This window comes from Clostridiales bacterium (assembly GCA_017569285.1).
In the GTDB taxonomy this organism is placed as follows: Bacteria; Bacillota; Clostridia; order Christensenellales; family Aristaeellaceae; genus Aristaeella.
The window spans coordinates 2420972-2535354 of sequence record CP069419.1; the positions used below are offsets into that span (position 1 = coordinate 2420972).

Below are 114383 nucleotides of genomic sequence, written 5' to 3' on the forward strand. Positions count from 1 at the left end.
CCCGGTCCGCCCTGAAGGCTTTCCAGAAGGCCAGCGGCCTGCAGGCGGACGGCATCTGCGGCCCGAAGACCTGGGCCGCCCTGGAACCATAAAAGGAGGTGATAATCCTGACCCTTTACAACTGGCTGACCCTGCTGGGCATTCCCGGAATGATCGCGTCCCTGTTCACCTTCATCCGCCTGCAGCACCGGCAGAACAACGCGGTCCGCGCGGGCCTTCGGGCGATCCTCCGGGACCGCCTGCTGCAGACCTACCGCCGCTGCGCGCACCGGGGATATGCCGCCCCGGACGAGCGGCAGAACTTTGAGAACATGTACGTCCAGTACCACTCCCTCGGCGGCAACGGTGTGATGGATGACGTCCGCCGCAAATTCTTCACCCTGCCCATGGAAAAAGAAAGGAATGAAGCCCATGATTAACTGGAAAATCCGCCTGATGAACAAACAGTTCTGGCTCTCCCTGATCCCCGCCCTGGCCCTGACCGCCCAGGCGGTCGCCGCGGTCTTCGGCTGGGAGATTGACCTCACCACGGCCGTGGGCAGACTGCTCACCGTCGTCAACACCGTTTTCGCCCTCCTGGTGGTCCTCGGCATCGTGGTGGACCCCACCACCGAGGGCGTGGGGGATTCCGAACGGGCGCTGGGGTATGAAAAGCCCTATTCGGAAGAAAGAGACTAACCTAAAAACTGAATAGCAGACAGACCACAGCCGCCTCCGGAAAAGCTCCGGAGGCGGCTGTGGTGCGTTTTGGGGGGACCGGGAAAAGACCAATAACATAAAATATTGCATAATAACATAAAATATGTTATTATGAAGAAAATCAATGTTACGGAGATGAGGTCATGAAGGAAAACGCAGTAAAACTGTTTGGCCTGGAATTCCGGGTGCGGGAAGTGGCAGCGAAAGAGCTTCCCCTGTATCTCTCTGCCGAAAGAACCTTCATGAAGCTGTCCGGGATCGGCATGGAATTCCTCCTGGTGCGGATTCCGGCCGACGAGAAAACCGGAATTGTCGCCCTGGAGAAGCAGGCCGCGCTGCTTGCTGAAAAGTACGGAATGCCAGCGGCATTTGGATTTGAGACCATCAGCAGGGCTCGGCGGGACAGCCTGATCGAACGAAACATTCCGTTCATTGTGGATTCGGAGCAGCTGTATCTCCCGTTCCTGGGCGTTGCGCTGAGCGAGCGCTTTGCCCGGCCGAAAACGGTGAACGCGGAGAAGATGATGCCGGTAACCCAGGCACTTTTCCTGTATATGCTCTATCACTGCAGCGGGAAGCCGATCATGAAAAAGGATGCGGCGGAGGCAATCGGTGTGACCCGGACCTCCCTCACGCGGGCCAGTGACCAGCTGCTGGCGATGAAACTCATTACGCAGGAGAACAGGGGAAAGGAATCCTACATGATCCTGCAGGGAACAGGCCCGGAACTAATTGAAAAAGCCCGGCCGTTCCTGATCAATCCCGTACAGAAAACCGTGACCGTCCGGAACAGCGGGGAATACGGAAAGCTGCCGCTGTCCGGGGAATCCGCCCTGGCGAAGAAAACCATGCTGAATGAAATATCCGTTCCGGTGCGGGCGGCCTGGAAAGCGGACATCCAAAGCGAAGGCCTTCCTGAGGTGGATATCCGCTGGGAGCCAAATGCCAATGCGGTGGAACTGCAGTTGTGGAAGTATGATCCCGCCCGGTTCATGAAGGACGGCCTTGTGGACCCGGTTTCGCTGGCCATGTCCTTTGAAGGCAATGCGGATGAACGGATTGAAGGCGCGATTGAAGAATACCTGGAGGATTATTCATGGTAAGCGGAATAGAAAACTTTGCCCGGAAGTTCCGGAATTATTCCGACTGCTATACGGTGATCGGCGGAACAGCCTGCGCAGTCCTGATGAGCGAGACGGACCTGGAATTCCGGGCAACGAAGGATATCGATATGGTCCTGATCATGGAGGCCAGGTATCGGGAATTTACGAAAGCCCTTTGGGAATATATCCGCGAGGGCGGATATCGGTGCGGCTGGAAAAACAGCGGATATGTGCATTTTTACCGGTTTACCGAACCGAAAGCCGGATACCCCTTCATGATCGAGCTGTTTTCCCGGGAACCGGATTACATCCTGGAAGCACCGACAGGCATTGTCCCGCTGCATATCGACGATGAAACATCCAGCCTTTCCGCAATCCTGCTGAATGATGACTATTATCAGTTCATGCTGGCAGGGCGCCGGATGGCTGCCGGCATCAGCGTCCTGGACGCGGAGCACCTGATTCCCTTCAAGATGTATGCGTACCTGGACCTGAAAGACCGGAAAGCCAGGGGCGAACATGTGAATGACAGGGACCTGAGGAAGCACAAGTATGATGTATTTCGCCTCCTCCGGATTGCGGACAGGAGCAAAACCATCCCCGTCACCGGACTGGTGAAGGAATACACGGAAAGGTTCCTGAGGGAGATCGGGGAAGAAGATATCCCATTTGCACAGCTGGGCCTTCCGCTTACCATGGAAGAAGCCATGGATTCCCTGGAAGCACTGTACAAAATGGAATGAGAGGAAACAACCGGACGGGGAGCGACTCCGAACGGGCGCTGGGGTACAATGAGCCCTGGACGGATGAACCGGACGAATAAACCAAACAACGGGACAGAAAAGGGCAGCACCGCGGATTCCCTCCGCGGTGCTGCCCTCGTTTTAATATACCCACTCTGCTTTGAATTACATCCCGGTACCTTCCGCCAGCGAATCAGATATCTCCTTCCGGCCCTGTTCACCGAAGCCCAGGGGCGTCTGTTCAAAGTCACAGAACACCAGTTTTTCCTTTCCGACGCCGGCTTCCGCCAGCACCTTCCCGGACCGGTCATAATACCCGGTGGGCGCGGTCTGGAAACCGGAACAGGTATTGCAGGTCAGGACCGGGCAGACGTTCTCCACCGCCCGGGTCCGGATATGTCCCCGGATCAGGTCCAGCCGGTCCGGGTATTCCCGGCTGGATACATCGTAGAACAGGATGATGTTCAGGTCCGTCTTCTGCCGGTAAAGTTCCCGGAAGTATTCCGGGAACCGCACCTCATAGCAGATCCGGATGCCGATCCGCAGGGAATCCGCCTCAAAGACGCCCGGATCATGCCCTTCGGAAAAGTTGTCCCGGTCCCAGCCCCACAAGGCCCGCTTGGTATATGATTCCCGCTTCCCGTCCGGCCGGAAAACCACCGCGCTGTTGAGGAATCGGTCTTCCTCCCGGAGGATGGTTCCAACCACCAGGTACATCCGGTGCTTTTCCGCCAGCACCCCGAGCTCCCCGTGGATCCGCTCCACCGCGGAAAAATCCACGGCGGACGGGGAGGGAATGCTGCGCGGCGGATAACCCGTGACCGCGCATTCCGGAAAAACCAGGAGCCGGACACCGGCCCCCGCGGCCTTCTCAATGCCTTCCCGGATGCGGGCAAAGTTGGTTTCCGCGTCTCCTGCCACCCTGAACTGATAAGCTCCGACTCTCATACTGCCTCCGCAGGGCAAAACCCCCGCCACTTTCCTTCTTCCAAAGCAGGTTTCTCCTCGTTTTTAGTCTTGATTCCCGATCCGGTAATACCCCCAGTAGAACTTCGCTCCCCGGGGCTTGAACAGGATCAGCACCGTGTTGATGATGTCCGATCCCGCGATGATCCCGTTGATCCACGCGATCCACTTCAGCCAGGCTGCCGCCGGCCCGGAAACAAAGAACGAAAGCAGCGCGGGAAGCACCGAGAGCATCAGCAGCGGGAGGGACATGAACAGGAAGAAATGCCCTTTGGACATCTCCATATCCGGCTGCAGCCAGAAGTACAGCCCGCGGCGCGTCATATAAATATCCCGGCAGGAACGCACTGCCAGGATGTGCAGCGACTCATGCACCAGGAACACCGCGGCAAAGGAAACCAGCCGCAGGTATACGGGGATCCCGCGCTCGCCGCGGAACACAAAGCACAGCACGGCGAGTACGGCCATCAACCCGTACGCAAACACCATATAATTCTTCCGGAACCATTCATTCCGGATAAACGGCCGGTATACCGAATGATCAATCTCCGGCGCCGGCATCGCCTTCACCCAGTGGATCATATCCATTCCTCCATACTCCGTGGTTATCTTATCACACCCCGGGGCACAGGAACATGGCAAAACCGGAAAAATAAATGCAGGAAAACAGAAACAGGAAAGACAGGAACAGCAAAAAACAGAGACAGCAAACAGAAACAGGAAAACAGAAGCAGGAGAAACAAGAAAGGAGCGGAGCGCATTCACGCGGAATGCGCTTCGCTCCCGGTATATTCCCCGTTCCGTACGATGATGGCATCCATGGTCGTGCCGAAGACGGCGGCCAGGGCCACGAGGTTGTCGAGGGAGGGCAGGGTGGCCCCGCGCTGCCATTTGTAGATGGCCTGCGGGGTGGTAAAGCCGAAGATATCCTGGAGGTCCTGGACGGACAGGCCGGTCCGCTCCCGGAGCTGCATAATCCGGATTCCCGTGGCGGTTAAATCAATGGACGGTAAACAACACATATGATCTCATTCCTTTCGTAAAGAAAATAACAAAAAACGAGGCCGCCTGCCCGGTTCGGCAAGCGGCCTCGTGAATAATCCATTCGCTTAATAAAGCAGCAGGAGTTTCATGTCCGTCTCACTCATCTTTCCGGGGCACGGCAAAGCGATGTGCAGCTTCTTTTTCGCGCACAGCAGGAATCCCAGCGGCTTATAGCATTTATTGACGGCAGTGAAGCAGCCCATACTGAAATTCCTCCTTTCGCCGGGTCCGTACCCGGATATTGCGTATATCATACTGCATAGAAAAACAAATGTAAAGAAACCAACAGTATAATTTATTACTTTTCCGCGGCCTTGAAGTTGTAAACCGGACGGATGATTTCCACGATGTCTACGGATTCCCGGACAGCGTCCAGGATATCTTCCATCCGCTTGTAAGCCATCGGGGATTCATCCAGGGTTTCCCGGGTAGCGGTGGTGGTGTAGATTCCTTCCATGGCGGCTTTGTAGTCATCCAGGGAAAGTGTCTCAAACGCCTTTTTCCGGGACATGATCCGGCCGGCCCCGTGGGGAGCGGAATAGTTCCAATCCTCATTCCCGCGGCCGATGGCGATGATACTGCCGTCCCGCATGTTGATGGGGATCAGCACCCGTTCTCCGGCGTGAGCCGCGATTGCTCCCTTCCGCAGGATCATTTCATCGGTATCGATGTAGTTATGGACGGTGTGGAAACTTTCCAGCCCGGTCATGCCAGTCTTCTTCAGGATCAGCCCGGCCATGATTTCCCGGTTCCGGACGGCAAACTCCTGGCAGATCTTTACATCGTGGAGGTAATCCTCCAGGTGCTGTCCTTCCAGGTGGCACAGGCTGTCCGGGGCGGTCTTGTGATTCAGCCGGAGCCGCAGGGCATCCAGTTCTGTCTGGATTTCCTTCTCGCGGCCTTCCGCCTTCAGCCGTTCGATCAGTTCGGGGGCTGATTCCTTGTAATCTTCTTTGCCTTCGGCGATATCCACAGCCAGTTGCTGGTAGTATTCACATACCTGCTTGCCGAGGTTCCGGCTGCCGGAATGGATGATCAGCCAGAAGGTTCCGTCTTCAGACCGGTCAATCTCAATGAAGTGGTTGCCGCCTCCCAGGGTGCCCAGGGAATTCTTCAGCCAGTTCCGCTTTTGAAGCTTCCGGTAACACCGGAGCTGTTCCAGGTCAAAAACCTCCCGGGGAGAATCCCAGACGTTCATGCCGCTGGGAATCCAGTGGCAGACTTCATCCACCCGGGCAAAGTCCACCCGCTTATCCGCAAGCTTAGTCGTATACATTCCGCAGCCGATATCCACGCCGACCACATTGGGAACCGCTTTGCCCCGGATGGTCATGGTGGTCCCGATGGTACAGCCCTTCCCGGCATGCACATCGGGCATGATCCGGACCCGGCAGCCCTCGGTGAAAGCCTGGTCGCACATGGTCCGGATCTGCTCTTCTGCCACATCTTCTATTTCCTTTGCGTAGCTGATTGCTGTCGCAAACTTACCCTTGATTTCCATTTTTCTATCCTTTCGTCAAATGGCCGGCCGACGGGGCAGGCAGACGGATTAGCTGTCCGTACCTTACTCCCCGCCGCCGGCTGCGCCTGCTTTCATCCTGCCGCGTCCGCAGGACTGATCAGGAAATTGGCTGGACCGGAGCGAACCGATACCCCAGGGCGATATGCCCTGCGTATCCGGATTCCTGGCAGCCAAATAGTGAACAAATGAGAAACTGCTTATGCGCAGACCGGCGCATACCGTTCGCTGAGCAGGACTTCCTTCATCAGCAGCACGGGATCAAACTTTCCGTTAGCCACCATGGAGAAAATCCGGGGTGTGCAGCCGCTGACCAGGATGACTCCCTGTTCATTCATGCTGACCGGCTGCTGCTGGTTCCGGCTCTGGACATTCCAGAAGACGACCTTGGGCAGATGATAACCGTGCTTTTCAAACAGCCTTTTTGCGTATTCGAAGTTGGTCAGCTCCGCACTATCAGCACAGCAGTCGAACTCCATATCGGAGATGAAGTACAGCGTTTCCGGCAGTTCCTCCTGCGGCAGCCGGTGATTGACTGCCGTGGACAGGATCAGCTCGAAGACCTTCTGGATATCGGTGTTGGCCACTTCGTTGAAGGTTTCGCAGTACTGCACCTTTTCCACCAGATCCTTTCCCTTGATTTCCACCAGCCGGGGATTCCGGGAGAAGGTGATGAAGTGGTTATGGAATTCACCCTTGCAATGCTCCGCAAAATACATGCCCAGGGACAGTGCAACCGTGATCGGATTCGGAGTTCCCCAGCCGTACATGGAGCCGGAACCGTCGATGACGCACAGGGCGTTTCCCTGCGGCGCATAGTCCTCCAGCGCGTTCCAGGTCACGTCCAACGCCTTCCGCTCTGTCTCATCCCCGCGGAAACAGATGGCCTTTTCCACGATGTCATACGGATACAGTGTGGCGGTATGAATGGTTTCCTCACCCTTGGAAACCCGCTCCAGGAAAGCACTGTAACGCTCCTCATCATTCCGGTGGAAGGCCTTGCGGTATTTCAGCATCGCTTTGGACGGCTGCGCGGAATACTCGAAGGTATAGTCCTTCTGCCGCAGGTTGTTCTCGATGATCCGGATTTTTGCCCGCAGGCGTACCAGGGTTTTCCGGTACTGCGCTTCCGTCATGCCCAGGGCTCTCGCGATGCGCTTTGCATCCTTCACAGCGTCGGCACTGGAAGTGTTTACGGACGGCAGCCACTTGGCCATCAGGGAAACATTCTCCCCGGCTTCCAGGGCAGCCAGGTCTTTCGCCAGCTGCTCCTGGATCACTGCCATGGCTTCCTTTTCGCATTTGGTCCCAAAGAGGACCGTCAGGTCATCCCAGCGTCCGTATTCACTGACCAGGTGCAGGTTCTTCCGGACAGACTCCGGCTGTGCATCCGCCAGATGCTTCAGGATCGTCCGGAATACCCGGCGCTCACCCAGGCCGCCCCGGATATCCCGGGAATAGAACAGCATTTTCATGGCCAGATCGCGGTCCTCGGCATATGCACGGGCAAAGCGGACGATGATTTCCTGCTCTTCGGCATTCCGAAGCGCCCCGATGGTTGCAAACAGGTCCAGGCATTCCGAACCGGTGGTCCGCAGGGTCGCGGCGCTGTTTTCGGTCAGGGTCCGGTTCGCTTCTTTTTTCAGTTCATTCAGCATGTTCATCGCCCTCCTTTGCGTGAATCATTCAGGTACAAGATGCCGTTTTTTCCGCGAGGGGGATTCGAACCCCGGCTGCAAGCAGCCCTGCCTTGGAATGATTGCGGTCGACATCTTTGGGAAACCAGATACCTTATCATGTTCAGGGGGAGAATCACCTTGCATGCAGTGTGTGCCCCTGTCTCCGGGCCCAAAACCCGACGTCCGCGAACATGAAACAACGGACCAACAATGTTGCTGGAGGTATCTGCAGGAAACAAGGTGCAGTTTTAAGCTCCAATTGCTTTTTACAGGATTGCTGGCTGCACCTTTCGACAAGATACTGTTTCAGGCTGCTGAATCCAGCTGCTGCCGATTACCAATCGGTTGCTGGCAGTATCTTATGCCGGCAAGATACCATTACGTTTCCGATGGCAGGAATTTCACCTGCTGATCACACGGCCCGAAACCGTGCGCTCCTTGGGCTCAGGTGTCCGTTCCCGGCGTTCCTTTCACCGTCACCTTGGAGCTAATCGAATCATCGATTTTGCTGGTGGTATCTTATCTCGCTCCGGGAAGGAATCGAACCTTCGTCAGACGGTTAACAGCCGCACGTTCTGCCATTGAACCACCGGAACACACAATGCAGAGAGGAAAAACAAGACACCCTTTTGTCGAAGGGAGGAATCACACCTCCCGCCACTCTGTCCCGAAAACAGATGCTCTGTACTGAGCTATTCGTTCAAAGAACGGATTGCTGTAGGTGTCTCTCAGAGGAAAGCGCTTCTCTCCCTTTGTGAAGCCATTTGGAGATCGCGGGTGCCAAGGTCACAGGGAAAATGTTTCCCAGGACGGAGAATCTTTCGATCCTTGCTTCACTGATCAACCGCACTGCTTACGCAGCCGCGCTTCCGGATGATCACGCGGACAGAGTTTGGTCTGGCAAATCACCAACCGCGCCCCTTCCTGCCCAAGGCGCATCTGATAGTGAGTCAGAATAATCCACTTTAAATGCTGTCTGCGCCTCAGATCATCCGGTGATCCTCTCTGCAGCATGAAGATTATCAGGTTTTTAGAATAAGATCATGGAAAAAAAGTTGCGAACTCTTCTTTTTCAGGTGAGATTGTACCGATACTGCTTCTTAATGCGTTCCCGAATGAGGGCGGCAAAACGGTCCGGCTCTACGACCCTGACCAGTGGACCGAAGGAGATGATTTTGATCACCAGTTCCGTTTCATCCTCCTGCCGGTAGTGCAGGGTCATCCGGTATGTATTTTCACCGGTCCGCTCCGTACGCTTGGCCAGGTAGGAGAACTGCAGCATGGCGCGTTCCAGCGCGTTCCGCTCGTTGGTGATTTCCAGCGTCAGGGATTCATTGGTCAGCTTCGGAACGGGATATTCATCCGGATCGAAGGTTCCCCACAGGCGGACATAGGTTATCCGTGAAAGGTTCAGCGTCCGGTTGCTCCATTTCTTGCTGTGGCAGAGCAGACGGAATTTGTCGTCCGTGGAAGAGTATTCCAGGCGGTACGGAATCACAGTCCAGTTGTTGTGAGCGCCCCGGTGGCTGTCAAAGATCACCTGGGTTTTCCGGTGCGTCTTCACCGCCTCCAGCAGAAGACGAAAACGCTCGATATATCCTTCATCCTCATAGGGATCCCCGTTGCTGTACCGGTCATACCATACGATCTTCCCGGGATCAAAGAGCGGCTGGACATCCTCCAGGCCTTCATCCGTCAGGCCGAAAAGGCGGATGCGCGGATCCAGCAGCAGGGTTTTCAGCCAGCGCTTCTGCAGCAGGGTAACCGGATGCGGCGGAATATGGCGGATCATGGTTTTGCAGTCCGGGGTGACCAGCGGCCAGTTTCCGTTCCGCAGGTTGGCCGGAATGACCAGCATGCTTTCCCCGAAGCCCTGCTTCGCTGCGATTTCGCCGATCTTCTCCCGGGTCAGGGTGCCTTCCACAGCTTCGGAAAGGATCTCAGAGACACAGGCATAATATTCGCCGTAATATTCACTGAACAACATTATGCCTCACCTCCGTACAGCCGGCGCATCTTTTCCAGGTCCTCCCGGAAAAGCCGGGTAATATAGGGATTGGAGCACTCCAGCTTTACAATCCTGCCGATAAATGTGCGGATCCAGGGGATCATCTCGGACGCATCGTAAACATCCGCGGTGAACTTCCAGGTTTCCGCATCCGCCTGTTCCACGGCCCCATGGCGCTTTTCACGGTTCAGCCGGTCCACGATAAATCCTTCATCTGGATCGGCATGGACCAGCATTTCAATATGGTCCAGCGAATGCTCCCCGGCGGAAACGCCCCACAGGTGCTGATCAAATTCTTTCCAGAATCTCTCATATTTCTCCAGATTCGGGTCCACACCCAGCGGCTTGATTTTCCGGATGCTGTCCAGACGGAAGAACATCGGCTTCCTGAACGCATAATGATAACCCAGGAGATACTGACGCCCGCTCTGGGTGGAGAAATACAGGCGCATCGGATATACCTGGTGCCGCAGTTCCTTCTTTTTCCTCCGGGAGAAGATGTTCAGCTCAGCCCCGCGGTTTTCTTCCATGCATCGGAACAGGCCGTACAGAACTTCGCTGTCCAGGGCGCCCAGCAGGTACTGGTGCTTGAATTCGAAAGGGGAGTCTCCGCCCTGCGGGAAATAGCTTCCGATGACGCCCAGCGGCGCGGTTTCAGAGAAAAAGGCAATCGCGTCCCGCCAGGCAGGCAGCTGCCGGAAGGGCTTTGCCAGGGAATACACCAGGGTCCTGCCTTTCTTTTCGGAAAGGACGATTCCCATCTGCTCGTATTCCTTCAGCTTGTTCCGTACTGTGCCCTCATCCGGGAACTCTGCCTCAAACGGTTTCAGGTATTCATCCGTGATCCGGTCCAGGCATTCCTGCACGGTAGCCGGGCCCTCCGCCAGGATGTCCAGCAGGCAGAAATGCAGCAGGATATCCCAGTCGGTAAAGCTCCGGGTTTTGAAGGCAACATACAGCGGATTGCGGGAAAGCGTCCGGCTGTCGATGGAGATAAAGACCTTCTTGCCGTTTTCGTCATAGTAGGAATCAATATATCCTTCCAGCCAGGACTTTACCCTGCGGTACTCATCATCGTAGATCCGGGCGCTCTTGGAATCAAACTCATCACGGCTCTTGAACCCATAGACATAGAAGTCCCGCATATAGGACCGGACTTTCTCGAAGTTTTTGATCAGTTCACTGTAGGCCATGACGGTTCACTTCCTTTTTTTCTCTCCCGATTCTATTCTAAATATTTCATGATGAAAAAATACAGCACCTTCCATATACCTTGAATAATAGGTGTTTTTGGCTGTTTCTGCAAGTACCGGCAGTGCTCCTCAATATTGCGAACCCAAAACCGAAATGCTAAAATATATCCAGCCAGACAACCGCATCACCGACCGGAAGGAGAACCGATATGCAGTACAAGCGTTTCAATGATACCTATATGCTCCGTATCGACAAGGGAGAAGAAGTCATCCAGTCCCTTACCGCCCTGTGCGAAAAGGAAGACATCCGCCTGGCGGAGGTCAGCGCCATCGGGGCGGCGGACTACGCCGCCGTCGGTGTATATGACCTGGGAACCGGCACCTACCACAGGGAAGAGCTGCCCTTCTTCATGGAAATTGCCTCCCTCTCCGGCAGTGTTACCCGGATGAACGGCAAACCCTACATCCACCTGCACACCACCCTGGCGGACCAGCAGAACAAAACCCATGCCGGCCATGTGATCGAACTCCGCATAGGCGCCACCTGCGAGATGTTCGTCCGCGTCCTCCCCGGCGAAGTCATCCGGAAGAAAGACGAGGCAGTCGGCCTGAACCTCTGGGACTTCTGACATACAAAACAAAGAAAAGAAGACAGACAAAGAGACAAACGAAACAAAGAAAGCAAACGAAACAACCAAATCAACAATACCGGCGGCAGCTTCGAAAGGAGCTGCCGCCGGTATGTGTTTTTATATTCACTTTATGTCTCATTCCCTGCAGGTGTTCATTGCTTTCCCCTTGCGGCTTCGTTATATCTTTTCTCCTGCAGCTGTTCTTCTTCGATTTCCTTCAACCTTCTCAGGTAATACTTTTCCCCCAGCGCTTTCAGGATTTCCAGCACCCGGGAGTGCATGACGGCCAGCCAGTCACAGTCCGGATGCTCCAGTGAGTACCGCCCGGCCTCATATGATGCAATGCTGAAGGCTTTGATGCGGTAAATATAATAAAGCAGGTCATCCACATGATCGAAGGTTTCATCCACATGCTCGGATTCCCGCCAACCATAATATATATAATGGTATCCTCTTTCATCTGCGAATATGAATTCGCCGTACGGACTTTTCCGGCGCATATCCTCCGGATTGAAGGATGTGTACTGATAACGATTATCTTTGTCGAGATCAATACCGATCCTCTTCAGATCGTTTTTCATGATTTCCCGAATATCTTCCATCTGCCGCATCCTCATCCCAGGAACTTCAGGCTCAGCGCGATCAGCAGCTGGCCGACGTAATACAGGGAGATGTTGGTGATCCGCAGGCTCTGCTTCGTTTCCTTCCCGAAGGTATTCAGGATGAGGACAATATCACTGAGCAGGAACAGCAGCGCCCCGCCGGCGAACACCGCGGTAAAGGCGGAAGGGGAGGCAATCAGGTTCGCAAAAGCCACCACATTCAGCAGCACCACCGCGCCGATATAAACCACCCCGAAGATCTTGAAGGCCGTCTTCGCGGTAATCTGCCGGAAGATCCATACCATGAGCAGCGCGGTGAGCACTACCCCGATGCCCACGCACAGCCACGGGGAAGCAGCCATGCCCATCACGGCCACCAGGTACAGCACATGCCCGGCCAGGAACACCAGGATCCCCACCAGGAAGACGGGCTGCCCCTTCGAAGGAAACACAAACCGCAGGTTCAGCAGCACATCCGCAATGCACCCGAGCAGCAGGCCCACACAGATGAGCCCGGCCTCCCGGGAAGAACCCATGAGCCGGTAACCCAGCACCACAAAGCAGAAGGAAGCAACCCCCTTCAGGATCACCGCAGGGACATAGTTCTTCCGGCTCTCCTCATACAGGAAGAGCCCGGCAAGCACCAGGCAGAGGGGAATGAAGATGTAGGACATGGGGAGGACCTCCTGTTTAACTATAATACAACTCTAAATTAGCCAAGTGCCGTCAGTTGAGAAACTGGCGGCACTTACTTGAGCGTTTATGAAATCATATACTGATGACTGCTTTTAACTGGTTTAGTGCGTCCATGCTGTGCGTCGAAAAAACAATGCCAAAATCTTTACATGTGTTCTCGATTTCAGCTAATTCTGAATGAACATCAAGATACTTAATGTCCTTTGCCGAACTGCCAATTAAGAATTCTTTATTATTTCCAGGGAGATAATTTAACTCTTTCCCGCTTAATCCCAAACGTTCAAGAATCGTATCATTAACTGCCAGACCACTTGCAACAACAGCATCGATGGAATCATGATAATCAGATATCATTCCAGTTATTTCACTTGTCGGAATAATGGAATTGGGGAAGATCGGCCTGGCTAATAGAATGGTTTTAATTCCACTCTGATGAAGCCTGAACAATAATTCACATCTGTCAGAAGGGGTTGCGATCTTATCGGTTTTCTCTGTGATTCCATAAGAAGCATTAGCAGGAATAGATACTGCAATAAATAGCGTTTGATTATTATCCGCCATCTTTTCACTTAATTCTGCTAATTGCCGGACAGTATCCTGGGCCAGGTTTTTTCTTGTGATAATGAGCATTGATTTTTGATATGTTTCATATAAAGACTCAACTAATCGAATGCCGGCCTGCTCATCGATAAAATTCTCACGATCATGTGAAACATAAATAATATCAAATGATGAATTACGTATAGAGGCAACAATTTGATCTATCTCATCCATATCTTGTTTAGTTTTAGGGCAATCGAAATCCAAAGTATAACAATGTTTGCATTCCAAAGGACATTTTCCTGAGAAAGAAACCAGAACACGATTAGTATATGAAACCATATTATCCTCCCGAAATACTTTAACGTTTGGCAAAGTATGCATTAACAATATTTGATCCCAAATCGTTCAGCGTTTGGCATATATCAATAACTTTTTCTTTTTCGCTTAGCAAAAATATGTTTTCATCATCAGGATCGGAACTAATTTTACAATCCACATCAAATGTGACACCACCCAATATTTTGGTTTTTTTCTTCTTGTTGTCTTTATTTTTATCTTGCATTAAAGGAATTGCAATCATCATGTTCCGGCCAGATTGCTTATCTGAGAGATAGTGCTTATTATCGCTATCCTGATAATAGTATTTAACAGACCCATTTACATTCAATGCTGTTACTGGATATTCGGTAAGATCTACACCATAGATCAATAGCTTGGGTTGCCGAAAATCAAAAACCACAATGCTCTGTTTTTTATATGCTAGTCCTAACACGCCCCAATAAAGAGCACGAGCGTCGCTGGTAGAATTGACATTTCCTCCTACTGTACATATTGTTTTCCTCAACCTGGAGAAACATTTTTCCCCTTTATACTTTTTCCCTCGAAAAAGGGTAAATCCTTTATTTTCTACGAGAATTGATTTCGTATTCGCAGGGATGATATCTGTCCCTAATATCTTTTTCAATCCTTGAGCCATTATTGGCCTGACATTGCTCACACTAACCGAATTATAGTATTTTATTGTTGCAAGCCTGACAGAGATAAACGTTATAACAGAAGTTATTATCCAATCAATTCCATGATTTACAAGTGAGTCTTTAATCTTTTCAAATGCTTGATTAATCCACTCGAGCATGTATTACTCCTATTCTGCCAAAGCAACTATAGATCATTATTTTGCTTTCATAATTTTCCTCAAATTAATTTGGCATAAATCCCAAGTCAAGAGAAATTACAGAAAATCTCTAAACTTATCGATCAACTCAATGATAAACCGGGCTTTTTTTCCTTGATAGGCGATCTGTGCTTTCTTTACCCAAGCCCTGACAGGAATGATCTCTAACCACGCAAGCCCCCCTACAACGCAAAGCACAATGATGACCATATGATTGCCTCCAGATTATTTAAGGCCATTATTCAACACATACAGGATATTCATTGCTTGAGTAAGGACTATCTTATCAGGCAGTTTCTCGAGATGATATTTTGCTCGCCATTCACCAATTGCTTTCATCACCCGCTCACCCAAATCTCTTGCCATATCATCTTCCGGAAGACCGGCTGTTGAGGAAACTGGCTGTAAGGAATCTGGAACTGAGTTAACAACAGGGAAATTATCTACAATATTGGAAACAGAACTGGATTCCGGAGTGGAGGGAGAGGTGGTTTTTGGTTCTTGATTTGACTCAGGTACAGGTTTGTCTTGTATCTCGGCACTTTGGCTAATTTCCGCCGTTGAATTATCATCGGATTTTATAGTGCTCTGCTCTTCAGCAGCGATGGAATCTGGAGCACCAGATTCTACAATTTTCGAGATAATTGTTGAAGTAACTTTTTTAAATAAAGATGTACTCACTTTTCGCGCCCTCTCTCATTATTGATTATAAGATAGGAAGAACCATCACACATGGTAACTGCGAATGGCATCGGAAAGTTTTTCATTGAGGAGTTCAAACTGACCCATGGCATACTTGAGGGCGGTGCCAGTAAGATTCTTTGATTCGATGTGACGGTAGGTTCTTTCAATTTCATCAACACTGGCACGAATCAATTCGCCGGAATGACGCATATACTCAGAGGTCTTAAATGCTTCGATTCGGGCTTTGAGTTCTATCGTCTCTTTCCTGCGCAACTGCCGATAAGAAGAGAACACATTGATGAGGGACGAGGCCGCGTTACAAACTCCAGTTGCAAGGCTGAGGGCGGTGGTGACTTCAGTACTCATAGACATTTCCTCCTCTTTTAACTCAATATAAGGTTACCGAAATAAGCCGAAAAGCATAATATGGACATTCATTCTGCCTGATATAGCAAAATGGATGGATGAAGGAACCACATAAATGAAACGGGAAACATCATTTTGTTAATGTTGGGAACCATAATTGGATGTTTCACATTTGATTTATGGGTATAATAAGGGAGTAATATGGAACGAACAAACACATCTGAGAGAAAGGAATCTCTCAATGATGATAGATGTATTTATTCGAGAAGGAATACAATATACCTGCGAATATGTACGTGCAATATAATGTTTTTATACTGTTTATAGTTTGATATTATCGATTTGCTATTTGGTTAAGGTTTTTGTGGTCTCTTGGCTCTTCTTTGGTTATCAAACACACGTTTTTGATGAATACAAATAGATCACAGACATGCGTACACACATACTGTACACACACCCTGCAACTTTCTTCCCCCATTTTTGTTTATATCTATGAAGGCACATTCCAACCCGCCTTCCTGCCATGAACCAATTCCCCCGAAGCCGCTTCCGGAGAAAAGCGGCGCCAGTGACTACACCACAACCTGGAGGACTCGCCATGAAGAAATTCCTGTTACTCATCACCGCCCTGTCATTCCTGTTCCTGGCTTCCGGCTGCGGCCAGAAAGCCTTCGAACCGGACCGCACCAAACCCGTCGGCATGATCCTCGTCAACGGGACCGTGAAAACGGATACCGAACCGGAACTTGGACAGGTGGTCTACGCGGAATTCACGGACAACCAGTACCGCTTCCCGCTGGATGCCGTCATGGTCTACTATTTTGACTACGACGAAGAAACCGCCTACGCCGGGGACCAGAACTGCACCTCCCTGACATTTGCGGCCAATGCCGATACCAAACAGGTCGAGGCGGAGGCCTCATGCCGGTACATCTTCCGGGAAGGTTCTGAAAATACGATCTATGCGTATTATCTCTATTATGACGGAAAAGGCCTTGGCTTTTACCCGATGGAGACCCTGATGGCCCACCGGATTACCGGGGAAGAATTCAGTATCCGGATTAACGAGCAGTACAGGTTCACGCTGGAAAACGAAAAACCGACATCGTTCTTCACGATCTGCTGCCGGAAGGGAGAAGAAGAACTGGCCTTCGGAACTGTCCGTCCGGAGGAAATGGACGACTATATGAAATATCCGCTCCCGGAGGGAACGGACAATGTGGAGATCAACGCCTTTGACGTAAACGGTGAATTCATCAGCCGGAAGGAACTGAAACCCGGGGACTACAGCTACACCGCGGGATACGACATCGGCGGCCAGTTCCAGGGCGCGAAATCCCTGCGCCTTGTCTGGCCGGAACCGGCAGAACCGTAAAACAGAAATGAATGAATATTGCCAGGGGAATGCTTCCTCTGGTAATATTTCTTTTTGGGAGAAACCAAAACGAAACCAGGAGCCGATATGGGAGAACTGCAGTTCATCTTCGTCCACGGGTTATCCGGCTGGGGCAGCTATGATACCCAGTATTCCCGCATGCCCTACTGGGGCATGCGGGGAGGGGACCTTATGCTCTTCCTGCGGGAAAAGGGATATGCGTGTTATGCAGCCTCCGTTTCCCCGACCGGCAGCGCCTGGGACCGGGTCTGCGAGCTGTATGCCCAGCTGGCCGGCACCTGGAACGTGTACCCGGTGCAGGACGGAGACCACATGTTCCTCCAGGGCGGACTGTTCCATAAACATGATATCCGTCCCTTCTACCTGGAGCTGCTGGGAACCATCCGGAAGGCGGAGGAAAGCAAATGAGTGAAATAAAGGAAAACCTGCGGAAGCACCTGGAGGCGCATCCGCAGGCCACGGAAGAAGACGTTGTAAAATTTGTTTTCCAGGCATTCCTGGGCGTTGGCCACCTGGTGAGCAGCGCCGACGCCATCCAAAGAAGATTGGAAAACGAAATGGCACAAAACCCGGCGGACGATACCGAACCACAGGCCGAAGAGCTCAGCCCCCGCTGGGTCCGGCTGAATCTCCGCCCGGCCAAAGCCAGGGGAATTGCCCCGGAAGAACTCGCAAAGCGGGTCTACCGCTCCGCGCAGCAGCCGATCCCGTACACCCGGCAGGATGTTATAGACTTCTGCAAGGCCCTGGACCTCCCGGACATGGACAAAGACAAAATAGAAGAAGAAGTCAACGAACTGCTGAAAGGATCCTTCCTTCCCAGCCACTCACAGCAGTACCGGGAAGCATACAAACCGGCATATGTAGTCCTTTTGAGGGAAGAAATTCCCTGATTCGCTGTTTATGGGGAAGACATTTCCGCATTCCCGGGATACAATAAACCCATCCCAAGGAACAGGAGAACGAATGGATGGACATGGTAAAGATGGGGAGCTTCCTGGCGGAGCTCCGGAAAGAACATGAAATGACCCAGGCGGAACTGGGCGAGAAACTCGGCGTGACGAACAAGACCGTTTCCCGGTGGGAAACGGGGAACTATATGCCGCCGGTGGAGATGCTGGAAGAACTCAGCACCCTGTACGGGCTGACCATCAACGAACTGCTGGAAGGCCGAAAGCTGACCACGGAAGAGTATAAGGAAGCCGCCGAAACCAACATTAAGGAAACCCTGAAGGCCAGCACCTTTGACCTGAAGGAAAAGCAGGAATTCTTCAAAAAGAAATGGCGGAAAGAACACCTTTCCACCTTCATCGCCTGCACTGCTGCCTGGATCGTCCTGCTGGTTGCCCTGAAGCTCCAGAACGTGGACGTCTCCCTGCTGGGCACCATCGGCGGCCTGCTGGCAGCCCTCTACTACGTCGTCCTCAATAACCGGATGATGGTCTATGTAGAAGACCACCTGTATCCGAAAAACTGAAGAGCAGAAGAAACAGGGCGCTGCGGAATGTTCCGCAGCGCCCCACTTTTATATCCTTACTTCTTCAGTTCCTTCCCGCAGTGGCTGCAGAAGGCAAAGTCCGCCTGGATGGGCTTGCCGCAGTACGGGCAGTACATGCCCTTGGCCGAAGGGGACTTTGTGCTTTCCACGTCATATCTTCCGTGGAAATGCTCGTTCAGGGGATCCGGCTCCTCATCCCCGTCGGTGATGTCCAGATGGGACGGCCGGTTCTTTGCCACCGCGCAGTAGATGCTGTAGATCCCGACAAGGATGCATGCTCCCGAAAACAGGTAGCAGAAGGTGACGCCGCCGCCGGCTCCGGGATTGCTTCCGAAAGCGCTGAAATGGGATTCCGTGGCCCGGACTTCACCGGCCATAACCAGTCCGAACACGGACATACCGAGGGCAATGATTCCGCCGATGAGGGACGGCCCGCGTCCCTGTTTGATGCTCTTCATATCCTTTTACCTCCCGTAACGGTTTTTCAGGTCCCATACGGTGCGCTCGATCCGGTCAATCATCCGGTCGATCTCCGCGCGCGCCTCGTTGATCCGGTTCTGCACGATGAAGTCGCTGAAGACATTGTCGAAGAAGATATCCAGCGTGGAAGCCAGGCTCCCGGCCTGCACATACAGCCCGTCCTCGTCCACATCCCGCAGCTCCTTCGCAAAGCGCTTCAGGTCGCGGTTGGCCTGCGCCACCCATTCGTTGGCGGAGCTCATCTTGCTGTGCTTGACCACGCTGGAGATCACCCCGCCGCCGAGGATATCATAGATGCCCCAGTTCCGGGCGGAATTCAGCTTTGCCTTCGCTTCCCGCAGGCTGTCCAGGGCCCTCTCCCCGGCCCGGATCGCCTCGTCCACTTCCCGGGTATCCGCACTGCCGGACATGGACCGAGTAAAGTCGGCCGCGGCACTCCGGCTCTCCCGGTCCTCCTCGTCCTCATATTCATCATCATCATCCCCGCTCTCCAGGCGGTTCTTTCCCAGCCGGTTCTTGACGATCCCGTATCCGATCATCGCACCAATCGCCACCAGGAACCACTCCATACCGATCCCTCCTCCAAAGGATTCATTCGATACTATAAATATAGACGCATTTCCGCAGAAAAACAGGACAGATAACGCAAAATATACGGGACTATTTTTTTCAAAGACAACCAATCAATACTCCCTGCTGTTTTACAACCCGTCCTTTTTCCCGTATAATAAGGCAAAAGAAAACCGAAATACGGAGGGAACCGATATGGCCAAGGTCCTGCTGCTGAACGGCAGCCCCCACGCGAACGGATGCACCGCCACCGCCCTGAAGGAAATGATATCTGTCTTTGAACAGGAAGGAATCGAAACCGAACTGATCCAGGTGGGCAACAAGGATATCCGGGGATGCATCTCCTGCGGCACCTGCGGAAAGAAAGGCAAATGCGTTTTCGATGACCTCGTGAACGAAACCGCCCCGAAGCTGGAAGCGGCGGACGGCCTGGTGGTCGGAAGCCCCGTCTACTACGGCTCCCCGAACGGAACCATCCTGTCCTTCCTGGACCGGTTGTTCTATTCCACTTCCTTTCCCAAGCACATGAAGGTCGGCGCAGCGGTTGTCAGCTGCCGCCGCGGCGGCAACACCGCCTCCTTTGACGTCCTGAACAAATACTTCACTATCTCCGGAATGCCGGTGGCCTCCAGCACCTACTGGAACCAGGTGCACGGCTTCACCGCCGAAGATGTCCTAAAGGACAAGGAAGGCCTCCAGACCATGCGCAACCTGGCCCGCAACATGGCCTTCATGATCCGAGCCATCCATGACGCAAAGGAAAAGTACGGCCTGCCCGAAGTGGAGCACGGCAGCTTCACCAGCTTCCCGGACGGGAAATAAGAAAGATCAATTCTGAGAAAAAACGATCTGTCCGGAAGTGTTCAGGCAGCAGCTTTCAATTCGCCGTGGATAATGAAGGCATAATATGGTACAATCTTTCACAGACGTAGTGCTGAACAGCATGAAGAATCTGTGTCCACATAAAACTGAAAATGGAGGCCGCTTATGAGGAACAACGAATTCCAGTTTGACGATTTCCCCAAACTGAAAATGTACCGGGAAAGAAGATATTTCATTGCGATCATAGCCGTAGTCGTCTGTTTTATTGTGGTTTCCTTTATGAACTGGGCGCCGCTGGATGATATTACCAAACGGATTACGACTTCCACGACATTGATCGGCGCTGTCGTCCTGTGGCTGCAGCTGAAACGCGGGGAACGGCTGAATGAATCCAACTTCATCATGAACCTGAACAACCAGTTTGTCGGCAATGCCAATATGACCCTGGTGGAGCATGAACTGGAACAGTGCTATAACCAGTATGAAGCCATGCTGAAGGAAAAAGACAACATATCCGGTGAGGAACTGAAGAAGCTCCGGCTGGACCTGAGCCAGTCCCGCACCAGTGAAGACTGCCAGAAACTGATTAACTACCTGGTATATATGGAGGCGCTGGCATCCCTGGTATGCCGCCGGGTGCTGCATCTGGATGTGATTGACAACCTTTTTGCCTACCGCTTCTTCATTGCTGTCAATAACCCGATTGTCCAGCAGAATGAAATCTTTCCCTACGCGGAATACTATCGCGGGCTGTTTGACCTCAGCAAGCGCTGGACAGACGAGAAACTGGAAAGGTACCGGAAAAAGGAAAAACTCAGCAAAGATGAAGCCGTCAATCCCAGCATCAAAAACCATATAATTCCGATGGGCCAGTTTGACCTGAATGAACGGTATCGGGAATACTGTGAATCCAAAGCCTCTGTCACGGTACAGCTTGATGTTTCCCTTGCGGAAAGCCGGGACAAGAAAACAGATATTGCGAAATGCATTTATGAAACGGATCCGATTATCTATCCGGAAGCATTCGGGGAAGACCCCGGCCAGGCAGTCAAGGCCATGAGCCGGATTATCGGAATGGACAACTGCCTTTTCGATTACCAGCACTTGCTGGTCGCGCGGTCTTTCGGACAGATCTGCGGTGTCTGTGTGTTCAACTGCGGGGATGCGCAGTGGGATCGGGAAGCCATCAAAAAACGGGTCGGGGACAAGTACCTGCCTACCAACCAGCTGGAAGGGTTCGACTATGCGTCTGAAAAGTATTTTGAAGATATCTGTAAGCGGAAAGATGGCGAGGAATGGATAGAACTGGTTGCCTGCTGTGTGGAGGAAGGCTTCCGCGGAAAAGGCATCGGGGAGGAAATGCTGCAAAAACTGATTCAGCTCAACCCGGGCAAAACGATCCGGCTGACTGCCCTGGCAGACAATGAAGCGGCAATTGCCCTCTACAAAAACAACAATTTCAAAACGATCGAAGACAACAAGGACGGTTTTGCCCCGCGCGGGCTGCATGCCCCGAAGTGCATCGTAATGGAGAGAAAGGGTAACTGAAGAAAGAAAACCACACAACGAAAGAAACCCGCGGCAGTGCCGCGGGCCTTTTCTTCTTTTTCACCGATGCTGAAAAAAATCAGCATCTTTTTTGCTCTAATAAGACAGGGGGACCGGAAATTGCAAAAGTAAATGCGACCCCCGACAGCCAACACTCAACAACCACAGGAGGTGCAGGAGAATGGAAAGCGCAGGAATGACCTGGAAGGAGACCGCCCTGGAACTGACAAAGGATTTCATGGCCTGGGGATGCCGGTTCAGCCGGAAGAAGCTTCCGGAGATCGCCATGGGATATGAATGCACCCCGCTGTTCTTCTGGAACTGGATGGACGACCCGGAAGCGGAAAAAACCGAGAACGGCTTCCTGCGCGTCCTGGGCTACGCCTGGCGGAAATACCTGGAGGAGGAAGCGGAACCCGTCCCACAGCCGAAGGCTGCCGGACGGATCCGCCCGGGAACCGCCGGAAGGCGCGCCGCGTAATCACACGAAAGGCATGGTGATGACTTTGACCACGAAAGAACTGGAAAAGATTGCCTGGGCCCCGTATGACCTCATCCGGAACCCCACCCAGGAGGACTGGAAGAAATCATATGACGCCCTGCGGCAGCTGGAAAAGGAAAACCCCAAGGACGGCCGCTACCCGAATACCCTCGGATACCTCTGCTATTACGGCCGCCATACCGGGCAGCGGAACTACGAGGAAGCCCGCATGTGGTTCGAGAAGGGCGAAAAGCTCGATGTGATTGAATCCATGTACAAGCTGGCGGATATGCTGACAGAGGGAATGGGCGGTCCGGCGGACCCGGACCGCGCCCTGAAGCTCCGCCTCCTGGTTTACTACATCTGCCGGGACCAGTTTGAAGACGGCATGCAGGACAGCAAATTCGCGGATGCCGCCCTGCGGATGGGAAGAATGTACCACGAGGGAAAGCTGTGCCATCGGAACGACCTGGAAGCCATGAGCTACCTGCTGGAAGCCAAGTACGCCATCGAATGCCGGAAGCAGTACCACGAGTACGGCGATGAAACCGTGGAGAAGAACATCCTGCGGGTGATGGACGAGTGCGACAAGCCGGACGACGAGGTCCGGAGATGGAAACAGTTCGGCCTGGGCCTCAGCCGCGTACCCAACCACCTGCTCGCCAATGACGATCTCCTCATGACCATTAAGATGGACGTGGATGACCGGGGCACTATCCGCCTGGAATTCCGCCGGAAGCGGAAGGACGGCAAAAAGCCCAACAAAATCCTCTGGTCCGTCGCCCCGGCCATGAAGGTATTCATGCTGGACAGCGTGGTCCTCTACGGCGCGGAAGTGAAGCAGATCTGGAGCAAAACCCCGGAGGAAACCGTCACCTGTAACCGCTATGAATACGACGAGGACTCCGACACCTACACCTTCTTCCTGGAGGACGAACCCCAGTTCCGCCTCCAGGGCGGCTGGTTCGTCCTCCCGATGGATGAGCTCCGGAAGACGGAAATCGCCAGCCACCCGGCCGGGGCACCGGGCGTGTGGCAGTAACCCCGGGGAAAGGAAGGGAAGGAAGATATGGCCAAAGTCAGACCCACCGCCCCGCCCGGAACCAGAACCAGATCCACCTTCAATATCACCCTCAAAACCACGCCCAAAACCCTGGCCGAGCTCAACACCTTACCGCCGCTCCCGTTCCGGAACCCCTACCTGATTCCCTGGGAAGACCCGCCGGATGCCCCCGGCCGGCCGTACCGGACCAATGCCGCAGATATCCACAGCCATGTCCTGCCCAACCTGGATGACGGCGCCATCTGCATGGAGGAATCCCTGGAGCTGCTCCGCCTGGACCGGGAGGAAGGCGTCCGCACCGTATTCGCCACCCCGCATTACGGAAAGGAAAACGGCTTTGCCCCGACCACCGCGGATACCTTCAATGTTTTCAACCGCCTGCAGGCAGCGGCCAGGAAAACCTACCCGGAAATAGAACTCTTTTTCGGCACGGAATGGTACTGCTCGGAAAACATTGTGGAACGGATCCGCAGCAAAGAAGCCTGGCCGATGATGCCCTCCGACTGGTATATGGTGGAATTTATGGAATGGAGAGGAAACACCGAGCCGGCGGAGGCCATTCTCCGCCGGCTGAAGAAGATGAAGGACAACCATATCAAGACCATCCTGGCCCACGCGGAACGCTACACCGCCCTCCAGGAGGACTGGAACCTGGCCAAACGCATCTGTGACATGGGCATCCTCCTCCAGGTGAACGCCTTTGACCTCCAGATGAACACGAACGAGGACACCCGGAGCCTGGCCCAGTGGATGGCGAAAGAGCACCTGATCTCCTTCCTCGGAAGCGACATGCACGGCATCCGCCCGGGCAGGCGCTTCCCCAAGATGCGCAAGGGCATCCGCTGGCTGTATGAGAACGTCGAGGAAGACTACGCCAACGACGTCGTCCGCCGCAATGCCGAGAAGTACCTGGGCATACCGAAGCTGAAGGAGGAAATCGGGGCGAGCGATGAAGCTAAAGAGAAATAGGATATTACGATCAATCAAAAAGCCGGTGGCAGGAGATCCTGCCACCGGCTTGCCTGTCAACGACTCAATGAGTTGCGTTGTAAAGGGCTTTTTTCGTCTGGTTGCCGACAACACCATCGATATCCAGGCCTTTTCTTTCCTGGAAATACCGAACGGAAAGCCTCAAAGCATCATCAAAGTAATAGGAGCTATCAAGATTCTTGAAGCAGCCTTTAGCTTCGTATACAGTCTTTTGCGGATAGGTATTATTGTATTTCGTATTTATTGCCCACCATCTTAAGTCCTGTTTAATTGTCTGGATGTAAGAAGAGGAATTGCCAATCCGAAACACATCCGTTCCATACTCTTTCTGGTAATCCGGGAGCTCGGTGGGTTCCTGAGGCTGTGAAGCCTTTTTCAGGTAATCCTCTCTGATGTATCCGGTATAGTTGGTTCCGCCGATGGTAAATGTTACTTTATACCACCCATGATAAGTATTGGTTGATTCCAGGATCTTAACATTTGTATTCTTAGACAGGGTTTTGACAAGCGTGCTGTTTTTGTTGGGCTGCTGTCTGCATCTGGCTTCTTTCTGAGAAACATATGCCCATGTATTCTTGGGGATATTGGTCTGTGCGAAAGCCGGAATAGCCAGACCCAGGACAGTAACCAGAACAAGAACAACAGCAATAATACGTGAGAATCTTGCCTTCATAATAATTCCTCCATGAGTGTTTTTTTTCAGAAAGCATGGACTATTTTAGTGGTTGAATTACTGCGATCGGCAGTCTCCTCTGCCGAAACAGTACACAAAAAAACAATCGTATTGCCTTCTATTTTTTTGTTTTAAGTATTGCAGTTGCAACTTGCAGACGAATTCTATCACACATATTTATTTCTGTCAAATATAGACGCAAGAACTGCAAGAAGTGCCATTTGCGTTGGACTACCAGCATTGTATTGTTCCTGCTGGCTGTGGAAGTACTCGCATATTTCAAATTATCACAACGAAAAAGCAATAATTGCTCTATAAAAAAAGCAATTATTGCGGTATGATAGAAGCATAAGTAATGCTTGCCATTAGTCAGGAAAAGTAATGAATGGAGGTGTAATTGATGGCAAGAACAGGGGACAGTTATACGGTGGTACTCAAGGACTCTCATATTAAGTGGGGAACGTATCGCAATACGGAAACCAGGGAACCCGTTCCGTTGGAAGGATACATTCCAATTCCAAAGGAATGTGCTGTAGAATTCAATATTCTCAATTCGAACGGTACAGATAAACGAGATATTTTTGGTCAAAACTTATTTTACTGCAGATCTGAAGACGGCTTCTTTGAAGGAGTCCTAAAAGCGCAAGGAAGCAGTGATGCTGGCGATATTTATGCAAAACAATTTGCCGAAAACGACAACTTGAAAGGATTGGGATATTGGTTTAGGGATATTGGTGCAGAAGTCGGATCAAGGGTTAGGGTTTCATGGACATCTTCTGATAGTGTTGTAATTTCAATGGTCGAATAAAATTATACTGGATATCAAGCAACCAGAATTGTAAAGAGGCTGGTTGCTTTTTTTACTTCTGGATAAACGATTGTCATTGAATCAAAGCATAAATATTTGATATAATAAATCAATCTTTTTGAAAAAGATTAAAAATGCGGCGGCATTCTCCGCTGTGAACGTTGGGAACACGTATAAGCCAAGGAGGAAACACTTAATGTCCAAGGAAGTATTTAGGCTGGGGGAACTATTCTGCGGTCCAGGAGGAATCGCTTGCGGCGCACACAAAGCAGTAAGCGATGATGGCAAACTATCAATTACTCATGCATGGGCAAATGATTTTGATCAAGACACATGTGACACATACGCAAAAAACATCTGTAATGGTGATTCTTCTACAGTCTATTGTATGGACGTTCGCAAACTTGATATTAATAAACTCGGTTCGATTGATGCTTTCGCATATGGATTTCCCTGCAATAGTTTTTCGAATGTGGGCGAACATGAAGGCCTGGGCAACGAAAAATTCGGGCAGCTTTATACATATGGGATTGAAGTGCTTAAGAAATTTCAACCCAAATGGTTCCTTGCGGAAAATGTTTCGGGGATTCGCTCAGCTGGTGATGGTGATCACTTTAAGGTGATTCTTCAGGATATGGAGAATGCTGGATATAAACTTGTGACACATATGTATAAATTCGAGCAGTACGGAATTCCCCAAACCCGTCACAGGATTATTATCGTTGGAATAAGAAACGATTTAGATGCGCAAGGCATTAAATTTAAAGTGCCTTCACCTGAACCATACAAGAATATTGATGTTACTGCGAGAACTGCACTGGCAAATATTCCGAAAGACGCTTCCAATAATGAAGTTCGACCTCTTCAAGAAAAGGTCAAACGGCGGCTTTCATATATCAAACCTGGGCAAAATATCTGGCAGGCTGAAAATCTTCCGCCTGAACTTGAAATAAAGACAAGGACGAGAATCAGTCAAATATACCGGAAACTTGATCCAGATAAACCCTCTTATACTGTAACAGCTGCTGGCGGTGGTGGTACTTTCATGTACCATTGGTCTGACGAACAGAGAGAATTGACAAATAGAGAAAGGGCTAGGATTCAAACATTCCCAGATGATTTTGAATTTGTCGGGAAATACTCTTCAGTAAGAAAACAGATTGGAATGGCTGTCCCACCCAAGGGCGCAGAGATTATTTTCAAGGCCGTATTGAATACTTTTGCCAATATTGATTATCCATACATTGAGCCGAGCTTGACATAATAAATCAAGGAGGCGGTCAAGGATGGCCTATAATCATTGGTTCGTTTCCAGACAGAAAAGAAAACTGACAACAGTATACCCTGCATTGATTGCATACAGCGATGTATGTGAAGGGCATATCTGGGAGAGGAATATTCAACTGCAGCTGGAGGATGAACTGGCCAATCGCGCCATAACAGATCATGGTTCATTACGTGCACGACGCAATGATCAGGGTGGCGGAGGCACAAGAACCCTGTTTAAGCAAATGAAAGATCTTGGCCTTGTTTTCCTTGAAGAGAATAATAAAAAGTGCAGATTGACGTTAATTGGTGAAGATATTGTCTCCGGGAATATCACCTTTGTTGAAGCAATGCGCCTTCAACTCCAGCGATATCAGTATCCGTCAGCAACGGTATGGAATGGCAGATATGGTGTAAGCCATGAATTTAAGGTACACCCTTTTCAATTCTTATTCAGACTTCTAAAAGATCCTAGGCTTGATGGATACATATCTATGGAGGAAACAGCTGGTATCATAATTTTCGAAGCAAAATCAGATGATGATGCTGTATTCCAGAATGTTGTAGAACATATCATCAGATTTAGAAATGGTGACAGAACGAGCTTTCATCCTGACACAAAGACAAAGACATATAAAGATATTGCAAATACACTGTTTAATTATATTGGAATCACTCAATACATTGATCGGGACAACTCGACTATGCACATCAGAAAGGGTAAAGAACAAGATGTTGAAGCATTTATAACTAACTGGGCTTCATTTATCCCAAATCCTGAACTGTCTGAGAATTATCAGAGAAGATATGGAAGAGGGAATCAATCAAGAGACTTAAGAAACTTTGAACGTGAGACAACAAAAACTCAAAGAGCGAGAAATGAAGCAAGAATAAGAAGAGAATATATAATTCTTTCTCTTCATACCCCGATAACGAAAATTACATCTGATGTAGTTAGGAATGTTACAGAGCGTACGGGTGTTGATGAGAGAATTGTGAGAGATTATTTGACTCAGAATTACCCGCATGGTAATTTGGATGATTTCTTTATGGCTTATCGAGAAATGGCACACATGGGACGAAGTGGTGCCGCAGAGTTCGAGATGGCGACGAAGGAAATGTTCACGAAAGTATTCAATATGAATGCTAAATGGGTTGGCCCGATTGGAAACACACCAGATGTATTCGTTGAATCAGCCACATTTGGTTTTTGCGGGATAATTGATAACAAGGCTTATAAAGATCATTACAGCATCAACGGGAATCATAAGCGGATTATGGAGGATGTATATATTCCCAGATATCAGACATACGGTGAAACAGTTCATCCGCTGGCATTCTTCTCCTATATTGCGGGCTCGTTTGGAACCAATATAGACAGTCAAATAGACGGAATACGAATTGACACCGGCATAAATGGCTCAGCGATGCCTGTAGACATACTGATTGATTTTGCACAGGACTATATCGAAAAAGGTTATAACCATAATGCAATTCAGTATATTTTCAGCGTAAACAAGGAAGCAAGTATTGCTGACTTGGAAGCATTAAATGGTTTTGTGGAGTATTCAGAATACCATACAATGGATACTATTGCCGAAGCAGCGGAAAATACTGTTCTACACGAGGAAGAAAACAATGGATGATCTGACGAAAGAGCAACGGCGAAAAAACATGCAGCATATTCGCTCAAAAGATACATCCATTGAGGTTAAACTGCGCCAAGCATTGTGGGCAGAAGGGATCAGATATCGAAAAAACTACAAAGAACTGCCTGGGAAGCCAGATATCGTCATCTCAAAACATAAAGTAGTTGTTTTTTGCGATTCATCTTTTTGGCATGGAAGAGATTTTGAAAAGAAAAAGCCTGTTGATACCAATCATGAATATTGGGACAAGAAAATCAGAAGAAATATGGAACGAGATAAAGAAGTAAACAAACAACTAGAATCTATAGGGTGGACAGTGCTGCGATTTTGGGATGTTGAAATAAACAAACAAATAGAGGAATGTGTGTATAAAGTTAAAAAAGCAATATGTGAAGGAGAATGCCTATGAGCAGTCATACCTTCAGTACCCAGCAGGGGAAAGCATACTATTATAATTCCATTCCAAGTTTCATCCAAGAAGATTCAAATTCAATAATAGGCGAATTAGTTAAGCATTCATTCGATGTCAATAAAGAGCAAACAGATGCTTGGGAAAAACAGGTCCATGAATTGCAGACACGCCTAGATAAATGTGGTGTTAAGGGCGATATAATTTTTGAATATGACATCATTCGTCTTGGAAAACGAATTGATGTTGTTTTGCTTATTCGCCATATGGTGTTTTCTCTTGAGTTTAAGAATGGGAAGAAAGGATTTGTGGCACAAGATGCGCAGCAAGCTGAAGACTATGCGCTGGATATAAAGAATTTTCATAAGGAATCAGAAGATCTTTATGTGTGCCCGATTTTGATTGCTACAGACGCTGAACCATATAATAAAATGCAGACGTTAGATGCATATTCCGACAAACAAATTCATCTGCAGCGTGAGAATTTAGAAACCCTAATTCCCAAAGTCCTTCAACTCACAGATATTTATGGTGATGACGAAAAGATCGATTTCGATAGATGGTTTAATTCTCCGTATCATCCCACTCCCACTATTATCGCTGCGGCAGTTGAAGCATATTCTACACATAATCTGAGTGCTATCGCAAAATCTGAAGCAGGTCAAGCAGAAATTGAATTTTGCGAGCAGAAGATTAACGAAGTTATTTCATACGCCCAGAAAGAAAAAAAGAAATGTGTTTGTTTTGTTACCGGCGTTCCAGGCGCAGGAAAAACGCTTGTGGGTCTAGACGTCGTTGCTAAAAACCTAGACAAAGGTGACGATAACCTCAGCGTATATATTTCTGGAAATGGGCCGCTGGTTGATGTGCTGCAAGAAGCATTAGTTCGCAGTGCAAAACAAATGAAAACATATAACCGCCAAACAACGGCTGCTGTTAAAACACTTATTCAAAGCAGTTTTGCTTTTAAACGAGATAACGCTGCCCACAATAAACCAACAGCGGAGAAAATATTAATCTTTGATGAGGCACAGCGTGTTTGGAATAAGGAAAAGATGACCCAGAAGCATAAGAACGATCCGGTCTTATCCGTCAGCGAGCCACATCTTTTATACAGCATCATGAACCGTCATAAGGATTGGGCAGTAATGATTTGCTTAGTCGGATTGGGCCAGGATATATATGATGGTGAAGTTGGTGTAAACGAATGGTTCCGGTGTGGGATCATAGACTTTCCAGAATGGGAGCTTTTCTATTCTCCCAAACTATTCTCTCAAACTGAAGATAAAAGTATTGATAGAGAACTGATTGAAAGATGTAGCCGATGCCATGCATTAAATGGGTTGCATTTGAATACAGAGATTCGGTCCTTCAGAGCAAGCAAACGGAGTCAATTTGTCGACTCCTTGTTGGATGGAAAAGCAGAAGAAGCTTGTAAGACTTATGAATTAATCAAAGATAAATATCCGCTTTACATAACACGTGATTACAATAAAGCAAAGGAATGGATAAAGAAGCAGGTGCGTGGATCACAACGCTGTGGTGTTTTGGCTTGCAGCAGTGCTCAAAGACTAAAACCTGAAGGGATTTATGTCTCGAAAGATATTGATGTAAAGAACTGGTTCCTTGCTCCGACTGATGATCTACGCTCCTCAAATATGCTGGAAATAGTGGCCAGTGAATTCAAAGTACAAGGACTTGAAATCGACTGGGCAATTGTATGCTGGGATGCCGATTTGAGAAGAACAGCAGCAGGAAAGGATTGGGATTATTATTCTTTTAGCGGAACGAAATGGAAACATCGGAATCAGCCTATTCAGCAACGATATCTGCTGAATTCCTATCGCGTACTATTGACACGAGCCCGGCAGGGGATGGTAATCTTTGTGCCGAATGGCGTTGATAGCGAAGCTGACTCTACAAGAGAAAGAAAATATTATGATGGAATATATCAATACTTGAAAAGCTGCGGAATTGAGGACCTGTAATATGCTGAATGCTGAAAAACTTTTGGAAGATCAAGTGGCTAGAAGCCTGGGCTTAGATAAATATGCAGGCATAATTGAGAAGATGTGGACAGTTAATGTATCTTCAGATGTGAGCTTCCAAAGAGCATTTAATGCATTTTATCGCATTCGCAGGAATGAGAAATGGCGGAGGAAGTATTATTGTTTATTTGAAGAAGCGAAAGAAGAGGGATATACATTTGCGGATATAATCAGGACACTCTATGCGGAAACGGGAAATGTAGAGGCATCCTTTTCATCAAAAATGATCGCATCTATAGATCCAAACAAACCAATTTGGGATCAATATGTACTGCAGAATCTGGGATTTGAACTAAAGGGAAAAACAGTCGAAGAAAGACTGGAAAATGCGGTTATAATCTATAGGCAGATTGAACAATGGTATTCAGATTATCTACTGACAGAAGAAGCAAGTCATAACATAGCGACGTTCGATAAGTGCCTTCCTTCCTATACCTGGTTAACAGAAGTGAAAAAAATAGATTATTTACTTTGGAGTAAGCGGTAAAGAAAGGCGTTTAATAGTGAATAGCCAAATGCGAATCGGGTTTATTGATTATTCGCGGGAAGAACGGAATCGAATCCTGTCTACCCTGAGGATGCTTGAGGAGAGGACTGCCCTGGATGAACTGGGTATCGGTATCATCCGGGATGGATATGCAGATAAGCTTTTTCCGGGTATATCTACATTGCAAACCCGGGCAAAGTATTTTGTACTGATCCCTTATATTTTCCAAACTGCAAAAGAGCGGGCTGAAAATGGAAGACTGCAGAATGCCAAGGCTATGCTGCAGTGGATCAATGCCCGGGAAGATTTACTGGTAGAGACACTAAAGCGAAACAGCCCCGGCCAGGACGGAATTATTGGGATTAATGCTTTACAACAGAAGCGATCAGTGAAGATTAAGCCAAGCACAATCTACTGGAATGGTTTGCGTACGCTGGGAATCCTGCGCAGGAACGACATCTCCATCTATGATGCCTGTAAATTGATTTGTGCATCTGCTGCCCAGAGGAAAGAAACAGAAATCCATTCGGATGATGAGAACTATGATGATGTTTCTGCTGGCAGGCAAGTCAATATGGTTTTCCTGCCAATTCAAGAAGATTATGATTACTTCAAAAATAGCGGAATTGATTTGACAGTGAATGAAGCTGAATTCCTGCGGGACTGTATTTTGCGTACACCGGTGACAGCCAGGAGTTTATTGGGATTCTTTATCCGGGAAGGAAAGCTGTGCGACAGTTTTGATTCTGTTCCGGTTGACCTACTGCCGGAAGGAATACGTAAGGATTATCTGCTTGCTAAGGCTTTTTCTGGATTTATATACGGTGCACATCTCCGATATAATATAATCTACTCAAACGGAACAGATATACGCATGGCGGGGGAATTCGAAGAATGGAAGGATGAATTCCTCGCTTCTTCGTTTGACCTTGAAGCGGTATTAGGGAACGTTCCTTGCCCGGCAAGCCTCAAAGGATTCTGCAGGGAATTCCTTGATACTGTATTGCGGAACGATCTGCAAGCGATGGATGATCTGATTATTGCCCGGGAGAAGAGCATCAAAACAACACGGTCCAAACTGTGTAAGCCGGAAGAGTATCAGTATGATCCCCGCTATCCGGTCCATCATTACAAGCTGGACTATCGGTTCAACCGCGGAAGAATCATTTTGCAGGACATCCTGAACGGACTGGGGGGCGAGGAGCATGTTTGATCTTGCGAATAATCGCCACAGCTACAGTGAGCTGCTCCGGCCGGATGCTGGCTACACGCTGGACTTTGCCATGGGAACTACTTACTCGCTGGACCTGGAAGCACTGCTGGGTGTTCCGGTTTCACTTGGGTTGCTGGACCAGGATGATTCTGGGTGTATGCGCAGCCCGCTGTATATACTGGAGGCAGTGAGGAGAAGCGCCGAACGGATCGCCCTGTTCTGCAATGCCGGATGTATCCAGCTTCCGAGAAGGATCGAGCCTGTATATTCGTTGCTGGAAAACAGTGTATTCCAGGTAAAATTGATTAATCGCGGCAATTTCCATCCCAAAGTATGGGTGTTGAAATACAGCCAGGAAGGCAGTGCCCCCTATATCAAAGTGCTTGTGATGAGCCGCAACCTGACTTTTGACAGCAGTATTGATATCGCTGTGGCGATGCAGGGAACTATTGGAAAAGAAGTGAATGAGAAGCATAAACCCCTGTCTGATTTCCTGTGTTTCCTGGCTGACTACGCCGGCAAGAAAAAACAGGAGATCTTATCATTGACGGAGGATGTGCTGAAAGTAACATCTTTTGAAGTATGCCATCCTTTTGAAGATGGCGGATATGATTTCTTTCCCATTGGGATTCCCGGGCACAGCGGAAAAGATGTGCCTCTCCTTGGCTCCAAGTACAACTTATTCTGTGTTTCTCCTTTCCTGAGTGATGAGACAATCCGGACAATGACACAGTTTAAGGGGAAACGCTGCCTGGTCACACGAAAGGCATCTGTTACTCCGGCTATCTGGGAGGCATTCCAGCCTGATGTGTATGTCACAAAGGATGTGCTCAATGATAACGAATACGGAGTAAAGCAGGATATTCATGCGAAGATCTATTATGTGACAACCCGGCAGGCGAATTACCTCTACCTGGGTTCTGCTAACGCTTCCGTAAATGCGTTCAACAGGAATGTGGAATTCCTCCTCCGCCTGCGTTATAAGCTGAATTACATGGGGTATAAGACCTTCTTCTCTGATTTTATTCCCGCGGAGAACTGTCCGTTTGAACCGCTGAAGGGATTGCCCAAGGATATAGAGGCTGAAGATCCGGAACAAAAAGAGGTTGAAGATGCGCTGCGGGAAGCGGTCTATGCTGTAAAGCGCGCCGCTGTTACGCGGGAAGAAAACACCTTTGGTATTCGGGTAGAAGCAAGGCCGATGAAAACAAAACAGCAGGTGACAATTGCGCCGTTGCAAACTCCTGGTATGAAGAAACCTATGACTGGGGAGATCGAGTTTACGGGGCTCCTGTTGAAACATTTAAGCGAGTTCTATGTTTTATCCGCCGGAGAAAAGAACCTGGTTGTGAAAATCCGGACAAGCGGGATCCCGAAAGAACGGGATCAGGCAATCTACAGGAGTATTATCGACACGAACCGCAAGTTTATGAATTACCTGTCATTCGCGTTAACTGATGAGCTTCCGGAAGAAACGGGAGAAACGGAAAACCCGGGGATGGGCTTGTTGAGGACTGGAGAAATAACAGCAAAGGCAAAGAGCGGATTTGCGGTGTATGAACAGATGCTTCGGGTACTGCACCGGAATCCTGCAAAACTCAAAGGAATTGCGGATATGATCCGCCGGCTGGATCCGGATGTCATAGGGGAAGAATTCCTGAAAATGTTCCAAATGTTTGAAGAGACAGCAAAGAAGGTGCGCAGATGATTGTTGATTTCCAACAGAAAACAGCGGACCGGATTTTTGAGGTCTTTCATAATGGTCAGCGCCGTGTGCTGCTTGCGGATGAGGTCGGGCTTGGCAAGACAATTGTCGCTAAAGAAGTGATCAAGCGGGTCAGTAAATGGCATAAAGAAGAGCTACATGACGATCACTTTAAAGTGGTTTATATCTGTTCAAACCTCAGCATTGCCGGCCAAAATGCCAGGAAGCTGGGAATCCAGGACCAGGTGGATATTTCTGAAAGCCGCCTGTCCATGCAGCACTTGAAGATTTATGAGAATGCCGCGAAAGGCCACGCCTATGAACAATTGATCCCCCTCACGCCGGCCACATCTTTTTCGATGACTGTCGGCGGGGGCAGCCAGGCCGAAAGGGCATTGATCTATGCCCTTATTCGCAGGCAGGAAGCATTTGCTGGTTACAAGAAAAAACTCAAGCGCTTTATGGCCTATGATGCAAGTGCGCATTGGGATGAGGTAGTTGATAAATATGAATCACGAGTTCGGGCATGCGGAAAGAACGGAAGCAATTACCTGCGGGAAATGAAAGATGCCCTGGCAGGGAAACTGGCAAACAAGCAGGAACTGGTTGACGCGATTAAGGATAACTGCGATTCAAAAGATCCGGAGCGCAGGAAGAAAAGCATGAGGTTGATTAACCAACTGCGCAGGATTTTTGCGGAAATCAGTTTACAAAAACTGGATCCGGATTTGGTGATCATGGATGAATTCCAACGCTTCCGGGACCTGATTAAAACGGACGAAAATACAGAAGAAGGCATGCTTAGCCGCCAGTTCCTGCATAACACGAAAACCAAAGTGTTATTACTGTCCGCTACGCCGTATAAGCCTTATTCTACGTTGGAAGAAATTGCTGAGGACAGGGAACAGTCAGACCACTACCATGAGTTTATCCAGGTAATGGATTTCCTTTTCCATGGGGAGAAGGAACGGAAAACGTTCCACACTGTTTGGCAGGATTACTCTTCATCCCTGTGCCAGGTGAACAGTGATAACCTGGCGTTGCTGATCGCTGCCAAAGGCAAGGCGGAGGATATCCTTTACCTCGGAATCTGCAGGACTGAACGTTTTAATACAGGCATTATTGATGACAAAGGCGTAAAGGAAGTCGAACTGACACCGGGGGACCTGTTCTCATATGATGCCATGCAATCCCTGCTGGACGCTATTGCGGAAGAAGATCCTAAAGCACTGCGGTGGCGGAATGTCCCGGTTGATTACATTAAGTCATCACCGTACCTGCTTTCCTTTATGGAATATTACCAGCTAAAGGAACAGATTTCCGCGTTCTGTTTGAACCATCCGGAATTTCTGGTTAGTAAAGCAGCCCCATTGAAATATCTTCTCCTGAAAAAAAGCCAAATCCATGACTATAAAAGGATTCCTTCCAACAACGCCAGGCTGGAAATGCTGAGGAAAGTCCTATTCCCTGTGGAAGAGAATGGCCCAGAGTTGCTGCTCTGGATTCCCGCATCCCATCCTTATTACCGCACGAACAGCGTTTTCGAAAAGAACAGTGATTTCTCGAAGGTGCTGGTTTTCTCATCCTGGGAAATGGTCCCTAGGATGGTCTCGGTCATGGTATCTTACGATGCCGAACAGCGTACAATCGGGAAACTGTACAACAAGGCATCAGAACACCGGGGCAGGGGATATTTTGCTACGGAAGAAGAAAAGCGCTTCGGCGCCAGCCGTTTGAAAAATGATTCAGAAAAAATCATCTGCCAGGTTTCAGGTCTGCTGGCGGATCTTTACCATCCGGACGAAAAACTGGGATGGAGTTTGCGGGAACTGCGGAAAGACATCCAGGCAAAACTGGTTCCAATACTGGATGAAATGAAGCAGCACTACGGAATCAAAGAACAGGCAAATGCCGGCGTGTCGGATTTATTGGAATGCATTCGGGCGCTGGACGGCGATCCATCCGCGCACCCGGCAAGCATACCGGCCAACGCGGTAAAGACATTGGCGGACATGGCAATCGGTTCCCCGGCGATATGCGCGTACCGTATGTTGTTGAGGGGAATGCAGGATAAACCAAAGGCGGCAGGATTGGCATCCGGGATAGCAAAAGAAGTATTTGTCAGTATGTTTAACAAACCGGAAGCATCCGGCATACTGGACCTCCTTTACAGCAAGTGCAGTGAGCGGGGGTATTACCGTTATGTCTTCCAATACTGCGCTGAAGGAAACCTGCAAGCGGTTCTGGATGAATACGCGCATGTCCTGGACGCTGAAGGGGAAAAACTGAAAGAAGCGATTGTTACTAGCACCGTTGATACGGTTACCCTTTCCATTGATATGCAGGAGAATTTCCCGATAAAGAAGAAAAAAGAAAAGAACAAGATGAGATGCCATTTCGGTGTGGCGTATTATAACGCAAAAGCAGATGACAAAGCAGTAGTCAGGGTAGACCGTATCCGTAAATCGTTTAATTCCCCGTTCCGGCCTTTTGTGCTTTCCACAACTTCCATCGGGCAGGAAGGACTTGACTTCCATTGCTATTGCAGGAAGGTGATGCATTGGAACTTGCCATCCAATCCGATTGATCTGGAACAAAGGGAAGGGCGCATCAACCGCTTTAAGTGCCTGGCTGTGCGGCAAAATATCGCAAGAAAGTACTGCGATGAGTTTGCTTGGAATGATATGTTTGAACATGCGACGAAAGACCTGAAAGGCGATAATCCGGACCTTGTGCCGTATTGGTGCCTGCCGGACCCGAAATTGAATGCGGTAAAGATCGAACGAATTGTTCCCATGTATCCGTTCAGCCAAGATCCAATTCGTTACGACCGGATAATCAAGATCCTGTCACTATATCGGCTAACCCTTGGACAGCCCAGGCAGGAGGAACTGATCTCAATATTGGATAAGACGATTACAGAAGACCAAAGCCATGAATTGTTTATGAATTTGAGCCCGTATTATCATTAGGGTGAGAATAGAGATAAAGAGTAATAATTCCGGTGGAAAGGGAATCACTATGCCAGAGTACTACAGCCCTGCAGGACTAGAGATTGATGCGACTTACTACAATAAGCTGGATATCCGGAGCTTCATGCTGATGCTCAAGGATCCGTCCTATTGCTATAAGTTCTATTGGTTGGAAGCAATCGTCAATCTGATTTCCTCCGGTGTTACAGAAACCACTTTCAATGATATCATTGATGAGATGATCTGCAATGCCTGGTATTCTGTGCGGGAATTCCATATCCACCTGAGCGGACTTGGTCAGAACGGTGAAGTCCGGGACGGGCTGGAGCGGGCAGTCCTGGTACTATCTTCCCTGAGCAATCTGAATGCCAATGCTTCAAAAGTGGAAATCAAAAATGCGATCCGGGAATACGATGATGCGCTGAAACATGCAAAAGAGCAATTGACCAATATGGTGCCATACCGGGCTATGGCCGGTTTCTTTGCGAATGCCGGTATTATTGTTCCATGGGATTCTGTGATTCGGATGAAGGAGACAATCTCTTCATTCAATGAACAAGTGACAGCATTGCCTTATACGCTGGGCGATGGCAGCAAACTAAGCAAGGAAGTCAAATTCCATCCGGATTGGGTCAAGATGATCCAGGACTATACAGTCTCTATCCTTGGATGGATTCAGAATGAAAAGGTAAAATGGCTGCAGAACAATAACCCGGAGGTTCCGGGACTGGTATATAAACTGCTTCCCATGGACGAAAAGATGCGGAAACTGGGTAAAGTCCGTAACTTGTGGGAAGGAATCATGTCTGTTCAAAGCATATCGGATGTATTTACCGGAGAAGTGATCCAACCAGGTAAATATGATATCGATCACTTCATCCCCTGGTCCTTCGTTATGAATGATGAACTGTGGAATTTGATGCCCATGGATTCCTCACTGAATTCATCCAAGAGCAACCGGCTTCCGCAGTGGGATCCATTTTTCCAGAGGTTTTCAGATAACCAATATACGCTTTACCAGCTGATCCATGAAATGTCGGGAATCCATAAACTGTATGAACAATGCTGGCGGGACAACCTGCATTCCATCTGGGCTGGACAGGAACTATATATCCCGGGCAATTCTAAAGAGACATTCCGGGGAATTCTGGACAGGAATATGCGGCCGGTATATGACTCCGCCATGAGGCAAGGGTATGAGGTATGGAAGATTTAAGCCTGTTTGAATAGAGTGCAAATAAACAATAGGGTTGGGAGATATATAGAACTATGGGTTTCTTGACCTCGTTTCAGGGATTGGGTTTATTGATCATTGTAGCCTCTGTAATTGTCGGTTTTGCTATGCTGATTGTGTATATAGCGAAAGAATTTATGAAATGGAGGGAACAGCAACAGCTGTCGCTGATTGAAAAATATAGCACTCGCCTAAATGCTATAAAACAGGCCGCTGAGAGTAATCATATTTTTTGCGATATTCCTAAAGTGATCAGCATAGAATACCCCTTCAATTCAAAAAGAGGATTGGACAATGCAAAAAAAGATGAAATTTTGATTTATCTTGCTGTGAATGACTTAAAACTGAGGGAATTATCTTGGAAAATACTGGCAAATCGCGCTCATAGTAAAGTGTTTAATGAAAAAGTTGATTCATGCAAGAAACTCCAAACGCCATCTTCTGTAATTGCAGAAACGAAAATCACAGAAAGCAAGTTTTATCAACTTGAAGATAAACTATGCCAAGATTTCCTGGATTTGATAAGATATGATTCAAGAATCGAGATTTTAATGGTTTATGTAACACCAAAGCGGGGAGACAGATATGAACGACTGATTGTTACTGATTATCAGGGAGTGATGAATGCCCGCACAGAAGATGGTGTGCGCAAGGCCAAAAGGGTTACGGCAGCAATGGAAAGGGCCAAGTTATCTGATAAACTGCGTTATGAAGTTCTTCAGCGTGATCATCATCATTGTGTAATCTGCGGCAGGGGAGCAGAAGACGGAGTAAAGCTGCATGTTGATCATATTATGCCTGTTTCCAAAGGCGGAAAAACAGAACTAAGCAATCTTCGAACACTTTGTGAAAGCTGTAATCTTGGAAAACGAGATGCTTTTGATCCTAATGGAATTAACTAAGGTTCTCATTTGGAACCTATAGTAAGTTCATGTTGCTATGGATAAACAAGAATGATCATTCTTCCTGTATCTTGTCACGTCACTTTTTAGTTCTCCCAAAGTAATTGATCATCCCATAGGAACAATCATTTCAAGCCCTACTATCTCGGAGGGCTTGATTGTCATTAGAGAATTCAGACATGTTATGCAGGCATGCCCAAGCTGTTCATGAATGTTCGAAACACGGAATATGTATTTCTCTTCTCCGGGTGAACACCACTCCGGCCTTAATTTCACAATACTGCCATGAACAATAACTTTTTGCGGTTTCCCGTTAATAAATGGTAGAATTCCAAGCACTGTGTTTTTTTCGGCATCCATCACACAGATATTCCGATACAATCCGGAATTGTCATCCAGGAAGAGGTTTAGGTGTTTTTCGGCATCTTCAGCATTATGATAATAATAGTCCTGTACTTCGCCTGATACAGCAGTAAACCGGGTAATAAACATTGCAATGCCTCCTCTGTACGCAAACCAATAAATCACTTATAAATGAATTATATCATTCAAAAGTGAATCACGTCAACAAAACATTTACTTTATAATGGATTTTATTACTTTAAATTGACATTTAACACTTACAAATGTAGTATTTCATATTAAGGAGGTGCCATAAATGCCTTTGACCACAAGTGAAAAAATAAAAATAATATTGAAACGCAGGGGAATGACATTAAAAGAATTATCTGCCAGGCTGGATCAGAAGAGTTCAAATCTTTCAAATAAATTATCAAGAAACAACTTTCCGGAGAAAGAAATAAAAGAAATAGCCGATGCCCTTGGCTGTGAATATGAAGCCTATTTTGTTATGCGGGATACCGGTGAAAAACTGTAAATAATCCAGAACCGGGGCTGTAATCAGCTCCGGTTCTTCTGCATTTCTGCCTGCATCCCATCACACCACAAATCCCATTTTTCGTGGTATTCCTCTTCCGACAGGATCCGGTTCACCAGATCCTGCGGTTTGGTGATATTCCTTTCTCTGCAAGCCTTTACACATTCCCGGTATAAATCCCATCCCAGGTCATCCCGGTCCCAGGTGAGCGGGACAGAGCTTTTGCCTGCCAGCAGTGCGGCCACAGCCCGGGTGTGCCCGTCCGTCATGACGGGAACACCGTCCAGCATCTTGACCGGGATTGGGTCGAAGTTTTTCATATCATCGGGATTGAACCAGGCCTGGATATCCTTCAGTTTCTTCTCGGAAATCCAGAACTGGGAGGGCTGAAGATCCTCCAGGGAGAAGGGGACTTCCTCATTCCATACCGCCAGAGCGGCCTGAATGGTGATATTGACCTTCTCCACTGTCTCTGCCACAAACCCATCCGCCTGTTCCGGCGCCAGGTAGGGATACTCCCGGTACAGTTCCCCATGCTCTCCGCGGTAGAAGCCGCAGATGTATTCCCTGCGGTTTTCAAAGGCATCTTCGCTGAAGGTGCCCATCAGGTCGTTTTTGAATCCTTCTGCATGCTCATAGATCCTGAACGCCCGGAAGTTCGGGTGCTCCAGCAGGTAGCGGAAGTCCAGGTCATACCAGTCCCGCTTCATCTCCCAGATGAAAGCGGTTCTGTCTTTCTGGGCTTTTTCCGGATGGAGGGCCAGTGAAGGATACGCGATTTTCGCGGCCCATTCGATATCGGACAGGAGATGGGTGTAATACCCCAGGAAGAAGGAGAACTCCCGGAGGGAATACGAACGGATCAATTCCGGGGTGAAGTATTCCCGGAGGAAACGATCGATATTGATGGTGGTTTTGTCTTCCAGGTTGTCCTGGTAATGGGAAACGGATTTTGAAGGAGTAAAGACCGACCAGTCGGCGTTGGGAACGCCGCTGTCCGGTGCGATGTTGCCGAATACAAAAGCGGTTTCATCGAGGCCGGGGATCCGGTCCAGAAGCAGGTCCGCGATCCGCAGGTGAATCATCCAGGAAGCCATGGGGTACCTCCGGTTTGTGAGTGTTTATATGTGATTATAACAGAATCTGTTCGATATTTATTAGTTTAGTATACATTTGAACAAAAAACTGTTAAGATACAAAAATAAGGAGGAGAAATAGAAAATGAGTGATTTTGCCATTTTGATATTTAGCATAATTATATTAGCAATGTTTTTTGGTGGGTTCTATTTATTTTTTCGAATTGTTCGGAACGCCATTAGAAGTAATAAAAAGAGAAAAGAAGATTTTGAAATCCGAAAAATCGAAGCAGAAACAAAAGCTGCGGAAGTAGCAAAGAGCCAATTAAGGGAAAAAGAATTAATCGCTGAAGTTGAAGCAAGCCAGGCTAAAGCAGAAGCAGCAGAACGTGCAATGCGGGCTGCAGCACAAGAACGAGAAGATACTGAAGCCACTCTGAAAATGTCAACTGTTACAGTTGACGGACGCACCATGTCTCTTAAGGATGCGATTGCTCAGCAAACTGTAAATATGTTTTCTCAAAAAGTCAACAATACTATAAGTTCAAATATTGCTAATGATTCTGTATCACGGATAAAGTGTTCGCAATGTGGAGCATCAATTGAAAGTGGATCTAAGTTTTGCAGGTTTTGTGGGACACAAGTTCCGGATAATACTTTTAGAGCAGAAGTTAAGTTTGAGGATGTTGCACAACTTCGTCAAGCAGAATTGGAACACGCGCGTAAGAGTAAATTGCTATATCGCCTTACTGAAGTACAGAAGGCACTTACACAGGAACATGAAGTACGTATGGAGCAATTGAAGACAAAAGTCGAGGAGAAGAAGATAAAGGCAGAGGAGAAAGCGGAACAAAGGGCGGCTGAAGAAAGAGAACGCAAAAGGCAGCAACAAATAGAAATAGAAAAAGCACGATTAGCATCTAAGAAAGCAACACAATCATTTCTTAAATTTTTGCTGATTTCCCTTGCTATTATTTTAGTTTTACTGTTTGTTCTATCCAGAATTAGTAATTAATTCGTCTGATAGCGAATAGGAAAGGCTGACCAGTTGGTATGGATTGGCTTTATCCGATTGCCCCAAAGCTAGATCATACTGCATTGCTTTTCTATATATAATGAATTCTGTGTTATTCAAATAATAAAGCTGATGGAAAAACAATAGAGATGGTTAATTACATGATGCGGAGGAACGGCCTTGTATTACTTTGAGAAGGACTACATCATGCGGCTGATTCACGGGATCGCGCAGATCCTGGCGAAACTGCTGTTCAACCGGCAGGAGGAAGTGGAAATTCCGGCAGTAATGGAAGAAAACTGCCGGAAGGACGACGACCTGCTGAAGCGCATGGTGGACGAAGGCCGGGTGAACGAGGCGGAGGAAAAGCTGTTTGACCTGATTGCCAACGCCTCCTGGGACGAAAAGCAGAAGGCGGCGCTGGTGCTTTCCTTTTACGACTACCTGAACGGGAAGGACGATGAGTTCCTGGCCGCGGCGGACTTCTCCCGGGAGGAGATCATCCGCGGGCTGGAGGACGGGATGAAAGCCGTCGGGATGGAGATTCCGGAATACTTAAGAATTTAGGAGAACGCAGGGACGGTTCTGCAGTTCAACCCCGGTTGAGCCGGATTCGGCATGAACTGTACAGCAAACAAGCGGACAGCGCGGGTTCGAACGGGCAAAACCGTCCCTGACGTTCTCCGGGAAGATTTTCATGCTTTCATTCGTCTGATAGGCAGAGAGAAAAAACAGGGGGAATGGGGAAATGGCAAAGAAGAATGTGATCCGGCCGGATGCGTCGGCGGTCATCGTGAGGATCCTGTGCTGGCTGGCGATTATCGGGGGCATCGGGATGATCGGATACGGGGTGTATACGGCGCTGGAGGAGCAGGCCGCGTGGATCGACGTGATCTCCAAACCCGGGATCATCGGGGGCATCGGGATGATCGTCGGCGCCTGCGTGGTGTACATGATTACCAACATCGCATGCGACCTCAAGACCCTGCGGGTGAACGAATACGGAATCCAGGGGAAGACCCGGGAGTTCCGGAACGAGCTGCTGGACCGGATGCACGTGGCGGAGCAGGAGAACATGCACCTGATCCGCCAGCAGGACGAGGTGATCCAGCTGCTGAAGGAAGCGGGCGGGAAGCCGGAAGGGAAGGCGGAACGCGGCGGAAGAAGGGGCGTACGGGTGGAAACCTCGAAGGAAGAGGAAACGGATTACGAGCTGGATCTGCATTAAAGACTGAACGAAAATACCCGCTCATTCCAAATGGAATGGGCGGGTATTTTTTTGGCTTTACGGTTCCGGTTCGGGGGAGGGTTCCGCCTCCGGGACAGGAGTCTCAATGATCCTGTATGTGATCAGGCTTTCCGGATCAACGTACCAGCGGTTATCTTCCTGAACCATCCGGAAGGTCACCCGGATCGGGACTTCCGGTTTATGGTCGTTATAGTTCATGGAGATTTCAGCGGTAATCGTGCGTTCGGTATCGCCGGGGGATCCGGAGACGGATTCCACAGTGAAGGAAGAGGGGGTTCTGTTCTGGAGAATCATGAACAGCAACTGTTTGGGATTTTCCTGGGCGGATATCCAGGCGGGAGAGCAGAGTTCCAGCATGTCGGTATAGCGGTTTGTATTCCATGCGTCAATGAATTCTGCGAGCCTGGTTTCGATATCCTCCTGGTCTCCGGTCCATACGGCTTCCAGGGGAACTTCAATGGTCCAGCTGCCTTCGACGTAGTCCAGGGTTTCATCGAAAACGACCTCCAGGTCGTCGATGACATCCGCTTCCGATTCGCAGGGATATACAAACTCAACGAAGTCGGCGGATCCGTCGCCGTCCGTATCCCATTCCAGCTTGGGATTGGGACTGTCAGATTCATGCGGACGCCATACATACAGAAACGAAATGGGTTTTGTCGTATACCGGCCCATGCGGACGGTCTGGTTGTCCAGGTAACGCAGCTGGACATGCAGCTGCCCGTCGACCACCCCGATGCCGCTGAGCTCCAGGTTTTTGTGCAGGCGGACCGAAAGCGGATGGGTATAATCCAGCACTTTCCAGCCCAGTTTCCGGTAATCGTCGGTTGTCCAGACACGGTCTTCGCCGTCCGGGCTGAAGGAATGCCCCGGAAGAAGATCCGGAAGATCCACCAGCGCGGCGCGGTCCCCGTATTGGCTGAGGAAGTCCCCGAGGGGGAGGGTGATGGTACGGTTCATGAGCAGGTCGGCCACCGAAAGGGGAATCTGCTGTGCGCCGTCCAGGAGGATCTCCGGGCTGTCATATTGTGCCTCGGCCGCGAAATAGGCCTTTCGGGATGAAGGGTCATATATGAGGCTGGTACGCAGGTTCCGCCCGTATCTGCCGGAATCTTCGTTGGGCATATCCACATACGGGAGCACTCCACTGCTGAGGCGGTCTCCTTCCAGGTCCTGCAGGGAGAAGATGAAGGTTGCGGCTGTTTCCTTCACGGAGGCGGAAACCACCTCCAGCCGGAAACCTTCCTGCTCGCAGCTGAGGCCGACCGGCACAACATCCGTGAGGCAGTCCGGGATGGATTGCTGCAGCCGGGTAATGAGGTTAAGTTCCGGTTCGGGTTCCGGCGACGGTTCCGGTTCCGGCGTCGGTTCGGGTTCCGGCTCCGGTGTTGTTTCCGGGCCCGGGGCTTCGGTTTTCAGGGCATCCGGATTCCCGGTCCATACGGCTGACAGGGGGACTTCAATGGTCCAGGGGCCTTCAATGCAGTCCAGGATTTCCTGGGAGAATACGGTCAGGCCTTTGGCCGCCTCTTCTTCCGCCTGGCAGGAGAACACATACTCAATGAAGTCTGCCTGTCCATCGCCGTCAGTATCCCACTGCATCGCATTCACAGGGGCCGGGAAAGGCTCGCACGGGGAGCCTACATGGGCAGCCGGTATGTGCCTGTACTGCACCGATCCGTCGGGTTTGTAAACCACGTTGTCCACATAATGCAGCTGGACGTGGAGCAGCCCGTCGATGAGCCCGATGCCGCTGAGTTCCAGGTTTTTGTGCAGGCGGACCGAGAGCGGATGGGTATAATCCAGCACTTTGATTCCCTGATCCCGGTACCAGGATGCTCCGTAATCCCGGAAGGAGCCGTCCGGGTCGGAGAAAGTGATCGGAATGAGCTGCGGAACTTCCACCAGCGAGGCACTGCCTCCGTATTTTTCGAGGAGGCCCCCGATGGAAAGCAGGCTGCTCTTCAGGATATACACCCGGGGCAGCTCGGCCGTAATCTGCTGTGTGCCGTTCAGGAGCGTATCCGGGCTGTCGTATTCGTATTCCGCCGCGAAAGCCCACTTCTGCGAAGCCGCGTCATGCAGAAGGTCGTAATAATGTACTCCCCGGTATGGATCGGTCCAGTTTTCGGGCGTTTCCACAATCGGGTCGGTTTCGGGCGTGATGCAGCCTCCCTCCAGGTCCTCCAGGGTGAAGATGAAGAACGCCGACTGTTCCTTTACGGAGGCGGAAACCAGCTCCAGCCGGAAGCCTTCCTGCTCACAGCTGAGGCCGACCGGCATAAAGGCCTCGGGGCAGTCCGGGCAAAGCGCCCGCAGGATGTCCACGAGAGCCGTTTCCGAAACGGGGATCGGTTCCGGCGTGGGAACGGGTTCCGCTTCTCCGGCGGCGGGCTCCGCAGCGCGGATGGCGGAGAGGGGAATTTCCACGGACCAGCCGCCCGCGATGTACCTGTCGGCGGTGATGATTGTTACCGGAATGCTGCGGCGTATCCCGGCGGGCTTGAAGACATATTCAACCCAGCCATCGGCAAAAAAGTCCGCGCCGGTTTCACACCACCGGAAGGGCTCGGAGGAAAGCCGGTCCCCGTCGACCCTGGTGGCGGATTTCAGGCATGTCCCGCCGCCATTCGGGGAGGGGTATGCGATATCATTGTCCACATAATGGAGCTGGACATGGAGATGGCCGTCCACATCCCCGATTCCGCCCAGCCGGATATGGTCCGTGAGGGGGATATCCAGCGGAAGGGTGTAATCCAGGATACGCGGAAGCTCCCGGAAGTATGTATCGGGGTCCATGTAAGTGTCCACCGCGAGGGAAACGGGAGTATTGACCACCTGCACACGGCTGCTGTACTGCTCGTAATAAGGCAGCAGGTCGATGGTTTCCGTGCCCAGGACCGGGATGGGATCCAGGGACAGCGGAATGGAGCCGGCCGCGGCCAGGTCGATGCCGGAAAAATGGTATTCCTCAGCAACCAGGGAGATTTTGGCCGACTCATCATAGTATGTGCGGATGGACGTATTTGTCCTGTACTGTTCCAGCCGGCCGCAGCGGACATCCGGCGGGACGCTGGCGAGGAACGGGCTGCCGCTGCTCCCTTCCGGCCCCTGCAGGGACCAGACAACCAGGAGGCGGTCTGTGCAGGCCGCGGCGGAAATCACCTCAAAGTGGATGCCTTCCTTCTCGGAAACCAGGTTCAGGGGAACCAGGCTTTCCGCAAGGTCGAAATCCAGGGATTTAGCGAAGAGATAAGGCCAGGTAATGGAACGGACAACGGTTTGCCCATCGGCATCCAGCTGGTCAAACGAATGCAGGGAGCGGAAATCCAGGAGGCGTTCGCCTTCCCGGCCGGTAAAATCAATGCGGAAACGGTACAGGCCGGAGGTGGTAAATGAATCTTTCATCCCGCAGACGGCCGTGACGGTGCGGACCAGGTCGTTTTCCGTGCCGGAGATGCTTTCAATCTTCATGGTTTCGGGCATATAAAAGTTGAGCAGGGTGCGGAACGTTTCCTCAGCCGGAGTATAGTCCGGGTTTTCAGACTGAATGCCGGTACGCGATCTCATACCAAGCAGGTTTTCCTGCTGCCAGGAGGCAAAGAAGCTGGCGGTCTGATAATCTATATCCCCGATGCGATCCAATGGCACGTCTGTAGTGAGGGATAATATGGGTACCAGCCCTTCTCCGGCAGGTTCCGGGGTCCCCGTTCCTTCCCCTGTGGGCTGGGCGAGGGCGGCCGGCACGGCGGTGACTTTGGTTTCCCGCGGGCGGATCCGATCCGGCCAGGGGAACATGCCCAGGTGGGTGCCGGTGATGAGGAGGCAGACGCAGAGGGCCAGGGCGGCGGCCGGAACTGCCAGGCGGCGGAACCGGATCCGGCGCTTTGCTTCGGGCATGGTTTCGGTCAGGTGCCGGTTGACTTCCGCCCGGTCGGAGGGAAGATCGTCCAGGCCGGAGAGGCACTGGTCCAGCGTATCACGGAGCAGCTGCTCCCTTTCTTTTTTATTCATCTTCATCTTCTCCTTCCAGGGTCAGCTTCAGCAGCGCATAGGCCTGGCTGAGCCGCTTGGATACGGCCGCCGGGGTGATGCGGAGGACTTTGGCGATTTCCCGGCTGGTGAGGTTCTGCCGGTATTTGAGCAGGATGACTTCCCGGTTTTTGACCGGCAGGCGCATGATGGCGTCCATCAGGTCCAGGCGGGTTTCATCCGGGGGCGGGGAGGAGAGGGGAAGTGAATCGGCGGGGACGTCCAGGCGCCGGTGTCTGAACCAGGCGGACTGGAGGTGGTCCCGGCAGGTGTTGGCGGCAATGTGGGTGAGCCATGTTTTTTCGGAGGCTTCGCCGCGGAAGGTGTGCCAGCGCGTATAGGCCTTGAGGAAGGTTTCCTGCATCGCTTCCCGGGCCAGGTCCACGTTATGGAGGTAACCGAAACACAGCTTCAGTATATCCTTTTCATACAGAAGCATGAGGCGGTTGACCTGTTCCCTGCGGTTATCTTCCATATCGGTGGCTCCCTGCAATACTCCCTGCAATCCCATCATCCTCCTTCCACATATATAGACGGGACTGCGGGGGAAAAGTTAACTGACGGGGGAAATAATGGATGAAAATTACGGGGGATGTATGACCTATTTTAGCAGAAAGAGGGGGAAGGGGGAAGCAGAGCGTGACAGAGGGACAGCCCTACTGTCACACGACGCCATGTGACAGTAGGGCTGTCCCTCTGTCACATGGGAAACTGAAAAGAACAGGAAATTGAAAAAAAGTCCGTATTTACGGGCTTTTTTTTGATTTTCCGGATTGCGCAAAAGGCAGAATTCTGTATAATAGAAAACAAGGGATTGTATCGGGAATTCCCATGGTACGCAAGCTGTAGGGGGAGGATGACCGGTACGATTATTGGAGGCGCCGGGTTCCGTGATGGGGGATTATTTGCGGGAACCGGTGGGAGAAAAGGCTGGAGATAGAAATGAACATGAAAAAAGTATGCTGCCTGTTTTTGGCTGCAGTGCTGCTGACGGTGATGGCCGGATGGGTCATGCCGGTTTCGGCTGCGGCGGAGGGAACCGCGGGGAGTTCCGACATGTCATCCGCGAAGGCGGATGCGCTGGCGAGGCGGCTGTTTTCGCTGGATGAAGCGGCGCCCCTCGTGATGGCGGGCCTGCTGGTGGTGGGCGTAGGCGCCCTGTGCGGGGCGGCTGTTTTGAAATTCCGGAAATAAACGAAGAACGAAACAATATGAAAAGAGCGCCGCGTATGCGGCGCTCTTGCTTTGTGGGTTTACAGGTTATTCGGCCGGTATAGCGGCGGGTTCTGCAGCGGGTTCGCTGTCCCGGATGGTGAATGTGAGTCCGTTGGCGTAGCAGTAGGAAATCAGTTCCGCGGTGCGGGGAATCTCAAACTTGGTATCGATGTCAGCGGAACAGGGGACGAACGCATTCTGGCCGAAGGATAAGACACTGTCCGGAATGATGACTTTCCGCAGGCCGGCCCAGAAGAACGCCTGCTCGCCGATGGTCCGGAGTCCTTCCGGGAGGTCGATGGATTCAAGATTGTCGCAGCCCATGAACGCCCTGTCTCCGATGGCGGTGACAGTGTCCGGGATGACAACGGATTCCAGCCCGTACCAGTCCATGAAAGCTTCATCCGCGATCGCGGTCACGGGATAGCCGTCCAGCTCCGCCGGAATGACCATATGGCGCATGAGCTGGAAGTCTTTTTTTCCGGTACGTCCTTTGACGACGGCGGTTCCGTCCTCATTGAGGGTATATGTGAGGCGGGATTCATAGTAACCGGGAGTGTCGCTGCCGGCATAATCTTCCGGGCCGGTCCAGATGGAATCGAGGGGAGCCTCCACTTTCCAGTTTCCGTCCACGACACCGCTGCAGGAACGGATATACAACGGGATTCCGGCTCCTTCCGCCAGGGGAAAGATGAATTCCTGTTCATCCGGTTCACTGCCCGGGGCCGGGGCTTTTCTCCATTCAAAGATGCAGACATCGCTGCGTTTTTCATAATCATTCAGCCAACTTTCGGAACCGGGAGCACAAATACATACATATTCCACCGGCCGGAAAACGTAGGGACTGGATGATTCGACAAACGGTTCATTATCTACATAGCGGAGGCGGACGTGGCACTGTCCGTCAATGATGCCGATTCCATCCAGCCGGATGCTGGGGTTGAGGCTGATATCCAGCGGGCTGGAAACGTCCAGGATCCGGGAAGGCAGTGTTTCGGAAGAATGCTTAACATAATCCGCCCAGTAGACAGACTGGTTGGGTAATGATTCATCCGGGACCATTGCCTCTGCACTGTCCCCATATTCCGCCAGATACGGCGCCAGATCCAGGACGGTATGGCTGATCAGTCCGAGTTCATCGAGGAAGAAGGTGACGGGCTGATTATCTCCGGGGATGGCGGTTCCATCGGTGACAAAGTGCGACAGGCGGGCGCTCATCCGGTTGGGGGTGTAAAGAATGTGGGCGTTGGTGCTGAGCGCGGCGCTGCCGACACCGTCGCACATGACGTCGACGGCGCCCCAGACATGGGTTTCCTCATTGATCCGGTTTCCTTCCAGGTCCTCCAGGGAATAAAGCACATCGGCGCCTTCACCATCCACCCCGGCGGCTTCGACCGTGAAGCGGATGCCTTCCTTTTCACAGCTGAGCCCGACCGGGCGGAGGTTATCTGCTTCCGCACTGGAATCGGACTCCGCCAGCCATTTCCGCCAGGGTTCTTCCGGCAGGGGATCAAAGCCGGTGGGCTGCGCAAGCGCGAAAGCCGGGTTTTCCGTTGCCGTTACCGGATCCGGCCGGGAAGCGGAATTCATCCGGATTCCGAAGAAGACCACCAGCGCGCACACCAGCGCGGCGGCCGGAAGCACAAGCTGCCGGACGGGAATGCGCCTTTTCGCCGGCGCGGGGTTTTCCTCCAGCTTTTTGTCCACCACCGGGCGCAGGGACGGCGCGGTGTCGATGCCGGACATGCAGTGGTCCAGGGTTTCGGTGATCAGCTGCTCCATATCTTTTTCTGTATTCACATTGTTATTCATTGCGGGATCCTCCTTCCAGCGTCTGCTTCAGTCGGCTGCACGCCTTGCGTATCCGTTTGGAGACGGCCGTCGGGGTCACGTGAAGCACCCGGGCGATCTCCTCGTTGCTCAGGCCGTGCTGGAATTTCATCTGGATGACTTCCCGGCTTTTGACGGGCAGGTTCATAATGGCAGCCATCAGGTCCAGCTGGGTTTCATCCGGGGGCGGGAAGGATGACGGCAGGGAATCCAGGGATACGTGCAGCTGCCGGTTCCGGAACCAGGCAGAGCGGAGGATATCCTTGCATGTGTTGGCCACAATACTGGTGAGCCAGGTTTTTTCCGCGGCTTCCCCGCGGTAGGTGCCGAAACGGGTATACACCTTCAGGAAGCTTTCCTGCAGCGCTTCCTGCGCCAGGTCGTAGTCCCGCAGGTAGATGTAACACAGCTTCAGCATATCCTTTTCATACTGAAGCATGAGCCGATTCACATGTTCCCTGCGGTTATCGTCCATCTTTGCTACTCCCGGCGAGAATTCATGCGCGATTTCCTGCATGGTCTGTCCGCCTCCCTCCACTTAATTAGACGGGACGGGAACGGGAAAATGAACCACGCGGAAAAAATGCACGCTTTTTTTGCGGATTTTTTCCGGAAATGAATATACCATAAAGAAGCCGAACGGCAAAGGGAGGGGATGGGGACTGTCCCTGCTGCTTCATGTGTTTTTGCCTGACGGGAAGAGTGGACGGGGATTGGAATAAATTGTATAATAGATCAAACGTCTATATGCCGCCGGAGGAACAAATATGGGTTATTCATATTCGAATATCCAGCTGAAAAAGGGAAGCCTGCCGATTGATCCGGAGAAAATCGCGGAGAAACTGGCTGCGGAGTACAGGCTGAAGCGAACGGAGTCCCGGGATGACGCGGATGTGACCGTCGCTATTGGGCCGGAGAACGCCGATCTATGGATCACCATCGTTTCGGAGATTTTTGACGAAGATCTGGAGAAAAGCTGCTCAATCGCGAAAGCACTGTCGGAGGAATACCGGACAGAGGCGATCGCCATCTCCTGTTTTGACAGTGATTACCTGTGCCTGAACCTGCTGGACGTGCAGAACAATGTGGACGCATGGGCGGCATGCGGCTGTTTCCCGGAAGGGAAAGCCCCGCGGAGGAGCAACATTGCGGCATGGAAGGCATATATCCCCGACGTGGAAGCAATGCGGCGGGTGATGCGCGAGCATTATGACTTTGCGGAGGAATGCCTGGGCGGGCTGGAGGAGATCCTTCTGCTTCCGGAAGCCCAGGGCCAGGTCTGTGTGGACTTTGCCGGGCCGGAACAAGGATACCGCTGCTGGTATTATACCGCGGAGACGGCAGGGACGAGCGGGACGCCAACGACTATAAGACCGGCATCATATTCCAGGAACATCGGCTTTGACTGGTACAGCTATGCCGGCTTCCATAATATCGCCGCAGCTTCACGCGGAGCGGGCGTCCTGTTCAGCGGAAAGGCTGTCACATCCGGGAATGTCGACATCCGGGAAGCGTGGATCGAGATTAAAGACAAACGCGGGAAACTGACCGGGGTTCCGATCGAATGGAAGTATAAATATCAGGGACGAATTGAAAACCGGATATGTACAGGGAATCCGGTTGAGCTGAAGAAGGTAACCCTTTCGGATGGCGAACAGGGCTTTTACGGGGAAGCACCGGACGTCAGGTTCCTGGAAACAAACTGGGACGGACTGCCGATGAGTAAAGCAAGGCGGATGTACTATGACCGGGAAATTCTGATCCGTTTTTACGCAATCCGGAAATGCCCGGAAGGCGTCAGTCCGGGAAGCTTAAAGGTCACTTTGATTCCGCTGCAGAATCCGGAAGGACGGGGAACCCACGAGGCTGAATTCCGGGATTAGAGACAACAAAAACAAGGAGCGCGGAATTGATATGTACCCTCTTTACTGGACACCCAGTAAGGAGGGTATTTTTATGCGTTACAGTTATGAGTACAAGATGAAATGTATTGAGATGTACAGAGAAGGAAGGTGGCCTGAGACCCCTACAGGTATTAAAGAAGCGCGATACTTTCATAATATGATCCTGCGATGGTTTCATGTAGTAGAAGCAAATGGGCCAGATATTCTCAAACCCCGGGAAACTAATAAGGATTGGACCCCAGAAGAGAGATATGAGCTGGTTGCAAAAGTCCTAGGTGGTTCATCAATCCAGTCTGTAGCTAATGAGGCGGGTATAAATAGCGGATTACTTACTTGCTGGGTTCGCAAATATAAGAACGAGGGGTATAATGGCCTTATAAACAAGAGAAAAGGTCGACCACCAAAGGAGCCCCATATGAAGAAAATCAATTACAACAACCCTAGGAAACTTAATGAGTCCGAGTATGAAGAACTCGTAAGGCTAAGGGCTGAAAACGAGTATATCAAAGCGGAAATCGAAGTCATAAAAAAAGAGATCGCCTTGAGAGAAGAAAAGGAAGCTGCGCGTCTCAAGGCGAAAAAGCAGCGATCATCAAAGAACTCAGAGAAGAAGAATACCAACTGAAGTATCTTCTTAAAGCGATGTGCCTTTCCAGATCCACATACTATTACGAAGTTTCAAAAGAAGATGTGGTAGCCAAAAGGAGCGAAGCAGTCGCAAGTGTGATCAGGGAAATCTTTGAATATAATAAAGGTCGATACGGTGTCCGGAGAGTACACCACGAACTGATCAACAGAGGCTATAAGGTAAACCACAAAAAGGTCCAGCGATTAATGCACTGCATGGACCTTAAAGGCAAACGCCCGAAAGAAAAATACCATTCTTATCAGGGAGAAGTTGGAAAGGTGGCAGATAACCTCATTAACCGAGACTTCAGTACAACAAAGCCTTTGCAAAAATGGACAACAGATGTTTCTCAATTCAATTTATCTTGGGGAAAATGCTATCTTTCTCCAATTCTGGATATGCACACAAATGAGGTCATCTCATACGATCTCTCGTTAAGTCCAAACATGGAACAGATCCGACGGATGCTGGATAAGGGGCTGAGCAGGTTTTCCTCACTTAATGGTCTGATCTTTCATTCTGACCAGGGTTGGCAGTACCAACATGCTTATTTCAGAAATACGATTGAGAAACGTGGCATTATTCAGTCCATGTCCCGAAAAGGAAACTGTTATGACAACAGTATTATGGAGACATTCTTCGGACGACTAAAGAACGAGATGTTTTATGGATACGAGAAAGACTACAAATCATATGAGGAATTCTCCAAGGCTATGGCCAAGTATATTGACTACTACAACAATGAGCGCATCCAGGCAAAAACAAAATGGATGCCACCCGTAAAATACAGGTTGGCATCCATGGGTTGAGCCTCGAGCATAAATCAATGTGTCCAGGAAACTGGGTACATATCAAATGCGCTCCTTTTCACACTTTGGTCAATTCCCTACGATATCACGAAATGCCCCTATATATATCAACAAAAACAGGATTTATTATATATAAAAAATTACAGTAAATTATGCCGCGTCGATTAACTGCATTTCATCATAGATATGCAGGTCGCGGGGCAGGGTATCCACGGTAATATGTCCGTTGTTCTCCTCCGCCTCCCGGCGTACAAGCTCGATGATCGTAACGTTGTCGATAGGCACTTCAGCTTCGGGAACCAGCCCTTCCTTGCCCAGGAAAACACTGCCTTCCAGGGTGGCACAGTATTCGCAGGTGCAGATCTTATAGGTTACGGTATCATCCTCAATATCCACCTCCGTGCCGTCGTCAAGGAAGATGCAGATAATTTGGATTTCCGGCTCCTCGTCCGTACCGAGATTAATATAATCATAATGGATGCCGGTCACCTGGTCGCCGTAGTCCGTGTTCTCGAAGGTATTCAGAAGATGCTGTGCCAGTTCCTTGCCGGTGAGCTCATAGACCTGCCAGGTGTTATTGAAGGGGTTGATCGCGTAGATGTCACCGACAGTCAGCGGGTGCTGTGTTTCGCCGTCTTCAAGTACGACGCTCGCACGTACGCCCTTCATGTTATAGAAGGCAGCTACAGCCCCGTAAGGCTTCATGGCTTCCAGCATCCTTGCCGTCACAAAGTTACCGCCGCTGGTCGTTCTGTCGCTCAGGAAGCCCTTCTTCTCGATGTTCGTATCGATATACCCCAGGATTTCGCCCATATCATCGCTCACTGCGTCCCATGCGGCATGGGAGATAGCGAGAACGGTCACGTCGAATGAGCTGGCGTTTTCCGGCGTATCGTACAACAGGGTCTTGTCTTCCAGAATGGACGTGTACATCGGATCCTCGACGCGTACAGACCCGTCTGCGGCGATCACGAGGGTCGCCGAAGCGTAACCTTGGGCATTTGCGTCACACTGGATATACGGAATACCGGTGTTTTCAGCCACACCGTAGATACCGTCGTGCTTATGCCCGCCGCAGACCAGCGATACCGCGTTCGGTGCCATGCTTTCCGCTATTTCAGTCGGCTTTTTGTGGCACAGCAGGATCGTCGCGTCCGGATGCTCCGCCTCATTGATCTCATTAACACGGTTTGCCAGGAGATCCATGCTGTCTTCGATAGAGTAGGGGGCAATCATGCTTGCCATGATCGTCATGTTATAGTCTTCCACGTACCCAACGACAGCGATACGCTTGCCGGCTTTCTCAAGAATAACATAATCTTTCGTAAACCCGACGCGCTCGCTGGTATCTGCGTAATACAGGTTGGAAGCGAGGATCGGGATGTCCGGATCGCCTTCATACTCGCCGAGCTTATACGCTGGAAGTGTGGCGTCAGGATCCGCACAGTATTCCTCAACGCCCCAGTCGAACTCGTGATTGCCCAGTGCTACCGCGTCGTAGCCCATGGCGTCCACAGCAGCAAGAACAGCCCCGCCGTGGGTCAGGTTGGAAACCGGCGTTCCCTGGTAAAGATCTCCGCCGTCCAGCAGGATAACGTCATCGTATTCGCCGGAATTCCGTGCGTCATTGATAACCTTGGCGATATACGCCAGCCGGTACTGGAAGGTTTCCACTTTCGCACTGGAGGTGTCCAGAAGCGAGCCATGAATATCGCTCGTCTCAAATATCCGGATGCGTACCTCGGCATTATCTTCAGCCAGGGATCCAGTGCATACGGTGCAGGTGCAAAGCATCAGGACGAGCAGGAGAGCCATCATAGTCTTCTTCATTTCAGTTCCTCCGTCTTATTCACGAATGAGAACACGCCCTTGTACACGACAATGTAGATGCACAGCGTCAGTCCAACGCCGAAGCAGACATCCGTCAGGAAGTGAGCGTTCATGTGGATCCGGTTGTAGGCGATAAGCATTGACCAGATGAGACCAATGAAGAACAAAATATATTTAAGAATATTTTTCCGCTGCTTCATTGCGTCTGCAATCATAGGAAGCGCCAGCATAGGCATGATCGCCTTCGTCATGTGCCCGCTGGGCCAGCTCCGGAAGTTGCTCTCGTCCTTCAGGTAAGGAGTCCACTGCCACCAGTTACGGAATTCAGAAGCAGGGTCTTCCAAGGTTACCAGGTACCGGTACCTCGGACGGCAGGCAAGGACTTTCAGCCAGTCGTTGACTGCTTCGCCAATTTCGCCGGAGATAATGATAACCACACCTGCGGCGATAAGCGCGTTCACCTTTTTCTTATCGTAGTTCGTGTTCACGATAACCAGCGTTACAAAGGCTACCAGTGCCACAAGCGCAGCCCAGATAAGGTACGTGCATATCAGGATGAATACGTAGCTTTGCTCTCCGAAAGTGTATCCCAGATCCCGGCGGAGGTACTTGCCGAATCCATTGTTCAGTACATGCAGCGTCCAGTAACCGGTCACGAGCAGGATGCAGGTAGAGAGTTTGTAGTACCGTTCCCCCTTCTTATTCAGGCCAGCAAAAATACACGCGCCGGCTACCATATAGAAGAGGACAGGGACAACGCTCGCGTAGTCCTGCAGGATGCTTCCGGCAGGTGTGACGTTCGTCACGACTTCAGAAACCTGCAGGTCATAGAAACTGCCGTACAAAATTCCCGCGAACATCAGGAGCAGCAGGAGCCAGGTAAAAACACCGGGCATGCCAAACAATTTTTTCGTCTTCATGATAATTCTCCTTTATGCCATAGAAAACACCATACCAGGAAATATCTCCTGGATTTTATCTCACTATTATTATATCAAATAACAAATAAGTTGTATAATCCGAATGTGGTTTTGAAAAAAATATTTGGTGAAGAAAACTCCCCATAATATTGCGAAGAAACACCAAATTGGATTTGCTACAAAAAGATCGATCCCTACAATATTACGAAATGTCGATTCAGGCAGCCTTTACCGGGCTGATCGGCGCGCTGCTGTGCTTCTTCCGGATGAAGATCCGGAACTGCACCACGCTTTCCCTGATTATCGGCCATGGAATATATGACGCGATGATCACCGTATGGGCAGCGGTGATGGGGTGAGACAGAACCCCCGTCCCTCTGCCTTCACATCGGGAATTTGATTTTGCCGGTGTCCTTCCAGATGGCCCACCGCCGGCCGCTGCAATCGGTTCCGACCAGGGTGAAGCCTTTGAGATCGACTCTTTCAAAAGCCGTATATCCGTATCCGGGGAAGGCGGCATCCGGATTCCCGGCCCGCCAGAGAATGCCATCCCGGCTGACTTTATATATATTCCCCGCTTTCGGGAAGGATTGATCTTCAACCACGGCATATACGAAACGGCCCTCAGCCAGTACCTGCCGGATTTGATGCGGAAGCTCAACGGTTGTGTCGTCCAGGTAAAGCGAAGCGCCGCTGAAGGCGATGCGGCGGTAAGGGTTCCGCCAGCTGTCCAGGGCGGCCCTGTACCGGGCTTTTGCACTGTTCAGCCTGGACTGGGGGTCTTTCCAGCCCAGGCCGTTCCAGGATTCGCCTTCGCAGGAGAAATCCATGAGCCTTTCGCAGATTTCAATCATCCGGCCGGCAAGGCGGGTGTGGATGCAGAATAAATATACCCAGCCGTTATCCAGGTCACAGTTATCCCCGGCCATATTCTGAAGGATGAGGATTTTGTTTTGCTTATCCAGCGCGGCCGGCATCTTTTCCATCTCATCCAGCATGCGGCCGCCCCAGTACCCTGGATCGAGCAGGCCCCGGCGCAGGGTGACCAGGATCGAATGATGCTTTATCCAGACATGCTTCGGATCATCCCACAGGGTATCGAAACCATGCCGGATCAGTTCTTCATCCCAGTCCGGGTGGTCAAAGCCGTACTGACGGCTGAATTCCCTGTATTGATCGGGCTCTTCCCGGGCCATAAAGAAGGACTGGCCGTTGTATTTGCTATACAACTCCTGCGCTTCGGCACGGTTCATGAAAATGCCTCCTTCCTGGGACGATTATGGTATATAATATTCTATACGGATCATTCTATCCCTGCCGTGTGACAAAGGGACAGTCCCCTTGTCACATGTGACAAAAGGGCTGTCCCTTTGTCACATTTTTTTCCAGCAGTTTTTCCCGGATGAATCGTCTAATCAGGTGAAAGGAGTTGGTACTGTGTCCCAGGGGAACCAGGAGAAACCGCGCACGGCCAGCGGGCTTTCAGCACCGCAGGACGTGGGCGGAGCGGACAGCCGGACGGAACTGGAACGGCTGATGGAACAGTACGGCAGCAGCCTCCTCCGGATGAGCGCCCTTTACCTGAAAGACGCGCACCTGGCGCAGGACGCTGTGCAGGAGACATTCATCAAGGCATACCGGCATATGAAGGATTTCCGCGGGGAGAGTTCAGAGAAGACCTGGCTGACGGCGATATGCGTCAATACATGCCGGGATATCCTGAAGACCGCATGGTTCCGCCACCAGAGCCGGATTGATGTGGATTCGCTGCCCGAAAAGCCTGCCGATTTTGAGTTTCCGGACAACACGGTACTGACGGAGGTCATGCGCCTGCCTGCCCGATACCGGGAGGCGGTCCTGATCCGGTATTACGGGGGGATGAAGCTGAAGGAAGCCGCAAGCGCGCTGGGGATTTCCGAAGGCCGGCTCCGCACCCGGCTGGACAAGGCAAACGGCATCCTGCGGGACAGGCTGAAGGAGTGGTATTACGATGAAGAATGAAGAATTCCGGGAGCTCGTTGACCGGGACCTTTCCGGGCTCGAATGGGATGAGCGCAGGCGCAGGAATGTGCTGCGCGCACTGGAAGGGGAGGAACGGCCTGTGAGAAAGATTTCAACAACATTCCTGATTGCGGCAGTGGTGCTGTGCCTGAGTGTGACGGCGCTGGCGGCCGGACTGATATTCTCGCCGAAGTACGATGCGGTGCGGCTGGCAAACGACGCGGTGAAGGCGAAATACGGCCTGACGGATGAACTGATCGGCATCCTGCTCCGGCGGGCGGAGGTGCGGGAGGACGGAACCGCCACAGTGACCTATGAGGCATTTGACGAGAACGATTTCCCGGCGGACCGGATCGGCATCTACACGGTGGACGTGAAGGGAAACCACGCGGACGCTTCATGGTCCCACGACGGGGACAGCACGGAGGGAGGCCTGCTGGCGGAGGCCTACGGCGCGGAGCAGCTGACGATGCTGGCGTATCATTACGGGGAGACCCTGGATGAAATGACGCGGCTGGGCATCTGGAACGCGGAACCCCGGGAGCCCCGGCACGAGATGACGCCGGAGGAACAGGAAGAGTACAGGGAAGCCCTGGCAGAATCGGAAATGTACCGGCGGCAGGACCTGAGAGAAGCGGAAAAGGCCGGAACGGTCACTGTGGAAGGGGCGGCAGAAATTGCCCGGAAGGCGATTGCGGAAGAATATCACCTGACGGCCGACCAGGCAGGGAAGCTGAGCTGGGATCCGGAGGACGCAATGGTCCTGATGGAAGAAGGAGACACGGTGATTGAGCTGATATTCGGGCTGCGGCAGGGAGAAGCCGGCGGGCCGTTTACCGAAGGGGACGGTATGTACTATGTGGACGTGGATCTGCTGGACGGGCGGATTGAGGATATCCTGTATGATCCCGGGCTGGCAGCCAATGAGTGACCGGAACAAAAGGCAGGGAGCGCGGAATGCGCTCCCTGTTTTGGGGGTTGAGTGACAAAGGGACAGCCCTACTGTCACATGACCAATGTGACAGTAGGGCTGTCCCTTTGTCACATCTTTTGTCACATTTCGTGGGTGTCGGCGTTGCTGACGATGCGGTAGTAGACGCCGGAGGTGAGCCGGTAGACGACGGCGTAGAAGGCGGCGAAGACCACAAAGCTGATCACCGTGGTGCGGATGAAGAGACCGACGTTGTAGAGGCTGAACAGGGTCAGCATCTTGCGGATCATCGGGAAGGCGAAGACCAGGTGCAGCCCGGCGAAGACCAGGGGCAGGGCAAAGACGGTGAGGAGCTGGGAGCGGACGCTCGAGCGGATGTCTTTTTTCGTCATGCCGACCTTCTGCATGATGTCGAAACGCTTCACATCCTCATAGCCTTCGGAGATCTGCTTGTAGTAAATGATCAGGACGGCGGCGACGAGGAACACGGTGCTGAGCAGGATGCCGATAAAGAACAGGCTGCCGTACATGCCGTAGAAGTCCGCTGCGCCCCCCGCGCGGGATTCCGCCCAGGAGGAGCGGATGCCGGCGGTGGTGCCGGTGTCCCGGAGGGGCATGATCGCAATCCGCTCAACTTCATCGGCGATGCGGATGTTCTCCTCATCGGACAGGCCGGTGTCGAAGGAATAATACCAGGAGACCTGGACCTCATGCCGGTCGTTGCTGTACAGCTCGGACGCGAAGCCTTCCACGGCCTTCGCGATGTCCGGCACGAACATGGTGATGCGGGGGACGATGCTTTCGCCGCTGCCGGCTTCGTATTCGGCGGCACGGACTGCCTTCACGCGGAAGGTTCTGGAAGCACTGCCCTGGGCAATGGTGATGGTATCCCGGGTCCAGGAGGCGCCGCTGTCCGTGAGGATGACGGTTTCATCATCGGCCAGGCCGGCGAGGATGTTTTCTTCGCTGTTCCGGGCCTCCGCTGCCCAGCGGGAAGCCGGAACCAGGTCGATCTCTATGATTTCATTGAGGCCGGTGAAAGAATCCTGCATGCGGTAGTCGCACTGGACGGTGCCTTCACTGGGCTTGCCGAAGAGCATGGCCGCGCGGTTGTCCCGGATGTTGGAGACGGTTCCGCCGTTCTCCTCCACATAGGCGCGGATGGCGTCCTCCACGGGCTGCAGGTTTTCATCCGAAAGGTCTTCGGGCCGGTACAGGTGGGTGGTAAGGTTGATTTCCCGCGGGTAATTGGTTTTGAGGGAATCCTCTGCGCCGAACCACATACAGGTGGTGGTGGACAGCATGACCAGGATCATCGTGGCGATGATGCAGATGGAGGCCAGGCCGGCGCCGTTCCGCTTCATGCGGTAGGCCATGGAGGAGACGGAGACAAAGTGCTTCGCCTTGTAGTAATACTTCTTATTGCCCTGCAGGATGCGGCACATGCGCACGCTGCCGGTGACCATGAGCAGGTAGGTGGACAGGATGACCAGGATGACGGCGACGAAGAACCACTGGAGGGCGGAAACCGGGTTGGCCATGGAAACGGCCAGCCAGTAGGCAACACCCAGCAGGATGACGCCCAGCAGGGCGATAAGGAGATTGCCCTTCGGCGGTTTCTCACCGACGTTTTCGGACTTCATGAGGTTGACGGCGCTGGCGCGGGCCGTACGGATCACCGCGGACAGCGTGATGAGCACGAAGATGGCCGCAAAGCAGACGGCGGTGAGCACCACGGAATCCACATCCACGCGGATGGCGTAATTCACGGTGCCGTTGAGGAGGTTCATGAGACCCAGCTCCGCAAGCTTGGACAGGAGAATGCCGGACAGCAGGCCGCCGGCCAGCGCGGCGGCGAAGGTGATCAGGTTCTCCCAGGAAATGATCCGCATGAGGTTGCGCTTGCCCATGCCCAGCACGTTGTACAGGCCGAACTCACGGGCGCGGCGGCGGATCAGGAAGGAATAGGTGTAGTACAGGAAAATGACCGAGAAGACCAGGATGACCCATTTTCCGAGGGTGAGGATGATGGCGGCGGAAGATTTTCCGACCGGGAGCAGGGCCAGGGTGGCCGGGGAGCACAGGAAGCCCATGATGTAGAACACCGCGACCATGCAGATGCAGGTGAGCAGGTAGGGCCAGGCCAGGCGGCGGTTTTTCCGCAGGCCGTCCCACGCGAGGCGGGGATAGAAGAAACGGTTCATTCCCGGTCACCTCCCTGGGCGAGCAGGGTCAGGGTATCGGCGATCTTCTGGTAGAACAGGTCATCCGTCATATCGCCGCGGTAGAGCTGGTGGAACACTTCGCCGTCCCGGATGAACAGGACACGGCCGGCCCGGCTGGCGGCGCGGGCGGAGTGGGTGACCATGAGGATGGTCTGGCCCTGGCGGTTGACTTCCGCGAAGAGGCGGAGCAGTTCATCCGTGGAGCGGGAATCCAGGGCGCCGGTGGGCTCGTCCGCCAGGATGATGCGGGGATCGGTGATCAGGGCGCGGGCAACCGCCGCGCGCTGCTTCTGGCCGCCGGAGACCTCGTAGGGGTATTTCTTCAGCAGTTCTTTGATTCCCAGGGTTTCCGCGATGGGCGCGAGCTTGGCGCTCATTTCCTTGTAATCCTTGCCGGCCAGGACCAGGGGCAGGTAGATGTTGTCCTCCAGGGTGAAGGTGTCCAGCAGGTTGAACTCCTGGAAAACGAAGCCCAGGTTGTCCCGGCGGAAGGCGGCGACGTTGCTCTCCTTGATCTTGGAGAAGTCCATGCCGTCGAGCAGGACGACGCCCGAGGTGGCCTTGTCCAGGGCGGCCAGGATGTTCAGGAGCGTGGTTTTGCCGGATCCGCTTTCGCCCATGATTGCGACGTATTCACCTTCCTCCACGGTGAAGGTCACGTTTTTGAGCGCCTCGACGGACTGGCCGCCGAAACGGGTCTTATATACTTTCTTCAGGCTTTTGACTTCCAGCAGGCTCATAGGTAAGTTCCTCCGTTCGATTGAGATTGATTTCCGGTGCCTTTCTCCCAGGCACACCCCAATAATACCGGAGTAAGCCGGCTCATTCCATCGAACCGGCTTACAGAACGGGGGGCAAAACGAACAAAACTGTCACATTTACTCAATTTCCAGTTTCCGGGCGGAAAGATCGATGCGCACGGAAGTGCCTTCGCCGGGAGTGGATTCAATGGAAATGGTGTGGCCGAGGCGGTCGCAGACGCTTTTGCACAGGCTGAGGCCGATGCCGCTGGCGCGGGTGTCCGCGCGGCCGGCCAGACCGGTGTAGTTCCGCTCAAACACGCGGGGCAGGTCTTCCGGGGGGATGCCGATGCCGGTATCCCGGACGACCAGGGTGGCGGGATCCTCCATGGAAATGGAAACGGAGCCCGAAGGGGTGTATTTCAGCGCGTTGGAGAGCACCTGCTCCACGACGAAGGAGAGCCATTTGCCGTCCGTGAGGACCTTCCGTTCCGCCGGGGTGTAGTCCAGCTTCAGCTTCCGGGAGATGAACTCCCCGGCGAACTGGCGGAGAACCGGGCGGATGACGGAATCCAGGTCGGTTTCTTTGATGACGTAGTCCGTTGCGCCGTTTTCCAGGCGCAGGTAGGTGAGGACCATGGAGACGTAGCGCTCGATGCGGCCGAGATCGGAAAGCAGGGCGCGGGACAGCTCGCTGTCCTCATCCTGCAGGCGGAGGCGCATAGCGGCGATGGGCGTTTTGATCTGGTGCACCCAGAGGGTGTAGTAATCCACCATGGCGGCCATGTCCGTTTCCGAACGGGTGCGGGCTTCTCGGTTCGCCTCCCGCAGGAGGCGGACGATCTCCCGGTAGTCTTCGGCCTCAATATCCCGGACCTCGGGCAGCTCCGCGTCGATTTCCTTCAGGTCCCGGAGCACCATGTGGCGGCGCCGGACGCGGAAGAAATCCAGCAGGAGAACGCCGATGCCCAGCAGCACGCAGAGCACCGCCGGATACAGCACGGCTTCCGCGGGCAGGCGGTACAGCACGAACGAAAAGGCCAGGACGGCGCCGAAAGCCAGGAACAGCAGGATCACGCCGAGCTTGCTTTGCAGGTAGCGCAGGAACAGCTTCATCTTTCTCACCCCACCAGGTAGCCTTCGCCGAATTTGGTTGTGATGAAGTCCGGCAGGCCCGCGGCGTCCAGCTTGCGGCGCAGGCGGCCGACGTTGACGGTCAGGGTATTCTCATCCACGAAGCTGTCCGTCTGCCAGAGGGCTTCCATGAGCTTTTCGCGGGAGACGATTTTTCCCTTGTTCTGCATGAGGGTCAGCAGGATGCGGTACTCATTGCGGGTGAGATCCAGCTTTTCCCCGTTGATCGTAATGCTGTTGTCGCCGGTGTTCAGCACGGCGCCGCGGTGCTCGAGCACGGGGGCGGAACCGGCGAAGTCGTAGGAGCGGCGGAGCAGCGCCTGGACCTTGGCGACGAGGACGTCCGGGTCGAAGGGCTTGGCGATGAAATCGTCCGCGCCCATGTTGACGGCCATGATGATGTTCATGTTATCCGCCGCGGAGGAGACGAAGATGACCGGGACGGAGGAAGCCTTGCGAATCTCCGTGCACCAGTGGTAGCCGTTCATGAACGGCAGGGAGATATCCATGAGGACCAGGTGCGGGCGCACGCGCTCGAAGTCCGCCATGACGTTGCGGAAATCCGTTACGGTTTCCGCCGCCAGGCCCCACATGGCCAGGCGGGAGCGGACAGCCTCCGCGATGGTTTTTTCGTCCTCGACGATCAGGATGCGGTATTCTTCCATACGAGAGTCCTCCGCTTGAGTGAAAAGTTAAGAGTGAAACGTTGGGGACAGTCCCTATCGTTTCAAAAAATGAGTCAACGAGAACCGTCCCCAACGACTCACGATAACCCGGCTGAAAAATTTTTTTCCAGCTTTCGTTTCATTATAGCCGTTTTGCGGGAACTTGACTACCCGGCTGGTATGCTTGAAAAAAACCTTAATCCGTTATAAAATCCAAAACTGTCTGAGGGAAGGAGTGAGAACAGCATGTTCAATATCGGGTTTTCCGAGCTGATTATTGTGCTGCTGATCGCCTTCCTGGTGGTCGGGCCGAAGGACCTGCCGCGGGTGGCCCGGTGGCTGGGACGCTCGGTGAAGAAGCTGCGGCAGATGATCCAGGAGGTCAAGAAGGAAACCGGGTGGGCCGACCTCGAAAAAGAATATAAAGACACAAAGAACGACGTGGACAAGGCCGTGAAGGACCTGAAGAACGACCTGGACGTGACAAAAGAGCTGAAGGGCGCTGCGGAGGACGTGAACAAGAGCGTGAAGAGCGTGGCGGACGAGCTGCACGCGGCCGGGAAGGATATCGAGGCGGAAACGAAAGAGATCCGCGAAGAGACGATGAAGAAATAAAACACCTGCGGCGCAGGTGATATTGGAGGTATATATATGCATCTTGGAACGACGGAGATTATCCTGATTGTGGTACTGGCCCTGGTACTGTTCGGCGGCGGCAAGCTGGCGGGTGTCGGCAAGGCGCTGGGCAAGAGCATCAAGGACTTCAAGCACGAAGTGAAGGATGAAGAGAAGCCCGAAGAAAACAAAGAAGAAAAGAATTCGTAAGGCTGCCGGCATCGTATGAGAAAACGGAAACAGAAAGGGACGCCGGACGCGCAGGATGCTGCTGCCATGGAAGGGGAGCAGGCCCTGGCGGACGGCGGCGCGCCGCTGCTGGTGCACCTGCAGGCGCTGCGGCGTGTTTTGATCGTGTCCGCGGCCGCAGTGGCGATCGCGTTTTTCCTGGTGTATTCGTTTGCCATCGATTATCTGATGGCATGGATTACCGGGCCGATCGCGGCACGCGGGATTGAGATTATCTACACCGCGATGAGCGAAGCACTGGTGACGAAGTTCAAGGTGGCGCTGATCGCCGGGCTGGTGATTGCCGCGCCGGTGATCATCTGGCAGGTGTGGGGGTTCATCAAACCGGCCTTGTACCCGAAGGAGAAGAAAACCTTCCGCACGCTGTTTGTGATCGCACTGCTGCTGTTCCTGCTGGGAGTGGCGTTCTGCTACCTGGCGGTGTACACGCTGGCGGTGGACTTCTTCCTGGTAGCGGGGGACAACCTGGCGAAGCCCATGCTGTCCATCGACAAGTATGTGAGCTTCCTGTTCGGGTTCATCGTACCGTTCGGCGTGGCGTTCCAGCTGCCGGTGGCGCTGTACCTGACCACGCGGATGGGGCTGACGAACGCGAAAATGCTCGCGTCCAAGCGCAAGTTCGTGATCCTGGGGATCTTCGTGCTGGCCGCCGTGCTGACGCCGCCGGACGTGGTGTCCCAGCTGGCGCTGGGCTTGCCGATGATCCTGCTGTATGAAATCGGGATCCTGGCATGCCGGCTGACGAAGCCGAAGGAACGGGAATAACGGGAGAAACAAAATCCCGGCTGTCCATGGGGACGGCCGGGATTTTTGCGTTTTTTGGGGTTATTCCTCATTGCCGGCGGGGCGGAAGACCTCCCGCGCCACGTTGATGAAATTGCGGAGGATGGGGGAGGACGGCTCCCGGTAAACCAGGCCGCTGGCCCAGGTGAGGCCCATCTTCAGCGGTACGGTGCGCAGGGGCAGAAACTGGCTGCCCACGTGCGGCGGAAGCAGGCCGATGTGTCCGTCCTCGAAGGTGCGGAGCATGGTGTAGAAATCCATGATGCGCGGATCCTCGCTGATGCGGATCTGCGGATAGTTCTGCTCGATGAACTCCCGCAGGCCGGGGAGGCGCTCGAACCGGTATACGATGATATGCTGTCCGGCCAGGTCATCCAGCGTGAGCGAGGCACGGGAGGCCAGGGGATGATTGGGAGACATCATGGCGTCCCGGCCTTCCCGGATGAGCGGCACAAAGGTGCGTCCGGCGGTATGCGCCCGGGGGCAGTCATAATACTCAATGACATCAAGGGCGCCACGGTCCAGGTCGTTGAGGAGCTGGTCCTCGGGTTCCATAACCGGCTTCTGGATGACATCCGGGTATTTCTGGAAGAAGGGCCCGCTGAGGCGGGGGAACAGGTCCGGCTGCAGGCCGACGATGGCCCCGATGCGGATGCAGTTGCTGAGGGAATCGGTCTCCCGGCAGCGGGTGAGCAGCAGGTCCATATCCGAACGGAGCTTGAGTACTCCGTCCAGGAAGGTCTCACCCGCGGGTGTCAGGCGGATGCCGGAAACGCTGCGTTCGAAGAGTTTGAAATCCAGGTTCCGGGTATTCATGGTGCACTCCTGAAAAAGGAATTTAGGGTAAAAGGTTTCCCTTTTCACCTTTATACAGGATTCCTTCTGTAAATGCAAGCCCGATTTGTATATAATAAAAATACAAAAAAAAGCCGGAAGGTCCGGCTATACAAAGGGAGGAATATTTGCCATGGAGAAAAACATTTCCCGCCGTTCGTTCCTGAAGGGCACAGCCATTGGCGCAGCGGGGATTGCCGTTGCTTCCACCGGTCTGAAACTGCAGGAGAGCAAAGCGGAAGACGCCATCGCGTGGGACGCGGAGTATGACGTAGTCGTTCTGGGTTACGGCGGTGCCGGCGCGAACGCGGCGGTCGCTGCGTACGAGAACGGTGCAAAGGTTCTGCTTGCTGAAAAAGCGCCCGAAGGCGCTGAAGGCGGCAACACCGCGGTGTCCGGCCAGTTCGTTATGGCCACCGACGACGCGGACGGCCTGTATGACTACCTGACCACCCTGATGGGCAAGTTCCAGAACTGGGATCCCGACGCTGTGCGCGCGTACTGCGAAGGCTGCGTTGAGAACTACGCCTGGATGACCGGCCCCATGGGCGGCGATCCCGCCATCATTTCCCCGACCGAGCATCCCTCTGCCGGCATGGAAGCCCGCAACAACGACTGGAAACTGGCCGACGGTGAGGAAGGACGCCTGGCCGACCCGTACAAGCTGGGCCGGAAAGACTACTGGTACTACAACTGGGCAGAGTTCCCGGAAATCCCCTCCAGCGTGCACTGCCTGTGCCTGACCGCGACCGGCACCCGTTTCGACCGCGGCTACTACAACCTGTGCCAGAACGCCGTGAAGGCGCGGCCCATCGACGTATGGTTCGCTGCCCCCGGCAAGAAGCTGATCACCGACGCGGAAGGCGCGGTTATCGGCGTGATCATCAACAAGGACGGAGCTGACCTGAAGGTCAAGGCCAACGGCGGCGTCGTGCTGGCCTGCGGCGGCTTCGAGCACAACCAGGAAATGATTGCCAGCTTCCTGCAGATGCCCTATGTCCATCAGCAGGGCGGCCTGTACAACGACGGCGACGGCATCAAGATGGCCCTGGGCGCCGGTGCGGACCTGTGGCATATGTCCAACTCCGCCGGCTTTACCTGGACCCACAAGCGGCCGCACCTGGACGCGGTGAGCCTCTTCGGCGGCCCCAACTCCGGCAGCGGTATCTACGTCGGCCTCGGCGGCGACCGGTTCATGAATGAATCCGCGGCGACCCGTCACGGCCGGATCTACATCGGCGGACGCTGGATCTCCACGCCCATGCCCCTGCCCGCCTACCTGGTGCAGGACAGCGACCAGCTGGCGGCCGGCAAGAAGCTGGTCAGCGCCTTCTCCGACGGATATGTGGACGAACTGAAGACCGGCGAAGTCCTGATGGGCGAAACCCTGGAAGAGCTGGCTGAAGCGATCCGCAACTCCGAAGGCGGCAAGGATGCTCCCGACTTCAGCACCGAGCGCTTTGTGAAGGCGGTCAACGACTACAACAAGCGTTATGATGCCGGTGAGGACGCCGACTACGGCCGTCCCTTCAGCACCATGGTGCCCGTGAAGAAGGGCCCCTTCTACGCCACCAAGATCGGACCGACCTACTTCAACACGCAGGGCGGCCCCCGCAAGAACAAGTACGGCCAGGTTATCAACACTGAAGGCCTGCCGATCGAAGGCCTGTTCGAAGCCGGTGAGATGGGCTCCATCTTCTGCGACATGTACAACGGCTCCGGCAACCTGGGTGAGACGATGGTCTTCGGCCGCATCTCCGGCACCAACGCCGCGAAGCGCGCCAAGGGCGAGTTCAAGAGCGAAGACAAGCCCGTGACCACGTGGGTCGGCGAGATCTACGAGCCCGGCACCACCCGTCCCGCCAGCGCGATCGCTGCGGCTTCCGCCAACGTCACCGGCACCTTCAAGGACGGCGAATATGAAGGCGAAGGCAACGGCATCAACGGCAAGATCAAGGTGAAGGTCACCATCAAGGACGGCAAGATCGAGAACGTTGAGATCCTCGAACAGGCTGAGACCGAAGGCCTCGGCGGCGCGGCACTGCCGAAGTACGCGGCGCAGACGGTTGAAAAGCAGAACCTGGAAGAGATCGACGTGATCTCCGGCGTAACCGTCACCCTCGACGGCTACAAGGAAGCGGTCAACGACGCCCTGTCCAAGGCCCTGTAATTAAATGAAAGTATTCCCAGAGCCAGGGGAATGTTTTCATGGGACCGGAAGACGGTTCCTACTCCGGTCCCGGCTCATACCCGGCACCTGTTTCCGGAAGGAAACAGGTGCTTTTTCATCGAAAAATACCACATATGCATCTATATCTACCACTTATCGGAAATCGCTGGATTTATTCTATGGGCTTCTGTATGATACACCCGTACCAGGGAGGTGGAACACTTGCAGGTTGAAATCAAAATTGACAGCACGGTCCGGGAACCGAAGGTCATCGTACTGACGGACCGGATGACGGATGAGGTGAACGAAATCGTCCGGAAGATTTCGGAAACGGAGCCGGCGATGCTGGCAGGATTCCGGGAGGATACGGTGACGGTGCTGGATCCGGAGGAGATTTACCGGATCTACGCGGCGAACGGCAAGGTGTTTGCCGTGACCGGAAAGGCGGAGTATACCCTGCGGATGCGGCTGTATGAAGTGGAGGAACGCTTCCGCAGGAGCAGCTTTGTGCGGATATCCAACTCGGAGATCGTCAACCTGAAGGCGGTGAGGAGCTTTGACCTGAGCCTCGCCGGAACGATCCGCGTTGCCCTGAAGAACGGAGAGACGGCCTACGTATCGCGCAGGTATGTGGGCAAAATAAAAGAAGCACTTGGAATGTGAGGTGGATGAATATGAAGAAAAAGATTTTGCGGCGCTGCCTGGCCGGTATGCCGGTGGGCGTCATGATCAGCGTTGTGATTACCATTATCATCTCCCTGGCCATCGGGGACGGGAAGTACTACATGGTGTACCCGGACCTGGTGACGGACTGCGGAACGGAGATCGCGGCCGTCATCATCCAGACGCTGTGCTCCATGCTGTACGGCGCGGCGTTTGCCGGCGCTTCCGTGGTGTGGGATACGGACTGGAGCCTGACGAAGATGACGGCGGTGCACTTCCTGATCTGCTCGGCCGCAACGTTCCCGACGGCGTACCTGATGCGGTGGATGAACCACAGCGTCGGCGGCGTGCTGGGTTACTTCGTCCAGTTTGTGATCATCTACGTGGTGATCTGGGTGGTATCGTATTTCGCGACGAAGAAGAAGATTGAGGCATTCAACCGGAAGATCGGCGCGAAGGCGTAAGGAAAATCATGCAGCGGGCGGGGAAGTGTCCCCGCCCGGTTTTTTACTTGAAAATTAGCTAAAATATGATACAATAATATTAGCCAATAAAGGGAGGCATGAGCATGAATGAAACGATTGCAACCGCAACATCCACGGAGATGCAGAATAATTTCGGCCGTTATCTCCAGATGGTGATGAACGGGGCTGAAGTGATTGTGACCCGGAACGGGAAAGAAGTCGGACGCCTGATTCCACGGAAGGCGGCGGTTTCCTACCTGACGGATTCCCTGACCGGAATCCTGAGCGGAAATGAAGACCCGGACCAGGCAAGGGCGGAAAGGCTGATGGAAAAGTATGAGAGTACTGATTGACGGGAATATCATCCTGGATGTCCTGCAGAACCGGATTCCCCATACGGAAATGTCCGCCAGGGTATGGAAGATGTGCGAAACCGGGCTGCTGGACGGATATGTGTCCGCACTGACTTTCGCAAACCTGGTATATGTGATGAGGAAGGAACTGACACCGGCAAAAATCCATGACGTGCTGAACAAGCTGGCAATCATCTTTCACTTCACTGACCTGAGCACTGCCGATATGATGCGGGCGGCGGAGATGGAATGGAGTGACTATGAGGACGCGGTCCAGGCTGCAACGGCGGGCCGGATCCATGCGGAAGCCATTATTACCCGGAACGTACGGGATTACAGGCAGAGCCGGATCCCGGCATTTGCACCGGACGAGTTCCTGAAGAGAATTTGAACGGGGTTGCAGGAGGACGGTCTTCCAAGGCAACCCCAAGAGGAAATGTGACAGTAGGGCTGTCCCCTTGTCACATGTGACAGTAGGGCTGTCCCTCTGTCACATAAATTCCCACTTGCCCAATTCCTTCATATTGAATATAATAGGGCATACGCACAATGACGGAGAAAGCCCCGTGCAAAGGGTATCCCAGAGAGTGCGCCCCAGGCTGGAAGGCGCATATTCCCGGGCGGAAGGCTCCCGCTTCCCGAGTGCGCGGAAGAACATCGCAGGATGGCAATTCCGCCGGCAGCCCCCGATACAGGGCAGAGAGACGGAACGGGAAGTTCCTGTTCCAAGCAAGGTGGTACCGCGAAGCAGCAGCTTCGCCCCTGCGCGGGGCGGGCTGTTTTTTTGCAAAACGACGAGGCCGGACGGCAAGGCGGAGGAAGAGTTATGAAGGTAAGGAACCTGGTATCCAAACGTTTCAAGGAAACCCCGGCGGACTGCGTGATCCCCAGCCAGACGCTGATGATGCGCGGCGGGTACATCAAGCCCGTGGGCAACGGCATTTTCTCGCTGTTCCCCGTGACCAAGCGCATTACCGCGAAGATTGAGAACATCATCCGGCAGGAGATGAACCGCATCGACGGGCAGGAAGTACTGTTCCCGGTGGCGATGCCGGCGGATATCTGGCGGAAATCGGGCCGGTATGACAGCATCGGCTCCGAGCTGCTGAGGTTCAAGGACCGCTCCGGCGGCGACATGGTGCTGGGCATGACCCATGAGGAAGCCGCCGTGCAGCTGATGACGGACGTGGCGGATTCCTACACCCAGTATCCCTTTATGATCTACCAGATCCAGACGAAGTTCCGCGATGAGCCCCGCTGCCGCGGCGGCCTGATCCGCGTACGCGAGTTCACGATGAAGGACGCTTACTCCTTCCACACCAGCCAGGAGGACCTGGAGCAGTACTATATGCGCTGCTACGAGGCCTACAACCGCATCTACGCGCGCTGCGGTGTGCCGGAGGTGGTGGCCGTGGCCAGCGACAGCGGCATGATGGGCGGCAAGGTGAGCCATGAGTACATGCTGCTGACTGACGTGGGCGAGGACACGATTGTGCTGTGCCATGACTGCGATTACCGCGCGAACATGGAAGCCGCACCCTGCCTGATCACCAACGAGCCCGGCGAGATCGCCCCGCTGGAAAAGGTGGACACGCCGGACACGAAGACGATTGAAGACCTGTGCGCGCTGCTGAAGATCAAACCGCAGCAGACCTGCAAGGCCGTGATGTACCAGCGGAACCAGGATGACAGCATCGTGATCGTGTTCATCCGCGGGGACCTGGACGTGAACGAGACCAAGCTGCGCAACTACCTGAAGGCGGAAATCCATCCCGCCGTGATTACCGAAGGCAGCGGCATCCATGCCGGCTTCACCGGACCGATCGGCCTGCCGGAGGGCGTGACCGTGGTGTATGACAAGAGCCTGGAGGGCATCGAGTGGTTCGCCACCGGCGCCTGCGAGGAGGACAAGCACTACATCGGCTTCAACATTGCCCGGGATATCGGCAAGGTGGAGTATGTGGACGTGGCGAAGGCCATTGATGGCGGCATCTGCCCCGTGTGCGGAAAGAAGAGCATCTACACCAGCCGCGGCATCGAGGTGGGCAACATCTTCCAGCTGGGCACCAAGTATACCGAGAGCATGGACATGACCTACCTGGACCAGGACGGCACGCTGAAGCACCCGATCATGGGCTGCTACGGCATCGGCGTGGGCCGGCTGGCCGCCAGCGTGTGCGAAGCGCACCGGGACGACTACGGCCCCATCTGGCCGATGAGCATTGCGCCGTGGCACGTGGAGATCTGCTCCCTGCGTGCGGACCAGCCGGAAGTGGCGGAGACCAGCCAGAAGCTGTATGACGAGCTGACGGCGAAGGGCATCGAAGTGCTGTGGGACGACCGGGCGGTTTCCGCCGGCGTGATGTTCTCCGACGCGGACCTGTTCGGCGTTCCGCTGCGGGTGGTCATCAGCCCCAAGGGACTGGGCAACGGCACGATCGAAATCGCCTCCCGCGACAAGAGCATGAAGGAAATCATCCCGGCGGGCGAGGCCGCGGACTTCGTGGTGAAGTACGTGAAGGACGCGCTGGCCGCGCTGGACTGCACGCTGTAAGACATAAACAAAAGGGAACCGGCAGCGAAGGCGAAATGCCTTCGCTGCTGTTTTTGCACAGATAAAGAAAAGCGGCGCGCAGGCTTGACAAAAGCCGGGAACGGGACTATATAAGAACCTTGGAACTATGACAAGTTGGGAAGATATAACATGGCAGCGAAAGCGGTACGTACAAAATCCATCCGGACCAAAATCACGCTGGTGACGGCATGCGCGATCATCGCGACCATCCTGATTACGACCTTCCAGGGCGCATACGCGATCCGGGGAATCGGCCGGAGCAGCGCGGAGCAGCAGCTCCGGCTGCTGTGCGAAACGGGGCAGAAGCACCTGAACTCCTATTTCACCAGCGCGGAGCAGTCCGTGGAGATGGTGGCGAGCTTCGTGGGGGAGGACCTGGAGAGCCTGGAAGAGGCGGAACTGGCGGAGCATGTGGGCCGGACACGGACGATTTTCGCGAAGACGGCGAGCAAGACCCAGGGAATCCTGACGTATTACTACCGGATTGACCCGGCGGTTTCGCAGGAGACGAAGGGCTTCTGGTATACGAACCTGGACGGGAACGGCTTTGCGGAGCACGAGGTGACGGACATCACCCATTACGACACCTCCGATACGTCCGCCCTGGTGTGGTTCACCGTGCCGAAGGCGACGGGGAAGGCCGTGTGGCTGCCGCCGTATGTGACGGACAACCTGGACGTGACGGTGCTTTCCTACAATATGCCGGTATACTGCGGGGATACGTTCGTCGGCGTGATCGGGATTGAGCTGGACTATATGGCCATCGCGGACCATGTGGAGCATATCCGGCTGTATGACGACGGGTACGCGTTCATCAACGACGACACCGGGTATATCGTGTACCATCCGGAGATGACGGACGAGGAGCTGGAGCTGGAACGGAACCGGCAGTCGCCGACCGGGATGCTGGCGGAGAATTCCCTGATCCGGTACACCTGGAAAGGCGTGGAAAAGGAGGCCGTGTGGCTGCCGCTGGCGAACGGCATGCGGCTGAACGTGACGGTGCCGGTGGCGGAAATCAACGAGGACTGGCAGCGGTGGATCATTGAGCACTGCGCCGCGTCCGCGGTGCTGCTGGTGGCCTTTGTGCTGCTGACGGTGAAGCTGTCCGGGCGGATTGTGAAGCCGCTGACGGACCTGACAAAGGCCGCCGAGGAAGTGGAGGCCGGGAACTACGACGTGGAACTGGTGCCGCACGGGGACGACGAGGTCGGGATCCTGACCGGGGCGTTCAGCCACCTGGTGGCGCACCTGAAATCCTACGTGCGCGACCTGAAGGACAAGGCCTACGGCGACGCGCTGACCGCGGTGCGGAACAAGAGCGCCTTCGACCTGTACCTGCAGCGGCTGCCGGAGCAGGCGGAGAGCCGCGGGGAAAAGCTGGAATATGCTGTCTGCTTCTTTGACTGCAACGACCTGAAGGTGATCAACGATGGGTACGGCCACGAGAAGGGCGACCTGTACCTGAAGTCCACCTGCACGACGATCTGCCAGGTGTTTGCCCACAGCCCGGTGTTCCGCATCGGCGGGGACGAGTTCGCCGCGGTGCTGCAGCACGGGGATTATGAAAAGAGGCACGAGCTGCTGGCACTGTTTGACGAACGGTGCGCGGACCTGCACGCGATGGCCGAGAATCCGTGGGAGAAGGCGAACGTCGCCCGGGGCATGGCGGAGTACGACCCGGAAAAGGACCAGTCCGCGGCGGACGTGGTGCGGCGCGCGGACCAGCTGATGTATGCGCACAAGCGCAGCCAGAAGAACGGCCGGGAATAAGGAACAGACGAACGGGCCGGGAGAAGGACCTCCCGGCCTGTTTTTTGTTGCCCCCAGGCTGCATGTGTGGTATGCTGAAGCGGAATGAAAAGCACGAAAAGTGAAGAAGGATTTCCGGCGGGAGGATTTCCTGGTTTGTATATGACCTGACGCAGGGGAGGGATCTGTGATATGAAACAAGCGGCCTCATCCGACCACAAGCTGCTGACCGGGCTGTTTTTCCGGCTGCTGCCGTTCCAGGTGCTGCTGATTGTGATCAGCGCGGTGAACGGAATTGTGGACAGCCTGTATGCCAGCAACGTGATCGGGAAATCCGCGATGAGCGCGATCGGGCTGTTCGGCCCGCTGAACCATTTCCTGTACGCGATGACGATCATGTTCGTGAGCGGGTCGCAGATGCTGTACGGCCGGTACCTGGCCAAGGACCGGGAAAAGATCAGCGGCCTGTTTACGGTGAATATCATCATCTCCGCCGGGCTGGCGCTGCTGACGTCCGCGCTGCTGGCCGTCGGCGCGGTGACGGGGGCGACCCGGATCCTGGTGGACCAGGAGCCGGACCTGACCATGCTGAACGATTACATCCTGGGGCAGGCGATCGGGATTCCGGCGCTGGTGCTGGGGCAGCAGCTGTTTGCCTTCCTCTCCCTGGAGAACCAGACGAAGCGCACCATGGCGGCCAGCATCACCTGCTTCGCGGTGAACGCCGTGCTGGACCACCTGTTTATCGCGGTGCTGAATATGGGCACGTTCGGGCTGGGGCTCAGCTCGTCGCTGGCCAGCTGGGCTTTCCTGGCGGTGCTGGCGGTATGGTACCTGAAAGGAAAATCCGAGTGGAAGTTCTCCCTGCGGGAATGCCGGTGGGGGGACGCGCTGAAGATCGCGAAGCTGGGATACCCCGGCGCGCTCTCCCGGTTTGTGGAAACATTCCGGTGCCTGATTGTGAACTTCCTGGTGCTGACGTATGTGGGCAGCGTGGGGCTTTCGGCCTTTGCCGCGTCGAACTCGCTGCTGGCGGTGATCTGGGCGGTGCCATTCGGCATGGTGGCGGTGGCCCGGATGCTGTTCAGCATCAGCATCGGCGAGGAGGACCGGCGGTCGCTGATTGACGTGATGCGGATTGTGATGACCCGGGGTATGCTGGTGATGACGGGAATCGTGATCCTGCTGATCGTGTTCGCGGAGCCGCTGACGAGGCTGTTCTACCAGGATCCGTCCGATCCGGTTTTTGAGATGACGGTGATGGGATTCCGGATCCTGCCGCTGTGCATGCTGCCGGCGATGTGGAGCCTGCATTACGCCAGCTACGCGCAGACGATGGAGAAAAAGGCGATGTCCATTATCCTGCCTGTGGTGGACGGGGTGGTGGGCGTGGTGCTGTTCAGCTTTATCCTGATTCCATCGATGAAAATGAACGGGCTGTACACCGCGAATGTGCTGAACGGATTCCTGTGCGCGGCGGTGATCGCAGCCGGCGCGTGGATCGCGGGGAAACGGTTCCCGCGGAATATTGAAGGCCAGATGGCCATTCCGGAAAGCTTCGGCGCCGGGGAGGACGAACGGATCGACATCACCGTGCGGAGCATGGACGAGGTGGTGAACGTATCCCGGCAGGTGATCGAATTCTGCGAAAAGCGCGGAGTGGACGGGCGGCGGTCGTTCCTGGCCGGCCTGTGCATGGAGGAAATGGCCGGGAATATCGTGACGCACGGATTCGGGAAGGACGAAAAGAAGCACTCCGTGGATATCCGCGTGGTCCATAAGGGAGAAGACGTGATCCTGCGGATCCGGGACAACTGCGAAGCATTCAATCCGTCGGAGTATGCACGGCTGATGGATCCGGGCGATATGGGCCGGAACGTGGGCATCCGGCTGGTATACCGCATGGCGCGGGACATCAGCTACCAGAACCTGCTGGGACTGAACGTGCTGACGATGCGGATCTGATTTTTGCGGGGAATATAAAGGCCATCCGCCGGGAAACCGGCGGATGGCTGTTTTTGTTTTGGGTATTGGCTTACCGGGTGCCTTCCAGCGCGGCGCCGCCCACATACAGGGTGTAGCCGTTGCTGATGACGTTTCCGGCACTGCCGGAGAATTCGGAGATATACGTATCCGCGGTGAGGGTCCAGGTGCTGGTTTCATCCAGGGAGACGGATACCGTGCCGACTTCCGACGAAACCTGCGTTCCCTTCGCGTTGGTGATCTCACCGCTGAAGCTTCCCTCGAAGGAAGAACCGCTGGAAAGGGAGAGGGACAGGGTGGAATTATCGCCGACCAGGATGGTTCCGGCCAGGGACTGGGCATCCGCGTTCAGCTCTGCGACGTTGGAGGCGCCGTGCCAGCCGTCATCGCAGACGGAGAGCAGGACGTCGCTGCCTTCATTGTTCAGGGTGACGCCGCTGAGCGAGATGACCGCGTGGGTGTTGGTGACGTGGAACATGTGGCCGCTGAGGCTGCTGAGGGTGCCGCCGGCCATGGTGAAGGCGGAAGTGCCGCTGTCCGCGTCACCGCTCATGGACTGGTAGATCATGATCGAATCCAGGAAGGTGGCGTTGCCGTTGCACATGGTGTTGCCGGCGGTGAGGTTGCAGTTTTCCAGGGTGATGGAGTTATTGCCCTCAATGCACACGCCTTCGGACAGGCTGGAAACCAGGGTTGCGTTCTTCACGGTGACGTCCGCGGTGGAGTAAATGACGGGGGAGCCCAGGCCGCTGGTGGTGTAGGTGCCGCCGTCCACGGAGACGGTTCCGCCGCCACGGTCGGTGCGGATGGCCGCGGAGGAGCGGCCGGAGGTCGCGACATCCAGGTTTTCCGCGATGGTGATGCCGCCGCCGGTGGTCATGATTCCGCCGGAGCCGTCGCCGGTGGTGGTGATGGAGGTATCGGAGATGACGACCGTGGTGCCGTCGCCTTCCGCGCCGTTGCGGCCGCCGTTTCCGCCGTAGGAGAAGACGCCGTTGGCGCCGTTGGCGGAGGATTTGACGGTGGCACCGGTGATCGTGGTGGTGGAACCGCCCATGGCGAGGACCGCCGCGTTCAGGCCGTAGAAGCTGCAGTTGTCACCGCCGTCGGAATCCCCGGACTTGGTGACGGTGATATCGGTGAGGGATACGGCGTCCTTTGTGTTGACGATGAGGGCACTTTGATCCGCGGTTTCCGAGGAATAGGACTGGCCGGCAGTTTCCGCGGCGGAGGTGATTTCTGCGGCCGCGGAATACTCAAAGGAAGAGGCGCGTCCTCCGGGAGGATTGCCGGGCTGGCCGCCGCCGAGGCCTCCGGGAGGGGTCCCGGGCTGGCCGCTGCCGGAGCCTTCCGGCCGTTCAGGGGGAGTGGAGCCACTGGAACCGTCTGCTGATCCGGACGGGGGTTCAGGCGGGTTGGAGCCATTGAAGCCTTCCGGGGGTTCGGGCGGAGTGGAGCCATCGAAGCCTTCCGGGGGTTCGGGCGGAGTGGAGCCGTCAAAGCCTTCCGGGGGTTCGGGTGGGGTGGAGCCGTCAAAGCCTTCCGGGGGTTCGGGCGGGGTGGAACCGTTGAAGCCTTCCGGGGGTTCGGGCGGCATGGCGCTGCCGGAGCTTTCCGGCGCATTGCCGGACGCGGTGTCCTGGGTGTCAACGTCCTCCGCAAAAGCGCTGAAGGCAAAGAGCAGCATGGACAGCGCCAGCAGGACGGATATCAGCTTTTTCATTCAAGGTCATCTCCTTATCTGAGGTTTCTGGATTTCCGGCCGGAATTCCTTCCGGCAGGGTCCATTATCCACACGAACCTTAGGTGAACTTAAAACGGTTTTTTTATTTTCAGAAAGAAACGGGCGGGAAAGGCGCGGTGGCCGGACGCGCGGTAAACAGCGTGATTGAAAGCTGCGAAACCGAAGTGACGCTAGACGGTGAAGCGCTGCAGGCACAGACCGGCGAAACGGACGTGATGTACGAAAGCGCGGACCAGGCCGAAGGAGAGGCGGAGGACGCCGCCTGAGCAAGGCCGGAAAGGAACGGGAACCAGGAGCATCCACCGGGAAAACCGGTGGATGTTTCCTTTTCCGGAAAAGACGCCGGCAGCCGCGGGCAATTTCCCCGGATGAATTCAGCCGGATTGTCCGGATCGGAATCCCGTTTCGGTATTGCATGCGGGCGCGGAAAGGATTAAACTGCACCTGGACTCTGGAAGGGAGCCGGCGCGTGTGCGCCAAAGGAGCTTTTACCGATGATTGACATTCTTACCCGAGCCGGGTGCTTTGTAGCCATCATCCTGCTGGGCGTGATCCTGCGCCGGGTTGGCTTTTTCAAACGGGAAGACTTTAACCTGCTGAGCAAGATCGTGATCCGGATTACCCTGCCGGCGGCGATTATCACCAACCTGGCCGGGCGGGAATTTGAGTATTCCCTGTTTATCCTGGTGGCGATCGGCCTGATCTACGGGATTGTCCTCATGTCCGCCGCGTACGTCATCAACCGCAAGCGGGACAGCGCGGACAAGGCCTTCGCGGTCCTCAACATGTCCGGCGTCAACGTCAGCAATTTCGTGCTTCCCTTTGCGCACGGATTCCTCGGACCCGAAGGCGTGCTGGCTGTGAGCCTGTTTGACGTGGGCAACGGCGCCATCTGCCTGGGTGGGGCATACAGCGTTGCCGGCATGATCAAGGAAAAGCAGAAGCGGTTTTCCGTGATGCCGATCCTGAAGAACCTTGTGAAATCCGTTCCGCTGGTGACCTATGTGATTATGTTCATCCTGTGCCTGCTTCACATCAATCTGCCGGGGCCGGTGGTGGACCTGGCCGGAATCGTCGGAAACGCCAACGCTTTCCTGGCGATGCTGATGCTGGGCGTCGGTTTCCGGATTGACCGGAGCCGGATTCCGGAGGTGCTGCGCATCCTGGTGCCCCGGTACGTGATCGGCCTGGTGTTCGCGGCGCTGTGCTGGTTCCTGCTGCCGGTTCCGGCCGTTTACCGGCAGACGCTGGTGATCCCGCTCCTGGGACCGGTGAGCAGCGCTGTGCCCGCCTTCACCGCCCAGCTGAAGGGCGACTATGAGCTCTCCAGCGCGATCAATTCCTTCTCGATCCTCATCAGCATTGTGATGATCATTGCCGCGCTGCTGATTATCCTCTGAGATCAATGCAAAAGCGTCACCGGAGTGTTTCCGGTGACGCTTTTATGTTTCGGAATCAGGACTCGTTGACGAGTTTCCCGGTCATATGGTCAATTGCCAGTTCCAGGCACTGGACCCGGGGAACGGCATTGGTGAGCTCCTTCTGGATATACGCCTCATCATCTGTAAACTTCCGGCAGATCTGTTCGCAGATCCGGGTGGCTTTTGCTTCGTCGGTGACGAGACTGATCCGCCCGAAGACAACCACGCTGGTGATGTTCAGCGCCCATTCGCCTTCCCGGCGGAATCCGGCGTCGTATACGCAGTAGCTGACCCGGTTGTCTTTGGCCAGCGCGTCGATCTTGTGGCCGGTTTTTGCGCCGTGGAAATAGATTTTCCCGTCTTCTTCACAGTACCAGTGGTCCATGGGGATTCCGTAGGGATAGCCGTCCTCTCCGTGCAGGGAAAGGACGCCCCGCTTCTCCTCCTTCAGGATGCGGATGCACTCTTCTTCGCTGACCTGCTGCTTAAATCTCCTCATCGGCCGGAACATGCTTTCTCTTCCTTTCCTTCACCGCCGTCATCTGCCAGCTCATGGCCAGCAGCGCGGTGATGTCTTCCTTTGGCGCGGACCCGTCCAGCAGGATCGTGATCCACTTGTCCTTGTTCATGTGGTACGCCGGGCGGAACCCGGGCTTTTCCCGCAGGGGACCCGCCACGAACGGATCGCACTTGACGTTGAGGACGTCCACGTTTCCGTTCCGGGGAATCCCCAGGGTGCGGTACGGGATGTTCATGGTGATGGCAAACCATTTGCGGTTGTCCGCGTGGCGGAACACGCAGCTTATATCGTCCATGGGGAACGGGTGGTCCGGTTCCACGCTGTACTCATCAAAAATCCAGGTGGTCAGTTCTTCCAGTGTCATAAGCGCCTCACCATTCCGCGTTCTCCGAACTGCTCCCGATGACCGTATACACCATTCCGTCCTTTCCGCGGTCGGAACGGTACAGGCTTACGTCATCCACGATCATGGAAACCCGGGGGACCTGGATTTCCGACAGGATTACCTTTTCCGGCACAAAGGGCTTCCGGGCCAGGGTGATATGCGGGCTGAAACTCTTCCGGTCGAAGGGGATTCCCGCGTCCGCCAGGCAGTGCCGCACCTGTTTAGCTAGGAGGTCCAGCTCTTCGCACGGCTCCACGCCGGCCCACAGCACATTCGCCTCCGGGAAGATCCCCAGGTGCGACAGCGTGACGCAGAAGGGCTTCTGCACCACCGGCAGGAGCTCCGTGATATCCTCCGGCCATTCGCCGATGAACGCCAGCGTCAGGTGGAGGCCGTCCGGCTCCCGGTATTTACCCGTAACCCCGGCTTCCCGCAGCCGCTGCTGCAGGTCCTCCAGGGCCGCTCGGAACCCGGGCAACGGCTGAATTGCGGTAAACAGTCTCATCTTCTGATCCTCCATACAGGAACAGTTTAAACCTTTGGGAATTCCGGCGCAATATTCAGCGCGGCTTTTTTGAGAATGCTCCTGCAGGAATCCGGTTGAACGGGCGGATTTTCTGTGGTATGCTGATGCGGAAGACCGGTGAAAATAACATATAGGAATGGAAATGAGGGAAAGAATCGATGATCCGGTTCAGTGAAATGCCTTATGAACGCCCGGATGTTGAAGGACTGAAAGCGGCGGTGGAGGAAGCCACCCGAAAGGTGCGCGAAGCGAAGAGCGCCGCGGAGGTCCGGGACGCCTATTTCGCACTGCAGGAAAAGGAAGAGGCTTCCGATACCCTGTACAGCCTGGCGTATGTGCGGAATACGATCGACACGAACGACGCCTTCTATGAAGGGGAAATCAAATGGCTGCAGGCAGCCTTTGCGGAAGCGATTCCGCAGTTCAACGCGTGGAAGAAGGCCCTGGCGGAATCCCCGTTCCGCGGGGAGCTGGAAGCGGAATTCGGAAAGCAGCTGTTCCGGAAGATCGATGCCGGCCTGATGACCAGCGACGAGCGGATTATCCAGGAGACCATCCGCGAGGGCGAGCTGCGCCAGGCGTACCAGAAGGCAACGGCGGTTGCGTCCACGGATTTCCGCGGGGAGAAGTGCAATTTCTACGGCCTGCTGAAGCATATGGAGAGCACAGACCGGGCAGAACGGAAGGAAGCCTTTGAAGCCTGGGCGGCGCTGTATGAGCAGATCAGCGGGACGCTGGAGGAACAGTACGGCGAGATGGTGCGCCTGCGGGACGCGAAGGCGAAGAAGATGGGCTTCGCGACCTATACCGACATGGCGTATATCGCCCGCAGCCGGTTTGATTACAAGCGGGAGGACGCCGCGCGGTTCCGGGAACAGGTGCGGACCATCATCACTCCGGCAGTGGCGGAAATCCGGGAAGCGCAGCGGAAACGGCTGGGCGTGGACAAGCTCCGCTATTACGATGAGGCCCTGAAATTCCCGGACGGCAACGCCGTTCCCATCGGCACGGAAAAGGAACTGGTGGAAAAGGCCCGGAAGATGTACCGGGAAATGAGCCCGGAAACCGGCGAATTCTTCGATTTCATGACGGAGTACGGGCTGTTTGACCTGGAGACGAAGCCCGGAAAGCGGATGGGCGGATACATGACCAGCTTCCCGGGATACAAGGCGCCGTTCATCTTCAGCAATTTCAACGGGACCCAGGCGGATGTGGACGTGCTGACCCATGAGGCGGGCCATGCCTTCCAGGGATATCTGGCCATGCGGTCCATCCCGGTGGCGGAGCTGACCGGCTCCACGGCGGAAATCAACGAGATCCATTCCATGAGCATGGAGCATTTCGCCTATCCCTGGATGGAACTGTTCTTCGGCGAAAACGCGGAGAAGTATATCACGGCGCACCTGGTGGGCGCGCTGTGCACGATCCCGTACCTGGTGAGCGTGGACGAATTCCAGCACGAGGTGTACGCGAACCCGGACAGCACACCCGCGGACTGGCGGAGATACTGGCGGGAGATTGAAAAGAAGTATATGCCCTGGCGGGATTATGACGGAAATGAGTTCCTGGAGGGCGGCGGCTTCTGGATGCAGAAGCAGCATATCTTCCTGTATCCGTTCTATTACATCGAATACGCACTGTCCCAGATCTGCGCGTTCCAGTACTACGGGCGCATGAAGGAAGACCGGAAGGCGGCCTGGGAGGATTACCTCCGGCTGTGCCGTGCCGGCGGGACGAAGGGATACTATGAGCTGCTGGAGACCGGGAATCTGCTGAACCCCTTCCGGGACGGCACGGTGGAAAAGAGCACAGCGCATGTGATTGAGGAAATCCGCCGGCGGTATATCCGGGGCTGAGACGGACGAAAACAGACAGAGGAGGGAATCCGAATGATTGGGAAAACGGGCTGGAAGATGCGCGCCGGGATTTTTGCCTGCATTGTGCTTTTTGCGATGCTGGTGCTCACCGGGGCGGCTTTTGCGGATGACGAGGAGCTGGAAGAGCTGATTCCCGGCATCTGGACCGCCACGGACGAGGTCCAGGACGAAGGCGGGGAACCGCGGGAAGTGACCGAAACCGTTGAGTTTTCGGAGGACGGCACGCTGACCGCACTGTTTGAGAGCAAGGACGGCAGCTTCGCGTATACCTACACGGGCACCTGGACGTTTGAACTGGTGACCGGGGGAATGGACCGGCTGACGCTGTATTTCTCCTCGACCGACAACCCGGAATATGCCGGCAGCGACTACAGCGTGGAATGCGCGTACAACGTCTACTCGGAAGCATGGCCGGAAGACAATGTGTATATCACGTACCTGATCATCGAGGATACCGGGGAGGATGACGGAGTCACATCCCCCTTTGAGAACGCCTACGGCTATGACGGCACGGCGCTGCGCCGGGAAGAGGGACCGAACATGCAGGTGGTGAACTGCAGCGAGTACGTTTCCCTGCGGAAGGCGGCGGACAAGTCATCCGCCCGGATTGAGAAGGTGCCGCTGGGGGCGCTGGTGCTGGCCTATCCCGAAGAGGAACAGAACGGATTTATCCTGTGCGTATATCACAGCGAATACGGATACATCCTGGCGGACTACCTGGCGCCGGTGGATGAAATCCTGGAAGAAGCGGAAGAAACGGGAGAAACTGCAGAAGAATAACCCTAACGAAAAAGGCCCTGCCGGAATGCCGGCAAGGCCTTTTTCTTTCTGCTTTTTTACGGTTTTTCCGCAGAAATTCCGCGGAATTCTGCCAAAACAAGCTGAACCAGTGCTGATTTGTCCATTTTTAGGTGGACATCTGTTGGACACGGTACGGTATATTGGTTTCGGAAAGAGGCAAGGAGTGTGGCAGGCCATGGAAGAGCAGCGGAAAGCAAAGAACCGGCTGATGACGATCATCGCACTGGTGGTGCTGGCGGCAGTGATCATATTCGCGGTGGTTTACTACCTGAACAGGGACCGGACCGCGCCGGCAGTGCAGCCGGTTAAACCGGCCACGGAGCTGGGCGAATACTGGACCGAGGGATCCGAAGCGGCGCAGAGCCTGCGGGACTATGTGGCGAAGGTGACCGACCCGAAGGACACAGCGAACTTCATTCCTGAAAAAGACCGGATCGCCGTGTTCGACATGGACGGGACGCTGGTGTGCGAAACCTACTACACCTACTTCGATACGATGATGTTCATCGAGTATTGCCTGAACGACCATCCGGAACGGGTGTCGGACGAGCTGAAGCAGGCGGCGGCTGAGATTAAGCCGGGATACACGGCGGGGGAAGAACTGGCACGGAACTTCGCCAAGGCCTTTGCCGGGATGACGATGGAGGAGTTCCACGACTACATCGTTGAATTCGGGCAGAAGAAAACCGCAAGCTTCAACAACATGCGGTACATCGACAACACCTACCTGCCGATGGCGGAGGTGGTGAAGTACCTGTACGACAACGGATTCACGATCTACGTGATCAGCGGAACGGAACGCACCACCACCCGGGTGGTGGTAGCCAACTCCCTGTTCAAGGATTATGTGACGCCGAACCACGTGATCGGCACCGACTTTGAAGTGAAGCAGAAGGGGCACGAAGAAGAAGCCTCCAACATGAACTTCAAGTATGAAAACGGCGACGAGCTGGTGCTGACCGGCGGGTTCATCCAGAAGAACCTGAACGGCAACAAGTCCATCTACATCGAACGGGAGATCGGGCAGCGGCCGGTGCTGGCATTCGGAAACAGCGGAAGCGACACCAGCATGATGAACTACACGATCGACAGCCGGAACCCCTATCCGGCGCAGGCGTACATGGTGGTCGCCGACGACAACGTGCGGGAATGGGGCAAACAGGACTGGGAAACCAAGTCCGAAGAATACCGGGCGAAGGGATATATCCCGATCTCCATGAAGAACGATTTCGCGCAGATCTATCCGGACGGAGTCGTTCCGGCGGAGGAGCAGTACGTGGAGCCGGAATGGACCGCGGAACCCGAAAAGGAAGAGCTGCCGAACGCGGCGTAAAGCCGGGAAATAAAGAAGGAATCACGGGGAAAAGGTCCCCTGAAATTGAAGGAGGATACAGCAATGACGGACAACATGATCAACACCAACCGGAAAGAAAGCATCAAGGCCCAGGCGAACGGAAAAACCGAGAAGCCGTTCAAGAGGCAGGAACGCATGATGGACCGGAACAAGCTGATTGTGGACGCTTACCTGCTGGAGCTTACCCGCGTGAACTTCCATTGACCGGCCTGTTCCGGCTGAAAGGGAAAAAGCATATGGAAAATGCAAAGGAAGAAATAATCGAGGAAGAAGAGGAAGACTGCAAGCCCCTCACCGATGAGGAGTTTGCGGAATTCCAGAAGGAAGAAGCGCGCAAGGAAAAGAAGATTTTCGGGATCTTCGAAGCGATCTGGGACGCGATTACCGTTTTCTTTACCTGAACAGGCAGCGCCTGTATGAAAAGCGCCGGGGGACGAACCCCGGCGCCTTTGTGATGCCTGAAAATGAAACAATGGGGACTGTCCCCAACGTTTCATTGCTTCACTGGGCAACATCCCCGGAGGCACGCTTGCGAAGGGCGGCCATATGGTCGGAGGGAAGGACACCGATTTCGGCCATGAAGGCCCGGCGGAAGGTGCGCATGTTGGCATAGCCGCAGATGCCGCAGATTTCCGTGAGCGTCAGGTTCGGGTCCCGCATGAGCAGGCGGGCGCGCTCGATGCGGATGGCGTTGATGAACTGCCGGAAATGGGTGTGCAGGCGCTCCGAGAAGAAATGGGACAGGTGGGAAACGCTGATGCCCAGGGCGCGGGAGGTGCTCTCCAGGGTGATCTCCTCCAGGGCATGCTCGGAAATATAGCTGATGATCCGGTAGCCGATTCCGCGGTCGCTGTAGTCATAGACCGGATGGTAGGTGAGGTTGGGAAGGATTCCGGCCAGGAGCACATGCAGGTGCGCGATGCACATGGCCAGGTTTTCCTCCATGTTCAGATGGTTCAGCCGGTCCGCTGAAAGGCGCAGGTCCACGCTGGTCTTCCCGGCAGGGAGGACCGCACAGTCCGGCTGCAGGCCGCGGAAGGTGCCGGCGTATTCCGGGATGATATCCGGGGGAAAGATGGCCACGAGCCCGCCGACGTCCTCGCTGAGCTCATCATAGCTGTGTGTGACCAGCGGGGAGACCACTGCCGCGTCGCCGGGACTCAGCCGGTACGGAACACCGTCGATGGTCATGACGGCGGAACCCCGGGCCAGGATGACAAGCTCCGCCTCGGAATGCACATGGGCGGGGAAGGTGGAATGGGTCATTTCCCCGATAAACAGCCGTTCCGGCCGCTGCTCGTAGAATGTTGCCAAAGGCTGCCTCCTTAACGCGGATTTGTTTTTTGTCCCTTCCGGGCCTGAACCCGGAAGGATTTTTTCGTTTGATCTATTGTGATCTGACTTATTGTAAACCATTTTGAACAAAAATCCAATATATTTGAACTGTCCGAGTGCAAATTTTGTCCCATAAAACTAAAAAAATGGTGTTGTGGCACTTTATTCCGGATGATAGACTAAACACAATTCAGAGGGAAAAATTCGATAAAACGCCGGGAACGGCAGAAACAGCAGGAGGTGAAAACAATGCAGCGGATGAGTCCCAAGAAAAGGCGCTCGCTGATTGAGTTTACCTATATCCTGCCGTTTATCCTGCTGGTGGCGCTGTTCTCCTATTTCCCGCTGTACGGCTGGGTTTACGCATTCCATGATTTCGTGCCGCCGAAGCCGATCAGCAATGAAACCTTTGTCGGCCTCAAGTGGTTTTCCAGCCTGTTCTCCAATCCGGTCAAGACCCGGGACGTGATCCGCGTAATGCGGAACACCCTGGCGATGAGCGGCATCTCACTGGCGTTCAGCTGGTTCCCGATGATCTTCGCGGTGTTCCTCAACGAAATCAAGAGCAAACCCTACCGCAAGTTCGTCCAGACGGCGACGACCCTGCCGAACTTCATTTCCTGGGTCCTGGTGTTCTCCATTGCGTTCCACGTGTTCGGATCCAACGGCGCGGTGAACAAGGTCCTGCAGGACCTGGGATGGATCAGCACGCCGATTTCCTTCCTGAAATCATCGGATCACGTCTGGTTCCGGATGTGGCTGTGGCTGACCTGGAAGAATGCCGGCTGGGCGGCGATTATGTACCTGGCCGCGATCTCCGCCATCGATGAGCAGATGATCGAGGCTGCCAAGGTGGACGGCGCGACCCGGATGAAGGTCATCTGGCATATCACGATTCCCAGCATCCTGCCGACGTACTTCGTCATCGTGATGCTGAACATCGCCAGCTTCCTGTCGAACGGCATGGAGCAGTACTACGTGTTCCAGAATGACTTCAACCGGGAATGGGTGGAAGTGCTGGACCTGTATGTTTACAACTACGCTACGGCCGGACGGGGCAACTACCCGCTGGCCACGGCGATCAGTATCCTCAAGAGTATCGTGAGCATCTTCCTGCTGACCGGCGCGAACACCGCGTCCAAGCTGATCCGCGGGGAAAGCTTTATCTGATCCCGGAAGAAGAAAAACAGAAAGGAGGGGAAACGGCATGACCGGAAAGGCTTCGGACAAGATTGAACTGCATGACAAGCATAAAGCGAAGATCCGCCGCTCGCCCGGCGACTATGTGATCAGCTTTATCACGTATGTGGTTTACGCGTTCTTTGCCTTTGTGTGCGTTTACCCCTTCTACTACATCATCATCAACTCCATCAGCGCGAACAACCTGAGCGACAGCGGCAAGGTGATCTTCTACCCGATGGAGATCCACTTTACCAACTACAAAAACCTGGCCAATATCCCCGGACTGACCACCGCCGCCTATATCTCCGTGCTGCGTACGGTGATCGGTACGGTGCTGATCGTGGTGGTGGCGGCATTCCTGGGCTATATGTTCACCCGGGAAACCCTGTGGAAGCGGAAGTTCTGGTACCGGTTCGTGGTGGCAACGATGTATTTCAACGCCGGCGTCATCCCGTGGTACCTGACCATGAAGCTGCTGGGCCTGACCAACAACTTCTGGGGATACATTTTCCCGATGGTGGTCCAGCCGTTCTATATCATCCTGTGCAAGACCTACTGCGAAAGCGTGCCCAAGGAGCTGCAGGACGCCGGTGAAATCGACGGCGCCGGCACGCTGCGCATCTTCTTTTCGATTATGCTGCCGGTTATCAAGCCGATCCTTGCGACGATTGCGATCTTCGCCGCGGTGGCGCACTGGAATTCCTTCCAGGATACGCTGCTGCTGATGACGGACGAGAAGCTGTTTACCCTGCAGTTCCAGCTGTATCAGTACATTACCCGGGCCAGCAGCCTGAAGGCCCTGGTGAATTCGAGCACCAGCGCGTCCGCCATGGCGGCGATCCTGGCGCAGTCCGCGACAGCAACTTCCATCCGCATGACCGTTACGGTTGTGGTTGTGCTGCCCGTGATGATGATTTATCCGTTCTTCCAGCGGTTCTTTACGAAAGGCATCATGATAGGAGCAGTGAAAGGTTAACCTTTCACTGTTCACATCCCATTTCTTTTGTCGATGAAGGCGGACTGCCTTACATCATATATTTAAAGGAGGGTACATTCATGAAAAAGATCCTGTCAGTCCTGCTGATGATCGCCATGCTCCTGAGCCTGGTTTCCATCAGCGCGGCGGAAGGCGCAGAACCGACCGTCCTCACGTTCTACGATGAAGCCGCGAACTACCACGGCACCCAGTCCGGCTGGTTTGCCAAGGTTGTGAAAGACCGCTTCAACATCGAACTGAACATCATTGCCCCGCAGGTTGTCGGCAATGAAGTTTATACGACCCGCGCCATGGACGGAGACCTGGGCGACATCGTGATCGTCGACAAGAGCAAGGTCAAGACCCTGGTCGCTGAAGGCCTGATCCGCCCGATCGATGAAATCGCCGGATGCGAGAACATCATGCGGTTCAAGGATCAGATCGACGTTTACAACAAGGAACTGACCGGTGAAGACGGAAAGTACTATGGCATCCCCGCTGAGATGACCGACACCGCCCCGGACACCCTGACCGATGACGTGATCTACTCCAGCCCGCAGCTGCGCTGGGACCTGTACGAAGCGGTCGGCGCTCCGGAAATCGCGGACCTGGACGGCCTGCTGGACGTGCTGGCCAAGATCCATGAAATCCATCCCACCGAAGGTGAAGACAAGGCTTACGGCCTGTCCCTGTGGCCTGACTGGGACGGCAACGACAACATGATCGGTATCGCCAACGTGGTCCAGCTGACCACCTGGTACAACGAGAAGATCAAGGGCTCCGCGATCCTGAAGGGCGACGGAACCTTCTCCGAAATCTACAACAAGGACAATGCCTACTACAAGATCGCGAAGTTCCTGTTCAAGGCTAACCAGATGGGCCTGGTCGATCCGGAATCCGGTGAGCAGGACTGGAACGCGGTTGCCGCGAAGCTGTCCGCCCGCCGTGTGGACCTCATGTGGTACAGCTGGCAGCAGGGTTTCACCAACAGCAGTGATTACGCTGCCCAGGGTGCGACCTTCATCTTCATCCCCGTCGGCGACATGACCTTCTATGCGGACGCGGACCGTTACTACGGCGCGGACCGTGTGTGGGCGATCGGCTCCAAGGTGGAAGGCGAGAAGTACGACCTGATCCTGAAGTTCCTCGACTGGTATGCCAGCCCCGAAGGCATGACCTTCCAGCATGTTGGTATCGAAGGCCTGAACTACACCAAGAACGAAGACGGCACCTTCACCAAGCTGCATGATGACGCCCTGGCCCTGAACCTGGAAGTTCCGGAAGAGTACGGCGGCGGCGGATACAGTGACGGCAACAACGCCATCAACCAGTGGATCGGCGCGTCCATCTGCGTGAACCCCGACAACGGCGAGCGCTTCCCGATGAAGTTCTGGAAGTCCTACCAGGAGTGGGAACGTGAAAACGACAAGACCAAGGCTGCATGGCAGGCGAAGTTCGACGCCCTGAACCCCGTGGACTACATGAAGAAGCATGACATGCTGAAAGCCAGCCCCTCCGTTGGCTTTGCTGCGCCGGAAGACAGCCTGGACATCCAGTCCATGCGGGCTGACGTGAACAAGCAGCTGTGCACCTACACCTGGAAGATGATCTTCGCCAAGGACGAAGCGGAATTCGACTCCCTGTGGGACGAGATGATCACCCAGATGGACGGCTTCGGCTACAAGGAACTGTATGCTTATGACTGCGGCGTCTACCAGGCTGAGGTGGACCTCAAGAACGCGGCCCTGAAGTAATTAACCTGAACTTGCCTCTTGGGGCGCCCTGTTAAAGGGCGCCCCATTTTTCGTGTCAGTTCTGTTCGCTCCAACCCGGGGAATTCCGTTCCGAGACACGGCTCGCGCCTGTATTCCGCACGCAGCAGATTCTAAGCTCTGTCTTCGGCTGCGCCTCGCCAATCGCTAAGAACTGGCGTGCTCCATAACGTCCCGTAACGAAACACCCCGGGCTTCCGCTCGCAGGGCGGGAAGGTCGCCAGAGAGTGAAAAGTGAAACGATGGGAACAGTCCTGAATGTTTCACTATAGCGACCCTCTTGCATTTTTGGGTATTATGTGCCATGATGAAAGCGCTTTCAGAGACAAATTCAAAGCAGAAACCGGAGGCAGCGGGATGGAGAAGAAGAACGTCACCATCTATGATATCGCGCGGGAAGCGCAGGTCAGCCCGGCGACTGTTTCCAGGATCCTGACCGGGACGACCGCGGTGCGGGAGGAAAAGCGCAGAAGGGTGATGGAGATCATCGAGAAGTACGATTTCCATCCGAACGCGTATGCCCGGGCCCTGACGGAAAACCGGAACAAAACGATCGCCATGGTGGTGGCACACAGCGACAACTCCTATTACAGCAGCGTGTTTGCGGCCTGCCAGGCGGAGGCCTACCGGCGGGGCTATGTGCTGCTGCTGATGGATACCTCTTCCCGGCGGGAGAACGAGATTTCCGTTATGAACCGGATCCGGGAGCTTCGGCCGGAGGCGGTGATCCTCTGCGGCGGCCGGATTGATCTGGAGGAGCAGGATCCGGACTTTACTGCCATGCTGCAGCAGACGATGCACTATACCCGCATTGTGGTGGGCTCCCGGAGCCCGCTGCCCGGGGTTCCCGGGATCTCCGTGGACCACCGGGCTTCCATGGACCTGGCGGTGCGCTACCTGGCGGAGATGGGGCACCGGGAGATCGGGTTTGTGTATACGGGGGCGCAGTACTACGGGACGGTGGAACGGCTGGACCAGTTCCGGAAGGTGATGAAGGAGCTGGGACTGCCGATGCGGAAGGAATGGCTGATCGGCGTGGATGACTACTCGGTGGATGCCGGGCAGGAGGGCGCCGGAAAGCTGCTGAAACTGAAGAAAATGCCGACCGCCCTGCTTGGAATGAACGACATGGTGAGCGCCGGCCTGCTGCAGGGCCTGCTGGCGGGGGGACTCCGGGTACCGGAGGATATCTCCCTGCTGGGCTTTGACGATACCTTTGTGACGGGGATCACGACACCAAAGCTGACATCTGTGGGGTATGATTACCAGTCCTACGGGGCCGAGCTGGTGCAGACCGCGCTGGAGCCGGAAACCGAGTGGCCGCAGGACCGGAGGATACCCGTGTTCGTTGCGGAACGGGCCTCCTGCGCGCCGCCTTCAAAGAAGTAAACATGTGACTTTCGGTAAAAAAACGAACAGATATTGCAATACAGGATCATTTCTGTTATACTGACCTTAGAAGTAATGAGATTGTTCCAGGAAGAAGCCGGTTCTCGGAATTTTATTTTTCAGGAATTTTGAAACCGGTTTCATTTAAAGCCCTGAGTTTGAAACCGGTTTCAGATTTCAGCAAAGGGCCGATTCCCGGAGCGGGACGAGACTTGAGAGGGAGTGGGAAAGTTGCAGAAGCCTGTCCAGGCGAAGGTCATCAACTACAAAAAGCCTTCCATCGGCCGCACGGTCATGCAGAACAGGACGCTGATCCTGATGTGCGTGCCCGCGATCCTGTTTTTCCTGGTGTTTGCCTACCTGCCGATGCCGGGGGCCTATATTGCTTTCACCAATTTCCAGTACAACAAGGGCATTTTCGCCAGCCCGTTTGTGGGGCTGAAGAACTTCCAGTTCCTGTTCATCTCCGGCCAGCTGGGGCTGCTGCTGAAGAACACCGTGCTGTACAACCTGGCGTTCATCATCCTGGGGAATGTGCTGCAGCTGGCGTTCGCAATCATGCTGAATGAGGTGGCCAGCAAGGGCTACAAGAAGACCGCGCAGAGCATCATGTTCCTGCCGTACTTCATCTCAGATGTCCTGGTTTCCCTGCTGGTGTATAACCTGATCAACTACGACTTCGGCTTCATCTCCCACCTGGTCCGGTCCCTGGGAGGGGACATGCCGAAGGTTTACCAGAACGCCAACGCATGGCCGTTCATCATCGTGCTGGTCCACCTGTGGAAATCCACCGGGTACGGCACCGTGGTGTACTTCGCCGCGATTACCGGCATGGATTCCTCGATGATGGAAGCCGCGCAGATTGACGGCGCCAACGCCTGGCAGCGGATCCGGTACATCACCCTGCCGACGCTGAAGCCCACGGTGATCATCCTGTTCCTGTTCGCCATCGGCGGCATCCTGAAGGGCAACTTCGGCCTGTTCTACAACCTGGTCGGCAACAATTCGATGCTCTTCAAAACCACGGACATCATTGAGACCTACGTTTACCGGTCCATGATGAACAGCTTCAACTTCTCCCAGAGCAGCGCCGTCGGCCTGTTCCAGAGCGTGGTCGGATTCTTCATCGTGCTGGGCGCCAACGCCTTCGTGAAGCACCTGGATCCGGACTACGCGCTGTTCTGATGAGCGGGGAAAGGAGCGAGAAAGATGACTGTGAAAACGCAGGGCAATCCCCACGTGATGCATACCACCCATATCCGCAAGGATAAGTCACTGATTGTGATCAACGTGATCACCTACATCCTGGTGACGATCTTCTGCGTGATGTGCATCCTGCCGTTCTGGATGATTATCGCATCCTCCTTTTCCACGGAGGACGCCATCCGCCGCACCGGCTTTACCCTGTGGCCGGTGGAAACCAGCACTTATTCCTATGAACTGCTGTTCCGGAGCCCGGACCAGATGATCGGCGCCTACGTGGTGACGATCGGCCTGACGCTGGTGGGCACGCTGGTCGGCCTGTTCCTGGTGGCCATGACCGGATACGCCCTGCAGCGCAGGGACTTCCCGTACCGGAACAAGATCATGTTCTACATCTACTTCACCTCCCTGTTCTCCGCCGGCCTGGTGCCGTTCTACCTGCTGATTGTGCAGTACCTGAACCTGCGGGACAGCTACCTGGCGATCCTGCTGCCGCTGCTGATGAGCCCGTGGCTGATCGTGCTGATGAAGAACTTCGTGAAGGCGATCCCGCATGAGATTACCGAATCCGGCAAGATCGACGGCGCCGGGGACTTCACGATCTTTGTGAAGCTGATCCTGCCGAACCTGAAGCCGGCGCTGGCAACCATCGGGCTGTTCCTGGCGCTGAGCTACTGGAACGAGTGGTACTACAGCTCCCTGTTCCTGACGACCAAGGTGGAATACCGGCCGCTGCAGTACCACCTGTACAACGTAATCAACAAGGTGGCCAGCCTGAAGAACTCCGTGGCCGGCTCCAACGTGGTGATTACGGACCTGCCCGGCGAGACGCTGAAGATGGCGACCGCCGTGATTGCGACCGGCCCCATCATCCTGCTGTATCCCTTCGTGCAGAAGTACTTCGTTGCCGGCCTGACGGTGGGCGCGGTGAAGGGATAAGGTTTCCCCAAGGGATTTATGCCCGGAAAGGGCTGAATCATATTATAAAAGGAGGGTACCCCATGAGAAAACTGATAGCGATTCTGATGACCCTGGCCATGGTATGCTGCCTGCTGCCCGTCGCGGTGGCGGAAGGCATCGACACTTCCGAGCACGTGAAGATCGTGTACCTGGTGACCGGCGACAAGCCCACCAACCGGACGGATGAAGTGCTTGCGAAGATCAACGAGCTGCTGACCGAAAAGATCAACGCGGAGCTGGAGTTCCGCTGGATCGAATGGACCGACTGGCAGACCCAGTACAACCTGGCGCTGGCGACCCAGAGCGGCGATATCGACCTGATCGGTACCGCTACCGACTGGCTCGACGCGTGGCCCAACAGCCAGAAGGGCGCTTTCCTGCCCCTGAGCGAGGACATGCTGAAGACCTACGCCCCCAAGACCTGGGAAACCGTTTCCGAAGCGCACTGGAACCTGTGCAAATACAACGGTGAAATCTACCTGATGCCCGAAGACAACTACGCGCAGTGGACCAACCACGGCTTCATGTACCGCGGTGACTGGGCGAAGGAAGCCGGACTGGAAAACGGCGTGCATTCCTGGGAAGACCTGGGCAAGTACTTTGCCTGGATCAAGGAGAACAAGCCGGATGTCGTCCCGTGGGACGCCAACGGCAACGGTTCTTCCTACAGCCCCCAGATGGCCGGCGGCTGGCAGACCTCCCATACCGGCAACATCGCCATTGAAGGATTCCCGGTAGCGATCTTCTACGGCGAGAGCAAGGAAAATCCCTACACCCTGAGCCGCTATTACGTTGAAGGCGACGAGCTGGTGAACTTTGCGAAGGAAATGAAGGCATGGGCAGACGCCGGATACTGGCGCGCGGACGTGCTGAACTACACCGGCGACGTTGTGGCGGAGATGGAAGAAGGCAAGACCGGCGCCCATCAGCACCACACCCAGACCTGGACCAGCGAGCGCACCACCATGGAACGCAAGCAGCCCGGTTCTGACCTCGGCTTCTTCTGGTTCGGCGAAGAAATGGGCAACCTGATCTCCCTGAACATCACCCACGGCGCCATGGCGGTTGCCGCGCAGAGCAAGCATCCGGAACGCGCCCTGATGGTGTATGACCTCATGCGGAATGATCCGGAAATCTACCACCTGATGCAGTACGGATTCGAAGGTGAAATGTACACCGTAGACGAGAACGGCCTGTTCTCCCGTCCCGAAGGCTTCGAAGATTCCGTGGACGGCGTGTCCTTCAACTTCTGGTGGGGCCGTAACGACAACCTGGAATACCGCAACGCGCAGCTCGACTGGGATGCCATCGGCGCGATGTACGATGCGTATGACAAGGTGAAGATCGACTATCCCTACGGCCAGTACATCTATGACAACTCCATGGTGGGTGTGTTCATGGACAACCTGAGCAATGTTTACAACACCTATATGCCGCGGATCGTATTCGGCATGAACGATGATCCGGAAGCCCTGGTTGCTGAATTCCGCCAGGCGCTGCAGGATGCGGGAATCGAAATGGTGATGCAGGAGATCCAGGGCCAGCTGGACGCTGTGTACGCCAAGTAATTCCCGGAAACAAAGGGCTGCCCGCGGTGGGTTTTCTTTCGGGGGCAGCCCCCTTTTTATGCCCGGCAGGGGTGCGCGGGAGCATCCCGGGGTATTTGCAGACGAGGAGAAACGCAGATGAGAAAGCAGATCGTTCTTGACGCCGGATGGCGGTTCCACTACGGGGACGCGGCAGACGCGGGCTTTATGGGATATGACGACCGGGGATGGCGGAAGGTGACACTGCCCCATGACTGGGCGGTGGAGCATCCCTTTGACATCTGCTGGGCGAGCGGAACGGGCTACCTGCCGGGAGGCACTGCCTGGTACCGGAAGCACTTTACGCTGACGGCGGAGGAGGCGGCCGGCCAGGTGATCCTGGGCTTCCAGGGAGTGTACAAGCATGCCAAAGTATGGGTGAACAGCAATTACCTGGGCAGCCATGCTTACGGCTATACCAGCTTCTCATTCAACATCGGCGAGTTCCTCCGGGAAGGGGAGAACGTGATCGCCGTACGCGTGGAGCACGAGGATGTGGCGGATTCCCGGTGGTATGCCGGCAGCGGTATCCAGCGGCACGTAATGCTGACGGTGACCGATACCGTATGCTTCCGGGAGCACGGGATTTACGCCGTGACGGAAGAAGACGAAAGCGGGAATGCTTCGGTGCGGATCCGGTACGGGACGGAAGGCGCGGATTCGGTGCGCTTCCGCCTGCTGGGAGCGGACGGGGAAACCGCCGCGGAAGGCATCGCAGGGGGAGCGGAAGGCACGGTGATCCTGCCGGCCGCCGGGCTGCGGCGCTGGAGCTGCGCGGATCCCTTCCTGTACATCCTGCAGGGTGAAGCCCTGAAGGACGGGAAGGTGACGGACCGCGAAGGGATTTCCTTTGGCATCCGGACATTCCGGTTTGACGCGGACAAGGGTTTCTTCCTGAACGGGGAGAGCATGAAGCTGAGGGGCGTGTGCGTCCACCACGACGCGGGCTGCCTGGGGGCCGCCGTACCGAAGAACGTGTGGAAGCACCGGCTGGAGAAGCTGAAGGAAATGGGCTGCAACGCCATCCGGACGGCGCACAATCCGCCGGATCCGGACCTGCTGGACCTTTGCGATGAGATGGGCTTCCTGGTGATGGACGAAGCCTTTGACGAGTGGGAAGGCACGAAGAACAAGTGGTGGCAGGGACACAATGTGTATCCCCCGAAGCATTTCGGCTACGCGGAGGATTTTCCGCAGTGGCATGAGGCCGACCTGCGGAGCATGGTGGAGCGGGACCGGAACCATCCCTGCGTGATCCTATGGAGCATCGGGAATGAGATCGACTATCCCAACGACCCGTACGTGACCCCGCTGTTCAAAGAGGTGCTGGGGAACAACGATGCCAACAAGCCGCTGGCGGAACGCCTGTACGACGTGCGCAAGCCGGATGCGGGACGGCTGGCGAAGGTGGCCGCGGAGCTGATGGATATCACACACCGGTATGACGATTCCCGGCCGGTGACCAGCGCCCTGAGCTTCCCGGAACTGAGCAACCGCACCGGGTACGCGGACGTGCTGGACCTGGCGGGCTACAACTACCGGGAGGGATTCTACGAGGCGGATCACGCAGCGTATCCCGGCCGGGTGATCCTGGGCAGCGAGAACAGCCATGATCCGGAAGCGTGGAAAGCGGTGACGGACCATGAATACATCGCCGGGCAGTTCCTGTGGACCGGGGTGGACTTCCTGGGCGAATGCCCCGGATGGCCGGTGCGCATCAGCCGGGCGGGCGCCCTGGACTTGCGCGGAAAGGAAAAGCCGCTGTATGCCCAGCGGAAGGCCCTGTGGACCGAAGTGCCCGTGATCCGGATCGCAGTGGGAAGCGCGGAGAAGGACGACGGCGCATGGGGTGAATGCTTCCGCTGGGAAGGCACACCCGGGGAGAAGAAACGGGTTGCCTGCTACACGAACGGGCAGGAAGCGGAGCTGTTCCTGAACGGGCGCAGCCTGGGCCGGAAGAAGCCGGACGGGGTGCGGGCCGTGTGGACCGTGAAATATGAGGACGGAATCCTGGAAGCCCGGACGGAAGGCGCCGAAGACCGACTGGCCACCCCCGGAAAAGCCGTGCGGCTGGAGCTGGTGAAAGACTGCGAAAGCCTGCAGGCCAACGGGACGGACGTGATGCAGATGGAAGCCATGCTGCTGGACGCCCAGGGGAACCCGGCGGCGGACGAAACGCTGCACTGCCAGATCCTCGGGGACCTGGAACTGCTGGGCCTGGAAAACGGAACGCCGGATGACCTGACACCGTACCGGGAGGCATACCGCGCCACCCGGGAGGGAACCCTGACCGTTTACCTGCGGGCGGGATGCACCGGAGGGAATGCCACCGTGCGGATCTGGAGCGAAAGCGGAATCGCGGCGGAAACTGAAGTAAAGATGCGGAAAGAATGAACAGGATGAGACTGAGGGGCGCCCCATTCCGGGGCGCCCCTTTTTAAGTGAAGAGTTGAGAGTGAAGAGTTGTGAAACGATGGGGATTGTCCCCATCGTTTCATTTGTGGTATACTGCAGCCATATAGAAGAAACCGATGGCAGATGAATCGTATATAGAGGCGGGAAGGAGAACCCGCCATGATATAAAGGCAATGTGGAGGATGGAACGATGAAGAGAAAACTGATGATCCTGCTGGCGGTGGTCCTGATGTGCGTGCTGGGTGCTGCAACAGCCGATGAGTCGCCGATCCTGGGGAAACCGCTGCCGGATTTCCATTTCCTGGATACGGCCCAGAAGATCCAGACCCTGTCCGGGCTCATGGAGGGCAAGGACGCGGCGCTGATCAACCTGTGGACATCCTGGTGCCGCCCCTGCAAGCTGGAATATCCATTCCTGAACCAGGCGTACGAAAAGTACGGGGACCGGGTAGCGTTTATCGGGCTGAGCGTTGATCCGGAGGATACGCTGTTTGACATCAAGGAAATCAAAAAGGACTATAAGCTGGCGTATCCGGTGGGCCGGGAAGAACATTCCGGGCTCCTGGATTACCTCGGCGGAAGCCATGGGACCCCGACCACCATCATCGTGGACCGTTTTGGGAATGCCGTGTATTTACAGGTAGGCGCGTTCTTCAGCTATGACCAGATTGAGCGGCTGATGGAAGAGTTCCTGGCGGAGGATTATACCGAATCCAGACCGCTCGTCCGGCTCCCGCTGCCGACCGCAACCCAGGCGCTTCCGGTTGCTTCGTCCCGGCACATCTGGGTGGAGGAAGAAGATGCCCGGCATGTCTGCGTTACGACCCATTTCGGCAATGAGGAAATGGCAGCCTGGTACGGGGATCAGGTGTGCGATGGCTGGGTGTTCAGCGGCGATTCCATACGGTTGGCCATGACCCTGGGACCCGGGGATGACCCGCAGAATATTGAGTTCAGGGATCTGAACAACTTTATCAATTTTGAGATGGGCTCCCTGCTGGATCCGGAGCGAAACCTTTATACCTATGAGATGCCGATGATACCGGATCCGGAACTGGACACCTGGTACAACATAACGCTGGGAATCAAGGAAGGATATATTGATGATGACCCGGCCTATACCGAAGTGATCATTTTCCCTGACGAGGATGCGATCCGGGCTTTTGTGGCATACTGCGCGGAGGATGGGGACACGGTTACCTGGGAGTATACGGATGAGGTGAAGACCGGGCCGGAAAACGGCACAGAAGGAGCGTATATCCTGCGCGCGATCGACCAGTACGGGCAACCAGTGACGGGAGTAACCGCCAGCTTCTGCACGGACGAGACATGCTATCCGGCCAAAGCGGATGAAAACGGCGTGATCACCTTTACCGGGGAAAAACAGAACTACCATGTCCAGGTGGTGAAAACGCCGGAGAGGACCCGCGCGGACAAGGATTTTGAGCTGCAGACCGGGGAAGAGTACGGGGAATGGATTCTGGTGCTGCATCGGGAATAAGCATTTCATACGAAACTCGATAAAGCTGGACGAAAAAAGGAACGTTGTTCAGAAACGCTCCAGCCCGGGGTATATCGTTTCGGGACACGCTCTCGCTGTGTTTCGCACGCAGCGGATGCTAAGCTCTGCCGTCGCTTAACAGCTCGGCAATCGCCAAGCACCGGCGTGCTCAAAACGTCCCGAGAACGAAACACCCCGGGCTTTCGCTTGCAAGCAGCATGGAACGAAAAAGACCGTCCCTCCGTTCCGTGGAACGAAAAAGACCGTCCCTCCGTTCCGGTCCCTCCGTTCCGAAAACGGCTGTGAAAACGGCCGTTTTCTGTTGCCCGGAAGGGCAGGATGTGGTATGCTGAACCCCGGAAAAACCGGAAAACAGAAAGATAAACGGAGGCAATGAATGCCATGCGCCATGAAGTGATTCAACTTCCCGAAACGGGAGTGGAACTGGAAACCTACCTGACGGACAACCGGGCGGTGGAAGCGGGGAGAAGGAAACCGCTGATGCTGGTATTTCCCGGCGGCGCATACGCGTACCGCAGCGACCGGGAAGCGGAGCCGGTGGCCCTGCGGCTGACGTCGCTGGGAATCCAGGCGGTGATTGTGCGCTATTCCGTGGCGCCGGCACGGTATCCGAAGGCACTGGAGGAGGCTGCGGAGGCGGTGGCATATGCCCATGCGCACGCGGAGGAGTGGCTGTGCGATCCGAAGATGGTGGCGGTGATGGGCTTTTCCGCCGGCGGACACGCTGCGGCGCACATCGGCCTGAAGTGGCATCAGATGCCGCAGGGAGCAGCCTGCCGACCGGACGCCATGATCCTGGGTTACCCGGTAATTACCTCCGGGGTGCATGCCCACCGGGGTTCCTTTGAGAACCTGCTGGGAGAAGACTATGAGAAGCTGAAAGACGAAATGTCCCTGGAGAACTTTGTGACGGATGATACGCCGCCCACTTTCCTGTGGCACACGCGGGAGGACGGAGCCGTTCCCGTGGAGAACAGCCTGCTGCTGGCCAATGAGCTGTGCCGGCACGGAATTGATTTTGAACTGCATATCTGGCAGCGCGGCAGGCACGGGATGAGCCTGGCCAACGACCAGGTGTACGCGCCGGACGACGCGAACATCCGCCCGGAATGCCAGGAATGGATTGAAATGGCCGCGCGGTGGCTGCGCGCGCTGAAATAAAAAAACGCCGGGAAGGAGAACCCGGCGCGGTGGAGGAGAAGAAACATGAAAATCCTTGTACTGAACGGAAGCCCCAAAGAAAAGAGCGATACGTTCCGGATGACCGAGGCGTTCCTGAAAGGCCTGAACCGGAACGGAGAGCATGAAGTGAACGTGATCCGCGTGATCGACAAGGACATCGCGCCCTGCCGGGGCTGCTTCGGCTGCTGGGAGCGGATGGACGGACACTGCGTGATTGAGGATGACCAGAACGCGATCCTGGACATCTACCGGGAGGCGGACATCATCATCTGGAGCTTCCCGCTCTACTGCTACGGGATGCCCAGCCACCTGAAGGCGCTCCTGGACCGGACGATCCCGCTGGTAAAGATGAAGATGGTGCAGGAAGCGGACGGAACGGTCCGCCACGCGGCGCTGGCGGATTTCTCAAAGATCCATACGCTGGTGATCTGCGGATGCGGATTCCCGGACTGGGACGGGAACTTTGACGGCCTGAAGATTATGTGCCGGAACGGCTTCGGGAACCTGGACATGGTATGCGTGCCGGAAACGCCGATGCTGAACGTGCCGGCAGCGGCCCCGCTGGCGGATCCGAAGCTGGCGCGCTTTGAGGCGGCGGGCGAGGAATATGCCGCCGCGCTGACGCTTTCCCCGGAGACGGTGGCGGAGCTGGAAAGCCCTATGATCCCGAAGGAAATGTATATCCGGATCGTGAACGGGGAACAGTAAGACTGTGCTGAAAATGTTTATCGCTGGCGGGACCGCGCGGATTATGGTATATTGAATAAGGCGCGGGACCTGCGGGAGAACAGGGCAGGCGCACGGAGGAGGAACGGGAATGGAAATCCGGTACCAGAAGATGGCAAAGGCATTCAAGGCCCTGTCGGATCCCAAACGGGTGAAGATTGTGGATATGCTGGGCTGCGGGGAAATGTGCGCGTGCGTGCTCCTGAAGGCGTTTGAGATCACCCAGCCGACGCTGGCCCACGACATGAAGGTGCTGACGGACGCGGAGCTCGTGGTGAGCCGGCGGGAAGGGAAGCGGACGATGTATTCGCTGAACTGGACCACGCAGAAGCGGATGAACAAGATTATGGAAAACCTGGTTGCGCAGTGTGATTCCCAGTGCTGCAAATGAGAAAACCAGGCGGCACAGACTGTCACACGCCGGATTTCCGGCGTGTTTTTCCATGGGACAAAATTTAATTGAAATATAGAAATATTTCTATTAATTTTCCAACCGGCGGCGAGTATGATAGGGGCACGGGCCTGAGCCCGGGAAAGAGAGGTCCACCCCATGAAAAAACTGATTGGTATGCTCGTTGCCCTTGTACTGATGATGACCATGACAGCCGCGCTCGCGGAAGGAGATATTGTCCTGGGCCAGGTGGAATACCCGGCACATGGAACGTCCAGCTTTGCCGTGATTACTGTGGCGCTGCAGGATGACGTGATCGTCGCAGCAAAAATTGATGAATTCCAGTTCATGAAAGACCGGGAAGACCTGCCGGCCATCGGCGTTCCGAACAGCCTGGATAAGCTGGGCGAAAGCTTCCCGGAAGGACAGGTGCTGGGTTCCAAGCGCGTGAACAACGACCTGTACAGCCTGAACATGCAGCGCGGCGGCTCCACGACGCAGATTTCCGCGAACTTCAACGCGATTGAAGCGTTTGTGAAGGGCAAGACCGTTGCGCAGCTGGAAACGTTTGTTTCCGCCTACACCGATGAGAACAAGGCGGAATTTGTGGACGCCGTTTCCGGCGCGACGACCGCGGACACCCTGGGCTATGTGCGGGGGATCCTGACGGCTGCCAAGGCGGCCCAGCGCGTGACGGGCACCTACACCTTCTGGAACAAGACCGGTGAGACGGTGACCGAGCTGTACCTGGTGGATAACGAGACCGGCGAAAAGGGTCCCAACTACGCCGTGAACGGCTTTGCCGCCGACGCGAAGTACGTGGTGACCCGCAGCTTTACCCCGGAACAGAAGGAAGCCGGCTACAGCATGACGATCTCCTTCAAGACCGAAAGCGGATATGAAGCGCCGTCGTTCCCGACGCTCCACATTGAGGAAGCGCCTGTGACCCTGCTGGCGGCCGACGCCATGACCGGCGCGACGCCCATCAGCTTCTTTGCCCCGAAGGACTAAGCGAAGGCTGATCATCCGAAACATAAACAGCGGCACCCTGTCCGGAAAGACGGGGTGCCGTTTTTTATGTTCAATTCAGTGCCTGTTCTTTTACTTGAGGGATCCGTACTGGCTGACCGCTTCATCCACCGTGAGGGTACCGGTGCCGACCTGGTAAGCCGCGTTCCGCACCTGGCCAGCCAGGGGATCCGTGATCCCGATCACTTCCGGGGACAGGATCCGTTCAGCGGGGACCCAGCCGAACGGCTCGTATACGGAGTCGAAGGAGAGGTCGGTAGTCGGCGTTACCAGGCGCTTTACCGAGGCCATCCTGTTCAGCTCCTGCCGGCTGACCAGGAAACGCATGAACTCGTTGGTCATATCCAGGTTGTCACAGGTTTTGTTGACGGAGAATTCCACAGACGGACTGTCGACAAAATACCCGCCGGCATCGGACAGGGGAACGGGGGTGAAGGAATAGGTGAAAGGCGCTTTGGAGAACGCCTCGGACTGGCTTTCCCGCTTGCCGGTTCCGGACACGGTGTCGCCTGTGCAGATCATCATGGGGACGTCTCCCTCGAAGAAGCGGAGAATGACCTGGGTGTAGTTATCGGTGATCTCATTGCATTTTTCCAGGTTGATATATCCGCTTTCGATGAGCTGCATCATCCGCTCCAGTCCCGGACGCAAGCATTCGCCCGCGGCGGGATCCATCTCATTGGCGGCTTTCAGCATCTCCGGACTGGCGGCGAGGGCGGCCACGACTTCCGGATAGACCAGGGAGTTCATCAGGGAGCTGGAAGAGCCCGCACTGTAGCCCATCAGCGGACTTGCATATCCTTTGGCACGGAATGCTTCGCATACCGCCAGCAGCTCTTCCCAGGTGGAGGGGACCTGCAGCCCTTCCTTTCTGAACAGGTCATTGTTGACCAGCATGCCGTAGTTCCGGGCGAAAACCGGCACCATCAGCAGCTGGCCATCGGCGTCCCGGCCCAGCAGGCTGGGGCGGATGCATTCCAGGTCCAGGCCCAGGGCGGGATCGGAAAGATCCTCCATATGGGCCAGGACGGTCGCGTAGCTTTCGTTCCCGTACATCCCTGTAAAGGAGAAGAAGATGTTCGGGGCGCTGCTGCTTTCCAGGATGGTTCCCAGCAGGTTATTGTAGTCATCCGGTTTTACGTAGCTGAGCTCCACATCGGGATAAAACTCATTGAAGCTGTCGAATTCCGCCTCGAGCGCCTCGAAGTTGGAATAGCTGCCGATGACGGTGATTTCGCAGCTGGTGTCCGGGTCCAGCCTCGGCTGGAACGCCCCGCCGGGTTCCGCGTGAACCCCGGAGAAGCAGGCCATCGGCACCATTGCAAGCAGGGCGGCCAGGACGGTACAAAGCAGTTTTTTCATTTTTTCTTTTCCTCCTTGATCCTGCGGATTTCCTTGATCACCAGTTTCAGGTCAATCGGTTTGGCAATATGCCCGTTCATACCGGCTTTGAGGCATTCCGTTACGTTTTCGGAAAAAGCGTCGGCGGTCATGGCAATGATGGGAATGGAGGCGGCCCACTGGTTTTCCAGCTTCCGGATGGCCCGTGTCGCATCCAGGCCGTTCATCTCCGGCATCTGGATATCCATGAAGATCAGGTCATAGGCGCCTTCTTCAGCCGCGGCCATTTTTTCCGTGCAGATCCGTCCATTCTCCGCCCGCTCGGACATGATGCCGAACATGCCCAGCATGGTGGAGATGATTTCCCAGTTGATATCGTTGTCTTCCGCAATCAGGATGCGCATTCCGGCCAGGTCAGAATAGTCATCCTCCGGCTCCCGGGCTTTGGCTTCCGTTCCGAGCAGTCCGTTGATTTTCTCATACAGCATGGACCGGAACAGCGGCTTGCCGATGAAGCCGTTTGCCCCGGCATCTTTCGCGCTGTCTTCGATATCGGACCAGTCATAGGCGGAGGTAAGCAGGATGGGGATTCCGGCACCGATTTCCGCGCGGATGCGCCGGATCGTCTCGACACCGTCCATATCCGGCATCTTCCAGTCCAGGATGACGACGCTGTAATCCTTCCCGTCTTCATGACGCCGGCGGATCATTTCCAGCGCTTCCGCCCCGCTCTTCGCCTGTTCGGCATGGATGCCCAGGGACTCCAGCGTATCCAGCGCGGTTTCCAGCGTGACCGGGTCATCATCGGCAATCAGGACCTCCACACCGTCCATCCGCATCTCATCCAGCTGCTTTTCGGCAATGGGAAGATCCAGCGTAATGGTGAAGGTGGTGCCTTTGTCCACTTCGCTCTCGCATTCAATTGTCCCGTTCATCAGGTCGACCATCTGCTTGGTGATCGCGAGGCCGAGGCCGGTGCCCTGGATGCTGTTGATCCGGCTGTCCGTCTGCCGGGAGAAGGGCTGGTACATCTTCGCCAGGAATTCGGGCGTCATGCCCATGCCGGTATCCGCGACACAGTAGACCAGCCGGACGCAGCCGGCCTTTTCGCTTTCTTCCTCCCGCAGGTCCACGGACACGCTGCCGCCCGGCGGGGTATATTTGATGGCGTTGGAAAGGATGTTGATGTAAATCTGGTTCAGGCGCAGCTGGTCCGCGTAAAGATACTCATGGCGGATATGGTTGGTGCGGAAGCTGAAATCAATGTTCTTCTCCTTGACCATGGGCTGGGACATGTTCACCAGGTTCTGCACGGTTTCCACGAGGGAGAAGGTGAGCGGGCTCAGGGTGATCTTTCCGCTTTCCACCTTGGAGATATCCAGGATATCATTGATCAGCGTCAGGAGGTGGTTGCCGGCCAGGCCGATCTTCCGCAGGTTGTCGGCCACAGCTTCCTGATCCCCCAGGTTCTTTTCGGCAATGGTGGTCAGGCCGAGGATCGCGTTCATCGGGGTGCGGATATCGTGGGACATGGTGGAGAGAAAATCGGTTTTGGCCTTGCTGGCCGCTTCCGCTTCCTGCGCCATGACCCGGAGCCTTTTGTTGACGGAATGCAGGTACAGGAAGTCCATGACCAGCAGGAGCAGCAGCCCGAAGGTGATGACCCCGATCAGCAGCCAGTCCTCGGTGACCGCGTTCAGGTCGGTGACCGGCGCGGAGCTCAGCAGCACCCAGCCCTTGGTGGAGGTGATGGGGGTGTGGGCGACGATGCATTCCCGGCCCTTTGAATCCAGCATGGTGAAAGAACCGGTATCGGACAGGATTTCTTCAAACAGCTGCTGCTGCACCGGGATTCCCGGCTGGTTATAGGATTTGTAAAACTCGAAGAAGCTGGCGTTTTTGAAGGAGCGTCCCTTGATGACGTAGTTGCTTTCCGTATCGATGATGGAGAAATCCTCATCCTCATACTCTTCCTGGGGGAAGACCCACTTCTCCTTCAGGCTGGAGGTGGGGATGATGCGCAGCAGGTAAGCCTGCCGCTTTTCGCCGGTTTCCGCGTCCCGCACGGTGATGCGGTTGCAGAAGGCCAGGGACTGCTCTCCGTTGAGGGGATTCGTATAGGTCCGGGTGATGTTGATGGCTGTGCCCAGGTCCGCGATCCAGGATCCGTCCCCGAAGAGCTCCAGCCGCCTGTAGGAAACCGCGTAATCATCCGCACTGCCCGGCTTCGGCCGGGTGGAGTATCCATCCAGGGTTTCCGTGTCGATCAGGTGGGCGGACGCGGCGGTCCTGGCATGGGTGGCCCGGACATACGCGGCTGCTTCCTCCAGCGTCAGGTCCCCGCTGTTGATATACTGCGCCCAGTTGTCGCAGATTCCCTGTTCCCCTTCCAGGTAGTTACCGGTGACGCGTTCCATGGCAATGGTCGCGTTGACAAAATGTTCCACCTGGGACCGGTAGTTTTCCTTTTTCTGATAACTGGAATACAGCGCGACAAAGACCAGCATGGCGATCATCAGGGCGACGTTCGCCAGCACGATCCATAACGTTTTGCGACGGTTCATATCAGCAGCTCCTTCAGGGGAGAAAGAATCACAGGATAACCGGCCGGGAACGCCGGAAACAACGGATATGCATATAGCTCCATAGATTTGTCTTTATTATATGTAACAAACATGTCTGTGTCAATCTGGGACGGTTTCCGGTTTGAATTTCCAGATCTGCTGACAATGCTGTCACACGATTGAAATAGGCAATATAATAGGTTGATTTATACATATAATGGGGCTATTATATGGTCGGAGGTGTGCTTTGATGATTATCGATACCAGCGCTATTGTCACGGCCACAGAAGCGAACCAGAACTTTTCCAGGGTTTCAAAACTGGCTGAGAAGAAAGGACATGTTGTCGTATTCAAGAACAACCGGCCAAAGTACCTGGTTATTGACCTGGATACTGAACCGCAGATTGAAATGACTGAAGATGAGAAGATCGATTTCGTTGCGGCGAGGATTCTTCGTGAACATAAAGCCGCTTTTGAGGAGCTTGCAAAATGATTAAGCTTTCCCCAAAGTACAACTTCTGCATCAGCCGCTTGCGGAAGCGTCAGTATACGGGATAAAGAACTGCCAATCAGAAGTATTCAGGGGGAAACATGAAGCACGATCACCAGATGAACCTGCAGGATTGTTATGTGGAGGAGGATCTGTTTCCGAAGATTTTCACAGGGTATGAGGAACGGGATTACGGTATCCTGTTTTTCAATACGGAAAACAAGGACTCTTTCGACTCCAATCATGCTGTGATATACAGGGACAGGATCCATGACCTTCCCCGGGTTCTTGCGGATATTACCGGATTCTACCAGGCAAAAGGCAGCCGGCCGATTATCTACCAGTCGATGCTGGATGACAACTGGTTTGATGAAATCAAAGGCGAACTGGCCGCAGCCGGATATGAGAGCTGGGTGGAAGACCAGGAATATATGCTTCCATCCGGCAATAACCGTATCATTCCCAATCCGGCAATAACCGTGACTAAGGTTTCGGAATGGAATGATGAGATCGAAAACGTGTTTGCCGAAGCAGAAGAACCATGGGAAATCATGGTGGCGAAGAGGACACTGGCTTATCCAAAGGGATGGATGTTCGCAGCTTCCATCAACAACAAAACAGTCGGCCTGCTGTACGGCCACAGGTCCGAAAAAGCCTGCCGTGTCGATTATCTCCTCGTATCCAAGCAGCACCGGAAAACAGGCGCCGGCCGGGCATTGTTCTACCATTATGTGGAATGGTGCAAACAGAATGGAATTGAGAACACCTATATCTGGCCCGATGGAGATACCCCGAAGAGAATATACGAAGAAGGCGGGTACCGGATTGTTGAAGTCCGCAAAGCGGGGCGTGCGGTGTTAAATGAACGGGTAACAACAAATACCGGTTTGCCGGGAACAGGGAAATCGAAGACTTATTTTTGAAACGCGGAGGAGAGCAATGAATAACGGACAGGGAGAAATGATCATCCGGCAGGCGACGAAGGATGACGCCATGCAGATTGCGGAGATCCTGGTGGAGGACTGGAAGACCGCCTACCGGGGAATCATTGACGATGAATTTCTGGATTCCATGAACGCGGAGCAGCGTTACCAGGTGGAAGTGAAGCGGTGTGAGAAATTCATGGTAGCCGCGGACGGGGACGAGATCCTGGGCTACACTTGGAACGAGATGGCGGACGACGGGGAATCGGACTGTGAGATTATTGCCCTGTATGTACGGAACGCGAAAAGGAAAAGCGGAATCGGCAGGGCGCTGTTCCGGAATTCGGTGGAGATTTTCCGGGCGGCCGGACGGAAGAACATGATCATCTGGTGCCTGAAGGAAAACGGGGAAGCCCGGAAGTTCTACGAGAGAATGGGCGGGAAGGTGTACAAAACCGGTACGCACCGGTGGGGGAACCGGGAGTATGACATGATTTCCTACCTCTATCCGCTGGATGAGCTGGATGTTTAATCGGTGAAACGGGTTCCGGCGGAACGAAAAAGACCGTCCCTTCGTTCCGCTGAAGGCACTGTGAGGAAAAAGGGATTGACAGGCCCGGTTTTCTGTCGTAGAATGCTATCGACCGACAGACTGTCAGTTAACGAAAGGAAGCAGCCATGCGGATTGTGAAGGACGCCAACGAGCGGAAAAACGAGATCCTGGACGCGGCGGAGGAGCTGTTTGCCGCCAAGGGGTATGAGGCAACCAGCACCGGCGATATCCTGGACCGCGTGGGGATTGCCCGGGGGACGCTGTATTACCACTTCCAGTCCAAGGAGGACATCCTGGACGCACTGATCGACCGGATCAACGAAAACCTGATCGCGAAGGCAGGGCGGATTGCCGGGGACAAAAGCATGCCGGTAGTGGAGCGGATTATCCGGGCCATCGCGGGCATGAACCTGGAAAACGGGGATTCCGCAATCGGGCACGAAGTGCTGGAGCAGATGCACCGGCCGCAGAACGCCCTGATGCACCAGAAGATGCAGCAGCGGATGATGGACGGCGTGATCCCGGTGATCAGCACCCTGGTGGAGGAGGGTAACGCGCAGGGCGTCTTCCATGCCGGATACCCGCGGGAAACCACGGAGATGCTGATCCTGTATGCCGGAATCGCCTTTGACAGCCGCCTGGGGCTGACGCCCGAACAGACGGCACACCGGGCGCAGGCGCTGATCCATAACACCGAGAAGCTGCTGGGCGTGGAGGAAGGCAGCCTGGCCGGCCCGATGGCCGCGCTGTTCCGGCAGGCATGATGACGGAATGAAAATGAAAAGGGTTTCTGCCCTTTTTATTTTCCGGATATACCGACAGACAGTCGGTCGATAAAAAAGAAAACGGAGGAGAGAACCATGACAAAACCCAACGGAACGAACGGATACCGGTACCGGCCGGTGCTGTTTTTTGTGCTGACGTACCTGTTTACCTGGATCTTCTGGATTCCGGCAGCCTTTGTGCCGGGGAATACCGGGGTGCTGCTGATGGCGGCCGGGCTGATCGCCCCGGCGGCGGTCTCCACGGCATTCGTGCTGCTGAGCGGTTCGGATGCGCTGAAGAAGGACCTGAAGGTGAAGCTGGTGGGGATGTACAAGGTGAAATGGGCGAACGTGCTCCTGGCGATCGGCGTTTTCGCGGTGATTGTGGCGGCTTCCATCCTGCTGAGCCTCGCGTTTGGCCAGAAGATGAGCCAGTTTGCCCTGGCGGAGGATTTCTCCTTTACCGGGGTGGGCATCGGCAGCGCACTGGTGACCATCCTGCTGGCCTCCATCATCGAGGAGGTTGGCTGGAAGGGCTACTGCGAGGATTCCATCGGGAATTATATGAACTGGTTTTGGGAATCCCTGGTGTTCGGGGTGATCTGGTCCCTGTGGCATTTTCCGCTGCTGTTTATCCCGGGGACGTACCAGGCGGGGCTGACGGTGAATCCCCTGTATGTGGTGAACTTCTTTGTGAGCGGGATCCCGCTGGGATACATCATCACATGGGTTTACCTGGCCAGCGACCGGTCCGTGCTGGCGTGCATGATCTTCCACCTGTTTGTGAACTTCATGCAGGAGAAGATCGCCATGACGCCGGAGACCAAGTGCGTGGAGACGATTGTGGTGTTCATCGCAGCGGCGGTGATCGTGATGAAAAACCGGGATATGTTCTTTGAAACCCGGCATGTGGGACGGCTGCTGGAGTACGTGGGCGGAACGGAGGAGGGAGCGGAATGAAACAGAATTCCAACTGGTCCCGGTTTATGCTGCTGTGGACCGGAAGCATGATCTCCTCGATCGGAAGCGGACTGACCAGCTTCGGCCTGGGCGTATATATCTTCAATCGCACGGGAAGCGCCGGTCAGATGGCGCTGGTGACCCTGCTGGGTTTCCTGCCGACGCTGCTGCTGTCCGTTCCGGCGGGTGTGCTGGCGGACAGGACGGACCGGCGGAAGCTGATGATGATCGGCGACGGGTGCTCCGCCATCGGGATTATTTACATTCTCATCTGCATGAATACGGGCGGGGCGGAGCTGTGGCAGATCTGCGCCGGGGTGTTTGTGAGCGCCTTCTTCTCCGCCCTGCTGGAGCCGGCCTTCAAGGCGACGATCACCGACCTGCTGACGAAGGAGGAGTACACGAAGGCGAACGGGCTGACTTCCCTGAGCGGGAGCGCCCGGTACCTGGTATCCCCGCTGATTGCCGGGCTGCTGCTGGCACATTATGACATCCGCCTGCTGCTGGTGATTGATATCTGCACGTTCTTTGTGACAGTGGCGGCCACGGCGGTGGTGAGGAAGGGACTGGAAACGAAGAAGAACGAAAACCGGGAGAGTTTTGCCGGCAGCCTGCGGGAGGGCTGGCAGGCGATCCGTGCCCGGAAGGGAGTGCTCCGGCTGATCCTGGTTTCCTCGGTGATCAGCATGTTCATCGGCGTGATCCAGGTGCTGAGCGAGCCCCTGGTGCTGTCCTTCGCGGACTCCGGAACGCTGGGGATGACCGAAACGGTGTGCTCGCTGGGCATGCTGGCAACAGCGCTGGTGACCGGAATCACCGGGATCCGAAAGGGGCACGCGCGGATGCTGGGGATCTCCCTGACGCTGGCAGGACTGTTCATGGCGGGCTTTGCGCTGAAGGAAAACATCGTGATGATCTGCGTTTCCGGGTTCCTGTTTTTTTCAATGCTGCCCCTGGCCAATTCCAGCCTGGACTACCTGGCCCGGACAAACATCCCGGACGGGCTGCAGGGACGGGCATGGGGCTTTATCGGCCTGCTGTCCCAGATGGGATACATTCCGGCCTTTGCCCTGGCGGGCGTGCTGGCAGACCGGGCGGCCGGCGCGATGCAGGTATCCGTGGGGCGGGGAGCCGCGCTGGTGATCGGGATTTCCGGTATCCTGCTGATCGCGGTTTCGGTGCTGCTGCTGTTTTCCCGGAGGATCCGGAACCTGGAGCGCGGCGCCGAGCTGGAAGCGGGCGCCTGACGCCGGGAACAGGGAATGTTTGTTTATGATATAACATGGAAAAGCGCTCCGGCTGGACTGGGCCGGGGCGCTTCCTGTGTGCCGGGAACCGGGAGAAACCGGGCGATGTGAATTTCTGCATATTTTTTGTTATATTTTCCCTTGCGGGAGAGGCGCCGGCGCGGTATGATGACCACAGAGACAGAAAGACAATGCAGCCGCCCGTCCGGACCGGGACGGGAAGGATGGAGGAATTCCATGAACAACCCTGCCGGATGTCCCCGCTTTTCCTGCGGAAACGATATCCTGGAGCAGGCTTTTATCCTTGCGGCGGCAACGCTTTCATCCAACATGAAGCCGGTGCGGGCCGGACTGCTGCGGGAAAGCCGCCCGTGCCTGATGGCCGGGGCGGACTACCCGACCCAGTGGACAAGGGACGCCGCGATCAACGTATGGTTCGCGGAGGCCCTGCTGGACCCGGAAACAGCACGGAACACCCTGCTGGGCGTGCTGGAGGAACGGGAAGACGGACCGGTGGTCGGCGGGCAGTACTGGGACCGGATTATCTGGGCCATCGGGGCCGAGCGTCTCTGGGATGTGACCGGGGACGCTGATTTCGCATGCCTGGCGTACGATGTGCTGAAACGGACCGCGGAGGACTGCATCCGGGAGGAGTTTGACCCGGAGGACGGGCTGCTCCGGGGTCCGGCGGTCTACGGGGACGGCGTATCCGCCTATCCCCCGAAATACCGGAATCCGTCCATGAGCCCCTCCATTCTCCGCTGGCCGGAAGAACATCCCGAAGAACGGGCAGCGACCGGCGGGGGAATCCCGATGAAGGCGCTGTCCACCAACTGCATCTATGAGCACGCGTTCCGCGTGATTGCCCGGCTTGCCAGTTTCAATCATGAGGACGGCAGCGAATGGACCCGCCGGGCGGACGAACTGAAGGGAGCCATCCGGCATACGTTCTGGAACCCAGGGATCGGACTGTTCGATTACCTGGCGAAGGAATGCAACGCCCAGGAGGGCCTGGGGCTGGCCTTCGCAATCCTGTTTGGGATCGCGGACGGGGAGGAAACCCGATCCATCCTGGAACACGCGTACGTGACCGGGCAGGGAATCCCCTGTGTGTGGCCGGCATTCCCGCCCTACCGCGAAATGGGATTCGGGCGCCACTGCGGCACGGTGTGGCCGCACATCCAGGGCTTCTGGGCACTGGCCGCGCTGAAGGGCGGGCGGGGAGACCTGTTCGCGAACGAGCTGTACACGTTGGCCCGGAACGCGGTGCGGGACGGGCAGTTCGCCGAGATCTACCATCCGGAGGACGGGCGGATCTACGGCGGGATCCAGGAGGGCGGCGGGAAATACCTGGAATGGCGCTCCTGCGAAAAGCAGACCTGGAGCGCGGCCGCGTACCTGGCCATGATCCTCTGGGGAATCTTCGGACTGGAGGCCGACGGAACCCCCGGGAAACCCTTCCTGCCGGAGGGAATCGCGCACGCAGGGCTGGACGGCCTGGCTGTGAGGGGAAAAGAAATCCACATTGAGATATAAGGAACAACCGGAAGGAGAGAAACCATGAAGATTTTTGCTTTCTCGGATGAAGCGGCTTCCGAACTCAGCGGCCAGATTGCCGCGATGAAGCGGAACGGCCTGGACGGTACGGAGATCCGCGGCGTGAACGGGCGGAGCATTGTGAAGCACACTGTGGCGGAGGCCAGAGAGATCCTGCGGCAGCTGAAGGACAACGGGCTGTCCGTATGGTCCGTCGGCTCCCCGATCGGGAAGATCCCGCTGGACGGCGGCGGATTCCCGGAACACCTGGACCTGCTGCGCCACACGCTGGAGCTGGCCGGGGCGCTGGAGTGCCGGAACC

General features: G+C 54.6%; 114 protein-coding genes, 1 tRNA gene and 1 pseudogene (2 of these 116 running past the window's edge). 76 read left to right on the forward strand and 40 right to left on the reverse strand.

All coding sequences use genetic code 11. The annotated features are described in order from the left end of the window. The 5 genes from JNO48_10470 to JNO48_10490 all read left to right on the forward strand — a co-directional run. Positions 1–92: the end of a peptidoglycan-binding protein gene (locus tag JNO48_10470; protein ID QTE67617.1), read on the forward strand. It extends 757 nt beyond the left edge of the window; the window shows 92 of its 849 coding nt (coding positions 758–849); its start codon lies off the left edge, out of view; it ends in the stop codon at positions 90–92. 6 nt (positions 93–98) lie between these two features. Continuing rightward, positions 99–419 (forward strand): hypothetical protein, encoded by a 321-nt coding sequence (locus JNO48_10475; GenBank protein QTE67618.1) that lies wholly within the window; start codon positions 99–101, stop codon positions 417–419. Further along, positions 412–678: a phage holin gene (locus JNO48_10480; GenBank protein ID QTE67619.1), complete on the forward strand. Its 267-nt coding sequence runs from the start codon at positions 412–414 to the stop codon at positions 676–678. The genes JNO48_10475 and JNO48_10480 overlap by 8 nt, the downstream gene beginning before the upstream one ends. A gap of 164 nt (positions 679–842) precedes the next feature. Further along, the gene (locus tag JNO48_10485) at positions 843–1802 is read left to right on the forward strand and encodes a MarR family transcriptional regulator (protein QTE67620.1); all 960 of its coding nucleotides are present in this window, start codon (positions 843–845) and stop codon (positions 1800–1802) included. Further along, entirely contained in the window at positions 1796–2545 is a 750-nt protein-coding gene (locus JNO48_10490) for a nucleotidyl transferase AbiEii/AbiGii toxin family protein (protein ID QTE67621.1), read from the forward strand. The genes JNO48_10485 and JNO48_10490 overlap by 7 nt, the downstream gene beginning before the upstream one ends. A gap of 165 nt (positions 2546–2710) precedes the next feature. Here JNO48_10490 and JNO48_10495 read toward each other — a convergent pair whose 3' ends face one another. The 9 genes from JNO48_10495 to JNO48_10535 all read right to left on the reverse strand — a co-directional run bounded on the left by JNO48_10495 (position 2711) and on the right by JNO48_10535 (position 10954). Next, positions 2711–3493, reverse strand: a complete 783-nt coding sequence (locus tag JNO48_10495) for a carbon-nitrogen hydrolase family protein (protein QTE67622.1) — start codon at positions 3491–3493, stop codon at positions 2711–2713. Between the two features lie 63 nt (positions 3494–3556). Then, the gene (locus JNO48_10500; GenBank protein QTE67623.1) at positions 3557–4093 is read right to left on the reverse strand and encodes a DUF3267 domain-containing protein; all 537 of its coding nucleotides are present in this window, start codon (positions 4091–4093) and stop codon (positions 3557–3559) included. 179 nt (positions 4094–4272) lie between these two features. Next, on the reverse strand, positions 4273–4533 hold the full coding sequence (locus JNO48_10505) for a helix-turn-helix transcriptional regulator (protein ID QTE67624.1): 261 nt from the start codon (positions 4531–4533) through the stop codon (positions 4273–4275). A gap of 87 nt (positions 4534–4620) precedes the next feature. Further along, complete coding sequence (locus JNO48_10510; GenBank protein ID QTE67625.1) at positions 4621–4758, reverse strand: hypothetical protein; 138 nt, start codon at positions 4756–4758, stop codon at positions 4621–4623. A 95-nt stretch (positions 4759–4853) separates the two neighbouring features. Next, positions 4854–6056 (reverse strand): RtcB family protein, encoded by a 1203-nt coding sequence (locus JNO48_10515; GenBank protein ID QTE67626.1) that lies wholly within the window; start codon positions 6054–6056, stop codon positions 4854–4856. A 218-nt stretch (positions 6057–6274) separates the two neighbouring features. Further along, positions 6275–7732, reverse strand: a complete 1458-nt coding sequence (locus JNO48_10520) for a DUF2828 family protein (GenBank protein QTE67627.1) — start codon at positions 7730–7732, stop codon at positions 6275–6277. A gap of 546 nt (positions 7733–8278) precedes the next feature. Beyond that, a tRNA-Asn gene (locus JNO48_10525) sits at positions 8279–8349 on the reverse strand. A 476-nt stretch (positions 8350–8825) separates the two neighbouring features. After that, positions 8826–9740: a WYL domain-containing protein gene (locus JNO48_10530; GenBank protein QTE67628.1), complete on the reverse strand. Its 915-nt coding sequence runs from the start codon at positions 9738–9740 to the stop codon at positions 8826–8828. Continuing rightward, on the reverse strand, positions 9740–10954 hold the full coding sequence (locus JNO48_10535) for a WYL domain-containing protein (GenBank protein QTE67629.1): 1215 nt from the start codon (positions 10952–10954) through the stop codon (positions 9740–9742). The genes JNO48_10530 and JNO48_10535 overlap by 1 nt, the downstream gene beginning before the upstream one ends. A 209-nt stretch (positions 10955–11163) precedes the next feature. On the opposite strand from JNO48_10535, the gene JNO48_10540 reads away from it, so the two are divergent. Beyond that, positions 11164–11583, forward strand: a complete 420-nt coding sequence (locus JNO48_10540; protein ID QTE67630.1) for a DNA-binding protein — start codon at positions 11164–11166, stop codon at positions 11581–11583. Between the two features lie 155 nt (positions 11584–11738). On the opposite strand, the gene JNO48_10545 is transcribed toward JNO48_10540, so the two are convergent. The 7 genes from JNO48_10545 to JNO48_10575 all read right to left on the reverse strand — a co-directional run bounded on the left by JNO48_10545 (position 11739) and on the right by JNO48_10575 (position 15651). After that, a complete protein-coding gene (locus tag JNO48_10545; GenBank protein ID QTE67631.1) occupies positions 11739–12188 on the reverse strand; it encodes a hypothetical protein in 450 nt (149 codons plus the stop codon). Between the two features lie 11 nt (positions 12189–12199). After that, positions 12200–12862, reverse strand: a complete 663-nt coding sequence (locus JNO48_10550) for a lysoplasmalogenase (GenBank protein ID QTE67632.1) — start codon at positions 12860–12862, stop codon at positions 12200–12202. A gap of 94 nt (positions 12863–12956) precedes the next feature. Beyond that, positions 12957–13766 carry a hypothetical protein gene (locus JNO48_10555; protein QTE67633.1) on the reverse strand — a complete coding sequence of 270 codons (810 nt, stop codon included), beginning with the start codon at positions 13764–13766 and terminating at the stop codon, positions 12957–12959. Between the two features lie 19 nt (positions 13767–13785). After that, positions 13786–14562, reverse strand: coding sequence for a hypothetical protein (locus JNO48_10560; GenBank protein ID QTE67634.1), 777 nt, complete (start codon positions 14560–14562; stop codon positions 13786–13788). 96 nt (positions 14563–14658) lie between these two features. Beyond that, complete coding sequence (locus tag JNO48_10565) at positions 14659–14811, reverse strand: hypothetical protein (GenBank protein QTE67635.1); 153 nt, start codon at positions 14809–14811, stop codon at positions 14659–14661. Positions 14812–14826: 15 nt separating this feature from the next. Next, positions 14827–15282, reverse strand: a complete 456-nt coding sequence (locus JNO48_10570; protein QTE67636.1) for a hypothetical protein — start codon at positions 15280–15282, stop codon at positions 14827–14829. A gap of 45 nt (positions 15283–15327) precedes the next feature. Further along, positions 15328–15651, reverse strand: coding sequence for a hypothetical protein (locus JNO48_10575; GenBank protein QTE67637.1), 324 nt, complete (start codon positions 15649–15651; stop codon positions 15328–15330). Positions 15652–16249: 598 nt separating this feature from the next. Here JNO48_10575 and JNO48_10580 point away from each other — a divergent pair. The 4 genes from JNO48_10580 to JNO48_10595 all read left to right on the forward strand — a co-directional run bounded on the left by JNO48_10580 (position 16250) and on the right by JNO48_10595 (position 18524). Then, positions 16250–17026, forward strand: a complete 777-nt coding sequence (locus JNO48_10580) for a hypothetical protein (GenBank protein ID QTE67638.1) — start codon at positions 16250–16252, stop codon at positions 17024–17026. 87 nt (positions 17027–17113) lie between these two features. After that, on the forward strand, positions 17114–17455 hold the full coding sequence (locus tag JNO48_10585) for a hypothetical protein (protein ID QTE67639.1): 342 nt from the start codon (positions 17114–17116) through the stop codon (positions 17453–17455). Next, a complete protein-coding gene (locus JNO48_10590) occupies positions 17452–17940 on the forward strand; it encodes a hypothetical protein (protein QTE67640.1) in 489 nt (162 codons plus the stop codon). Before JNO48_10585 ends, JNO48_10590 begins: the two co-directional genes overlap by 4 nt. Positions 17941–18017: 77 nt before the next feature. Next, positions 18018–18524, forward strand: a complete 507-nt coding sequence (locus tag JNO48_10595; GenBank protein ID QTE67641.1) for a helix-turn-helix transcriptional regulator — start codon at positions 18018–18020, stop codon at positions 18522–18524. A gap of 56 nt (positions 18525–18580) precedes the next feature. Here JNO48_10595 and JNO48_10600 read toward each other — a convergent pair whose 3' ends face one another. Together JNO48_10600 and JNO48_10605 are read right to left on the reverse strand one after the other, a co-directional pair. Beyond that, positions 18581–19003 (reverse strand): zinc ribbon domain-containing protein, encoded by a 423-nt coding sequence (locus JNO48_10600; protein QTE67642.1) that lies wholly within the window; start codon positions 19001–19003, stop codon positions 18581–18583. 6 nt (positions 19004–19009) lie between these two features. After that, complete coding sequence (locus tag JNO48_10605; GenBank protein ID QTE69748.1) at positions 19010–19435, reverse strand: hypothetical protein; 426 nt, start codon at positions 19433–19435, stop codon at positions 19010–19012. A 355-nt stretch (positions 19436–19790) separates the two neighbouring features. On the opposite strand from JNO48_10605, the gene JNO48_10610 reads away from it, so the two are divergent. The 5 genes from JNO48_10610 (at position 19791) to JNO48_10630 (ending at position 24478) form a co-directional block, all read left to right on the forward strand. Next, a complete protein-coding gene (locus JNO48_10610; GenBank protein ID QTE67643.1) occupies positions 19791–20417 on the forward strand; it encodes a flavodoxin family protein in 627 nt (208 codons plus the stop codon). Positions 20418–20582: 165 nt separating this feature from the next. Next, the gene (locus JNO48_10615) at positions 20583–21965 is read left to right on the forward strand and encodes a GNAT family N-acetyltransferase (protein QTE67644.1); all 1383 of its coding nucleotides are present in this window, start codon (positions 20583–20585) and stop codon (positions 21963–21965) included. Positions 21966–22146: 181 nt separating this feature from the next. Then, on the forward strand, positions 22147–22446 hold the full coding sequence (locus JNO48_10620; protein ID QTE67645.1) for a hypothetical protein: 300 nt from the start codon (positions 22147–22149) through the stop codon (positions 22444–22446). Between the two features lie 19 nt (positions 22447–22465). Beyond that, positions 22466–23488: a sel1 repeat family protein gene (locus JNO48_10625; GenBank protein ID QTE67646.1), complete on the forward strand. Its 1023-nt coding sequence runs from the start codon at positions 22466–22468 to the stop codon at positions 23486–23488. 27 nt (positions 23489–23515) lie between these two features. Next, entirely contained in the window at positions 23516–24478 is a 963-nt protein-coding gene (locus JNO48_10630; GenBank protein ID QTE67647.1) for a hypothetical protein, read from the forward strand. A 64-nt stretch (positions 24479–24542) separates the two neighbouring features. Here JNO48_10630 and JNO48_10635 read toward each other — a convergent pair whose 3' ends face one another. Continuing rightward, the gene (locus JNO48_10635; protein ID QTE67648.1) at positions 24543–25172 is read right to left on the reverse strand and encodes an SH3 domain-containing protein; all 630 of its coding nucleotides are present in this window, start codon (positions 25170–25172) and stop codon (positions 24543–24545) included. A gap of 400 nt (positions 25173–25572) precedes the next feature. On the opposite strand from JNO48_10635, the gene JNO48_10640 reads away from it, so the two are divergent. The 11 genes from JNO48_10640 (at position 25573) to JNO48_10690 (ending at position 39865) form a co-directional block, all read left to right on the forward strand. Next, positions 25573–25980 (forward strand): hypothetical protein, encoded by a 408-nt coding sequence (locus tag JNO48_10640; GenBank protein QTE67649.1) that lies wholly within the window; start codon positions 25573–25575, stop codon positions 25978–25980. 196 nt (positions 25981–26176) lie between these two features. After that, positions 26177–27244, forward strand: a complete 1068-nt coding sequence (locus JNO48_10645) for a DNA cytosine methyltransferase (protein QTE67650.1) — start codon at positions 26177–26179, stop codon at positions 27242–27244. A gap of 22 nt (positions 27245–27266) precedes the next feature. Then, entirely contained in the window at positions 27267–28892 is a 1626-nt protein-coding gene (locus JNO48_10650; protein ID QTE67651.1) for a hypothetical protein, read from the forward strand. Continuing rightward, positions 28885–29304, forward strand: a complete 420-nt coding sequence (locus JNO48_10655) for a very short patch repair endonuclease (protein ID QTE67652.1) — start codon at positions 28885–28887, stop codon at positions 29302–29304. Before JNO48_10650 ends, JNO48_10655 begins: the two co-directional genes overlap by 8 nt. Then, complete coding sequence (locus tag JNO48_10660) at positions 29301–31292, forward strand: DUF2075 domain-containing protein (GenBank protein ID QTE67653.1); 1992 nt, start codon at positions 29301–29303, stop codon at positions 31290–31292. Before JNO48_10655 ends, JNO48_10660 begins: the two co-directional genes overlap by 4 nt. Before the next feature lies 1 nt (position 31293). After that, positions 31294–31839 carry a hypothetical protein gene (locus JNO48_10665; GenBank protein ID QTE67654.1) on the forward strand — a complete coding sequence of 182 codons (546 nt, stop codon included), beginning with the start codon at positions 31294–31296 and terminating at the stop codon, positions 31837–31839. Positions 31840–31855: 16 nt separating this feature from the next. Further along, the gene (locus tag JNO48_10670; protein QTE67655.1) at positions 31856–33052 is read left to right on the forward strand and encodes a hypothetical protein; all 1197 of its coding nucleotides are present in this window, start codon (positions 31856–31858) and stop codon (positions 33050–33052) included. 271 nt (positions 33053–33323) lie between these two features. Continuing rightward, positions 33324–34760 carry a phospholipase D family protein gene (locus tag JNO48_10675; GenBank protein QTE67656.1) on the forward strand — a complete coding sequence of 479 codons (1437 nt, stop codon included), beginning with the start codon at positions 33324–33326 and terminating at the stop codon, positions 34758–34760. Further along, positions 34757–37729 (forward strand): DEAD/DEAH box helicase family protein, encoded by a 2973-nt coding sequence (locus tag JNO48_10680; protein QTE67657.1) that lies wholly within the window; start codon positions 34757–34759, stop codon positions 37727–37729. The genes JNO48_10675 and JNO48_10680 overlap by 4 nt, the downstream gene beginning before the upstream one ends. 49 nt (positions 37730–37778) lie before the next feature. Then, complete coding sequence (locus JNO48_10685; GenBank protein QTE67658.1) at positions 37779–38945, forward strand: HNH endonuclease; 1167 nt, start codon at positions 37779–37781, stop codon at positions 38943–38945. Between the two features lie 53 nt (positions 38946–38998). Next, positions 38999–39865, forward strand: coding sequence for an HNH endonuclease (locus JNO48_10690; GenBank protein QTE67659.1), 867 nt, complete (start codon positions 38999–39001; stop codon positions 39863–39865). Positions 39866–39973: 108 nt separating this feature from the next. Here the strand turns inward: JNO48_10690 and JNO48_10695 are convergent, their stop codons facing one another. Beyond that, a complete protein-coding gene (locus JNO48_10695) occupies positions 39974–40357 on the reverse strand; it encodes a hypothetical protein (protein QTE67660.1) in 384 nt (127 codons plus the stop codon). Positions 40358–40523: 166 nt separating this feature from the next. Between JNO48_10695 and JNO48_10700 the strand changes: the two genes are divergently transcribed. Beyond that, a complete protein-coding gene (locus tag JNO48_10700; GenBank protein ID QTE67661.1) occupies positions 40524–40742 on the forward strand; it encodes a helix-turn-helix domain-containing protein in 219 nt (72 codons plus the stop codon). Positions 40743–40765: 23 nt separating this feature from the next. Here JNO48_10700 and JNO48_10705 read toward each other — a convergent pair whose 3' ends face one another. Then, positions 40766–41839: a zinc dependent phospholipase C family protein gene (locus JNO48_10705; GenBank protein QTE67662.1), complete on the reverse strand. Its 1074-nt coding sequence runs from the start codon at positions 41837–41839 to the stop codon at positions 40766–40768. 124 nt (positions 41840–41963) lie between these two features. On the opposite strand from JNO48_10705, the gene JNO48_10710 reads away from it, so the two are divergent. From JNO48_10710 to JNO48_10720, 3 genes are all read left to right on the forward strand, one after another. Further along, positions 41964–42833: a zinc ribbon domain-containing protein gene (locus tag JNO48_10710; GenBank protein QTE67663.1), complete on the forward strand. Its 870-nt coding sequence runs from the start codon at positions 41964–41966 to the stop codon at positions 42831–42833. Between the two features lie 180 nt (positions 42834–43013). Further along, positions 43014–43400 (forward strand): hypothetical protein, encoded by a 387-nt coding sequence (locus tag JNO48_10715; protein QTE67664.1) that lies wholly within the window; start codon positions 43014–43016, stop codon positions 43398–43400. A 181-nt stretch (positions 43401–43581) separates the two neighbouring features. Beyond that, positions 43582–44061, forward strand: coding sequence for a hypothetical protein (locus JNO48_10720; GenBank protein ID QTE67665.1), 480 nt, complete (start codon positions 43582–43584; stop codon positions 44059–44061). Between the two features lie 57 nt (positions 44062–44118). On the opposite strand, the gene JNO48_10725 is transcribed toward JNO48_10720, so the two are convergent. Together JNO48_10725 and JNO48_10730 are read right to left on the reverse strand one after the other, a co-directional pair. Then, a complete protein-coding gene (locus tag JNO48_10725; protein ID QTE67666.1) occupies positions 44119–48096 on the reverse strand; it encodes a hypothetical protein in 3978 nt (1325 codons plus the stop codon). After that, a complete protein-coding gene (locus JNO48_10730) occupies positions 48089–48619 on the reverse strand; it encodes a sigma-70 family RNA polymerase sigma factor (protein QTE67667.1) in 531 nt (176 codons plus the stop codon). Before JNO48_10730 ends, JNO48_10725 begins: the two co-directional genes overlap by 8 nt. 437 nt (positions 48620–49056) lie before the next feature. Here JNO48_10730 and JNO48_10735 point away from each other — a divergent pair, with 437 nt between their 5' ends. Then, positions 49057–49308 (forward strand): hypothetical protein, encoded by a 252-nt coding sequence (locus JNO48_10735; GenBank protein ID QTE67668.1) that lies wholly within the window; start codon positions 49057–49059, stop codon positions 49306–49308. 66 nt (positions 49309–49374) lie between these two features. Here the strand turns inward: JNO48_10735 and JNO48_10740 are convergent, their stop codons facing one another. Both JNO48_10740 and JNO48_10745 read right to left on the reverse strand, forming a co-directional pair. Further along, positions 49375–51141 (reverse strand): leucine-rich repeat protein, encoded by a 1767-nt coding sequence (locus tag JNO48_10740; protein QTE67669.1) that lies wholly within the window; start codon positions 51139–51141, stop codon positions 49375–49377. Beyond that, positions 51134–51676 carry a sigma-70 family RNA polymerase sigma factor gene (locus JNO48_10745; GenBank protein ID QTE67670.1) on the reverse strand — a complete coding sequence of 181 codons (543 nt, stop codon included), beginning with the start codon at positions 51674–51676 and terminating at the stop codon, positions 51134–51136. Before JNO48_10745 ends, JNO48_10740 begins: the two co-directional genes overlap by 8 nt. Before the next feature lie 250 nt (positions 51677–51926). On the opposite strand from JNO48_10745, the gene JNO48_10750 reads away from it, so the two are divergent. From JNO48_10750 to JNO48_10760, 3 genes and pseudogenes are all read left to right on the forward strand, one after another. Further along, positions 51927–53042: a hypothetical protein gene (locus JNO48_10750; protein QTE67671.1), complete on the forward strand. Its 1116-nt coding sequence runs from the start codon at positions 51927–51929 to the stop codon at positions 53040–53042. A 73-nt stretch (positions 53043–53115) separates the two neighbouring features. Further along, the gene (locus JNO48_10755) at positions 53116–53688 is read left to right on the forward strand and encodes a helix-turn-helix domain-containing protein (protein ID QTE67672.1); all 573 of its coding nucleotides are present in this window, start codon (positions 53116–53118) and stop codon (positions 53686–53688) included. Next, positions 53592–54500 (forward strand): annotated as a pseudogene (locus JNO48_10760) (IS3 family transposase). The gene JNO48_10755 and the pseudogene JNO48_10760 overlap by 97 nt, the downstream one beginning before the upstream one ends. A gap of 150 nt (positions 54501–54650) precedes the next feature. Here JNO48_10760 and JNO48_10765 read toward each other — a convergent pair. Then, positions 54651–56330, reverse strand: a complete 1680-nt coding sequence (locus JNO48_10765; GenBank protein QTE67673.1) for a 5'-nucleotidase C-terminal domain-containing protein — start codon at positions 56328–56330, stop codon at positions 54651–54653. Beyond that, complete coding sequence (locus tag JNO48_10770) at positions 56327–57250, reverse strand: phosphatase PAP2 family protein (GenBank protein QTE67674.1); 924 nt, start codon at positions 57248–57250, stop codon at positions 56327–56329. Before JNO48_10770 ends, JNO48_10765 begins: the two co-directional genes overlap by 4 nt. Before the next feature lie 209 nt (positions 57251–57459). Between JNO48_10770 and JNO48_10775 the strand changes: the two genes are divergently transcribed. Continuing rightward, positions 57460–57609 (forward strand): hypothetical protein, encoded by a 150-nt coding sequence (locus JNO48_10775; protein QTE67675.1) that lies wholly within the window; start codon positions 57460–57462, stop codon positions 57607–57609. A gap of 24 nt (positions 57610–57633) precedes the next feature. Here JNO48_10775 and JNO48_10780 read toward each other — a convergent pair whose 3' ends face one another. Continuing rightward, positions 57634–58503, reverse strand: a complete 870-nt coding sequence (locus JNO48_10780; protein QTE67676.1) for a hypothetical protein — start codon at positions 58501–58503, stop codon at positions 57634–57636. 283 nt (positions 58504–58786) lie between these two features. Between JNO48_10780 and JNO48_10785 the strand changes: the two genes are divergently transcribed. After that, entirely contained in the window at positions 58787–59251 is a 465-nt protein-coding gene (locus JNO48_10785; protein QTE69749.1) for a sigma-70 family RNA polymerase sigma factor, read from the forward strand. Beyond that, positions 59241–60182 (forward strand): hypothetical protein, encoded by a 942-nt coding sequence (locus JNO48_10790; GenBank protein QTE67677.1) that lies wholly within the window; start codon positions 59241–59243, stop codon positions 60180–60182. The genes JNO48_10785 and JNO48_10790 overlap by 11 nt, the downstream gene beginning before the upstream one ends. 122 nt (positions 60183–60304) lie before the next feature. On the opposite strand, the gene JNO48_10795 is transcribed toward JNO48_10790, so the two are convergent. From JNO48_10795 to JNO48_10810, 4 genes are all read right to left on the reverse strand, one after another. Then, positions 60305–62386 carry an ABC transporter permease gene (locus JNO48_10795; GenBank protein ID QTE67678.1) on the reverse strand — a complete coding sequence of 694 codons (2082 nt, stop codon included), beginning with the start codon at positions 62384–62386 and terminating at the stop codon, positions 60305–60307. Continuing rightward, complete coding sequence (locus JNO48_10800; protein QTE67679.1) at positions 62383–63147, reverse strand: ABC transporter ATP-binding protein; 765 nt, start codon at positions 63145–63147, stop codon at positions 62383–62385. The genes JNO48_10795 and JNO48_10800 overlap by 4 nt, the downstream gene beginning before the upstream one ends. Positions 63148–63285: 138 nt before the next feature. Then, positions 63286–64263, reverse strand: coding sequence for a sensor histidine kinase (locus tag JNO48_10805; protein QTE67680.1), 978 nt, complete (start codon positions 64261–64263; stop codon positions 63286–63288). Positions 64264–64268: 5 nt separating this feature from the next. Then, on the reverse strand, positions 64269–64946 hold the full coding sequence (locus JNO48_10810; GenBank protein QTE67681.1) for a response regulator transcription factor: 678 nt from the start codon (positions 64944–64946) through the stop codon (positions 64269–64271). A 246-nt stretch (positions 64947–65192) separates the two neighbouring features. Here JNO48_10810 and tatB point away from each other — a divergent pair, with 246 nt between their 5' ends. From tatB to tatC, 3 genes are read left to right on the forward strand one after another with little or no spacing between them, the layout of a single operon-like run. Beyond that, positions 65193–65561 carry a twin-arginine translocase subunit TatB gene (gene tatB / locus JNO48_10815; GenBank protein ID QTE67682.1) on the forward strand — a complete coding sequence of 123 codons (369 nt, stop codon included), beginning with the start codon at positions 65193–65195 and terminating at the stop codon, positions 65559–65561. A gap of 36 nt (positions 65562–65597) precedes the next feature. Further along, on the forward strand, positions 65598–65771 hold the full coding sequence (gene tatA / locus JNO48_10820) for a twin-arginine translocase TatA/TatE family subunit (protein QTE67683.1): 174 nt from the start codon (positions 65598–65600) through the stop codon (positions 65769–65771). A gap of 15 nt (positions 65772–65786) precedes the next feature. Further along, positions 65787–66575: a twin-arginine translocase subunit TatC gene (gene tatC, locus JNO48_10825; GenBank protein QTE67684.1), complete on the forward strand. Its 789-nt coding sequence runs from the start codon at positions 65787–65789 to the stop codon at positions 66573–66575. A gap of 60 nt (positions 66576–66635) precedes the next feature. Here the strand turns inward: tatC and JNO48_10830 are convergent, their stop codons facing one another. Then, entirely contained in the window at positions 66636–67409 is a 774-nt protein-coding gene (locus tag JNO48_10830) for a hypothetical protein (protein ID QTE67685.1), read from the reverse strand. Positions 67410–67560: 151 nt separating this feature from the next. On the opposite strand from JNO48_10830, the gene JNO48_10835 reads away from it, so the two are divergent. From JNO48_10835 to JNO48_10870, 8 genes are all read left to right on the forward strand, one after another. Continuing rightward, positions 67561–69597: an FAD-binding protein gene (locus tag JNO48_10835; protein QTE67686.1), complete on the forward strand. Its 2037-nt coding sequence runs from the start codon at positions 67561–67563 to the stop codon at positions 69595–69597. 222 nt (positions 69598–69819) lie between these two features. Then, the gene (locus JNO48_10840) at positions 69820–70260 is read left to right on the forward strand and encodes a LytTR family transcriptional regulator DNA-binding domain-containing protein (GenBank protein ID QTE67687.1); all 441 of its coding nucleotides are present in this window, start codon (positions 69820–69822) and stop codon (positions 70258–70260) included. 11 nt (positions 70261–70271) lie between these two features. Further along, positions 70272–70724, forward strand: a complete 453-nt coding sequence (locus JNO48_10845) for a DUF3021 domain-containing protein (GenBank protein ID QTE67688.1) — start codon at positions 70272–70274, stop codon at positions 70722–70724. 104 nt (positions 70725–70828) lie between these two features. After that, positions 70829–71077 carry a type II toxin-antitoxin system prevent-host-death family antitoxin gene (locus tag JNO48_10850; GenBank protein ID QTE67689.1) on the forward strand — a complete coding sequence of 83 codons (249 nt, stop codon included), beginning with the start codon at positions 70829–70831 and terminating at the stop codon, positions 71075–71077. After that, entirely contained in the window at positions 71061–71468 is a 408-nt protein-coding gene (locus tag JNO48_10855) for a PIN domain-containing protein (GenBank protein ID QTE67690.1), read from the forward strand. Before JNO48_10850 ends, JNO48_10855 begins: the two co-directional genes overlap by 17 nt. A gap of 435 nt (positions 71469–71903) precedes the next feature. Further along, the gene (locus JNO48_10860; GenBank protein QTE67691.1) at positions 71904–73631 is read left to right on the forward strand and encodes a proline--tRNA ligase; all 1728 of its coding nucleotides are present in this window, start codon (positions 71904–71906) and stop codon (positions 73629–73631) included. Between the two features lie 150 nt (positions 73632–73781). Then, entirely contained in the window at positions 73782–75425 is a 1644-nt protein-coding gene (locus tag JNO48_10865) for a diguanylate cyclase (protein ID QTE67692.1), read from the forward strand. Positions 75426–75596: 171 nt separating this feature from the next. Continuing rightward, positions 75597–77369 carry an ATP-binding protein gene (locus JNO48_10870; GenBank protein QTE67693.1) on the forward strand — a complete coding sequence of 591 codons (1773 nt, stop codon included), beginning with the start codon at positions 75597–75599 and terminating at the stop codon, positions 77367–77369. Positions 77370–77439: 70 nt separating this feature from the next. Here JNO48_10870 and JNO48_10875 read toward each other — a convergent pair whose 3' ends face one another. Beyond that, positions 77440–78465 (reverse strand): hypothetical protein, encoded by a 1026-nt coding sequence (locus JNO48_10875; protein ID QTE69750.1) that lies wholly within the window; start codon positions 78463–78465, stop codon positions 77440–77442. 782 nt (positions 78466–79247) lie between these two features. Here JNO48_10875 and JNO48_10880 point away from each other — a divergent pair. Both JNO48_10880 and JNO48_10885 read left to right on the forward strand, forming a co-directional pair. Beyond that, complete coding sequence (locus tag JNO48_10880; protein QTE67694.1) at positions 79248–79397, forward strand: hypothetical protein; 150 nt, start codon at positions 79248–79250, stop codon at positions 79395–79397. Positions 79398–79625: 228 nt separating this feature from the next. Further along, entirely contained in the window at positions 79626–80531 is a 906-nt protein-coding gene (locus JNO48_10885) for an AEC family transporter (protein ID QTE67695.1), read from the forward strand. Positions 80532–80586: 55 nt separating this feature from the next. On the opposite strand, the gene JNO48_10890 is transcribed toward JNO48_10885, so the two are convergent. Genes JNO48_10890 through thpR form a run of 3 tightly spaced genes read right to left on the reverse strand, consistent with a single transcriptional unit; the run spans position 80587 to position 81962 of the window. After that, positions 80587–81063, reverse strand: coding sequence for a pyridoxamine 5'-phosphate oxidase family protein (locus JNO48_10890; protein ID QTE67696.1), 477 nt, complete (start codon positions 81061–81063; stop codon positions 80587–80589). Further along, positions 81038–81436 carry an MmcQ/YjbR family DNA-binding protein gene (locus tag JNO48_10895; GenBank protein ID QTE67697.1) on the reverse strand — a complete coding sequence of 133 codons (399 nt, stop codon included), beginning with the start codon at positions 81434–81436 and terminating at the stop codon, positions 81038–81040. Before JNO48_10895 ends, JNO48_10890 begins: the two co-directional genes overlap by 26 nt. A 7-nt stretch (positions 81437–81443) precedes the next feature. Beyond that, the gene (gene thpR, locus JNO48_10900) at positions 81444–81962 is read right to left on the reverse strand and encodes an RNA 2',3'-cyclic phosphodiesterase (GenBank protein QTE67698.1); all 519 of its coding nucleotides are present in this window, start codon (positions 81960–81962) and stop codon (positions 81444–81446) included. 179 nt (positions 81963–82141) lie between these two features. Between thpR and JNO48_10905 the strand changes: the two genes are divergently transcribed. The 5 genes from JNO48_10905 to JNO48_10925 all read left to right on the forward strand — a co-directional run bounded on the left by JNO48_10905 (position 82142) and on the right by JNO48_10925 (position 86416). Further along, entirely contained in the window at positions 82142–83839 is a 1698-nt protein-coding gene (locus JNO48_10905; protein ID QTE67699.1) for a M3 family oligoendopeptidase, read from the forward strand. A 33-nt stretch (positions 83840–83872) separates the two neighbouring features. Further along, on the forward strand, positions 83873–84640 hold the full coding sequence (locus JNO48_10910; GenBank protein ID QTE67700.1) for a hypothetical protein: 768 nt from the start codon (positions 83873–83875) through the stop codon (positions 84638–84640). 196 nt (positions 84641–84836) lie between these two features. After that, positions 84837–85994 carry a haloacid dehalogenase-like hydrolase gene (locus JNO48_10915; protein QTE67701.1) on the forward strand — a complete coding sequence of 386 codons (1158 nt, stop codon included), beginning with the start codon at positions 84837–84839 and terminating at the stop codon, positions 85992–85994. 63 nt (positions 85995–86057) lie between these two features. Then, entirely contained in the window at positions 86058–86219 is a 162-nt protein-coding gene (locus JNO48_10920) for a hypothetical protein (protein ID QTE67702.1), read from the forward strand. A 32-nt stretch (positions 86220–86251) separates the two neighbouring features. Further along, positions 86252–86416 (forward strand): hypothetical protein, encoded by a 165-nt coding sequence (locus JNO48_10925; GenBank protein QTE67703.1) that lies wholly within the window; start codon positions 86252–86254, stop codon positions 86414–86416. Positions 86417–86516: 100 nt separating this feature from the next. Here JNO48_10925 and JNO48_10930 read toward each other — a convergent pair whose 3' ends face one another. Beyond that, a complete protein-coding gene (locus tag JNO48_10930; protein ID QTE67704.1) occupies positions 86517–87329 on the reverse strand; it encodes a helix-turn-helix domain-containing protein in 813 nt (270 codons plus the stop codon). 270 nt (positions 87330–87599) lie between these two features. On the opposite strand from JNO48_10930, the gene JNO48_10935 reads away from it, so the two are divergent. The 13 genes from JNO48_10935 to JNO48_10995 all read left to right on the forward strand — a co-directional run bounded on the left by JNO48_10935 (position 87600) and on the right by JNO48_10995 (position 103665). Then, on the forward strand, positions 87600–88520 hold the full coding sequence (locus JNO48_10935) for a sugar ABC transporter permease (protein ID QTE67705.1): 921 nt from the start codon (positions 87600–87602) through the stop codon (positions 88518–88520). Positions 88521–88557: 37 nt separating this feature from the next. Next, the gene (locus JNO48_10940; protein QTE67706.1) at positions 88558–89508 is read left to right on the forward strand and encodes a carbohydrate ABC transporter permease; all 951 of its coding nucleotides are present in this window, start codon (positions 88558–88560) and stop codon (positions 89506–89508) included. A gap of 80 nt (positions 89509–89588) precedes the next feature. After that, positions 89589–91262 (forward strand): extracellular solute-binding protein, encoded by a 1674-nt coding sequence (locus tag JNO48_10945; GenBank protein QTE67707.1) that lies wholly within the window; start codon positions 89589–89591, stop codon positions 91260–91262. A 375-nt stretch (positions 91263–91637) separates the two neighbouring features. Then, positions 91638–92669 (forward strand): LacI family DNA-binding transcriptional regulator, encoded by a 1032-nt coding sequence (locus JNO48_10950; GenBank protein ID QTE67708.1) that lies wholly within the window; start codon positions 91638–91640, stop codon positions 92667–92669. 318 nt (positions 92670–92987) lie between these two features. After that, positions 92988–93854 carry a sugar ABC transporter permease gene (locus JNO48_10955; protein ID QTE69751.1) on the forward strand — a complete coding sequence of 289 codons (867 nt, stop codon included), beginning with the start codon at positions 92988–92990 and terminating at the stop codon, positions 93852–93854. Between the two features lie 57 nt (positions 93855–93911). Next, positions 93912–94811 carry a carbohydrate ABC transporter permease gene (locus JNO48_10960; protein ID QTE69752.1) on the forward strand — a complete coding sequence of 300 codons (900 nt, stop codon included), beginning with the start codon at positions 93912–93914 and terminating at the stop codon, positions 94809–94811. Between the two features lie 62 nt (positions 94812–94873). Continuing rightward, complete coding sequence (locus tag JNO48_10965; GenBank protein QTE67709.1) at positions 94874–96400, forward strand: carbohydrate ABC transporter substrate-binding protein; 1527 nt, start codon at positions 94874–94876, stop codon at positions 96398–96400. A 117-nt stretch (positions 96401–96517) separates the two neighbouring features. Beyond that, positions 96518–98812: a DUF4982 domain-containing protein gene (locus JNO48_10970; protein QTE67710.1), complete on the forward strand. Its 2295-nt coding sequence runs from the start codon at positions 96518–96520 to the stop codon at positions 98810–98812. Positions 98813–99023: 211 nt separating this feature from the next. Next, entirely contained in the window at positions 99024–100334 is a 1311-nt protein-coding gene (locus JNO48_10975; GenBank protein QTE67711.1) for a redoxin domain-containing protein, read from the forward strand. Between the two features lie 402 nt (positions 100335–100736). Further along, a complete protein-coding gene (locus JNO48_10980; GenBank protein ID QTE67712.1) occupies positions 100737–101516 on the forward strand; it encodes an alpha/beta hydrolase in 780 nt (259 codons plus the stop codon). Positions 101517–101561: 45 nt separating this feature from the next. Continuing rightward, complete coding sequence (locus JNO48_10985) at positions 101562–102245, forward strand: flavodoxin family protein (GenBank protein QTE67713.1); 684 nt, start codon at positions 101562–101564, stop codon at positions 102243–102245. Between the two features lie 109 nt (positions 102246–102354). Then, positions 102355–102654: a winged helix-turn-helix transcriptional regulator gene (locus JNO48_10990; protein ID QTE67714.1), complete on the forward strand. Its 300-nt coding sequence runs from the start codon at positions 102355–102357 to the stop codon at positions 102652–102654. 159 nt (positions 102655–102813) lie between these two features. Continuing rightward, the gene (locus JNO48_10995) at positions 102814–103665 is read left to right on the forward strand and encodes a hypothetical protein (GenBank protein QTE67715.1); all 852 of its coding nucleotides are present in this window, start codon (positions 102814–102816) and stop codon (positions 103663–103665) included. A 90-nt stretch (positions 103666–103755) separates the two neighbouring features. Here JNO48_10995 and JNO48_11000 read toward each other — a convergent pair whose 3' ends face one another. Together JNO48_11000 and JNO48_11005 are read right to left on the reverse strand one after the other, a co-directional pair. Beyond that, positions 103756–105045 carry a carbohydrate ABC transporter substrate-binding protein gene (locus JNO48_11000; GenBank protein QTE67716.1) on the reverse strand — a complete coding sequence of 430 codons (1290 nt, stop codon included), beginning with the start codon at positions 105043–105045 and terminating at the stop codon, positions 103756–103758. Next, on the reverse strand, positions 105042–107588 hold the full coding sequence (locus JNO48_11005; GenBank protein QTE67717.1) for a response regulator: 2547 nt from the start codon (positions 107586–107588) through the stop codon (positions 105042–105044). Before JNO48_11005 ends, JNO48_11000 begins: the two co-directional genes overlap by 4 nt. Positions 107589–107838: 250 nt before the next feature. Here JNO48_11005 and JNO48_11010 point away from each other — a divergent pair, with 250 nt between their 5' ends. The 8 genes from JNO48_11010 to JNO48_11045 all read left to right on the forward strand — a co-directional run. Continuing rightward, a complete protein-coding gene (locus tag JNO48_11010) occupies positions 107839–108081 on the forward strand; it encodes a type II toxin-antitoxin system Phd/YefM family antitoxin (GenBank protein QTE67718.1) in 243 nt (80 codons plus the stop codon). A gap of 98 nt (positions 108082–108179) precedes the next feature. After that, on the forward strand, positions 108180–109001 hold the full coding sequence (locus JNO48_11015) for a GNAT family N-acetyltransferase (GenBank protein ID QTE67719.1): 822 nt from the start codon (positions 108180–108182) through the stop codon (positions 108999–109001). Positions 109002–109017: 16 nt separating this feature from the next. Beyond that, the gene (locus JNO48_11020; GenBank protein ID QTE67720.1) at positions 109018–109533 is read left to right on the forward strand and encodes a GNAT family N-acetyltransferase; all 516 of its coding nucleotides are present in this window, start codon (positions 109018–109020) and stop codon (positions 109531–109533) included. Positions 109534–109679: 146 nt separating this feature from the next. Then, on the forward strand, positions 109680–110318 hold the full coding sequence (locus JNO48_11025) for a TetR/AcrR family transcriptional regulator (protein ID QTE67721.1): 639 nt from the start codon (positions 109680–109682) through the stop codon (positions 110316–110318). 96 nt (positions 110319–110414) lie between these two features. Further along, on the forward strand, positions 110415–111278 hold the full coding sequence (locus tag JNO48_11030) for a CPBP family intramembrane metalloprotease (protein QTE67722.1): 864 nt from the start codon (positions 110415–110417) through the stop codon (positions 111276–111278). Next, positions 111275–112525, forward strand: coding sequence for an MFS transporter (locus tag JNO48_11035; GenBank protein QTE67723.1), 1251 nt, complete (start codon positions 111275–111277; stop codon positions 112523–112525). Before JNO48_11030 ends, JNO48_11035 begins: the two co-directional genes overlap by 4 nt. 237 nt (positions 112526–112762) lie before the next feature. After that, complete coding sequence (locus JNO48_11040) at positions 112763–114061, forward strand: hypothetical protein (protein ID QTE67724.1); 1299 nt, start codon at positions 112763–112765, stop codon at positions 114059–114061. Positions 114062–114085: 24 nt separating this feature from the next. Continuing rightward, on the forward strand, positions 114086–114383 hold the 5' end (the start) of the coding sequence (locus JNO48_11045; protein ID QTE67725.1) for a sugar phosphate isomerase/epimerase. It continues 542 nt past the right edge of the window; the window shows 298 of its 840 coding nt (coding positions 1–298); the start codon lies at positions 114086–114088; the stop codon falls past the right edge of the window.

What these genes read in the sequence shown, in the direction of transcription:
- JNO48_10480 (QTE67619.1), top strand. Translation starts at nt 412, where the DNA reads ATGATTAACTGGAAAATCCGCCTGATGAACAAACAGTTCTGGCTCTCC.
- JNO48_10485 (QTE67620.1), top strand. Translation starts at nt 843, where the DNA reads ATGAAGGAAAACGCAGTAAAACTGTTTGGCCTGGAATTCCGGGTGCGG.
- JNO48_10490 (QTE67621.1), top strand. Translation starts at nt 1,796, where the DNA reads ATGGTAAGCGGAATAGAAAACTTTGCCCGGAAGTTCCGGAATTATTCC.
- JNO48_10495 (QTE67622.1), bottom strand. Translation starts at nt 3,493, where the DNA reads ATGAGAGTCGGAGCTTATCAGTTCAGGGTGGCAGGAGACGCGGAAACC.
- JNO48_10500 (QTE67623.1), bottom strand. Translation starts at nt 4,093, where the DNA reads ATGATCCACTGGGTGAAGGCGATGCCGGCGCCGGAGATTGATCATTCG.
- JNO48_10505 (QTE67624.1), bottom strand. Translation starts at nt 4,533, where the DNA reads ATGTGTTGTTTACCGTCCATTGATTTAACCGCCACGGGAATCCGGATT.
- JNO48_10510 (QTE67625.1), bottom strand. Translation starts at nt 4,758, where the DNA reads ATGGGCTGCTTCACTGCCGTCAATAAATGCTATAAGCCGCTGGGATTC.
- JNO48_10515 (QTE67626.1), bottom strand. Translation starts at nt 6,056, where the DNA reads ATGGAAATCAAGGGTAAGTTTGCGACAGCAATCAGCTACGCAAAGGAA.
- JNO48_10520 (QTE67627.1), bottom strand. Translation starts at nt 7,732, where the DNA reads ATGCTGAATGAACTGAAAAAAGAAGCGAACCGGACCCTGACCGAAAAC.
- JNO48_10530 (QTE67628.1), bottom strand. Translation starts at nt 9,740, where the DNA reads ATGTTGTTCAGTGAATATTACGGCGAATATTATGCCTGTGTCTCTGAG.
- JNO48_10535 (QTE67629.1), bottom strand. Translation starts at nt 10,954, where the DNA reads ATGGCCTACAGTGAACTGATCAAAAACTTCGAGAAAGTCCGGTCCTAT.
- JNO48_10540 (QTE67630.1), top strand. Translation starts at nt 11,164, where the DNA reads ATGCAGTACAAGCGTTTCAATGATACCTATATGCTCCGTATCGACAAG.
- JNO48_10545 (QTE67631.1), bottom strand. Translation starts at nt 12,188, where the DNA reads ATGGAAGATATTCGGGAAATCATGAAAAACGATCTGAAGAGGATCGGT.
- JNO48_10550 (QTE67632.1), bottom strand. Translation starts at nt 12,862, where the DNA reads ATGTCCTACATCTTCATTCCCCTCTGCCTGGTGCTTGCCGGGCTCTTC.
- JNO48_10555 (QTE67633.1), bottom strand. Translation starts at nt 13,766, where the DNA reads ATGGTTTCATATACTAATCGTGTTCTGGTTTCTTTCTCAGGAAAATGT.
- JNO48_10560 (QTE67634.1), bottom strand. Translation starts at nt 14,562, where the DNA reads ATGCTCGAGTGGATTAATCAAGCATTTGAAAAGATTAAAGACTCACTT.
- JNO48_10565 (QTE67635.1), bottom strand. Translation starts at nt 14,811, where the DNA reads ATGGTCATCATTGTGCTTTGCGTTGTAGGGGGGCTTGCGTGGTTAGAG.
- JNO48_10575 (QTE67637.1), bottom strand. Translation starts at nt 15,651, where the DNA reads ATGAGTACTGAAGTCACCACCGCCCTCAGCCTTGCAACTGGAGTTTGT.
- JNO48_10580 (QTE67638.1), top strand. Translation starts at nt 16,250, where the DNA reads ATGAAGAAATTCCTGTTACTCATCACCGCCCTGTCATTCCTGTTCCTG.
- JNO48_10585 (QTE67639.1), top strand. Translation starts at nt 17,114, where the DNA reads ATGGGAGAACTGCAGTTCATCTTCGTCCACGGGTTATCCGGCTGGGGC.
- JNO48_10590 (QTE67640.1), top strand. Translation starts at nt 17,452, where the DNA reads ATGAGTGAAATAAAGGAAAACCTGCGGAAGCACCTGGAGGCGCATCCG.
- JNO48_10595 (QTE67641.1), top strand. Translation starts at nt 18,018, where the DNA reads ATGGACATGGTAAAGATGGGGAGCTTCCTGGCGGAGCTCCGGAAAGAA.
- JNO48_10600 (QTE67642.1), bottom strand. Translation starts at nt 19,003, where the DNA reads ATGAAGAGCATCAAACAGGGACGCGGGCCGTCCCTCATCGGCGGAATC.
- JNO48_10605 (QTE69748.1), bottom strand. Translation starts at nt 19,435, where the DNA reads ATGTCCGGCAGTGCGGATACCCGGGAAGTGGACGAGGCGATCCGGGCC.
- JNO48_10610 (QTE67643.1), top strand. Translation starts at nt 19,791, where the DNA reads ATGGCCAAGGTCCTGCTGCTGAACGGCAGCCCCCACGCGAACGGATGC.
- JNO48_10615 (QTE67644.1), top strand. Translation starts at nt 20,583, where the DNA reads ATGAGGAACAACGAATTCCAGTTTGACGATTTCCCCAAACTGAAAATG.
- JNO48_10620 (QTE67645.1), top strand. Translation starts at nt 22,147, where the DNA reads ATGGAAAGCGCAGGAATGACCTGGAAGGAGACCGCCCTGGAACTGACA.
- JNO48_10625 (QTE67646.1), top strand. Translation starts at nt 22,466, where the DNA reads ATGACTTTGACCACGAAAGAACTGGAAAAGATTGCCTGGGCCCCGTAT.
- JNO48_10630 (QTE67647.1), top strand. Translation starts at nt 23,516, where the DNA reads ATGGCCAAAGTCAGACCCACCGCCCCGCCCGGAACCAGAACCAGATCC.
- JNO48_10635 (QTE67648.1), bottom strand. Translation starts at nt 25,172, where the DNA reads ATGAAGGCAAGATTCTCACGTATTATTGCTGTTGTTCTTGTTCTGGTT.
- JNO48_10640 (QTE67649.1), top strand. Translation starts at nt 25,573, where the DNA reads ATGGCAAGAACAGGGGACAGTTATACGGTGGTACTCAAGGACTCTCAT.
- JNO48_10645 (QTE67650.1), top strand. Translation starts at nt 26,177, where the DNA reads ATGTCCAAGGAAGTATTTAGGCTGGGGGAACTATTCTGCGGTCCAGGA.
- JNO48_10650 (QTE67651.1), top strand. Translation starts at nt 27,267, where the DNA reads ATGGCCTATAATCATTGGTTCGTTTCCAGACAGAAAAGAAAACTGACA.
- JNO48_10655 (QTE67652.1), top strand. Translation starts at nt 28,885, where the DNA reads ATGGATGATCTGACGAAAGAGCAACGGCGAAAAAACATGCAGCATATT.
- JNO48_10660 (QTE67653.1), top strand. Translation starts at nt 29,301, where the DNA reads ATGAGCAGTCATACCTTCAGTACCCAGCAGGGGAAAGCATACTATTAT.
- JNO48_10665 (QTE67654.1), top strand. Translation starts at nt 31,294, where the DNA reads ATGCTGAATGCTGAAAAACTTTTGGAAGATCAAGTGGCTAGAAGCCTG.
- JNO48_10680 (QTE67657.1), top strand. Translation starts at nt 34,757, where the DNA reads ATGATTGTTGATTTCCAACAGAAAACAGCGGACCGGATTTTTGAGGTC.
- JNO48_10685 (QTE67658.1), top strand. Translation starts at nt 37,779, where the DNA reads ATGCCAGAGTACTACAGCCCTGCAGGACTAGAGATTGATGCGACTTAC.
- JNO48_10690 (QTE67659.1), top strand. Translation starts at nt 38,999, where the DNA reads ATGGGTTTCTTGACCTCGTTTCAGGGATTGGGTTTATTGATCATTGTA.
- JNO48_10695 (QTE67660.1), bottom strand. Translation starts at nt 40,357, where the DNA reads ATGTTTATTACCCGGTTTACTGCTGTATCAGGCGAAGTACAGGACTAT.
- JNO48_10700 (QTE67661.1), top strand. Translation starts at nt 40,524, where the DNA reads ATGCCTTTGACCACAAGTGAAAAAATAAAAATAATATTGAAACGCAGG.
- JNO48_10705 (QTE67662.1), bottom strand. Translation starts at nt 41,839, where the DNA reads ATGGCTTCCTGGATGATTCACCTGCGGATCGCGGACCTGCTTCTGGAC.
- JNO48_10710 (QTE67663.1), top strand. Translation starts at nt 41,964, where the DNA reads ATGAGTGATTTTGCCATTTTGATATTTAGCATAATTATATTAGCAATG.
- JNO48_10720 (QTE67665.1), top strand. Translation starts at nt 43,582, where the DNA reads ATGGCAAAGAAGAATGTGATCCGGCCGGATGCGTCGGCGGTCATCGTG.
- JNO48_10725 (QTE67666.1), bottom strand. Translation starts at nt 48,096, where the DNA reads ATGAATAAAAAAGAAAGGGAGCAGCTGCTCCGTGATACGCTGGACCAG.
- JNO48_10735 (QTE67668.1), top strand. Translation starts at nt 49,057, where the DNA reads ATGAACATGAAAAAAGTATGCTGCCTGTTTTTGGCTGCAGTGCTGCTG.
- JNO48_10740 (QTE67669.1), bottom strand. Translation starts at nt 51,141, where the DNA reads ATGAATAACAATGTGAATACAGAAAAAGATATGGAGCAGCTGATCACC.
- JNO48_10745 (QTE67670.1), bottom strand. Translation starts at nt 51,676, where the DNA reads ATGCAGGAAATCGCGCATGAATTCTCGCCGGGAGTAGCAAAGATGGAC.
- JNO48_10750 (QTE67671.1), top strand. Translation starts at nt 51,927, where the DNA reads ATGGGTTATTCATATTCGAATATCCAGCTGAAAAAGGGAAGCCTGCCG.
- JNO48_10755 (QTE67672.1), top strand. Translation starts at nt 53,116, where the DNA reads ATGCGTTACAGTTATGAGTACAAGATGAAATGTATTGAGATGTACAGA.
- JNO48_10765 (QTE67673.1), bottom strand. Translation starts at nt 56,330, where the DNA reads ATGAAGAAGACTATGATGGCTCTCCTGCTCGTCCTGATGCTTTGCACC.
- JNO48_10770 (QTE67674.1), bottom strand. Translation starts at nt 57,250, where the DNA reads ATGAAGACGAAAAAATTGTTTGGCATGCCCGGTGTTTTTACCTGGCTC.
- JNO48_10775 (QTE67675.1), top strand. Translation starts at nt 57,460, where the DNA reads ATGTCGATTCAGGCAGCCTTTACCGGGCTGATCGGCGCGCTGCTGTGC.
- JNO48_10780 (QTE67676.1), bottom strand. Translation starts at nt 58,503, where the DNA reads ATGAACCGTGCCGAAGCGCAGGAGTTGTATAGCAAATACAACGGCCAG.
- JNO48_10785 (QTE69749.1), top strand. Translation starts at nt 58,787, where the DNA reads ATGGAACAGTACGGCAGCAGCCTCCTCCGGATGAGCGCCCTTTACCTG.
- JNO48_10790 (QTE67677.1), top strand. Translation starts at nt 59,241, where the DNA reads ATGAAGAATGAAGAATTCCGGGAGCTCGTTGACCGGGACCTTTCCGGG.
- JNO48_10795 (QTE67678.1), bottom strand. Translation starts at nt 62,386, where the DNA reads ATGAACCGTTTCTTCTATCCCCGCCTCGCGTGGGACGGCCTGCGGAAA.
- JNO48_10800 (QTE67679.1), bottom strand. Translation starts at nt 63,147, where the DNA reads ATGAGCCTGCTGGAAGTCAAAAGCCTGAAGAAAGTATATAAGACCCGT.
- JNO48_10805 (QTE67680.1), bottom strand. Translation starts at nt 64,263, where the DNA reads ATGAAGCTGTTCCTGCGCTACCTGCAAAGCAAGCTCGGCGTGATCCTG.
- JNO48_10810 (QTE67681.1), bottom strand. Translation starts at nt 64,946, where the DNA reads ATGGAAGAATACCGCATCCTGATCGTCGAGGACGAAAAAACCATCGCG.
- tatB (QTE67682.1), top strand. Translation starts at nt 65,193, where the DNA reads ATGTTCAATATCGGGTTTTCCGAGCTGATTATTGTGCTGCTGATCGCC.
- tatA (QTE67683.1), top strand. Translation starts at nt 65,598, where the DNA reads ATGCATCTTGGAACGACGGAGATTATCCTGATTGTGGTACTGGCCCTG.
- tatC (QTE67684.1), top strand. Translation starts at nt 65,787, where the DNA reads ATGAGAAAACGGAAACAGAAAGGGACGCCGGACGCGCAGGATGCTGCT.
- JNO48_10830 (QTE67685.1), bottom strand. Translation starts at nt 67,409, where the DNA reads ATGAATACCCGGAACCTGGATTTCAAACTCTTCGAACGCAGCGTTTCC.
- JNO48_10835 (QTE67686.1), top strand. Translation starts at nt 67,561, where the DNA reads ATGGAGAAAAACATTTCCCGCCGTTCGTTCCTGAAGGGCACAGCCATT.
- JNO48_10845 (QTE67688.1), top strand. Translation starts at nt 70,272, where the DNA reads ATGAAGAAAAAGATTTTGCGGCGCTGCCTGGCCGGTATGCCGGTGGGC.
- JNO48_10850 (QTE67689.1), top strand. Translation starts at nt 70,829, where the DNA reads ATGAATGAAACGATTGCAACCGCAACATCCACGGAGATGCAGAATAAT.
- JNO48_10855 (QTE67690.1), top strand. Translation starts at nt 71,061, where the DNA reads ATGAGAGTACTGATTGACGGGAATATCATCCTGGATGTCCTGCAGAAC.
- JNO48_10860 (QTE67691.1), top strand. Translation starts at nt 71,904, where the DNA reads ATGAAGGTAAGGAACCTGGTATCCAAACGTTTCAAGGAAACCCCGGCG.
- JNO48_10865 (QTE67692.1), top strand. Translation starts at nt 73,782, where the DNA reads ATGGCAGCGAAAGCGGTACGTACAAAATCCATCCGGACCAAAATCACG.
- JNO48_10870 (QTE67693.1), top strand. Translation starts at nt 75,597, where the DNA reads ATGAAACAAGCGGCCTCATCCGACCACAAGCTGCTGACCGGGCTGTTT.
- JNO48_10885 (QTE67695.1), top strand. Translation starts at nt 79,626, where the DNA reads ATGATTGACATTCTTACCCGAGCCGGGTGCTTTGTAGCCATCATCCTG.
- JNO48_10890 (QTE67696.1), bottom strand. Translation starts at nt 81,063, where the DNA reads ATGTTCCGGCCGATGAGGAGATTTAAGCAGCAGGTCAGCGAAGAAGAG.
- JNO48_10895 (QTE67697.1), bottom strand. Translation starts at nt 81,436, where the DNA reads ATGACACTGGAAGAACTGACCACCTGGATTTTTGATGAGTACAGCGTG.
- thpR (QTE67698.1), bottom strand. Translation starts at nt 81,962, where the DNA reads ATGAGACTGTTTACCGCAATTCAGCCGTTGCCCGGGTTCCGAGCGGCC.
- JNO48_10905 (QTE67699.1), top strand. Translation starts at nt 82,142, where the DNA reads ATGATCCGGTTCAGTGAAATGCCTTATGAACGCCCGGATGTTGAAGGA.
- JNO48_10910 (QTE67700.1), top strand. Translation starts at nt 83,873, where the DNA reads ATGATTGGGAAAACGGGCTGGAAGATGCGCGCCGGGATTTTTGCCTGC.
- JNO48_10915 (QTE67701.1), top strand. Translation starts at nt 84,837, where the DNA reads ATGGAAGAGCAGCGGAAAGCAAAGAACCGGCTGATGACGATCATCGCA.
- JNO48_10920 (QTE67702.1), top strand. Translation starts at nt 86,058, where the DNA reads ATGACGGACAACATGATCAACACCAACCGGAAAGAAAGCATCAAGGCC.
- JNO48_10925 (QTE67703.1), top strand. Translation starts at nt 86,252, where the DNA reads ATGGAAAATGCAAAGGAAGAAATAATCGAGGAAGAAGAGGAAGACTGC.
- JNO48_10935 (QTE67705.1), top strand. Translation starts at nt 87,600, where the DNA reads ATGCAGCGGATGAGTCCCAAGAAAAGGCGCTCGCTGATTGAGTTTACC.
- JNO48_10940 (QTE67706.1), top strand. Translation starts at nt 88,558, where the DNA reads ATGACCGGAAAGGCTTCGGACAAGATTGAACTGCATGACAAGCATAAA.
- JNO48_10945 (QTE67707.1), top strand. Translation starts at nt 89,589, where the DNA reads ATGAAAAAGATCCTGTCAGTCCTGCTGATGATCGCCATGCTCCTGAGC.
- JNO48_10950 (QTE67708.1), top strand. Translation starts at nt 91,638, where the DNA reads ATGGAGAAGAAGAACGTCACCATCTATGATATCGCGCGGGAAGCGCAG.
- JNO48_10955 (QTE69751.1), top strand. Translation starts at nt 92,988, where the DNA reads ATGTGCGTGCCCGCGATCCTGTTTTTCCTGGTGTTTGCCTACCTGCCG.
- JNO48_10960 (QTE69752.1), top strand. Translation starts at nt 93,912, where the DNA reads ATGCATACCACCCATATCCGCAAGGATAAGTCACTGATTGTGATCAAC.
- JNO48_10965 (QTE67709.1), top strand. Translation starts at nt 94,874, where the DNA reads ATGAGAAAACTGATAGCGATTCTGATGACCCTGGCCATGGTATGCTGC.
- JNO48_10970 (QTE67710.1), top strand. Translation starts at nt 96,518, where the DNA reads ATGAGAAAGCAGATCGTTCTTGACGCCGGATGGCGGTTCCACTACGGG.
- JNO48_10975 (QTE67711.1), top strand. Translation starts at nt 99,024, where the DNA reads ATGAAGAGAAAACTGATGATCCTGCTGGCGGTGGTCCTGATGTGCGTG.
- JNO48_10980 (QTE67712.1), top strand. Translation starts at nt 100,737, where the DNA reads ATGCGCCATGAAGTGATTCAACTTCCCGAAACGGGAGTGGAACTGGAA.
- JNO48_10985 (QTE67713.1), top strand. Translation starts at nt 101,562, where the DNA reads ATGAAAATCCTTGTACTGAACGGAAGCCCCAAAGAAAAGAGCGATACG.
- JNO48_10990 (QTE67714.1), top strand. Translation starts at nt 102,355, where the DNA reads ATGGAAATCCGGTACCAGAAGATGGCAAAGGCATTCAAGGCCCTGTCG.
- JNO48_10995 (QTE67715.1), top strand. Translation starts at nt 102,814, where the DNA reads ATGAAAAAACTGATTGGTATGCTCGTTGCCCTTGTACTGATGATGACC.
- JNO48_11000 (QTE67716.1), bottom strand. Translation starts at nt 105,045, where the DNA reads ATGAAAAAACTGCTTTGTACCGTCCTGGCCGCCCTGCTTGCAATGGTG.
- JNO48_11005 (QTE67717.1), bottom strand. Translation starts at nt 107,588, where the DNA reads ATGAACCGTCGCAAAACGTTATGGATCGTGCTGGCGAACGTCGCCCTG.
- JNO48_11010 (QTE67718.1), top strand. Translation starts at nt 107,839, where the DNA reads ATGATTATCGATACCAGCGCTATTGTCACGGCCACAGAAGCGAACCAG.
- JNO48_11015 (QTE67719.1), top strand. Translation starts at nt 108,180, where the DNA reads ATGAAGCACGATCACCAGATGAACCTGCAGGATTGTTATGTGGAGGAG.
- JNO48_11020 (QTE67720.1), top strand. Translation starts at nt 109,018, where the DNA reads ATGAATAACGGACAGGGAGAAATGATCATCCGGCAGGCGACGAAGGAT.
- JNO48_11025 (QTE67721.1), top strand. Translation starts at nt 109,680, where the DNA reads ATGCGGATTGTGAAGGACGCCAACGAGCGGAAAAACGAGATCCTGGAC.
- JNO48_11030 (QTE67722.1), top strand. Translation starts at nt 110,415, where the DNA reads ATGACAAAACCCAACGGAACGAACGGATACCGGTACCGGCCGGTGCTG.
- JNO48_11035 (QTE67723.1), top strand. Translation starts at nt 111,275, where the DNA reads ATGAAACAGAATTCCAACTGGTCCCGGTTTATGCTGCTGTGGACCGGA.
- JNO48_11040 (QTE67724.1), top strand. Translation starts at nt 112,763, where the DNA reads ATGAACAACCCTGCCGGATGTCCCCGCTTTTCCTGCGGAAACGATATC.